Annotated in this window: 102 protein-coding genes, 6 tRNA genes and 1 riboswitch (1 of these 109 only partly in view); of the genes, 43 read left to right on the top strand and 65 right to left on the bottom strand. The window is 63.5% G+C overall.

The window, feature by feature from the left end:
• Positions 1-131 precede the first annotated feature (131 nt).
• The 5 genes from HMI60_RS01890 to HMI60_RS01870 are packed head-to-tail and all read right to left on the bottom strand — an operon-like array spanning position 132 to position 4499.
• Entirely contained in the window at positions 132-1124 is a 993-nt protein-coding gene (locus tag HMI60_RS01890) for a Gfo/Idh/MocA family protein (RefSeq protein WP_193590440.1), read from the bottom strand.
• Entirely contained in the window at positions 1124-2023 is a 900-nt protein-coding gene (locus HMI60_RS01885) for a sugar phosphate isomerase/epimerase (protein ID WP_079581320.1), read from the bottom strand. Before HMI60_RS01885 ends, HMI60_RS01890 begins: the two co-directional genes overlap by 1 nt.
• Before the next feature lie 4 nt (positions 2024-2027).
• Entirely contained in the window at positions 2028-2594 is a 567-nt protein-coding gene (locus HMI60_RS01880; RefSeq protein ID WP_193590439.1) for a VOC family protein, read from the bottom strand.
• Positions 2591-3586 carry a LacI family DNA-binding transcriptional regulator gene (locus tag HMI60_RS01875; protein ID WP_018778617.1) on the bottom strand — a complete coding sequence of 332 codons (996 nt, stop codon included), beginning with the start codon at positions 3584-3586 and terminating at the stop codon, positions 2591-2593. The genes HMI60_RS01880 and HMI60_RS01875 overlap by 4 nt, the downstream gene beginning before the upstream one ends.
• Positions 3579-4499: a Gfo/Idh/MocA family protein gene (locus HMI60_RS01870; protein ID WP_227453633.1), complete on the bottom strand. Its 921-nt coding sequence runs from the start codon at positions 4497-4499 to the stop codon at positions 3579-3581. The genes HMI60_RS01875 and HMI60_RS01870 overlap by 8 nt, the downstream gene beginning before the upstream one ends.
• 207 nt (positions 4500-4706) lie before the next feature.
• On the opposite strand from HMI60_RS01870, the gene HMI60_RS01865 reads away from it, so the two are divergent.
• The 6 genes from HMI60_RS01865 (at position 4707) to HMI60_RS21225 (ending at position 9946) form a co-directional block, all read left to right on the top strand.
• Positions 4707-5354 carry a bifunctional 4-hydroxy-2-oxoglutarate aldolase/2-dehydro-3-deoxy-phosphogluconate aldolase gene (locus tag HMI60_RS01865; protein ID WP_018778619.1) on the top strand — a complete coding sequence of 216 codons (648 nt, stop codon included), beginning with the start codon at positions 4707-4709 and terminating at the stop codon, positions 5352-5354.
• Positions 5354-5896 carry an ATP-binding protein gene (locus HMI60_RS01860; protein ID WP_193590437.1) on the top strand — a complete coding sequence of 181 codons (543 nt, stop codon included), beginning with the start codon at positions 5354-5356 and terminating at the stop codon, positions 5894-5896. Before HMI60_RS01865 ends, HMI60_RS01860 begins: the two co-directional genes overlap by 1 nt.
• A gap of 312 nt (positions 5897-6208) precedes the next feature.
• Positions 6209-7627 (top strand): MFS transporter, encoded by a 1419-nt coding sequence (locus tag HMI60_RS01855; RefSeq protein WP_018778621.1) that lies wholly within the window; start codon positions 6209-6211, stop codon positions 7625-7627.
• Positions 7628-7754: 127 nt separating this feature from the next.
• Positions 7755-8567 (top strand): sugar phosphate isomerase/epimerase, encoded by an 813-nt coding sequence (locus HMI60_RS01850; RefSeq protein WP_193591111.1) that lies wholly within the window; start codon positions 7755-7757, stop codon positions 8565-8567.
• 113 nt (positions 8568-8680) lie between these two features.
• Positions 8681-9469: an SDR family NAD(P)-dependent oxidoreductase gene (locus tag HMI60_RS01845; protein ID WP_193590436.1), complete on the top strand. Its 789-nt coding sequence runs from the start codon at positions 8681-8683 to the stop codon at positions 9467-9469.
• 186 nt (positions 9470-9655) lie between these two features.
• A complete protein-coding gene (locus HMI60_RS21225) occupies positions 9656-9946 on the top strand; it encodes a competence protein CoiA family protein (RefSeq protein WP_144027612.1) in 291 nt (96 codons plus the stop codon).
• Positions 9947-10563: 617 nt separating this feature from the next.
• Here HMI60_RS21225 and HMI60_RS01835 read toward each other — a convergent pair.
• Positions 10564-10645, bottom strand: a tRNA-Leu gene (locus HMI60_RS01835).
• 187 nt (positions 10646-10832) lie between these two features.
• Here HMI60_RS01835 and HMI60_RS01830 point away from each other — a divergent pair.
• Positions 10833-11438: an ANTAR domain-containing response regulator gene (locus HMI60_RS01830; protein WP_011774540.1), complete on the top strand. Its 606-nt coding sequence runs from the start codon at positions 10833-10835 to the stop codon at positions 11436-11438.
• Positions 11439-11573: 135 nt separating this feature from the next.
• Here HMI60_RS01830 and pyk read toward each other — a convergent pair whose 3' ends face one another.
• From pyk to hisI, 11 genes are all read right to left on the bottom strand, one after another.
• Positions 11574-13067 carry a pyruvate kinase gene (gene pyk, locus HMI60_RS01825; RefSeq protein WP_035733916.1) on the bottom strand — a complete coding sequence of 498 codons (1494 nt, stop codon included), beginning with the start codon at positions 13065-13067 and terminating at the stop codon, positions 11574-11576.
• Between the two features lie 55 nt (positions 13068-13122).
• Entirely contained in the window at positions 13123-14580 is a 1458-nt protein-coding gene (locus tag HMI60_RS01820) for a glutamate synthase subunit beta (protein ID WP_018778625.1), read from the bottom strand.
• The gene (gltB, locus tag HMI60_RS01815) at positions 14573-19186 is read right to left on the bottom strand and encodes a glutamate synthase large subunit (protein ID WP_193590435.1); all 4614 of its coding nucleotides are present in this window, start codon (positions 19184-19186) and stop codon (positions 14573-14575) included. The genes HMI60_RS01820 and gltB overlap by 8 nt, the downstream gene beginning before the upstream one ends.
• A 259-nt stretch (positions 19187-19445) precedes the next feature.
• Positions 19446-20600 (bottom strand): prolipoprotein diacylglyceryl transferase, encoded by a 1155-nt coding sequence (lgt, locus tag HMI60_RS01810; protein WP_193590434.1) that lies wholly within the window; start codon positions 20598-20600, stop codon positions 19446-19448.
• Positions 20601-20620: 20 nt separating this feature from the next.
• Positions 20621-21433: a tryptophan synthase subunit alpha gene (gene trpA, locus HMI60_RS01805; RefSeq protein ID WP_018778628.1), complete on the bottom strand. Its 813-nt coding sequence runs from the start codon at positions 21431-21433 to the stop codon at positions 20621-20623.
• The gene (gene trpB / locus HMI60_RS01800) at positions 21433-22809 is read right to left on the bottom strand and encodes a tryptophan synthase subunit beta (RefSeq protein WP_039240824.1); all 1377 of its coding nucleotides are present in this window, start codon (positions 22807-22809) and stop codon (positions 21433-21435) included. Before trpB ends, trpA begins: the two co-directional genes overlap by 1 nt.
• Before the next feature lie 114 nt (positions 22810-22923).
• Complete coding sequence (gene trpC / locus HMI60_RS01795; protein ID WP_193590433.1) at positions 22924-23742, bottom strand: indole-3-glycerol phosphate synthase TrpC; 819 nt, start codon at positions 23740-23742, stop codon at positions 22924-22926.
• 2 nt (positions 23743-23744) lie between these two features.
• Positions 23745-24017, bottom strand: coding sequence for an HGxxPAAW family protein (locus HMI60_RS01790; protein ID WP_018778631.1), 273 nt, complete (start codon positions 24015-24017; stop codon positions 23745-23747).
• A 133-nt stretch (positions 24018-24150) separates the two neighbouring features.
• The gene (locus HMI60_RS01785) at positions 24151-24750 is read right to left on the bottom strand and encodes a Trp biosynthesis-associated membrane protein (RefSeq protein ID WP_193590432.1); all 600 of its coding nucleotides are present in this window, start codon (positions 24748-24750) and stop codon (positions 24151-24153) included.
• On the bottom strand, positions 24747-26327 hold the full coding sequence (locus HMI60_RS01780) for an anthranilate synthase component I (protein ID WP_193590431.1): 1581 nt from the start codon (positions 26325-26327) through the stop codon (positions 24747-24749). Before HMI60_RS01780 ends, HMI60_RS01785 begins: the two co-directional genes overlap by 4 nt.
• 59 nt (positions 26328-26386) lie before the next feature.
• A complete protein-coding gene (gene hisI / locus HMI60_RS01775) occupies positions 26387-26803 on the bottom strand; it encodes a phosphoribosyl-AMP cyclohydrolase (protein ID WP_064722915.1) in 417 nt (138 codons plus the stop codon).
• 90 nt (positions 26804-26893) lie between these two features.
• Here hisI and HMI60_RS01770 point away from each other — a divergent pair, with 90 nt between their 5' ends.
• Positions 26894-27538: a TIGR03085 family metal-binding protein gene (locus HMI60_RS01770; protein WP_018778635.1), complete on the top strand. Its 645-nt coding sequence runs from the start codon at positions 26894-26896 to the stop codon at positions 27536-27538.
• Positions 27539-27612: 74 nt separating this feature from the next.
• Here the strand turns inward: HMI60_RS01770 and hisF are convergent, their stop codons facing one another.
• The 15 genes from hisF to HMI60_RS01695 all read right to left on the bottom strand — a co-directional run bounded on the left by hisF (position 27613) and on the right by HMI60_RS01695 (position 39828).
• The gene (gene hisF / locus HMI60_RS01765; RefSeq protein WP_193590430.1) at positions 27613-28389 is read right to left on the bottom strand and encodes an imidazole glycerol phosphate synthase subunit HisF; all 777 of its coding nucleotides are present in this window, start codon (positions 28387-28389) and stop codon (positions 27613-27615) included.
• 44 nt (positions 28390-28433) lie between these two features.
• Positions 28434-29294: an ATP phosphoribosyltransferase gene (gene hisG / locus HMI60_RS01760; RefSeq protein ID WP_018778637.1), complete on the bottom strand. Its 861-nt coding sequence runs from the start codon at positions 29292-29294 to the stop codon at positions 28434-28436.
• 87 nt (positions 29295-29381) lie between these two features.
• Positions 29382-29645 carry a phosphoribosyl-ATP diphosphatase gene (locus tag HMI60_RS01755; protein ID WP_018778638.1) on the bottom strand — a complete coding sequence of 88 codons (264 nt, stop codon included), beginning with the start codon at positions 29643-29645 and terminating at the stop codon, positions 29382-29384.
• Between the two features lie 106 nt (positions 29646-29751).
• Positions 29752-30237, bottom strand: a complete 486-nt coding sequence (gene ribH, locus HMI60_RS01750; RefSeq protein ID WP_018778639.1) for a 6,7-dimethyl-8-ribityllumazine synthase — start codon at positions 30235-30237, stop codon at positions 29752-29754.
• Positions 30238-30255: 18 nt separating this feature from the next.
• Positions 30256-30963 carry a GTP cyclohydrolase II gene (gene ribA / locus HMI60_RS01745; protein ID WP_039240819.1) on the bottom strand — a complete coding sequence of 236 codons (708 nt, stop codon included), beginning with the start codon at positions 30961-30963 and terminating at the stop codon, positions 30256-30258.
• Positions 30960-31655 (bottom strand): 3,4-dihydroxy-2-butanone-4-phosphate synthase, encoded by a 696-nt coding sequence (ribB, locus tag HMI60_RS01740; protein ID WP_079581330.1) that lies wholly within the window; start codon positions 31653-31655, stop codon positions 30960-30962. Before ribB ends, ribA begins: the two co-directional genes overlap by 4 nt.
• A complete protein-coding gene (locus HMI60_RS01735; RefSeq protein WP_039240817.1) occupies positions 31652-32281 on the bottom strand; it encodes a riboflavin synthase in 630 nt (209 codons plus the stop codon). Before HMI60_RS01735 ends, ribB begins: the two co-directional genes overlap by 4 nt.
• Positions 32281-33420, bottom strand: coding sequence for a bifunctional diaminohydroxyphosphoribosylaminopyrimidine deaminase/5-amino-6-(5-phosphoribosylamino)uracil reductase RibD (gene ribD / locus HMI60_RS01730; protein ID WP_193590429.1), 1140 nt, complete (start codon positions 33418-33420; stop codon positions 32281-32283). The genes HMI60_RS01735 and ribD overlap by 1 nt, the downstream gene beginning before the upstream one ends.
• Positions 33417-34109, bottom strand: coding sequence for a nicotinamide riboside transporter PnuC (gene pnuC / locus HMI60_RS01725; RefSeq protein ID WP_193590428.1), 693 nt, complete (start codon positions 34107-34109; stop codon positions 33417-33419). The genes ribD and pnuC overlap by 4 nt, the downstream gene beginning before the upstream one ends.
• An 89-nt stretch (positions 34110-34198) precedes the next feature.
• A riboswitch (FMN riboswitch) is annotated at positions 34199-34355 on the bottom strand.
• Positions 34356-34438: 83 nt separating this feature from the next.
• Positions 34439-35107 carry a ribulose-phosphate 3-epimerase gene (gene rpe, locus HMI60_RS01720; protein WP_193590427.1) on the bottom strand — a complete coding sequence of 223 codons (669 nt, stop codon included), beginning with the start codon at positions 35105-35107 and terminating at the stop codon, positions 34439-34441.
• Between the two features lie 81 nt (positions 35108-35188).
• Positions 35189-36739 carry an RsmB/NOP family class I SAM-dependent RNA methyltransferase gene (locus HMI60_RS01715; RefSeq protein WP_018778646.1) on the bottom strand — a complete coding sequence of 517 codons (1551 nt, stop codon included), beginning with the start codon at positions 36737-36739 and terminating at the stop codon, positions 35189-35191.
• The gene (gene fmt, locus HMI60_RS01710) at positions 36736-37656 is read right to left on the bottom strand and encodes a methionyl-tRNA formyltransferase (protein ID WP_079581333.1); all 921 of its coding nucleotides are present in this window, start codon (positions 37654-37656) and stop codon (positions 36736-36738) included. Before fmt ends, HMI60_RS01715 begins: the two co-directional genes overlap by 4 nt.
• Complete coding sequence (gene def / locus HMI60_RS01705) at positions 37653-38225, bottom strand: peptide deformylase (protein WP_018778648.1); 573 nt, start codon at positions 38223-38225, stop codon at positions 37653-37655. Before def ends, fmt begins: the two co-directional genes overlap by 4 nt.
• A gap of 49 nt (positions 38226-38274) precedes the next feature.
• On the bottom strand, positions 38275-39177 hold the full coding sequence (locus tag HMI60_RS01700; RefSeq protein WP_018778649.1) for a hypothetical protein: 903 nt from the start codon (positions 39175-39177) through the stop codon (positions 38275-38277).
• Between the two features lie 576 nt (positions 39178-39753).
• Positions 39754-39828: transfer RNA gene (locus HMI60_RS01695), tRNA-Val, on the bottom strand.
• Between the two features lie 249 nt (positions 39829-40077).
• On the opposite strand from HMI60_RS01695, the gene HMI60_RS01690 reads away from it, so the two are divergent.
• From HMI60_RS01690 to HMI60_RS01660, 7 genes are all read left to right on the top strand, one after another.
• A tRNA-Gly gene (locus HMI60_RS01690) sits at positions 40078-40150 on the top strand.
• A gap of 46 nt (positions 40151-40196) precedes the next feature.
• Positions 40197-40267 (top strand) — tRNA-Cys (locus tag HMI60_RS01685).
• A 38-nt stretch (positions 40268-40305) separates the two neighbouring features.
• Positions 40306-40380 (top strand) — tRNA-Val (locus tag HMI60_RS01680).
• A 56-nt stretch (positions 40381-40436) separates the two neighbouring features.
• Positions 40437-40512 (top strand) — tRNA-Gly (locus HMI60_RS01675).
• A 175-nt stretch (positions 40513-40687) separates the two neighbouring features.
• On the top strand, positions 40688-42142 hold the full coding sequence (locus HMI60_RS01670) for an amino acid permease (protein WP_055977667.1): 1455 nt from the start codon (positions 40688-40690) through the stop codon (positions 42140-42142).
• 94 nt (positions 42143-42236) lie between these two features.
• The gene (locus tag HMI60_RS01665; RefSeq protein ID WP_018778655.1) at positions 42237-42470 is read left to right on the top strand and encodes an antitoxin; all 234 of its coding nucleotides are present in this window, start codon (positions 42237-42239) and stop codon (positions 42468-42470) included.
• Between the two features lie 133 nt (positions 42471-42603).
• Entirely contained in the window at positions 42604-43821 is a 1218-nt protein-coding gene (locus tag HMI60_RS01660) for a benzoate/H(+) symporter BenE family transporter (RefSeq protein WP_193590426.1), read from the top strand.
• Between the two features lies 1 nt (position 43822).
• On the opposite strand, the gene zapE is transcribed toward HMI60_RS01660, so the two are convergent.
• The gene (zapE, locus tag HMI60_RS01655) at positions 43823-44863 is read right to left on the bottom strand and encodes a cell division protein ZapE (protein ID WP_035733964.1); all 1041 of its coding nucleotides are present in this window, start codon (positions 44861-44863) and stop codon (positions 43823-43825) included.
• 206 nt (positions 44864-45069) lie between these two features.
• On the opposite strand from zapE, the gene HMI60_RS01650 reads away from it, so the two are divergent.
• From HMI60_RS01650 to ybaK, 3 genes are read left to right on the top strand one after another with little or no spacing between them, the layout of a single operon-like run.
• Entirely contained in the window at positions 45070-45996 is a 927-nt protein-coding gene (locus tag HMI60_RS01650) for a sulfurtransferase (RefSeq protein ID WP_018778660.1), read from the top strand.
• Between the two features lie 39 nt (positions 45997-46035).
• Positions 46036-46494: a SufE family protein gene (locus tag HMI60_RS01645; RefSeq protein WP_018778661.1), complete on the top strand. Its 459-nt coding sequence runs from the start codon at positions 46036-46038 to the stop codon at positions 46492-46494.
• An 18-nt stretch (positions 46495-46512) separates the two neighbouring features.
• Positions 46513-47010, top strand: a complete 498-nt coding sequence (gene ybaK, locus HMI60_RS01640) for a Cys-tRNA(Pro) deacylase (RefSeq protein ID WP_039240802.1) — start codon at positions 46513-46515, stop codon at positions 47008-47010.
• Between the two features lie 3 nt (positions 47011-47013).
• Here the strand turns inward: ybaK and HMI60_RS01635 are convergent, their stop codons facing one another.
• Positions 47014-48297, bottom strand: a complete 1284-nt coding sequence (locus tag HMI60_RS01635) for a S9 family peptidase (RefSeq protein WP_193590425.1) — start codon at positions 48295-48297, stop codon at positions 47014-47016.
• A 119-nt stretch (positions 48298-48416) separates the two neighbouring features.
• On the opposite strand from HMI60_RS01635, the gene HMI60_RS01630 reads away from it, so the two are divergent.
• From HMI60_RS01630 to HMI60_RS01590, 9 genes are all read left to right on the top strand, one after another.
• Entirely contained in the window at positions 48417-48908 is a 492-nt protein-coding gene (locus HMI60_RS01630) for a hypothetical protein (protein ID WP_018778664.1), read from the top strand.
• 14 nt (positions 48909-48922) lie between these two features.
• Positions 48923-49363, top strand: a complete 441-nt coding sequence (gene msrB, locus HMI60_RS01625; RefSeq protein ID WP_039240800.1) for a peptide-methionine (R)-S-oxide reductase MsrB — start codon at positions 48923-48925, stop codon at positions 49361-49363.
• 154 nt (positions 49364-49517) lie between these two features.
• On the top strand, positions 49518-50885 hold the full coding sequence (locus HMI60_RS01620) for a DUF6421 family protein (protein ID WP_055977681.1): 1368 nt from the start codon (positions 49518-49520) through the stop codon (positions 50883-50885).
• A complete protein-coding gene (locus tag HMI60_RS01615; RefSeq protein ID WP_193590424.1) occupies positions 50885-51610 on the top strand; it encodes an SDR family oxidoreductase in 726 nt (241 codons plus the stop codon). The genes HMI60_RS01620 and HMI60_RS01615 overlap by 1 nt, the downstream gene beginning before the upstream one ends.
• A gap of 43 nt (positions 51611-51653) precedes the next feature.
• Positions 51654-52727, top strand: a complete 1074-nt coding sequence (locus HMI60_RS01610; RefSeq protein WP_193591110.1) for a low specificity L-threonine aldolase — start codon at positions 51654-51656, stop codon at positions 52725-52727.
• Positions 52728-52798: 71 nt separating this feature from the next.
• Positions 52799-53455 (top strand): DUF3000 domain-containing protein, encoded by a 657-nt coding sequence (locus HMI60_RS01605; protein ID WP_026267289.1) that lies wholly within the window; start codon positions 52799-52801, stop codon positions 53453-53455.
• An 80-nt stretch (positions 53456-53535) separates the two neighbouring features.
• Entirely contained in the window at positions 53536-54876 is a 1341-nt protein-coding gene (locus HMI60_RS01600; RefSeq protein ID WP_018778670.1) for an HRDC domain-containing protein, read from the top strand.
• 189 nt (positions 54877-55065) lie between these two features.
• A complete protein-coding gene (locus HMI60_RS01595; RefSeq protein WP_193590423.1) occupies positions 55066-56346 on the top strand; it encodes an acetyl-CoA C-acyltransferase in 1281 nt (426 codons plus the stop codon).
• On the top strand, positions 56343-58487 hold the full coding sequence (locus tag HMI60_RS01590; RefSeq protein WP_193590422.1) for a 3-hydroxyacyl-CoA dehydrogenase NAD-binding domain-containing protein: 2145 nt from the start codon (positions 56343-56345) through the stop codon (positions 58485-58487). The genes HMI60_RS01595 and HMI60_RS01590 overlap by 4 nt, the downstream gene beginning before the upstream one ends.
• A gap of 81 nt (positions 58488-58568) precedes the next feature.
• On the opposite strand, the gene HMI60_RS01585 is transcribed toward HMI60_RS01590, so the two are convergent.
• The 8 genes from HMI60_RS01585 to HMI60_RS01550 form a co-directional block, all read right to left on the bottom strand.
• A complete protein-coding gene (locus HMI60_RS01585) occupies positions 58569-59546 on the bottom strand; it encodes an aldo/keto reductase (RefSeq protein WP_193590421.1) in 978 nt (325 codons plus the stop codon).
• A 54-nt stretch (positions 59547-59600) separates the two neighbouring features.
• Positions 59601-59825 (bottom strand): hypothetical protein, encoded by a 225-nt coding sequence (locus tag HMI60_RS01580; RefSeq protein WP_018778674.1) that lies wholly within the window; start codon positions 59823-59825, stop codon positions 59601-59603.
• A gap of 30 nt (positions 59826-59855) precedes the next feature.
• Complete coding sequence (locus HMI60_RS01575) at positions 59856-60416, bottom strand: hypothetical protein (RefSeq protein WP_039240788.1); 561 nt, start codon at positions 60414-60416, stop codon at positions 59856-59858.
• On the bottom strand, positions 60413-60982 hold the full coding sequence (locus HMI60_RS01570) for a DUF402 domain-containing protein (protein WP_039240787.1): 570 nt from the start codon (positions 60980-60982) through the stop codon (positions 60413-60415). Before HMI60_RS01570 ends, HMI60_RS01575 begins: the two co-directional genes overlap by 4 nt.
• Positions 60979-62952, bottom strand: a complete 1974-nt coding sequence (dxs, locus tag HMI60_RS01565) for a 1-deoxy-D-xylulose-5-phosphate synthase (protein WP_018778677.1) — start codon at positions 62950-62952, stop codon at positions 60979-60981. Before dxs ends, HMI60_RS01570 begins: the two co-directional genes overlap by 4 nt.
• Before the next feature lie 178 nt (positions 62953-63130).
• Positions 63131-65938: an aconitate hydratase gene (locus HMI60_RS01560; protein WP_018778678.1), complete on the bottom strand. Its 2808-nt coding sequence runs from the start codon at positions 65936-65938 to the stop codon at positions 63131-63133.
• Positions 65939-66168: 230 nt separating this feature from the next.
• The gene (locus HMI60_RS01555) at positions 66169-67545 is read right to left on the bottom strand and encodes a class I SAM-dependent RNA methyltransferase (protein ID WP_193590420.1); all 1377 of its coding nucleotides are present in this window, start codon (positions 67543-67545) and stop codon (positions 66169-66171) included.
• Positions 67542-69518 (bottom strand): APC family permease, encoded by a 1977-nt coding sequence (locus HMI60_RS01550; RefSeq protein ID WP_039240785.1) that lies wholly within the window; start codon positions 69516-69518, stop codon positions 67542-67544. The genes HMI60_RS01555 and HMI60_RS01550 overlap by 4 nt, the downstream gene beginning before the upstream one ends.
• Before the next feature lie 114 nt (positions 69519-69632).
• Here HMI60_RS01550 and HMI60_RS01545 point away from each other — a divergent pair, with 114 nt between their 5' ends.
• Both HMI60_RS01545 and HMI60_RS01540 read left to right on the top strand, forming a co-directional pair.
• Positions 69633-70304 carry a TrkA family potassium uptake protein gene (locus HMI60_RS01545; protein WP_026267290.1) on the top strand — a complete coding sequence of 224 codons (672 nt, stop codon included), beginning with the start codon at positions 69633-69635 and terminating at the stop codon, positions 70302-70304.
• Positions 70304-71038 carry a TrkA family potassium uptake protein gene (locus HMI60_RS01540; RefSeq protein WP_018778682.1) on the top strand — a complete coding sequence of 245 codons (735 nt, stop codon included), beginning with the start codon at positions 70304-70306 and terminating at the stop codon, positions 71036-71038. The genes HMI60_RS01545 and HMI60_RS01540 overlap by 1 nt, the downstream gene beginning before the upstream one ends.
• Here the strand turns inward: HMI60_RS01540 and HMI60_RS01535 are convergent.
• The 4 genes from HMI60_RS01535 to dut form a co-directional block, all read right to left on the bottom strand.
• The gene (locus HMI60_RS01535; protein WP_018778683.1) at positions 71005-71787 is read right to left on the bottom strand and encodes a DUF3159 domain-containing protein; all 783 of its coding nucleotides are present in this window, start codon (positions 71785-71787) and stop codon (positions 71005-71007) included. The two genes, HMI60_RS01540 and HMI60_RS01535, sit on opposite strands and share 34 nt — an antisense overlap.
• Positions 71784-72050, bottom strand: a complete 267-nt coding sequence (locus HMI60_RS01530) for a hypothetical protein (RefSeq protein WP_229778591.1) — start codon at positions 72048-72050, stop codon at positions 71784-71786. Before HMI60_RS01530 ends, HMI60_RS01535 begins: the two co-directional genes overlap by 4 nt.
• Before the next feature lie 103 nt (positions 72051-72153).
• Complete coding sequence (locus tag HMI60_RS01525; protein WP_193590419.1) at positions 72154-72912, bottom strand: DUF3710 domain-containing protein; 759 nt, start codon at positions 72910-72912, stop codon at positions 72154-72156.
• A 117-nt stretch (positions 72913-73029) separates the two neighbouring features.
• Positions 73030-73560 carry a dUTP diphosphatase gene (dut, locus tag HMI60_RS01520; RefSeq protein ID WP_018778686.1) on the bottom strand — a complete coding sequence of 177 codons (531 nt, stop codon included), beginning with the start codon at positions 73558-73560 and terminating at the stop codon, positions 73030-73032.
• A 94-nt stretch (positions 73561-73654) separates the two neighbouring features.
• On the opposite strand from dut, the gene HMI60_RS01515 reads away from it, so the two are divergent.
• Entirely contained in the window at positions 73655-74152 is a 498-nt protein-coding gene (locus HMI60_RS01515; RefSeq protein ID WP_018778687.1) for a DUF3093 domain-containing protein, read from the top strand.
• Positions 74153-74176: 24 nt separating this feature from the next.
• On the opposite strand, the gene HMI60_RS01510 is transcribed toward HMI60_RS01515, so the two are convergent.
• Entirely contained in the window at positions 74177-74476 is a 300-nt protein-coding gene (locus HMI60_RS01510; RefSeq protein WP_018778688.1) for a DUF4193 domain-containing protein, read from the bottom strand.
• A 288-nt stretch (positions 74477-74764) separates the two neighbouring features.
• Between HMI60_RS01510 and sepH the strand changes: the two genes are divergently transcribed.
• The gene (gene sepH, locus HMI60_RS01505; protein ID WP_193590418.1) at positions 74765-76090 is read left to right on the top strand and encodes a septation protein SepH; all 1326 of its coding nucleotides are present in this window, start codon (positions 74765-74767) and stop codon (positions 76088-76090) included.
• Here the strand turns inward: sepH and HMI60_RS01500 are convergent.
• From HMI60_RS01500 to HMI60_RS01485, 4 genes are read right to left on the bottom strand one after another with little or no spacing between them, the layout of a single operon-like run.
• Complete coding sequence (locus tag HMI60_RS01500) at positions 76087-76809, bottom strand: thymidine kinase (protein WP_018778690.1); 723 nt, start codon at positions 76807-76809, stop codon at positions 76087-76089. The genes sepH and HMI60_RS01500 overlap by 4 nt on opposite strands.
• Positions 76802-78022 (bottom strand): alkaline phosphatase family protein, encoded by a 1221-nt coding sequence (locus tag HMI60_RS01495; protein ID WP_064722897.1) that lies wholly within the window; start codon positions 78020-78022, stop codon positions 76802-76804. The genes HMI60_RS01500 and HMI60_RS01495 overlap by 8 nt, the downstream gene beginning before the upstream one ends.
• Positions 78019-78744 (bottom strand): DUF5998 family protein, encoded by a 726-nt coding sequence (locus tag HMI60_RS01490; RefSeq protein ID WP_018778692.1) that lies wholly within the window; start codon positions 78742-78744, stop codon positions 78019-78021. Before HMI60_RS01490 ends, HMI60_RS01495 begins: the two co-directional genes overlap by 4 nt.
• A gap of 57 nt (positions 78745-78801) precedes the next feature.
• Positions 78802-81489, bottom strand: a complete 2688-nt coding sequence (locus HMI60_RS01485) for a bifunctional GNAT family N-acetyltransferase/acetate--CoA ligase family protein (protein WP_193590417.1) — start codon at positions 81487-81489, stop codon at positions 78802-78804.
• A gap of 55 nt (positions 81490-81544) precedes the next feature.
• Between HMI60_RS01485 and HMI60_RS01480 the strand changes: the two genes are divergently transcribed.
• Positions 81545-84058 carry a DNA topoisomerase (ATP-hydrolyzing) subunit A gene (locus HMI60_RS01480; protein ID WP_018778694.1) on the top strand — a complete coding sequence of 838 codons (2514 nt, stop codon included), beginning with the start codon at positions 81545-81547 and terminating at the stop codon, positions 84056-84058.
• 85 nt (positions 84059-84143) lie between these two features.
• On the opposite strand, the gene HMI60_RS01475 is transcribed toward HMI60_RS01480, so the two are convergent.
• Positions 84144-84527 (bottom strand): VOC family protein, encoded by a 384-nt coding sequence (locus HMI60_RS01475; protein ID WP_018778695.1) that lies wholly within the window; start codon positions 84525-84527, stop codon positions 84144-84146.
• A gap of 129 nt (positions 84528-84656) precedes the next feature.
• On the opposite strand from HMI60_RS01475, the gene HMI60_RS01470 reads away from it, so the two are divergent.
• Complete coding sequence (locus tag HMI60_RS01470) at positions 84657-85175, top strand: DinB family protein (protein ID WP_018778696.1); 519 nt, start codon at positions 84657-84659, stop codon at positions 85173-85175.
• A 3-nt stretch (positions 85176-85178) separates the two neighbouring features.
• Here HMI60_RS01470 and HMI60_RS01465 read toward each other — a convergent pair whose 3' ends face one another.
• From HMI60_RS01465 to HMI60_RS01450, 4 genes are read right to left on the bottom strand one after another with little or no spacing between them, the layout of a single operon-like run.
• Positions 85179-86189 (bottom strand): GNAT family N-acetyltransferase, encoded by a 1011-nt coding sequence (locus tag HMI60_RS01465; protein ID WP_193590416.1) that lies wholly within the window; start codon positions 86187-86189, stop codon positions 85179-85181.
• Positions 86190-86198: 9 nt separating this feature from the next.
• Positions 86199-89618 carry a thiol reductant ABC exporter subunit CydD gene (cydD, locus tag HMI60_RS01460; RefSeq protein ID WP_193590415.1) on the bottom strand — a complete coding sequence of 1140 codons (3420 nt, stop codon included), beginning with the start codon at positions 89616-89618 and terminating at the stop codon, positions 86199-86201.
• A gap of 7 nt (positions 89619-89625) precedes the next feature.
• Entirely contained in the window at positions 89626-90708 is a 1083-nt protein-coding gene (gene cydB, locus HMI60_RS01455; protein WP_039240777.1) for a cytochrome d ubiquinol oxidase subunit II, read from the bottom strand.
• A gap of 18 nt (positions 90709-90726) precedes the next feature.
• The gene (locus HMI60_RS01450; protein WP_018778700.1) at positions 90727-92331 is read right to left on the bottom strand and encodes a cytochrome ubiquinol oxidase subunit I; all 1605 of its coding nucleotides are present in this window, start codon (positions 92329-92331) and stop codon (positions 90727-90729) included.
• Positions 92332-92611: 280 nt separating this feature from the next.
• Between HMI60_RS01450 and HMI60_RS01445 the strand changes: the two genes are divergently transcribed.
• The 3 genes from HMI60_RS01445 to HMI60_RS01435 all read left to right on the top strand — a co-directional run bounded on the left by HMI60_RS01445 (position 92612) and on the right by HMI60_RS01435 (position 95273).
• Positions 92612-92998 (top strand): BlaI/MecI/CopY family transcriptional regulator, encoded by a 387-nt coding sequence (locus HMI60_RS01445; RefSeq protein ID WP_011774471.1) that lies wholly within the window; start codon positions 92612-92614, stop codon positions 92996-92998.
• 5 nt (positions 92999-93003) lie between these two features.
• Positions 93004-93990 carry a M56 family metallopeptidase gene (locus tag HMI60_RS01440; protein ID WP_039240773.1) on the top strand — a complete coding sequence of 329 codons (987 nt, stop codon included), beginning with the start codon at positions 93004-93006 and terminating at the stop codon, positions 93988-93990.
• Between the two features lie 80 nt (positions 93991-94070).
• Positions 94071-95273 carry an MFS transporter gene (locus HMI60_RS01435; protein ID WP_193590414.1) on the top strand — a complete coding sequence of 401 codons (1203 nt, stop codon included), beginning with the start codon at positions 94071-94073 and terminating at the stop codon, positions 95271-95273.
• 13 nt (positions 95274-95286) lie between these two features.
• On the opposite strand, the gene HMI60_RS01430 is transcribed toward HMI60_RS01435, so the two are convergent.
• A complete protein-coding gene (locus tag HMI60_RS01430; protein WP_039240769.1) occupies positions 95287-97395 on the bottom strand; it encodes a type IIA DNA topoisomerase subunit B in 2109 nt (702 codons plus the stop codon).
• A gap of 267 nt (positions 97396-97662) precedes the next feature.
• On the opposite strand from HMI60_RS01430, the gene HMI60_RS01425 reads away from it, so the two are divergent.
• On the top strand, positions 97663-97884 hold the full coding sequence (locus tag HMI60_RS01425; protein ID WP_018778705.1) for a hypothetical protein: 222 nt from the start codon (positions 97663-97665) through the stop codon (positions 97882-97884).
• A 226-nt stretch (positions 97885-98110) separates the two neighbouring features.
• Here the strand turns inward: HMI60_RS01425 and HMI60_RS01420 are convergent, their stop codons facing one another.
• The 4 genes from HMI60_RS01420 to HMI60_RS01405 form a co-directional block, all read right to left on the bottom strand.
• Positions 98111-99424, bottom strand: coding sequence for an RNA polymerase sigma factor (locus tag HMI60_RS01420; protein WP_018778706.1), 1314 nt, complete (start codon positions 99422-99424; stop codon positions 98111-98113).
• Positions 99425-99668: 244 nt separating this feature from the next.
• On the bottom strand, positions 99669-100940 hold the full coding sequence (locus tag HMI60_RS01415; protein ID WP_193590413.1) for a DUF4192 domain-containing protein: 1272 nt from the start codon (positions 100938-100940) through the stop codon (positions 99669-99671).
• Positions 100941-101035: 95 nt separating this feature from the next.
• A complete protein-coding gene (locus HMI60_RS01410; protein ID WP_018778708.1) occupies positions 101036-102403 on the bottom strand; it encodes a nitrate/nitrite transporter in 1368 nt (455 codons plus the stop codon).
• Between the two features lie 34 nt (positions 102404-102437).
• A complete protein-coding gene (locus HMI60_RS01405; protein WP_018778709.1) occupies positions 102438-103376 on the bottom strand; it encodes a proteasome assembly chaperone family protein in 939 nt (312 codons plus the stop codon).
• Between the two features lie 289 nt (positions 103377-103665).
• On the opposite strand from HMI60_RS01405, the gene HMI60_RS01400 reads away from it, so the two are divergent.
• The 4 genes from HMI60_RS01400 to HMI60_RS01385 all read left to right on the top strand — a co-directional run bounded on the left by HMI60_RS01400 (position 103666) and on the right by HMI60_RS01385 (position 109197).
• Positions 103666-105189, top strand: a complete 1524-nt coding sequence (locus HMI60_RS01400; RefSeq protein WP_018778710.1) for a leucyl aminopeptidase — start codon at positions 103666-103668, stop codon at positions 105187-105189.
• A 295-nt stretch (positions 105190-105484) separates the two neighbouring features.
• Positions 105485-106867 (top strand): dihydrolipoyl dehydrogenase, encoded by a 1383-nt coding sequence (lpdA, locus tag HMI60_RS01395; RefSeq protein ID WP_018778711.1) that lies wholly within the window; start codon positions 105485-105487, stop codon positions 106865-106867.
• Between the two features lie 113 nt (positions 106868-106980).
• Entirely contained in the window at positions 106981-108705 is a 1725-nt protein-coding gene (gene sucB / locus HMI60_RS01390) for a 2-oxoglutarate dehydrogenase, E2 component, dihydrolipoamide succinyltransferase (protein WP_193590412.1), read from the top strand.
• A 138-nt stretch (positions 108706-108843) separates the two neighbouring features.
• A complete protein-coding gene (locus HMI60_RS01385; RefSeq protein WP_018778713.1) occupies positions 108844-109197 on the top strand; it encodes a hypothetical protein in 354 nt (117 codons plus the stop codon).
• A gap of 83 nt (positions 109198-109280) precedes the next feature.
• Here HMI60_RS01385 and HMI60_RS01380 read toward each other — a convergent pair whose 3' ends face one another.
• Positions 109281-109664: a VOC family protein gene (locus tag HMI60_RS01380; RefSeq protein WP_193590411.1), complete on the bottom strand. Its 384-nt coding sequence runs from the start codon at positions 109662-109664 to the stop codon at positions 109281-109283.
• A gap of 133 nt (positions 109665-109797) precedes the next feature.
• On the opposite strand from HMI60_RS01380, the gene HMI60_RS01375 reads away from it, so the two are divergent.
• A complete protein-coding gene (locus HMI60_RS01375; protein WP_018778715.1) occupies positions 109798-110226 on the top strand; it encodes an OsmC family protein in 429 nt (142 codons plus the stop codon).
• Positions 110227-110328: 102 nt separating this feature from the next.
• On the opposite strand, the gene HMI60_RS01370 is transcribed toward HMI60_RS01375, so the two are convergent.
• Entirely contained in the window at positions 110329-113832 is a 3504-nt protein-coding gene (locus tag HMI60_RS01370; RefSeq protein ID WP_193590410.1) for a S41 family peptidase, read from the bottom strand.
• Between the two features lie 85 nt (positions 113833-113917).
• Here HMI60_RS01370 and HMI60_RS01365 point away from each other — a divergent pair, with 85 nt between their 5' ends.
• Positions 113918-114817: a TIGR01777 family oxidoreductase gene (locus HMI60_RS01365; RefSeq protein WP_193590409.1), complete on the top strand. Its 900-nt coding sequence runs from the start codon at positions 113918-113920 to the stop codon at positions 114815-114817.
• Between the two features lie 37 nt (positions 114818-114854).
• Here HMI60_RS01365 and HMI60_RS20965 read toward each other — a convergent pair whose 3' ends face one another.
• Both HMI60_RS20965 and HMI60_RS01360 read right to left on the bottom strand, forming a co-directional pair.
• A complete protein-coding gene (locus tag HMI60_RS20965; protein ID WP_227453632.1) occupies positions 114855-115298 on the bottom strand; it encodes a hypothetical protein in 444 nt (147 codons plus the stop codon).
• Positions 115299-115335: 37 nt separating this feature from the next.
• On the bottom strand, positions 115336-115343 hold the 3' portion of the coding sequence (locus HMI60_RS01360) for a serine/threonine-protein kinase (RefSeq protein WP_227453631.1). 1099 nt of this gene lie beyond the right edge of the window; 8 of the gene's 1107 nt are visible here — the last part of the coding sequence; the start codon falls outside the window, past its right edge — the gene reads right to left on this strand; the stop codon is at positions 115336-115338.

The raw sequence follows: 115343 nt of genomic DNA, 5'->3' as shown, positions 1-115343 counted from the left end.
CAACCAGCAGGATGCCGGCAAGGGCGGTGAAACGCCCACGAAGTGGCCGCTTCCCCGCTCCGAAGACTTCCGATGCATCCCTACGAGCACGAAGGAGAGCGATGGTGACACCTCCTTACGTGAGTAAAGATTCAGCTTGCGTTGACTGCGTGGCTCGCCCATTCGCGCCCCGTTTGCTCCTCTGTGGGCAGGCCGGCCGCGGCGAGGATCTCGTCCAGCAGGCGCTGGGTGCGTACTGCTTCGCGGCCTGAAGTCAACGGCTGGGCCCTGTCGGCCACCCGGTCCAGGAAATGGTGAACGGCGGCTGAGAATCCGAGGGTGTCTGTCGCAGTAGCCCAGCCGTACGCTTCGGCGCTGAGCTCCCGTGAGGTAGTGACGCCGTTGATGGTGGTGGAAACTGTTTCGGGCGCCCTGACTTCGACGGTCTTCCCGTCACCGTAGGCGTCCAGTTTCTCGTTCCATGCTCCCGCTGTCCGGGCTGCCATCAGGACGCCGGTGTTACCGGTGCTGAAGCGGATAGTCGCTGCGATTCCGTCTTCTTCCCAAGGATCTTCACCAGCAGCGTGGGCGGCCACGTGCTCAGGTTCGCCCCCGCAGTACCAGCGCAGGAGATCGACCATGTGGATGGCGTTCTCGAACGTTGCACGGTATTCGGATCCAGGGCGGTTCTTTTGGGCAACGCAGAAGGTGGCGCCTTTGTCGCCAAAAGCCTCCCGGCCGGCCGTGTAGACGGGTGCATAGCGCCGGTTGAAGTCAACCATGAGTATCCGTCCCCGCTCGTCGGCGAGGTCTGCCAAATGTTCTGCCTCAGCTGTCGCTGGGGCAAGCGGTTTCTCGCAGAACACGTCCACGTCGCGGTTGAGGCAAAGCTCGACGGCGTGGGCGTGCTCGGAGCGCGGGGTCAGCACGAACACTGCATCCAGTTCCTGCGCGGCCAGCATCTCCTCCACTGTCTTGTAGGCGGCGTTGAAGCCCCAGCGCCGGACCAGGCTGCTGGGATCTTCGCGCCGGGAAACCAAGGCGGCCAGCTCGACGTCGTCCCGTTGGACGAGGGTGGGCAGTTGCGCGATGGTGGCGATGTTGCCGGCGCCGATAACTCCGACACGGAGACGATTGGTGTTCATCAGGCGTTCCTTACTTCGGCCAAATCAGTGAGCATTGAGCGCAGGACTGCGGCGGATTCCCGGAATCCATCCTCGGGGGTGGGCAGATCTTGCGGGTGCCAGCGGTATTCGAGTTCGATGCTCAGGACATCGTCGTAGCCGTGCTTCAGCAGAGCGGCGAGAATCGGGGACCACGGTACAACGCCGCTTCCGACCACACGTGACCGGACTGCACGCTCTGAGGCGTTGACCCTGGCCGTCTCCGAGGCTCGGAAGGTCGCCGTCGGGTCGGTGAAGACAAGGTCTTTGACGTGGACGTGGCCGATCAGGTCACCTTGGACGGCGAAGGCTTCTTCGTAGCTTTCGTCGTGCGTGAAAGTCAGGTTGGCCTGGTCGTAGAGCACGCGGACGGAGGGCTGGGCAATTTCCCGGACGAGTGCCGCGGTGTCCGCTGCGGTCTGGGTCATCGTGCCGAAGTGGTTCTCTACGCAAAGGCGGACGCCGGCTTGATGGGCTTCGGGCGCGAGGGTCTCCAAGGCTTTGCGCAACTGCCCCCACCGCGCAGCGTGGTCGGTGTCTCCGGGGTGCCAGGAGCCGGCGTAGACGCGGACCCTGTCAGCCCCGAGCAGTTGTGCGGTATCTATGGCTCCACGAAATTCGTCGACGGCTTTGCGCCATTCGGCATCGTCCAGTGAGTTGATGGCGGTGGTGTACGGCGTTAGTCCCACGATGGGTATGCCTTCGCCTTCGGACGCTTTGAGTGCCTCCGCCGCGGAGTGCCGGTCCCCTAGGGGCAAGCCGGACTTGTAGTCGTCCTGGTAGATGACTTCTGCCGCATCGAGCCCTGCGGCCCGGAAGAGACTAAGTGCTTGGGGAACCGTGTGGTTCGGGGTGCCTAGTGTGTGACCCGCTAGCCGCATTGTTCTATGTCCTTTCTGAAGTGTGTGGAGCTGCTGCCCAGTCCGTGGGACCGACCAGTCGGGGAGGGGCCGGGACGCGGGATCGATCCACGATTTCCATCAGCAGGCCCCAGGGGGTTACGAAATAGGTCCAACGGTTGCCGGCTACGCGCGGGCTATCGCCGGCAACTTCCTTGCGCTCACCAAGCACACGTACTCCAGGCGTTTCCTGCAGCACGGCAATGGCTTCATCGACGTCATCCACAACGAAGCACAGGTGGTGCCCTCCGGCGTCGCAATGCCTCGGTGGCGTCTCGCGCCGCTCGGCACTGCTCCACTCGAAAAGCTCGATATTGAGATTCGGTGGCAGCCGCAACATGGCGAGCGTGAGCTTGGCATCTGCCGGGACTTCAAAGTTCGGGGGCATGAACTCTTCGTCCGGCCCGCGTTCGGAGCGGTATAGCTCTTCAGCTCCAAGAACGTCGACGAAGAAGCGAATGCCTTCTTCAAGGTTGGGAACCGTCAAACCGACGTGGTCCGTGTGCTGGAGCCCCGGCAGAGGCCGAAGTTTCTGCTCCTGCGCCCCGCTCATTTGCGGAGCTCCGAGGTGGAGCCACGGACCAGAAGTTCGGGTTCGAGGACGATATGGTCCACGGAACCGTCAACATTTTGCTTTTCAGCCAGTTCGATGGCGATGTGTCCCATGTCAGCGATCGGCTGCCGCACGGTTGTCAGTGGTGGGTTGAATCGGGCACCTAGAGCGAGCCCATCAAACCCGATGACCGACACGTCTTCCGGTACCCGAAGGCCACTTCGGCCGAGCGCCGAAATCACCGCGAAAGCCACCATGTCGTTGGCTGCAATGATCGCTGTGGGTGGATTGTCCATAGCCAGGAAATGCTCCGCACCGCGCGTGCCCGCATCGAGGTCTGACCCGCTGTCGAGCACGACAGGTGTGCTGCCGCTTTGGGCGGTGAGCTCCAGATAGGCGTCCATCCGGTCCTGGGCCGTGTGTGTCCCGGCGATACCGGATACGTATCCGATCGAGGTATGCCCCAGGGAATGCAGGTGATCCAACGCCAGCATGATTCCTTTGCGGCTGTCGACGGTAACCGTTGGAACGGAGTCGTCGCCTTCCACGCGGTCAATCACCACAACCTTGTGGCCGAAGGCGAAACGCTTCAGCGCCTCGGTGTCCACCTTTGTGGAGGGTGCCACAATCCCGAACGGGGCATACATCGCCTGCATGGCCGTGAAGTATCCATCAGATTTGGCAGGGTCGCCGTTGGTGACGCAGAGCATGAGCTGGTAGCCGCGCTCGTCAGCTGCTTGTGTCATCGTTTTGGCAAGTTCCGCGAAGAACGGGTTCGTAATGTCAGGGACGATCAGAGGAATGATGTTGCTGGTCTTGCGACGAAGCGCCTGTGCCAGCGGACTCATGGTGTAGCCAAGTCCCTCGGCAACCCGAAGGATATGCTCGCGCGTTTCACTCTTCACAGCCTCAGGGCGTGAGAACGCCCGGGATACGGTTGACCGGTGAACCCCGGCGGCTTTAGCGACGACGTCGATACTCAAGTCAGGCATGTTCTCTTCCTCCGTGCTGATCGTCATAGGCCCGCCAAATGGGGCGCATGACATCTTCGAGCTGGGCCAGCGTTGTCAGGCCCTGGAATCCATCTTCCAGCGTCCGGGCGACACTTCGGACAAACGGATCGTAGAGTGGGTCGCTGTCGACATTAATCTTGTCGACTTCCGTGGTGCCGTCCGTCGACGTGAAAGTAGCTGTGCCGTCGGAATCAACGGCGGCAAATCCCGCTTCGCCGACCGATGTGAAGCTGCAGTAACGCTTCAGCGGCGAGCCCGGGAATGCGTAGCCGACTTCCACGATGGTTTCGCGGCCCTCGGGCGTAGTGAGGATAAGGCTCGCGTGATCCTCAATATCTTGGCCGTGAAGAACCGATGAGAGCCGGGATTGCACCTGCAGCTCTGATTCGCCGGTGCCCCGTAGAAACAGGTCAACAAAATGAGGGGCCAGGTTGGCCAGGCAGCCTCCCCCAGCCTTGGAAGGATCGAGCATCCAGGGATTGGCATTGTGGAGGTACCGGGATGGCGGACCAGCAATGAACGAGGACCGTTGATAACTTGGCCGGCCTGCCTTGGCGAGCCATTGGTCCGTCGGGCCGCCACGCTGCACCAAGGGCACCGTGGCCGGTACGCCAGCTGCTTCGGCGGCCTGACGCACGGTGACCAGTTCGCCAAGGGAGGTGCCCAATGGCTTTTCCACGACGAACGGAATATTCCGCTCGATCAGGGCCATGCACTTTTCTGCCATTCCCTCGTGGGGACCAAACACATAGGCGAGTCCGACGTCGGGCAAATCCACCAGTTTCTGCCAGTCAGCTTCAACCGGCGCTCCCCAGCCGTCTGCCAGTTTCTGCACCTGCACACGGGAGACATCATCGTCGCCTACCGCGACCATGTCGTGTTCTTCGGCCATGGCCTGTGCGCAGAGTGGAACATGCCAATGGGATGCACCAAGAATAATTGTTCGTACTTTAGTCAACCGCAATACCCCCTTGTATGAGATCGGTTGCTGAGATCGGTTGCAATAACACTATGGATGGTGGGAGAGTTTGTCAACGAAACATCAATAGAGCCGGGTTTGGCTGGAGCAAAAGAGCCACCCGGCCAGAGAGAGGCCATCATGAATAAGAAACTTCGTACCCTGCAGACCATCGACGAGTCCGGGGCTGTCCTCATTGTGCGGCTTGAGAGCGCCGAGGTTGCCGAGAAGGTCGCGGAGGCTGCCATCGAGGGTGGCTTCCGGGCATTGGAGATCACCCTGTCGATTCCCGGGGCCGTCGAGGTGATCCGGCGCCTGGCCGCAAAGCATGGACCAAGCGGAGTGGCGGTTGGCGCGGGAACGGTTCTTGACGAGCACTCCGCCTACGAATGCATCCGCGCTGGCGCCGAGTTCCTCGTCAGCCCCCAGTTGAACCCTGCGATGATCCGGACCGCGAACCGCTATCAGGTGCCAACCATCAGCGGAGCCTTCACACCCACGGAATTCGTTGAGTCCGCCGAGGCAGGAGCTGACATCCTCAAGCTCTTCCCCACCGAGGCCGGCGGGGTGGCCTACGCAAAGGCAGTGCTCGCACCTCTGGCGCACCTGCCGATCATGCCTGCAGGTGGCGTCACACTGGAAAATGTTGGCGAGTGGTTCGCCGCAGGCGTGGCGGGCGTCGGCGTGGGCAGTTACGTTACCAAGGCATGGCAGCCTGACGGGGACTTCACCCGCGTCACCGAAGCAGCCCGGGCCTTCCTCGCAGCAGTAGCAGAGGCACGCGGATAATGTCTCCCCAGGTCTTCATCGTCATTGGACCAGCCGGCTCAGGGAAAACAACCATCGCGCAACAAACGGCTGAGAAGCATCAAGCGGCTTACCTGGACAAGGACCGGGTGAGCGGCCGCTTCGTCGAATTCGCACTGACCGCCACGGGGCATGACCCAACCGACCGCGAGTCAAACGACTACTATCGCGCCAATCTGCTGCCCCTTGAGTACGAGACCCTCATGGATGTGGCTGGAGTAAACCTGCGCCTCGGCCGCTCCGTAGTCCTCGATGCCCCCTTCGGGGCCTATTTTGACGATCCGGGCTACCTGACCCGTGCGGTAAATGACTTCCACTGGCCCTCTCCCGAGATCACCGTGATACGAGTCCGGGTACCCCAAGACGTCCTGCGTTCGCGACTCATCAAGCGTGCTTTGGAGCGCGATAACTGGAAGCTCGCACACTGGGATGACTACTGGGCCACTTACGGCCGCCTCGAATGCACCTGGTCAGGTGTGCAGTTTCAGGACTTCGACAACGAGGCACCGCTTTCCCTCGATTGATGCAGCCTAGCGACGGGCCGTGAGTGGCGTTGGCATGGGACGAAACGTCGCTATTGTGCATTGACAAAGATCACATTCCATCCGTATTGTTGAATGCAACCGATCTCAGCAACCGATCTCATTCGGAGCCTGGAGGTTTGTGAAAGCTTTCTTCGCTTATTGGCAAGCAGCGCCGCCCGCCCCGCACCGGCCGCCTCCCCTGGCATTTCGTCAACCGGTCGGACGCACAAACAGGCGGCCCGGCCCCGCACACCAGGTGCCCAGATCCAGCACTATAACCACAGCGCTAAACGTGAAAACATGGAGAGTTCAATGAAGACCTCAAAAGAAGCAGTCGGCAGTCCCGACACTTCGGGACGTCCCGAAACGTCCAAACATCCGCGCCGCACCCTGAACCTGATTGCAGGCACGATCGGCCACTTCGTTGAGTGGTACGACTGGTACATCTATGGGCTGCTCGCAGCGGTATTCTCGTCGCAGATATTCCCCAGCGACTCCCCGTTCGCCTCCCTGATAGCCGCACTCCTGACGTACGCCGTCGGGTTTGTTGTACGGCCACTTAGCGGCATCATCATCTCGCCACTGGCTGATCGTTTTGGACGGCGGCTCATCCTGACTCTATCCGTCTCCGGGATGGCGCTCGGCTCACTCATCATCGGCCTCACACCATCATTTGCGAGCATCGGCTATGCGGCACCCGTCCTCTTCCTGGTTGCCCGCGTCATCCAGGGCATTTCGGCCGGCAGCGAAGGCCAAAGTGCCATCGCGTTCATGGTCGAACACGCTCCAGCGAACAGGCGAGGCTTGTTCGGTTCCTTCACCAACATGGCAAGTGGCCTTGCAACCCTGGCAGCTACGGGCGCCGCAGCGATGGTAACGTCATCGTTCTCCACCGCCGATCTCGCCGCATGGGGATGGCGCATCCCCTTCGTTGTGGGCGGCTTCCTCGGCATCGTCGGCCTGATCCTGAGGGCCCGGGCTGAAGAGACCCCCGAATTCGAAGCAGAAGCCCTTGTCGACCAGAAGTCCGCTGCGGCGCGCCTGATGGATCTGCTTCGCGAGCACCCGAAGGCCCTGCTTCAGGCAGCTGCACTCTCCGCACCAGCCGTGGCCTACTACACCTGGGCCACCTTCCTTCCCACGTACGCCAAACTCACCAGCGGCCGGGACCTCTCCTCCACACTCGCCGGAAGTGTTATCGGGCTGGCCCTGCTGGTGGTTATCGTGCCGACATGCGGCGCACTCTCTGATCGACTCGGCCGGCGCAAAATCTTCCCAATCATCGGCGCCATCGGCATGATCGTTCTCTTCTACCCCTTGCTCCTGCTCCTCAACCAGCCGGGATTCTGGGTATACGTCCTGGTATCGGCCTCCGGGTGGGTAGTTCTCGGCATCTGGCAGTCGGTCTATCCGACCATCCAGGCCGAATTGTTCCCGGCTTCCGTCCGGGTATCAGGCATCGGTTTCGCGCATCAGATCGTGATTGCCGTCTTTGGTGGAACCGCACCTCTGATCGCTGCCGCATTTGTCGGAGCCGGGCAGCCGATGCTCGTCGCTGTCTACATGATCGTCGTCGTCGCATTGTGCCTCGTCGTCTACTTCACGCTGCCGGAGACCGGCAACCGCGGTGACCGTTCCACTGTGGCACTGGCAGACCCTGAGGTACTCGAAGGCGAAAAGTTGGTTTCGGGCACGACCTCGATGGTCGACGTCTCCCGGCACTCCAAATAGACGGTCGGTTCGGAGCTGCGGCAGTTCGGCCGCAGCTCCGCGGCAGCTCAGAATTTATAGTGCGTTATGAAGGGAAGCTTCTTTCTCCATGGCGCGGAACTGAGAGGACTTCTCCTACGTGAACAACATGATTATCAATACGTTTTCATATCTTTGGTCAGCGACGGCGATCGATGCGATAGCCGAGCTTGTCGACAACGGCTACAAAACGTTCGAGGTTCCAGTCAGTTCTCCGCACTGCTGGCCGGATGAGTTAGCAACCTCCGAACGCACGGCCATCCAAGACAGGCTCAGCCGGTACGGTGCGGAAATACGGTCCTTGAACGCTGGCGGATATGACATCAACCTGGCCAGCCCCGGGGCCAGCATGCGCCGCAAAAGTATTGATCACATCAAGTCGGTAATTGACTTGGCGGCCGCTTGGGACGTCGCTGAGGTCGTGATCTCCCCCGGCACCCGCCGTCCTATGATCTCGCCCTCGCTCGAAAGCGTCCACGGATGGATGTATGAAAGCCTGGAAAGTCTCATCCCGGTGGCCAAACAGGCTGGCACACGATTGCTCTTCGAAAACACCCCCTACTGCTTCACTCCCACAATCCAGGACTTGGCAGGTGTCGTCAGCACGATCAACGACGATTCTGTCAAGATCGTCTACGACGTCGCCAACGCCGCCTTCATCGGAGAAGATCCCGTCGCCAGTCTGCGGGAGCATCACCAGGCCATCGGACTGGTGCACATTTCCGACACCGGCGTGGACACTTGGGGTCACGACCCCATCGGCACGGGAGTCATTGACTGGGCTGGGCTGGGCGACGCCGTCAAGGACACATGCGGCGTCGGGAATGTCGTTCTGGAGATCATCCGTGAGGATAATCCAGTCCACGAATTTGCGAAAGCGATGCAGGACCTCAAGAACCACGGATGGGAACTGGAGAGTTAACTCCTTCCGCCGGAAACCGGGCTCCACCAAGAATTTATTCGAGCACGGAAGAAACCAGCATTATAGAGGTCTAATTTATCAATGCGAAAAAACCTGAAAGAGGAGTTTGTGTAATGAGGGCTTTGGTCAGTGGCGGAAGCAGCGGAATCGGCGCTGCAGCATCCCTGAGACTCGCGGAGGCAGCCCTTGCGCGCGGGGAGCAGCCAATGATTGCAGTCTGCGGACACGAATCAAACAGCAGCCAAGAGCAGGTTGTTCGTTCAATCCAGGCTGTGGGAGGCACCGCCATCGCACTGGCAGGTGATCTCGGCGACCCCAACGTGCCGAGCCAGCTGGTCAAAGCTGCAGTTGCAGAATTCGGTGGCCTGGACGCGTTGGTAGCCAATGCCGGAATCGCCAACCCCGGACCCATATGCGACGTCTCCCTTGAAGACTGGGACGCAATGTTCTCCGTCAACCTGCGCGGCCCATGGCTTCTCGCCAAAGCAAGCTACCAGCACTTGAAGGACAGCCACGGCGCCGCCTGCTTCACCTCGTCCATGTCCGGTCAACAACCACACGCGGGATCCGGCGCCTACAGCCCAAGCAAGGCCGCGCTGACAATGTTGGCCCAGACACTGGCATTGGAATGGGCACCCGACGGCATCCGCGTCAACGTAGTCTCCCCCGGCATGACCCATACCCGGATGACCGAAAAAATGTATGAGGATCCCAAAATCAAGAATGCACGGGAGGAAATTATCCCGCTCGCAAGAATAGGAGATCCGATGGACATCGCCAACGTGATCGAATTTCTCGTAAGCCCACTATCCGGCTACGTCACCGGTCAGGATATCTGCGTCGATGGCGGCTTCTCCAAGTCCATTCTTAGCCATATCCCCGGACGACCCAGCTCGAAATAGCAGGCCTGAAGGCGGTCATGGGCCCGCAGCGGCTACCTGCGGCCCATGACCTTCAGACGACCGAATCGTCTCCAGAACAAACACGGCAGGCAATGAGGCGCCGAAACTTACCCCGCCCCGGCCGGTGACTGACAGTGGCTCGCGGGATACCGGCGTTCGCGAGGTGGCCGGCGGCGGAGCTTATTGATGGCCGTTCGAACTTCAGTTAGCAATACACGAGGAGGCACCTTGTATATGGCAAAAAGCATATTGGATGGCACGGAATGGACCGCAACAGAATTTGCCGGGCTTCTTCCGGAAGAGCAGAATGCCACCCGTCAGGAATTGGCATGCCTTTCTTGTGACGGACGGGCCGTGTTCCGAGCGGGACAGCAGCGTCAGCCGTCGTTCGCAGCCCGGCACCGGCAGGACTGCCGATTGGTTTCCAGGCCTTGGAGCGCCTTTAGATTCCTTGCAGAAGCAGGACGAGGTACCTAGCGTGCCGAACGCATGGTTCCACAGATTGATCACCACACTTCGCCGGCTGTTTCGAGCACTGATGGCGTGTCACGGACACCATGACGAGTTTGAGCCTGGGCTCGAGCAAACCCTATTCGCCTAGATCAATTCAGCTTCGTTGATTTGTGGCGCCAACAGCTTGGGGCTGCCAAGCGGGTTGTCCCGGCCTTCGGTCCCTACCGTCAGCGCGTTCGCCTTTCACAGGGCTTGCACTCGCAGTTTTTCACTGTCCATTGCAGCTAGCCGCTGACCTTGCATAGGCGCTCAACACATTTGTGCACATCGCAAACAAACGAATACGGCTTGAATACAGCCGACAGCCGCAGTCGGTACACCGCCATGGCCTTGAACAGAGCACCCACTCAGGAGCGAGGCCGTGGTTGGTGTCCTTGACGTAGGTTCTCGAAGTCATGTTGCCCTCAGTCCCTCTATCCATGAAGAGGTGTAGGCCAGCCAAGCCCCTGAACCCGCTCCCCCACAACCAAACAGGCGACCCGCGGCGCCAGGCACACCCCGCGGCCCGTGTCAGAGGGACCTGACCGAACAGAATGTACACACATTAAAGCAAAAACCCCCTCTGACGAGGGGGTTTGCTGTGCCCGAGGTGGGACTCGAACCCACACACCTTTCGATACCGCATTTTGAGTGCGGCGCGTCTGCCAATTCCGCCACTCGGGCCCGGAATACTGGGAGTTCAGCTGCTCTCATTCCTGTGAGCAACGCGATCCTTTCCCAGCACGCGAAACTACTCTACATGCAGATAGGCTGATTCAAAGAACCGGACGCGCTGATGCAACAAAACCTGCCATCAAAGAGTCCACACTAAGATGGACATGAACCCGCCGAACCTTTTCAAGGAGATCCCGTGACCGAACAGACGGAGTCCACGTCTACAGCCCAGCCGGCCCGACGCGTTGTCGTAGCCGAGGATGAAACCCTCATCCGCTTGGACATTATCGAGATCCTGAAGGGCGAAGGGTATGACGTCGTAGGCGAGGCGGACAACGGCGAGAAGGCCGTGCAGCTGGCTGAGGAACTCAAGCCCGACCTTGTCCTCATGGATGTGAAGATGCCCGTCATGGATGGCATCTCGGCAGCCGAGAAGATCGTCAAGGCCCGCATTGCTCCCGTCGTCCTGCTGACCGCGTTCAGCCAGAAGGAATTGGTGGAGCGCGCCCGCGACGCCGGCGCAATGGCTTACGTCGTCAAGCCGTTCTCCCCCGCGGACCTGATTCCGGCCATTGAGATCGCCCTCTCGCGCCACGAGGAAATCAAGGCCCTGGAAAACGAGGTGTCCGACCTCCAGGAGCAGTTCGCCACGCGCAAGCTTGTAGAGCGCGCCAAGAGCCTCCTGACCACCAAGATGGGCCTGACGGAACCGGAAGCTTTCCGCTGGATCCAGAAGACCTCCATGGACCGCCGCCTCAGCATGCGTGAGGTTGCCGAGACCATCATCAACCAGGTCAACTAACTAAACGCAACGCACGGCCGCGTACCTCGCATGAGGTGCGCGGCCGCCGTCGTACTCACCACGGATTAAAGAAACCCAAGACAAAACACAGCCGGCCCCGCCAAATGGCGGGGCCGGCTGTGTCAAAGCTGAGGCTTAGTTCTTGGCCTTGGACTTCTTTTCGGGCCAAGGACCAACAGGTTCCTTACGCGAACCGTCGTCGGTCTTGGAGGTGTCGGCGAGGTCGCCTACCTTGTGGACCTTCAGCGAGTTCGTGGAACCGGCCTGTCCTGGAGGGGAACCGGCTGCGATGACAACCAGGTCGCCTTCGTCCACGAGATCCATTTCCAACAGGCTCTTGTCCACCTGTGCGGTCATCTCGTCGGTGTGGCCCACGGAGGGAACCAGTACCGGCTGGATGCCCCAGGTGAGGGCCAGCTGGTTCCAGACGTGCTCCACCGGCGTGAACGCGAAGACCGGCTTGACCGGGCGGAGGCGCGAAAGGCGGCGTGCCGAGTCACCGGACTGGGTGAAAGTACAGATGTACTTTGCATCCAGCTGGTCGGCAATTTCGACGGCGGCACGGGTGATGGCGCCACCGCGGGTCTTGGGCTTGGTACCCAGCGGGGGTACGCGCTCAAGGCCGTGGACTTCGGTGGACTCGATGATCCGTGCCATGACCTTGACGGTCTCGATGGGGTACTGGCCCACGGAGGTTTCGCCGGAGAGCATGACCGCGTCGGCGCCGTCGAGAACTGCGTTGGCGCAGTCGGAAGCCTCGGCGCGGGTCGGACGCGGGTTGTCGATCATGGATTCGAGGACCTGGGTGGCCACGATGACCGGCTTGGCCCAGCGGCGTGCCAGTTCGATGGCACGCTTCTGGACGATCGGCACCTCTTCGAGCGGCAGTTCGACGCCGAGGTCGCCACGGGCAACCATGATGGCGTCGAACGCGTCGATGATTTCGTGGAGCTGCTCCACGGCCTGCGGCTTTTCGATCTTGGCGATTACCGGTACGCGGCGGCCTTCTTCGTCCATGATCTCGTGGACGCGCTTGATGTCGGAGGCATCACGCACGAACGAGAGGGCGATGAGGTCAGCACCGCGCTTGAGGGCCCAACGGAGGTCGTCCTCGTCCTTTTCGCTCAACGCCGGAACGTTGACGGCAACACCGGGAAGGTTGATGCCCTTGTTGTTGGACACCTTGCCGCCGACGGTGACCGTGGCGACAACCTTGACGTCGTCAACTTCGATGGCGCGCAGCGCCACCTTGCCGTCGTCGATCAACAGTGCGTCGCCGACGTTGACGTCCTCGGTGAGGCTCTTGAGCGTGGTGGAGCAGATGTCCTTGGTGCCGGGAACGTCTTCAGTGGTGATGGTGAAGGTGTCGCCGACAGCCAGCTCGTGCGGGCCGTCAACAAAACGTCCAAGGCGGATCTTGGGTCCCTGGAGGTCGGCCATGATGGCCACGGGCTTGCCCAACTGGGCCGCAGCCTTGCGGACGTTCTCGTAGGTGTTGTCGTGCACGGAGTAGTCGCCGTGGCTCATGTTCATGCGAGCAACGTCGACGCCGGCCTCCAGCACCGCGAGGGTGTTGTCGAAGCTGGAGATAGCCGGGCCGAAAGTTGCCACAATTTTCGCGCGTCTCATATACCTACCCTAAGTAGTTCATGCTGATTGAGTAAAAGATCAGTTCCTGCCGGCGCTATAAGACCGCTATCGCCCGGTCGGTGGGGGCGACCGGTGCCGGGAGAATGGTGCTTCCCATCAGGAACCTGTCCACTGCGGCCGCGCACGCACGGCCTTCCGCAATGGCCCACACAATCAGTGACTGGCCACGTCCGGCATCGCCGGCAACAAATACTCCCTCGGTATTTGTCATGTAGTAGCCGTCGCGGGCTACGTTGCCCCGACCGTCGAATTCTGCACTGACCTGCTCGGTGATACCTGCCGGCTCAGCGCCGGTAAAGCCGAGGCTCAGGAACACCAGGTCAGCCGGAATAATCCGCTCCGTGCCTGCCTTGGGCAGTCGCTTGCCGTCCACGAACTCGGTTTCGGCAACCTTGACGCCGGTGAGCTTGCCATTTTCACCAACGAACTCAACGGTGGACGCAAGGTACGTACGCTCGCCGCCTTCTTCGTGGGCGCTGGCCATCTCGAACAAAGTGGGGAACGTCGGCCACGGCTGGTGGGCTGCGCGTTCCGACGGCGGCTGCTTGCCGATCGCCAGCGTCGTCACCGACGCTGCCTGGTGGCGGTGGGCGGTTCCGATGCAGTCAGCACCGGTATCGCCACCACCGAGAATGACAACGTGCTTGCCGCGGGCGTCGATGTGGTTCTCCGGGGTCTCCCCCGCCACTACGCGGTTGGCCGGCACGAGGTAATCCATGGCGAAGTGCACGCCTTCAAGCTCGCGGCCCGGGATCGGCAGGTCGCGCGGGACGGTAGCCCCGGTGGCGACAACGACGGCGTCGTAACGGCGGCGCAGCTGCTCCCAGGTGACATCCGTTCCGACGGCGACGCCGGTCCGGAAGCGTGTGCCTTCGGCCTTCATCTGCTCAAGGCGGCGGTCGACCTGTTCCTTCTCCATTTTGAAGTCGGGGATGCCGTACCGGAGCAGGCCACCGATCTTGTCGTCGCGTTCGTACACGGCAACGGTGTGGCCAACACGCGTCAGCTGCTGCGCCACGGCCAGGCCGGCGGGGCCGGAACCGACGACGGCGACCGTCTTGCCGGTGAGGCGCGTCGGCGGAAGGGGCTGGACCCAGTCGTTGTCGAACGCCTGGTCGATGATGGAAACCTCGACCTGCTTGATGGTCACGGCAGGCTGGTTGATGCCCAGCACACAGGACGCTTCACAGGGTGCAGGACACAGGCGGCCGGTGAACTCCGGGAAATTGTTCGTGGCGTGAAGGCGCTCAATCGCTTCCTCACCCTTGTCCCGCCAAACGAGGTCGTTCCATTCCGGAATCAGGTTGCCCAGCGGGCAGCCCTGGTGGCAGAAGGGAACACCGCAGTCCATGCAGCGCCCGGCCTGGCTCTTCAGGACGCCCTTCTCCTGGGCTTCGTACACTTCTTTCCAGTCCATGATGCGGACGGGAACGGGACGGCGTGGCTGCGTCTCGCGCTGCCGGACTTTCAGAAATCCGCGTGGATCAGCCACCGGTTACCTCCAGGATTCGAGACCATACTTCTTCGCCATCAGGGTCCAGGCCCTCTTCGATGGCGTCGAGACGGGTTTGCAGGACTGCGGCGTAATCGCGCGGCAGTACTTTGGTGATGCGGGCGGCAGTGTCGTCGAAGTTTTCGAGCAGACGGCCGGCCAGGACGGATTCGGTTTCCTCAACGTGCTTGGTGAGCAGGCCGTGGACAATGTCACGATCCTCAGCGTCGAGCTCCAGGAGCTGGAGTTCACCCGTGTCCAGGGCGAGCTTGTTGACGCGCTCAGGCTGCAGGTCCAGCACGTAGGCGGTACCACCGGACATGCCGGCGCCGAAGTTGCGGCCGGTACGGCCGATGATCAGCGTCTGGCCACCGGTCATGTATTCACAACCGTGGTCGCCAATGCCTTCGACGACGGCGGTGGCACCGGAGTTGCGGACCAGGAACCGTTCGCCGACCTGGCCACGCAGGAACATCTCGCCGCTGGTCGCACCGTAGCCGATGACGTTGCCGGCGATGACGTTGCGTTCCGCCTGGAAGACGTTGGTACGGTCCGGGCGGACAATGATGCGCCCACCGGAAAGTCCCTTGCCCACGTAGTCGTTGGAGTCTCCGAACATGCGCAGCGTGATGCCGGCAGGCAGGAAAGCACCCAGTGACTGGCCCGCGGTGCCATTGAGCGTGATGTCGATGGTGTCCGTCGCCAGTACATCGGTACCGAACGTCTTGGTCACCACGTGGCCGAGCATCGTGCCCACGGAACGGTCCGTGTTGATGACGTCCAAGGTGATCTTGACAGGCATGCGGTCGCTGAGAGCTTCCTGGGCCATGGTGATCAGGCGCTGGTCGAAGTGCTTGTCCAGCTCGTGGTTCTGGCCGGTCATGTTGCGCAGCGGCACGTCGTCGTCGAACTCGAGACCGTGCAGGATCGGGTCCAGGTCCAGGCCTTCGGCCTTCCAGTGGTCGATGGCCTCCCGGGTGTCCAGCATCTCGGCGTGGCCAATGGCCTCTTCGAGGCTGCGGAAGCCAAGCCCGGCAAGGATTTCACGGACTTCTTCAGCGAGGAACTCAAAGAAGTTGACCACGAACTCGGGCTTGCCATTGAACCGGGACCGAAGTTCAGGGTTCTGCGTGGCAACACCCACGGGGCAGGTGTCCAGGTGGCAGACACGCATCATGATGCAGCCGGAAACCACCAGCGGAGCAGTCGCGAAACCATACTCCTCGCCACCCAGCAGGGCAGCAATGACGACGTCGCGGCCGGTCTTGAGCTGACCGTCCACCTGTACCACCACGCGGTCGCGGAGGCCGTTAAGCATGAGGGTCTGCTGGGTCTCGGCCAGTCCGAGTTCCCACGGCACGCCCGCGTGCTTGAGCGAGTTCAGCGGCGAGGCGCCGGTACCGCCGTCGTGACCTGAAACAAGCACGACGTCGGCCTTGGCCTTCGTGACGCCGGACGCCACAGTGCCGATCCCGACTTCCGAAACCAGCTTCACGTGCACCCGGGCCGAAGGGTTGGCGCGCTTGGCATCGTAGATGAGCTGCGCGAGGTCTTCGATCGAGTAGATGTCGTGGTGCGGGGGCGGGGAAATCAGCCCGACGCCGGGAGTGGAGTGACGGGTCCGGGCTACCCAGGGGTAGACCTTCTGCGCCATCAACTGGCCACCTTCGCCGGGCTTGGCGCCCTGTGCCATCTTGATCTGGATGTCGTCGGCGTTGGTGAGGTAGAGGCTGGTGACTCCGAATCGGCCTGAAGCGATCTGCTTGATGGCAGAACGGCGTTCCGGATCCAGCAGGCGGTCCACGTCCTCGCCGCCTTCGCCCGTGTTGGACTTGGCGCCCAGACGGTTCATGGCGATGGCCAGTGTCTCGTGCGCTTCCTTGGAGATGGAGCCGTAGCTCATCGCACCAGTGGAGAAACGCTTCACGATGCTGGAAACGGACTCCACTTCTTCCAGCGGCACAGGCGGACGGACGCCGTCCTTGAACTTGAGGAGCCCACGCAGGGTCATCAGGTTCTCGGACTGGTCGTCAACGCCCTTTGTGTAGGACTTGAAGATGTCGTAGCGGCGTTCGCGGGTAGCGTGCTGCAGGCGGAACACCGTCTCCGGGTTGAAGAGGTGCGGTTCCCCGTCGCGGCGCCACTGGTACTCGCCGCCGCCGAGCAACGGCTGGTGCGGGTGCTCGATGCCACCTTCGGGGTACGCCATCTGATGGCGTGCCGAAACCTCCGCGGCGATGACATCCAGGCCAACGCCACCGAGCTGGGAGTGTGTGCCGGAGAAGAATTCGTCCACGAGTTCCTGGGACAAGCCCAGCGCTTCGAAGGTCTGGGCACCCGTGTAGGAAGCCACAGTGGAGATGCCCATCTTGGACATGATCTTCAGGACACCCTTGCCCAGGCCCTTGATGAGGTTGTAGACGCCGTCTTCCGGGGTCACGCCCGTCACGTCACCGTTGGAGATCAGCTGTTCCACCGATTCCATGGCCAGGTACGGGTTGACAGCGGAGGCTCCATAACCGATGAGCACGGCAACGTGGTGCGTCTCGCGGACGTCACCGGCTTCGACAACCAGGGCGGTCTTGGTGCGGTTGGCGCTGCGAAGCAGGTGGTGGTGGACCGCGCTGACCAGCAGGAGCGAGGGAATCGGTGCCCACTGGGCGTTCGAGTCGCGGTCGGACAGCACCACGTACTGGACGCCACGGTTGATCGCGCCGGATACCTGCTCGCAGATCTCCGTCAGGCGGGCACGGAGTGCCGCTTCCCCACCCTCGGGGCGGTAAAGGCCACGAACCTTCATGGCGATGCGGTCGCCGTCGGGGCTTTCAATGTTCGCGATCTTGGCGAGCTGGTCGTTATTGATCACGGGGAACGGCAGCGAGATCTGCGGTTGGCGGACTTGCTTGCCGTCCAGGAGGTTGCCGTTGGGACCGATGGCGCACTTCAGGGAAGTCACCAATTCTTCGCGGATGGCATCCAGCGGCGGGTTGGTGACCTGGGCGAAGGACTGCACAAAGTAGTCGAACAGCAGACGCGGCCGCTTGGACAGCACAGCTACCGGCGTGTCCGAACCCATGGCGCCCAGGGGCTCGGCACCGGTGCGGGCCATCGGTCCAAGCAGGATCTTCAACTCTTCAGTGGTGTAGCCGAAGGTACGCTGGCGGATGTTCACCGATGCTGCCGTGTGGAGCACGTGCTCACGCTCGGGAAGCTCGTTGATATCGATCAGGTTGTCCTTGAGCCACTCGGCCCAGGGGTTGGCAGCAGCTACCTCGGCCTTGACCTCGGCGTCGTCAATGATGCGGCCGGCTTCAGTGTCCACCAGGAACATCTTGCCGGGAGCAACGCGACCCTTCTTCACCACGTTGGAGGGCTCGACCTCGATCACGCCAACTTCGGAGGCGAAGATGATCAGGCCGTCTTCGGTGATCCAGTAGCGTCCCGGTCGCAGGCCGTTGCGGTCCAGCGTGGCGCCAACGAGGCTGCCATCGGTGAAGGACACTGCAGCGGGACCATCCCACGGCTCCATGAGGAGGGAGTGGTACTCGTAGAAGGCACGGCGTGCCGGATCCATGGTGGCGTGGTTCTCCCACGCCTCCGGGATCATCATCATGATGGAGTGCGTGATGGGGCGCCCTGAGAGCCACAGCAGCTCGGCTACCTCATCGAAGGAGGCGGAGTCAGAGGCACCCGGGGTGCAGATCGGGTACAGCTCTTCCGGGACCGAGCCCAGCAAGGGGCTGGCCAGCTGCGACTGGCGGGCACGCATCCAGTTCCGGTTGCCCTTGACTGTGTTGATCTCACCGTTGTGCGCGATAGTGCGGAACGGCTGTGCCAGCGGCCAGGACGGGAACGTGTTGGTGGAGAAGCGCGAGTGGACGATGGCCAGCTTGGTCTTGAAGCGCTTGTCCGAAAGATCGGGGTAGAACGGCTCCAGCTGGGCCGTTGTCAGCATGCCCTTGTACACGATGGTGCGCGAGGACAGCGAGGGGAAGTACACGCCGAACTTGTTCTGGGCGCGCTTGCGGATCCGCCAGGCGCGGGAGTCCAGCTCGTTGTGTTCAAGCTGCTCACCGTTGGCAGAGGCGAAGAACGGCTGGGAGAAGTAGGGCATGCATGCCCGTGCCATGGCTCCCACGAGGTCCGCGACCACAGGAACCTCACGCCAGCCGAGGACTGTAAGGCCTTCGTCGGCGGCAAGTGCCTCGATGCCGGCTTTCGCTGTCGCAGCTTCGCGGGCTTCAGCCGGAAGGAACGCGGTACCCACCACGTACTGTCCGGGTGCCGGCAGTTCAAATTCGGTGACGGCGCGGAAGAACTCGTCGGGGATCTGCATCAGCAGGCCCGCTCCGTCGCCGGTTCCTTCGTCGGCGCCCACGGCGCCGCGGTGTTCGAGATTGCGGAGGGCGGTCAGTGCCGCTTCCACGATGTCGTATCCCGGTTCCCCGCGGAGCGTGGCAATGATAGCCAGGCCGCAGGCGTCCTTCTCCTTATCAGGGTTGTAAAGACCCTGGGCCTCCGGGAGCGCAGCAAAACGCTTGAACGGAGACATGGCACCCTGCGGTTCGATATTTTCGGACCAACCGGGGTTATGAAGATGGGTCATGGGAGACGTCCTTCCTCGAGATCGTGCGTATGGAAGGGACAACGTTGGCCCCACCTTGCCTGCCCTGTGACGGGCACAACAAAGCGCTAGTTATTGGAATTGTAGGCCAGTCGATCCAGCGCAACGAACAGTTACGCAGACCTCTGGCCCCGGCTTGACCAGTGAACATCGGTATGCTGCGATCCGGTTTCCGGGGTGCCACGACGCTGTGGACTGGGCCCTACGAGCGGTGACTCTGTTGCCCCTTTACCTTCGGCGACTACTTGGTGTCGTCAGCCCCAGGCGAGGATCCGGATGTTTTCCTGGCGGCGGTGGCATCAGATGACGGCTCCGTTGTGGACGTGGTGTCCTGGACGGTCTTCACTGATGCATCCCGCGGCCCGTCGACGTTGCCCGGATCACTTTGGTTATCTGGGAGATTATCACGCGAACCACTATCCGAGACAGGTGCGTCCACATCATGACTGGTGACGCTCGTCACCGTAGCGGGGTCCTTGATGGCCTCTTTTTCCGGCTCGCGCCCTGGCAGATAAGGAGTGTCCGGCACAGGTCGGCCGCGCCGGGCGAGCACCAGGAAGATGACCAAGGCCGCGATGAAGACAAAGATGCTGGTCCACACATTGAGACGGGTCGTGATTCCGAAGAGGGTGATCTGCTCGGCGTCGTCGATGCGGAGGGCTTCGATCCATACGCGGCCCAGCGTGTAGTACATGGCGTAGAGCCAGAACAGCCGGCCCCAGCGGAAGGCGAATTTCTTGTCCAGCACCAGGAGGAGCGCTACGCCGGCGAGGTTCCACAGCATCTCGTAGAGGAACGTCGGGTGGAAGAGGGTTCCGGCGGCCATATCGGGCGGGAAGTTCGCGTTGGAAGGATCGATCTCCAGGCCCCATGGCAAAGTGGTGGGCGCGCCGAAAAGTTCCTGGTTGAACCAGTTCCCCAGTCGTCCTATGGCCTGTGCAAGAAGCAGGCCAGGTGCAGCGGCGTCCAGGAAGGCCGTCAGCCGGACACCGGCACGACGGCATCCGATCCATGCGCCCACGACGCCGAGGACCACCGCGCCCCAGATGCCCAGCCCGCCGCGCTGGATCTGGGGAATCAGCGAGAGGTCGCCGGTGCCGTCGAAGCCCGGGCCAAAGTAGGCATCGGGCGAAGAGAGGACGTGGTACAGGCGACCGCCGATAATTCCGAATGGAATCGCCCAGATGGCGATGTCCCACAGGCTGCCTTCGGGCGCGCCGCGCTGCTTCCACCGGGCAGACGTCAGCCAAAGGCCAACAATGATGCCCGCCAGGATGCACAAGGCGTAGGCGTGGATACGCAACGTCCCCCACGGCAGCGGAATGTCGAAACCGGACCAGGATGGGCTCGGGATACTCAAGGGGACCATTGCCGCTGCGTGGAGGACCGTCTGCATGCGCTTCGCTGTTTCCTTTTCTAGGCTTCTGCAGCTGCGCGGCCCAAGCCGGCGCTGAGGTTCTTGGTGAGTTGCCCGACGGCGTCCACCCCGCCATCGCGGAGGGCTGCCACCAGGGCGGTGCCTACGATGACACCGTCGGCATAGGCAGCAATTTCACGGACATGGTCGGGACTGGAGACACCCAGGCCTACACATACCCGATCCGCACCGGCTGCGTGGGCACGGGCCACCACCTCTTCGGCAGCGCTGCTGACGGAGGTGCGGGCTCCGGTGACACCCATGATCGAAACAGCGTAGACAAAACCGCGGCTGGCCTTGACCGTCATGTCCAGACGTTCAGGAGTGGACGACGGGGCCACGAGGAACACCCTGTCCAAGCCGTACCTGTCCGAGGCCTCGAACCATTCTGCAGCCTCATCGGGGACGAGGTCGGGAGTAATGAGACCTGCTCCCCCGGCTTCTGCCAGACGGCGCGAGAACTCGTCCACGCCCATGCGCATGACCGGGTTCCAGTACGTCATCACCAGGACGGCGGCATCCGTAACTGCGGTAATCCCTGCAACGACTTCGAAGACGTCGGCTACGCGGAAACCGTTCGAAATCGCTTCGGTAGTGGCCGCCTGGATGACAGGACCGTCCATCACGGGATCGGAGTACGGGATTCCGATCTCAATGAGATCGGCGCCGTTCCGGGCAAGCGCGATGCCGGCCTCGATGCTTTCCTTGACCGTGGGGTAGCCGGCGGGCAGGTAACCCACCAAAGCGGCGCGACCCTCGGCCCTGGCCTTGTCAATGGCCGCAGCGGACTTGCTGGCTGTTGATTCGTTCATCAGTTCTGGTCCTCGTTGTCATCCGCGGATGCTTCAGAGGCTCGCTCTGAAGGGCCCTTGGGCTTACGGGTGGACAGGGTGGTCCCCTTGACGTGCCCCTCGTCATCCAACATGTTGAACCATGCGGCGGCGGTTTCCACGTCCTTGTCGCCTCGCCCGGACAAGTTCACGATGATAGTGACTTCCGAGGGATCTTCCTTGCCTTCCGTGAGGCGGTGGCCGATCTTGATGGCACCGGCCAGGGCATGCGAGGACTCGATGGCGGGGATGATGCCCTCTGTCCGGCAGAGCAGGCTGAAGGCGTCCATGGCTTCGGTGTCCGTGACGGCCTCGTAGGTGACGCGGCCGATGTCGGCGAGGTATGAGTGCTCGGGGCCAACGCTGGGGTAGTCAAGACCTGCAGAGATTGAGTGCGACTCGATGGTCTGGCCGTCTTCGTCCTGCATGAGGTAGGAACGGGCGCCGTGCAGCACACCCGGCCGGCCAAGGGAGATGGCCGCAGCGTGACGGCCGGTTTCCACACCCTCGCCACCGGCTTCAAAGCCGTAGATCTTCACGGAAGCATCATCGAGGAATGCGTGGAACAAGCCGATGGCGTTGGAACCGCCACCGATGCACGCACAGATGGCATCAGGAAGCTTGCCCGTCTGCTCCAGGATCTGGCTGCGCGCCTCTTCGCCGATGACCTCGTGGAAGTAGCGGACCATGGCCGGGAACGGGTGCGCTCCGGCGGCAGTACCCAGGAGGTAGTGCGTGTCCTCGACGTTGGAGACCCAATCGCGTAGGGCGTCGTTGATGGCGTCCTTGAGTGTCTGCGAACCGTTGGTCACGGGCACGACTGTGGCACCAAGAAGCTGCATGCGGGCGACGTTGAGTGCCTGGCGGCGGCAGTCTTCGGCACCCATGTAGACCACGCACTCAAGTCCCAGCAGCGCTGCAGCCGTGGCACTTGCGACGCCGTGCTGTCCGGCTCCGGTTTCGGCAATGACGCGGGTCTTGCCCATCCGCTTCGCCAGGAGCGCCTGGCCCAGGACGTTGTTGATCTTGTGGGAACCAGTGTGGTTGAGGTCCTCACGCTTGAGGAAGATGCGGGCGCCACCGGCATGCGCCGAGAAGCGCTTGGCCTCGGTCAACAGCGAAGGCCTGCCCGAGTAGTTCTTGTTGAGGTCCTTCAGCTCGGCGATGAAATCGGGATCGGCCTTGGCTTTTTCGAAGGTGTCCTGGACTTCATCCAAGGCGGCAATGAGAGACTCCGGCATCCAGCGTCCGCCGTAGCTGCCGAAGTAGGGTCCCGATGCGTTGCGCAGCGAAGGGCCACCTTGCAGGAATGCGTCTGCCGCATTCTCTTCTGAGCCGGCTGTTGGCGCGTCGACCATCAGTCTCACCGTCCTGTTCCAGTTAGTTCTTTGGGTAGTTCCACGTGCCACAAGGCAGCCACGGGCTGGTGCCCGGGCTGCCTCATGACTGCTCGCCGTAATTCAGTAACTGCCTCAGTTCCTGACGGCGATGGCGGCAGCTCCTGCTGCCTTGAATTCGGTAATTCGTTCACGCGGGGTTGAATCGCTGACCAGCGCTTCGCCCACCAGGATGGCATTGGCGCCATTGGCTGCGTAATGCGCGACGTCGTCGGCACCCCTGACGCCAGACTCCGCGACCACGACTGCCCCGGCCGGAATCAAACCGGCCAGCGAACCGAAAACCGAGCGGTCGACGTCGAGCGTCTTCAAATTGCGCACGTTGATGCCGATGATCCTGGCGCCGGCCGCAACCGCCCGCTCGATCTCTTCTTCGGTATGGGTCTCCACGAGCACGCTCATGCCCAGTTCATGGCTCAAGGCACTAAACCGGACGAGTTCGGCGTCGGTCAGCGCTGCGACGATGAGCAGGATGAGGTCGGCACCGTGGGCACGGGCTTCCCAGATCTGGTACTCGTCAACTGTGAAGTCCTTGCGGAGCAACGGCGTTTCGACGGCGGCACGCACGGCATCGAGGTCGGCCAGCGAGCCGCCGAAGCGGCGCTGTTCGGTCAGCACGCTGATGACGGAGGCGCCGCCGTCCGCGTACTGCACTGCGAGCGACGCGGGGTCTGCGATGGAAGCGAGGTCGCCCTTCGACGGACTGCGGCGCTTGATCTCTGCGATGACTTTGAGGTCGTTGCGGTCGGATGCGGGTCCGCCCAGGGCTGCCCAAGCATCCCGTGCAGGTGCAGCACCGGCCACGCGGTCCTTTAGCTCCTCAAGGGACACCTGAGCCCGGCGGGCCTCCATGTCCTCCTTGACGCCAACGATGATGTCATCAAGAACGGTCACGATTAGTGGCCGTTGTTCTGCAGCTTGCTGCCGCCCACTCCGTAGCCCGCCTTGCGCATAACCAGGCCAACAATCAGGCCGATAACCATGACAACCAGGCCGCCGACGAAGATCGGGGTGCTGGCGATGACGAAAGCGATGGAGGAAATCAAGGCACCAACCAGCATGACAATCACGCAGGTCCAGGCAGCCGGGCTGTTTCCGTGACCGATGGCGTCAGCGTGGCTGGCCATGGTGGATTCAGTTTGGTTTGCGGACACTGTGGTTTTGCTCATGTGAAATCTCCTCAGGATGAATACTGCTTACATTCTGCCATTTATTGACGTCAGCCGGGGACATGGACCGACGTCCGGGGCAACGGTGGCGGCAAAGTCGCAATGAAGCTGCGCGAAACCCGCTCCCGGCTGCCTACGTAGGGTCCTCGCCGCGCGACAGGCTGTCCCAGCTGTCGATCTCATCCACCGGTTCGCCGTCATTCCTGACGGCATTGGTGTCGTACTTGGTGCGGGTCTTCCAGTAACGCCCGGCCACCGGCAAGCCCACCGCAACCACTGCCAGCAGCGCGCCGGCAACTATGGCTACTACGGGGAAGGCCGTCGCAGCGACACTCGCCTGTCCACCCGCAAGGCCCGTCGCAGCTGCAATGGCACCCTGCGCTGCGCCGAGCGGATCAGTCAGCACGGTAGTGGCCGCCAGGATGATCCCTACCGCGGACAAAGCAATGATGACCGCAATGATCCAGCGTGCCACCTTGCCTGCAATGGATGCCGCCAGGCCACCGGCCAGGGCCACCAGGGCCAGAGCCGTGACTGCGGTAGCAGCCTTGTTTCCGGGAACCTGGAGGTTGCTGCTGGATACACCGGAGGGGTCAAGCTGCACTTCAATCCAGGTCTGGGTGGTGGTTCCGAAGACAGCGAGGGCCAGCACGACCGCGGTGAGCACGAGTGTGGATTTACGGGCCCAGCGGGGTGAAGTCCTGGCGGGAAGTGCGGATGCGGCGGCGCTCACGAGGCAGGCGTCCCGTCGTCGGGAACTTCGGCCCGGCCGGCGTCCACCGCAATGTTCTGCAACGAGCCTGCGGTGTGCACGGCGCGAAGCGGCGCAGCTGCCTTGTTTACCGTTTCAAGCGCTTCCGAAGGCTTGTGCGAATCGGCCACGATTCCACCGCCGGCCTGCACATAGGCGCGGCCCTCACGGAGCAGTGCCGAACGGATGGCAATGGCCATGTCCATGTCACCGGCGAAGTCCAGGTAGCCCACCACGCCACCGTAGATGCCGCGGCGGTGCGGTTCGAGTTCATCGAGGAGCCGCAGCGCACGGGGCTTCGGGGCGCCGGACAACGTACCTGCCGGGAAGGTTGCCCTGAGGACGTCGTATGCCTTGGCGTGAGGAGCAAGCTGCCCCACCACAGTGGAAACGAGGTGCATGATGTGGCTGAAGCGCTCCACTTCCATGAACTGGGTGACATCGACTGTCCCGGCCACGCACACTTTGGAAAGGTCGTTACGGGACAAGTCCACCAGCATCAGGTGTTCCGCGCGTTCCTTCTGGTCCGCGAGCAACTCTGTAGCCAAGGCTTTGTCGGCCTCTACGGTCTTCCCGCGGGGACGTGAACCGGCGATGGGGTGCGTGATGACTTCCTCACCGGTCACCGTCACCAACGCTTCCGGCGAGGACCCGACAATCGAGTACTCGCGGCCGTCTGCATCTTCGAGGCTGAAGAGGTACATGTAGGGGCTCGGGTTGGTGTTGCGCAGAACGCGGTAGACATCCAGGGGATCTACGGCGCATTCCATCTCGAAGCGGCGCGAAATCACCACCTGGAACACTTCGCCGTCAACAATCGCTTCCTTGCCACGGTCGATGGCTTCCAGGTACTTCGCTTCCTCCCAGCGTTCCTGCACGCTTGAGGCAAAGTCCAGGGCTGCCGTGTCCAAAACGGAAACAGGCTGGGGAACGGGCGTGCTGATCTGGTCCAGGAGCGCTTGCACTCGGGCCACGGCATCGTGCCAGGCATCATCGACGCGTTCGCTGCTGCCGTCGAAGTTGATGGCATTGGCAATGAGCAGGACAGTGCCGTCGACGTTGTCATGAACCGCCATGTCGGTGACCAGGTTCAGCGCCATCTCCGGCAACTGCAGGTCGTCCTCGGGCGGAGAGGTCAGGCGTTCCCAGTGGCGCACGGATTCCCAGCCAAGGAAGCCGACCAGGCCGGAGGTGAAGGGCGGAAGGCCCTCGAAACGATCGGTCTGCAGTGCGGCAATCGTGTCGCGGACGGCCTCCACCGGGTTCCCGGAAACTGGCACGCCGACGGGCGGCTCACCGATCCAGTGTGCCTGGCCGTCCTTGGTGGTCAAGGTTGCGCGGGACTTTGAACCGATGAACGAATAACGCGACCAGGCCCCGCCTACTGCTGCTGATTCCAGGAGGAAGGAGCCGGGCTGTCCCTTGGCGAGCTTCCGGTAAAGGCCAATGGGGGTTTCTGCATCGGCCAGGACTTTAAGCCGCACGGGGATGACACGGCTGTGGACGGCGAGTTCCCGGAACTCTTCCAGGCCCGGGCTGATGATTCCAAGGTCCTGCATGGCTATTGTTCTCCGCCTTTTGGTATGAGGTGGTGCGTCAGTGGTAAGTGCTGGGTGCCTTAGTCGCGGTAGCCCGTAACGACTGTAAAGTCGCGACCGTCGAAGCAGGTCCGGGTTCCGGTGTGGCAGGCTGCGCCGATCTGGTCCACGCGGATCAGGAGGGCATCGCCGTCGCAATCAAGGGCGACGGACTTCACGAACTGTACGTGTCCGGAAGTGTCGCCCTTACGCCAGTATTCCTGGCGGGAGCGGGAGTAGAACGTGACGCGCCCGGTGGTCATGGTGCGGTGCAGTGCCTCGTCATCCATCCATCCGAGCATGAGGACCTCGTTGGTGTCGTGCTGCTGCACAATAGCAGCAACCAGGCCGGCGGAATCGCGCTTGAGAGCGTCCGCGATCTCCTGCGGCAACGGACCCGCGGGGTCGCTGGAAAGCTCCACGGCGGGAGAGGGGCTGGGGGCGGACTGCTCTGACATCAGATCAAGTCTAGTGCCTTTGACGGGACTGGCGGTTCTGCGGCGGTTCCACTGCGCAAGAGCGCTCCGATCGTGCTAGTTTCACAAGTGATGCATTTCGTCGATCCCTCCCGAGAAGTACTGGCCGAAACCCTGCTGGCGGCCGGGCCTGACTCCCCCACGCTCTGCGAAGGCTGGCGGACCCGTGACCTTGCCGCGCATTTGTACTTGCGGGAGCGGAAAATCGCTGTCGGTCTTGGCCTGTTGATTCCCAGTCTTGGCAAGGCATCGGAAAAAGCCACCTCCAAGCTGGCCTCCCAGCTGAAGACCACGGACGCGTACGCGGACCTCGTCAAGACGTTCCGCTCCGGGCCTCCCGCTTTCTCTCCTTTGAAGATCAAGGCGCTGGACGAGACCTCCAACCTCATCGAGTACTTCGTGCACACCGAGGATATCCGCCGCGCCGGCGACAGGTGGGCGCCGAGGGCACTGGACGAAGCCTATTCGGATGCACTCTGGAATGACCTCATCAAGCGTGCAGCGTTCCTGTACCGCGGCGTGGACCTTGGCATCGTCCTTGTCAGGCCCACGGGGCCGCGGCATGTGGCCAAGCGCGCACCCGTGTCCGTCGCCATCGTTGGCGAGCCGGGCGAGCTTCTCATGCACGCCCACGGCCGCACCAACCAGGCCCTGGTCACCTTCGAAGGCCAGCCGGACGCCGTCGCGCTCTTGCAGTCAGCGGACATCGGCCTGTAACCAAGCAACGCGGGGTCGCTGATGGCCCATCCCGCAAGGGATGATGGCCATCAGCGACCCCGCGTTTGCGTTGCCTAGCGGACTTCGAAGCCGGCCTCGCGGATCGCGGCCTTGACCTGAGCGATCATGTCATTCGGACCGAAGTGGAACACCGAGGCGGCCAGCACAGCGTCAGCCCCAGCCTGTACAGCGGGCGGGAAGTGCTCCGGGGCACCGGCACCGCCCGAGGCGATAATCGGGATATTCACGGCTGCCCGAACCAAACGGATCAGCTCAAGGTCGAAGCCGTCCTTGGTGCCGTCGGCGTCAATGGAGTTGAGCAGGATCTCCCCCACTCCCCTGTCCGCGGCTTCCTTCGCCCAGGCAATGGCATCGATTCCGGTACCGGTCCGGCCGCCGTGCGTGGTGACTTCAAACCCGGACGACGTCGGGGCGTCGCCTTCCCGGGTCCGGCGCGCGTCGACGGAGAGCACCAGGACCTGGGAGCCGAAGTGGCGGGTAATTTCATCGATGACATCGGGCCTGGCGACGGCGGCTGTGTTGATGGACGCCTTGTCCGCACCAAAGCGCAGGAGCTTGTCCACCTCGGCCACCCCGCGGACGCCACCACCCACGGTGAGGGGAATAAACACTTCCTCTGCGGTGCGGCGAACGACGTCGAACGTTGTTTCGCGGTTCCCTGACGACGCCGTGACGTCCAGGAACGTCAGTTCGTCTGCCCCGCCGTTGTCGTACCGGTGGGCGAGTTCCACAGGGTCTCCGGCGTCGCGAAGGCCTTCAAAGTTGACACCCTTGACGACGCGGCCGGCGTCCACGTCCAGGCATGGAATGACGCGTACGGCTACAGCCATGTGCTGCTCCTCAGTTCTGCTGGGCTCTAGTCGGTCAGTGTGGGTCAGATCCGGCAGGCGTGGATGCTGCTGACCAGGATGGCGCGCGCGCCGAGGTCGTAAAGCTCATCCATGATGCGGTTGGTTTCCTTCTTGGGGACCATGGACCGCACGGCTACCCACTCGGAATCGCGAAGCGGCGAGACCGTGGGCGATTCAAGTCCGGGAGTCAGCGCCGCGGCGTCTTCCACGAGGTCCTTGCGGATGTCGTAGTCCATGAGCACGTACTGGCGCGCAACCAGAACGCCTTGAAGGCGGCGGATGAGGATGTCGATTTCCTTCGCGGTCCCGTTGGCTGCGCCAGCGGAGCCCGTACGACGGATCAGGACGGCTTCGGACTTCAGGATGGGGTCGCCGAAGATCTCCATGCCGGCGGCCTTGAGGGTATTGCCGGTTTCCACGACATCGGCAATGGCGTCGGCCACGCCCAAGCGGACGGATGATTCCACGGCCCCATCGAGACGGACCACTGTGGCGTTGACGCCGCGTTCAGCGAGGTAGTCACGCAGGAGGCCGTCATAGCTTGTGGCCAGCCGCTTGCCTTCAAGCTGCTCGACGCCGGTGAAGTCACCAACAGGGCCGGCGAAACGGAAAGTCGAAGGCGCGAAGCCCAAGGGCAGCAACTCTTCGGCTTCCACCTTCGCGTCAAGCAGGAGGTCCCTGCCGGTGATGCCGACGTCCAGGGTTCCCTGGCCTACATAGACGGCGATGTCACGGGGACGGAGGAAGAAGAACTCAATGTCGTTGTCAGGATCAACCATCACCAGTTCGCGGGAGTCGCGGCGCTGGCGGTAGCCGGCCTCGGAGAGCATTGCCGAGGCGGCTTCGGACAGGGATCCCTTGTTGGGGACTGCTACACGGAGCATTGGGAGAGACTTTCTTTTTGGAATGGAGGTTTCAGGCACATCGGCCACGCGGCTGACTCCGCTTGCAAAGCGTGCGGAGGGGCGTGGCTAGAGATGCTTGTAAACGTCTTCCAGGCTGAGGCCCTTGGCGAGCATGAGGACCTGCAGGTGGTACAGCAGCTGGGAGATTTCCTCAGCAGCGGCCTCGTCCGATTCGTACTCCGCGGCCATCCAGACTTCGGCGGCCTCTTCGACCACCTTCTTGCCGATGCCGTGGATTCCGGAGTCCAGCTCGGCTACCGTGCGCGAGCCTGCCGGACGGGTCGCTGCTTTCTCACTCAGTTCTGCGAACAGCGTCTCGAAATTCTTCACGCCCTCCAGACTACTTGCTCCGGGCCCGGCGCCGCTTGTTGGGGCGTTGCATGACGAAGGGGATGTGAGTGAACACACACTCACATCCCCTCCGTTCGCGCTGGAATCAGCTGTATTGCTTGAGCGTCACAGCGGTGGCCAGGGCAGCGGTGACCGCCTCGTGGCCCTTATCCTCCTGGGAACCCGGGAGGCCGGCCCGGTCAAGGCCCTGTTGTTCCGTATCGCAGGTGAGTACGCCGAAGCCGACCGGCACGCCGGTGCGGACGCTGACATCGGTGAGTCCCGACGTCGCGGCCTGGCAAACGTAGTCAAAGTGCGGGGTTCCGCCACGGATAACAACGCCCAGGGCCACGACGGCGTCAAAGTGCGGTGCCAGCCGGGCGGCTGCAACCGGCAATTCAAAACTGCCCGGAACCCGCACCAGGGTGGGTTCGGCGATGCCTGCTTCCTTCGCGGCACGCAGGGCACCATCCACCAGGCCGTCCATGATCTGGGTGTGCCAGCTCGCGGCCACGATGGCGAGCTTGAGCTGCGAGGTTTCTTCAGGGTTGAGGGTAGTGAGGTCGATTGTGGGCGCGCCGTGTCCGCTCATGGTGTGCTGGGGATCCGTTCAGTCTTGGTTGCTGTTTGAGGTTTGGGGTGAAGCTGTCTTCTTGCCGTTGCTGACCGGCTCGACGTCGAGCGTCAGCCGGTGGTCCATACGGTCCTTCTTGGTTTGCAGGTACCGAAGGTTCTGCTCCCGGGACGGCACCTCCGTAGGCACCATCTCCACGACAGTCACCCCGGCTTTGTCCAGACGGTGCTGTTTGTCCGGGTTGTTGCTCAACAGCCGGACTTCGTTGAGACCCATTTCGGCAAGGATCTGACCCGCTGCGCTGTAGGAACGGGCATCGACCGGCAGGCCCAGTTGCTCGTTGGCCTCGACAGTGTCAAAACCGGCTTCCTGCAGGGCGTAGGCCTTGATCTTGTTGGCGAGTCCGATGCCGCGCCCTTCCTGTCCACGCAGGTAGAGCAGCGTGCCGCCTTCCCTGTGGATGAGCTCCAGGGCGAAGGCAAGCTGTTCACCGCAATCGCAGCGGTAGGAACCGAACACATCTCCGGTCAGGCATTCAGAGTGCAGCCTGACCAAGGGTGCCTGGCCGCCCTTGGGCGGATTGGGCGAGCTGACCGCGAGATGTTCGACCCCCGTGACATGATCCGTCCACGCCTGCGCCACAAATTCACCAAAGGCCGTCGGCAACTGGACGATCGGTCCCCCGCTTACGGGGTGCGGACCGGGCTCCGTGTGCTCACTGCTGCGTGTTGTCGATGCGGTCATCGCTTCTCCTCGTCTACCCGTGAAATCTGCGCCGCCCGGGACTCCGTCGCCTCAACATACGACACCAGATCCTCGATGGAGATGAGGGGGCATCCATGTTCAGCGGCGAACCCGCGCAGGCTGTCCAAGCGCATCATTTCACCGTCGTCATGTACCAACTCTGCGATTACACCCACCGGGGCGAGCCCGGCCAGGCGACACAAGTCCACGGCAGCTTCCGTGTGTCCCGGACGTTCTCGCACTCCCCCCTTAACGGCCCGAAGCGGAAAAATATGCCCGGGGCGGGTGAGTGACGCCGGAGTGCTGCTCGGGTCCGCCAGGATCCGGGCCGTCAGGGCCCGGTCCGTGGCAGAAATACCCGTGCTGACTCCTACCGCAGCGTCACAGGAAACAGTATAGGCAGTACCCTTAGCATCTTCGTTGATTTCGACCATCGGGGGCAGAATCAGCGCGTCGGCCCGCTGGCCTTCCAACGGAACACAGATGACGCCGGAGGAATATCGGATGGTCCAACCCATCAGGGCCGGGGTGGCATGTTCAGCGGCAAAAATGATGTCGCCTTCGTTTTCCCTGTCCTCGTTGTCCACCACAATGACGGCCCGCCCGGCCGCCATGGCTGCGATGGCGGATTCCACGGAGTCCAGGCCCGGACGCTGCGACGTCGCCGGTTGCGGGGTCGTGGGGGCGCTCATCGGGTGCCCTCCTGCCGCGGAGCGAACGACAGAAGCCGTTCGGTGTATTTTGCCAGGACATCCACTTCCAGGTTGACGTGCCCGCCAACCGGTTTCGCTCCCAGGCCCGTCTCCTCCAGCGTGGTGGGGATGAGGCCGACTTCGAACCACGCGTCCTTTTCGGAAGCCGCGCTGACGGCGGTCACCGTGAGCGATACCCCGTCGACGGCGATGGAACCTTTTTCGGCGATGTAGCGTGCCAGCGGGGCGGGGACGCCGAACCGCAAGCGGTCCCAGTTACCCAGCGCTTCGCGCTCGAGCAGCTCCCCCACGCCGTCAACATGGCCTTGCACGACGTGGCCATCCAGCCGTCCGCCGGCAGGAACACACCGTTCCAGGTTCACGGTGTCGCCCGCAGCCAATTCCCCGATGGTGGTGCGCGTCAGGGTCTCGCCCATGACATCGACGCTGAAGTCCTGTCCATCAATGCGGGTGGCCGTGAGGCAGACACCGTTGACGGCAATGGAGCCGCCCAACGGCAGGTCCCCGGTAGTGGTGGGGGCCTTCAAGCGCAGCGTTGCGCTGGCATCGCCGTCATGCTCGATACCCAGGACAGTGCCTTGTTCTGCAACGATTCCGGTAAACATCAGTGTCCTCCTGTGACATATTCCGCGGCGTCACTGCGTGAAACCATATTCTTCTGCGGAATCGAATTCTTAGTGGTGTTGGCAGCACGTCCGGCCGGACGGAGATGGAGCCGCAGGTCGTTGCCGAGGGTCCGTACCGGACCCCCTGATGCCTCGTCCCACGCCCAGTGCTGGGCTTCGGCGAGCGTGCCGATACCCAAGTCGTTCAGCGCCGGAGTGCCGGACCCCAGCAGGGTCGGCGCCAGGTAGACAATCAACTCGTCCACCAACTCCGCCGCAAGGAAGGTACTCAGAATGCTCGAACCCCCTTCGACCATCACATGCCGGACACCCTCTTCGAAGAGCATGCCCAGGGCCTCTGCTGGATCCCGGGTTGGCAGATGCCTGAAGCGGCCGTCGGTTCCCCGTACCGCTGCCCCCTCCGGGACATCCCGCAGGCCCATGACTGCCCGAACGGGCTGGCGTTGGGAAAGTTCACCGTCAGGAGTGCGCGCCGTCAGCCGGGGGTTGTCGATGAGCACGGTTCCGGTCCCTACGAGGATCGCGTCGATCAGGCGCCGCAAGGCGTGGTTGTCTGCCAGCGACTCTGCGCTGGAGATCCACTGGCTGGTGCCGTCAACCGCAGCGATCCGGCTGTCCAGGGTCTGTGCAATATGCAAGGTGACGAACGGGCGTTTGGCGGCAACGGCGTCGAACCATTCCCGGTTCAAGTCCAGGGATTCGTCGTAGCCGAGCCCGGACGTGACATCAATTCCTGCCGCGCGCAGCGTCTTGGCACCGCCGGCGGCGGGGTCGTGCGGATCGTCGACGGCGTAGATCACCTTTGCGATGCCGGCTGCAATGATCGCCTGGGCACAGGGACCTGTCCGGCCTACATGGTTGCAAGGCTCCAGGGTGACCACCATGGTGGTGCCCTTGGTGTCGATTCCCTGGCGCCGGGCTTCGGAGATGGCGTCGGCCTCCGCATGGTCCGTTCCGGCACCGCGATGGTAGCCGGTGGCAAGTTGCTCGCCTTCCGCGCCGAGGATCACTGCACCAACCAGCGGATTCGCTCCTCGCGGGCCAGCCAGGGCGGCGGTGAGAGCTGCGTCCATGGCGGCCTTTTCAGTAGCCGAAAACTCAACGGCCTGCGCGCTCATCGCACGGCTCCTGCCGGCGCCGGAATTGGTTGAACAGCGCCACGCTCACGCTTTTCGGCCCGCCACCACACGAAGAATCCGGTCAGGGTAAAGAACCCGTAGAACAGGTACATCACAGCACTGGCGTAATAGCCGGCACTGAACAGCAGAGGCACGCCCACGATGTCCACGGCAACCCAGATCAACCAGAATTCAGTCCATCCCCGGGCCATGCCGTAAGTGGCCAGGAGGGAGCCCATGAAGGTCCAGGCATCTGCCCACACAGGCGGGTAGGAGCCGAGGGCGTCAAACAGGGGCGTCAGGGCCGCAGTACCGGCTACCATCGCGCCGATCAGAACCAGGCGCACCTTGTTACCGGCCCAGCCGGGGACCACGGCCCGGCCCTGGGTGCTCGACTGCCGGCCTTGACGCCACCGGTACCAGCCATAAAGTGCAACGGCGATGAACATCACCTGCCGGCCGGCCTGTCCCCAGAGGGTTGCGGGCGCAGCAGCACCGAATACGTTGCCGAGGAACACGGTGAGCAAAAGGATGTTGCCGATGATTCCTACCGGCCAAGCCCAGACTTTCCGGCGCATTCCGCCGAGGGCGCTGAGTAACCCAAAGATGTTTCCAAGCACTTCGCGTAAGACAAGAGCAGATCCTCCAACGGGGATCTGTGCTTCGAAGAGCCATCGCAGAAAATCCATGTCGTTCCTTCCCAGTAAGCCGCGATGACTCCGGGGGTGTACGACAGCGCAATGCCGGGCGTCACTGAAGGAACGCCCACGGCATGACTGTACGTGCTTCTCCCATCCAGACTTTAACTGTCGGTACCGGAATTCCACCGGTTCAACCGTCCGCCACCTCTATCCGGATTGCTCAGGACATCGGTGGCTCGCGGGTCGCGGACTATAACCGCCGGTTCGGACTTACACCGACCCCGGAGCACGTATGTGTGTTGTTATTGTGCCATAACCAGAGCGATGACCAGGCTATTCCCGGCCATCTTCGTAATATCCGGTGACGGCGTAAAGGCCTAGGCCGCCGTCGCGGCCCGGCCTGCTGCACGCAGCCGATCGATCGCCGCAGCCGGGTCCTCGTGACTATAGACAGCCGAACCCGCAACAAAGACGTTGGCGCCGGCCTCAGCAGCCCGGACGATGGTCTCCTCCGTAATGCCGCCGTCCACCTGGATCGCTACAGCAATGCCCGAACCCTCGATGGCAGCACGGGCGCGGCGGATCTTGGGCAGGGTGATGTCAAGGAACGATTGCCCGCCGAAGCCGGGCTCCACCGTCATGATCAACAGCATGTCCAACTCACTGAGCATGTCCAGGTAGGGCTCTACCGGTGTCGCAGGCCGTAAGGCCATGCCTGCTTTGGATCCCCGTTCCCGCAGTTCACGGGCCAGTTTCACCGGGGCCATGGCGGCCTCGGCGTGGAACGTCACGGACGCGACGCCGGCGTCTGCGTAGGCAGGCGCCCAGCGGTCGACGTCGGAAATCATCAGATGCGCGTCCAGCGGAACGGGGCTTACGGCCTGAATCCGCTGTACCACCGGCAATCCGAGCGTCAGGTTGGGCACGAAGTGGTTGTCCATGACGTCGACGTGGACGGCGTCGGCGTTGCTGATCCTCTGCAACTCCGCCTCCAGGTTGACGAAGTCCGCGGACAAGATGCTCGGGTTGATACAGCACTGAGACAAGGCAGCCCCTTCGGGTCGGTATGGGTCATGGTACGGCTGCAGCGAAAGGAATGGTTCCGCCGCAGCCAGGGGATGTAGCGGCTACGGCTTCTTTCGGATAATGGCCATGAACATGGCATCCGTCTGGTGGATGTGCGGCCACAGCTGGGCAGTGAGCTCATGTCCCGCACCCAGATTTCCGGTCAGGCTGACATGGTCGAGTGCCTGCCCGGAGTCGAGCAATTCGAGGTCGTCCCGCTTGTAGAGTACGTCGCCAACCACTGCGGTGGTCTCAGCAGGGTGGGGAGAACACGTCACGTAGGCCACGACGCCGCCGGGCTTGACGGCGTCGATCGCCGATTTCAGGAGATCCCGCTGCAGCGGACCGAGATCGCCGATGTCCTTGGGCGAGCGACGCCAACGTGACTCCGGCCTCCTGCGCAGGGCGCCAAGGCCGCTGCACGGAACATCCACCAGGACACGATCAAAAGCTTCTGGCTGCTCGGCGCCGACTTCGCGCCCGTCGCCCGTGCGCACACTCCAGGATTCCGTGGGCACAGCGGAGAGCGCCTGTTGGACAAGCTTGGCCCGGTGGGGTGCCGGTTCGTTTGCCAGGAGGGTAGCTCCGTCGCGATAGGCAAGGGCGGCCAGCAGCGCCGCCTTGCCACCGGGACCTGCGCAAAGATCCAGCCATTTCTCGCCATGGGCGGCACGCTCCCCGAGTTCCACGCCGGCCAACGCACGTGCAACAAGCTGGGATCCCACGTCCTGGACACGGGTGGTGCCCCGCCGTACTGATTCGAAACGACCAAGGTCCCCGCCTGCGGAGAGCGCCGAGCCTTCTACGAGTTCACCGGGAGTGGCTCCGTTGTCAAAGGCCTCATCCAGGTCACCCAGACCCGGTAGAGCCACCAGGTTGACCACCGGCGCCGCGTTGTCGGCTTCCAGGAGGTCGTCGATCTCAGCCTTGGGCCTGCCGTGGTTCACCAGTGACTGCCGCAGCGCGCGGACGATCCACTCAGGGTGTGCATGGCGGAGGGCAGCGATCTTGGTCTCGTCGGTTTCCTGGTCCAGCAGGATATCCAACCACTCGTCCATGCTGTGGGCGGTGACCTTGCGGAGTACCGCGTTGATCAGGGCCGATGGACCGGCGCCAATGACTGCACGGGCCAAACCTACTGTTTGGTCCAACGCGGCATGGGCAGGAACCCGCATCGACAGTAGCTGGTGCGCACCGATCCGCAGGGCATCCAGGATCGCGGGGTCCAGCTGCTCCAGGGGCCGGTCAACACAACGGGCCAGAATGGCGTCGTAAGTACCCTGGCCACGCAGTGCCCCGTAGCTCAGCTCGGTGGCGAACCCGGCATCTCGACGGTCCAGGCGGTGCTCCCGGATTCTCGCGGGGAGGACCAGGTTGGCGTAGGCGTCCTCCGAGGCGACAGCCCGGAGTACCTCGAATGCGACCAAGCGCGCAGGGTCGGCCCGGCGGGTACGCTGCGACGGCGCATTGTTGGTGAATCCGCGCTGGGGTCCCCTGTTCCGCTCCCTGCCTTGGGCGTTGCGTTGGCTACCGCCCCTGGCCCCGCGGTTGCCCTGCCCGCCGCCGTCCCGGCTCCCGCTGTTGTTGGGGCCTCGACGGCCGGACTCACTCATTCGAATACCACTCTCTCAGGTGCTGCCAAGCCGCGGGCCCAATCGGCCGGCGACATCATTTTCTTACCGGCCGGTTGAATCCGGCCAAGCTCCACGGCGTGGGAACCGGTGCCCACGAGTACGGATTTGCCATCCACCCGGATGGTTCCGGGCGCGAGATCGTCGATCCCGGGCCTCAACGTCACAGGTTCCAGTTTGACCCGCTGGCCTTCCAATGTTGTCCATGCTCCCGGTTCCGGGGTCACTCCCCTGGAACGGCGGTTCAGTGCCAGCGCCGGCTGCCGCCAGTCCAGGCGCCCGTCATCCAATGTCAGCTTGGGAGCCAATGACACCTCTCCTGACTGCGGTTGCGGAGCAGCCTGTCCGGCGTCGATGGCGGAGAGCGTCTGGCTCAGCAGCACGGCTCCGCTGATGGACAACCGCTCAAGGAGATCGCCGGCAGTATCTTCCGGCCGGACAGTTTCCGTGAGGGTTCCAAACACGGGCCCGGTATCGAGGCCCTCTTCGAGCTGGAACGTTGCGGCGCCAGTGACGTCGTCTCCGGCAATGATGGAACGCTGAACAGGAGCAGCACCGCGCCAGGCCGGCAACAATGAGAAGTGCAGATTGACCCAGCCATGCGTGGGGACGCCCAGGGCAGCGCGCGGAACAATCCCGCCGTAGGCAACGATGGCGGCCACATCAGGCGCATAACCCGCGATTCGGGCCGTGGTATCGGCGTCAACCTTGGCCGCGCGAATGACCTCGATGCCCAATTCCCCGGCGCGGGCCGCTACTGGAGAGGGAGTCATGACGCGTTTGCGGCCCAGTGGAGCGTCCGGGCGGGTCAGGACGGCAACGACGTCGAAACCGGCCTTAACCAAAGCGTCCAGCGACGGTACAGCTACGGCCGGCGTCCCCGCGAAGAGTACCCTCACTCGGGAACCCCGAAACTGCCCCCACCGAAGCTTGAACCCACACTGTTAGCACGCTTCGACGTCGTCTTTTCGGTTATGGCGTGGTAGTTGGCGTTTCTGATGGCGCGAAGGGCAGCCTTGCGGTCCTCCCCTTCCAGCCTGTCTGTGTACAGCACGCCGTCAAGGTGATCGGTCTCGTGCTGGAAACAGCGTGCCAGCATGCCTTCGGCCTCCACCGACACCGGGTTGCCGTTCAGGTCCACGCCAGTTGCCCGGGTGGCCCTGTAGCGGCGCACGGGGAATCCAAGGCCGGGAATCGAAAGGCAACCCTCTACCTCGTCAGGCTGGAAGTCTTCGCTGTTTTCCAGGACCGGATTGATGATGTGGCCCTCCACTCCGCCAATGCGGTAAGTGAAGACGCGCTGGCTGACGCCGACCTGCGGAGCGGCCAGGCCTGCGCCCTCAACGTCCTCCATGGTTTCTGTCATGTCAGCTACCAGCTTGGCGAGCTCCGGACCGAAGTCGGTGACGGGGTCGGCCACGGTGCGCAGCACCGGATCCCCGATGATTCGGATACTCAAAATTGCCATGCTTTGCCTGTCCTCACGATCGTCGAACCCGGCCCTCGCGTTGCGGAGCCTAAGCCAGTTTAGTTGAGGTCATGGCACCGCCGCTGTTGGCCGGCGCGGCACCGGCCGCAGTAAACACCGGTGGCGCAACCGGCAGCAGGGCTTGTCCGGCAGCAGTGACATCCGCCGACATCTCCCATACCCGCCGAAGGGCACAGAACTTCCACCAGTGGTGCTTGAGAATCTCCGGGTTTGCCCGCATGGGCCTCACCTCGGTTTCTCCGATGGCAACAGCCAGCAACATGGGATTGTCCCCGTACCTCCAGGGTTCCCACTCACCCGAAACGGGGTCCACCAGGCTTTCTTCGGCTTTCATCCCGGCCGTAAGCTGCATGACCACTTTGTCGTCAAGGGATTTAACCGTTCCGTCACGGGTGGTGCCCTTGGTTTTGTAGTCAATGAGACAAATACGTCCATTGATTTTGGCCACCAGGTCTAGCGTCCCCGCATAGCCCACTGTCTTGTTCCACACCGTAATCTCGGGCGCCAGCGGCTCCACCCGGTACAACTCCCACCATTCATCGAAGCGGGCCGCAAACGCCTGCTCACCGTTGGCTGCAAGTTCGTCCCTGCATTCCTGCATGCGGTGCGGGCGTCCCAGGGCCCGCAAAGCTACCTGCTCGCAGTATGTATGGACGCGATCACCACGCGCCGCAGCCGCGTCCCGGTACACCTCGGCTGCCTTGGATGCCTTATTGACTGCTTGCCGCACTTTTGCCGGACTTCCGAGGATCGCCGGGAGCTCAGGATCCGCCGCCAGGCTGCTTGCCCCCATGTAGCTGAACCAACCGTCCAGTGCATGGGCCTGTTGGCCGATCACCGTCGTGATGGATGGCACGGAGAATTGCTCTGTGGTGGAGCGGGCATACATCCGGCCGTAGTCAGTAGCGTGGGCAAGCAGTGGAGCAGTCATATAAAGACTTTGTCATAGAGGACCGACAGAATTCTCCGGCGGGAAGATCCTTAGGAGCTGCTCCGGAGAGAGCCGGGCAAGCTTGCCGGCAAGGACGGGCGCGCTCCGGGCCAGCTCCTCAAACGGCGGGCGGGGTTGCTCCGCGGTGCGAAGCTGTTCAGCATCCTCAGGTTCCTGCATGCTAAGTATGTGCTGAAGCAAGGCAATTCATGATGCTGTCGATGAGATCCTTGTGCCAAGCATGTGCCCGCTGGAGGCGACGCCTGATTCACCAGTTCAAAACTTTTTTGCGCAATCGTGAAACCCTTTGTGATCCTGCGGACACTACAGGTTATGGGGAGCTTGGAATCTCACGATGCCGGATTATGGACGCGGAGTCTGACTGGTGACGGTGCAGCATTCGGCGTACTGTTCGATCGGCACCGTGACAGGGTCTTCCGGCACGCATACCGCCTCTGCGGCAATCGCCATACATCCCAGACCAGGAAACCCGGTCACGAGTCCCGCGCAGCTACCAGGAATTTGTGGAAAGGCCCAGAAACCCAAAAGGCCCCCGGATCTCCGGGGGCCTTCTTTTGGTGGGCGATACTGGGTTCGAACCAGTGACCTCTTCGGTGTGAACGAAGCGCGCTACCACTGCGCCAATCGCCCGGGTGCATAGAAAACACTAACGGACCCGGGCCGGATTGCAAAACGAGCGGAAGGCTACCGAAGGCCGGTGAACTACAGCTGTGGAATTACAGCAGTGAAACTCGCCCGAATCCGCGTCAGTACAAGGAACCAAGGCCCGCCGCACCCGGATCCAAGCTACCGATTTGGAGAATGCAGGAACCTCCTATAGAGTTTTTACTCGTCGGAAAGCGACGGAATGCCTACAGGGTTGCCCGTCGGAACCGCACTGCGGACGTAGCTCAGCTGGTAGAGCACCACCTTGCCAAGGTGGATGTCGCGAGTTCGAATCTCGTCGTCCGCTCGCAAGGCACTGTCAAGGCAAGTATTCCCCGGAATCCTGCTTACACGGTGGGTTGGCCGAGAGGCGAGGCAGCGGCCTGCAAAGCCGTATACACGGGTTCGAATCCCGTACCCACCTCGGTGAAAACCATGTCTTCCGGCTTTTGCTGGATGCATGGGCGATTGGCGCAGCGGTAGCGCGCTTCCCTGACACGGAAGAGGTCACTGGTTCGATCCCAGTATCGCCCACCAGAACAAGGCAACTTGTTTGTTGTTGAAAGCCAGATCCAGTCTGGCAGGCAACATGTGCGGACGTAGCTCAGCTGGTAGAGCACCACCTTGCCAAGGTGGATGTCGCGAGTTCGAATCTCGTCGTCCGCTCCACGAAAAGCAGCTCCCAGGAGCTGCTTTTTTTATGCCCTCATTTACCTGCGACCCCATTCATCATGAGAAGTAACCGATACCCCTCGGAAGAAGTCGCTTTATCTAATGTGATTCCGCTCGCATAATGTACTGCGAGCTCATCACCGTTCCACGCCTACCGGCAGGAGTACCCCCCATGAATGTAAAGACGGCTTCACAGTCCGTCCTGAGGCGCAAGCCCATCGACGATATCGAGGAAGAAAGCAAGCACAGCGGGCTCTTTAAGAGTCTTGGCCTTTGGCAGCTGACGGCCATCGGCGTCGGCGGAATTATCGGCGTCGGAATTTTCTCCCTGGCGGGCCTGGTTGCCCACGGCAGCGAGAGCAACCCGGGCGTGGGCCCGGCCGTTCTGTTTTCCTTCCTGATCGCCGGACTCGCCTCCGGGGCGGCTGCCTTGTCCTATGCCGAATTTGCCGGCATGATCCCCCGTGCCGGATCGGCCTACACGTACGGCTACGTTGCGCTGGGCGAGATCATCGGCTGGTTCATCGGCTGGGACTTGCTGCTTGAATACATCGCCATCGTGGCGGTGGTAGCCATCGGCATTTCCGGCTACTTCGACGCCTTCCTCTCGGGCATTGGCATCCACATGCCAACCTGGATGACGTCCACCGCCGATGAAGGCAAGGGCGGCATCATCAATCTTCCCGCCATCCTCGTCTGCCTTCTGGTGACCTGGATCCTGAGCCGTGGAACCAAGGCGTTCGGCCGATTCGAACTGGTGGCCGTGGCCATCAAGGTCATCCTGATCCTGTTCATCATCGGGCTTGGCATCTTCTACGTGAACACCGAGAACTACAACCCGTTCATGCCCAGCGGTTTCGGCCCCGTTGTGGCTGGTGCCGCGACCGTCTTCTTCGCGGTCTTTGGTTACGACGCCATGAGTACTGCAGCGGAGGAAGCCAAGGACGGCAAGAAGCACATGCCCAAGGCCATCATCCTGTCGCTGATCATCGCCATGCTGCTCTATGTTGCCGCAACCCTCGTCCTTACAGGAATGCAGAACTACAAGGACATCAACCCCACAGCCGGCTTCGCCTCGGCGTTCACCGGCGTCGGCCTCCCGGTCATTGCCACCATCATTTCGGTGTTCGCGGTGCTGTCCATCCTGACCGTGATGCTGACGTTCCTCCTGGGTGTCACCCGCGTGTGGTTCTCCATGAGCCGCGACGGGCTGCTGCCCGGCTGGTTTGCCAAGACTGACCGCCACGGCACCCCGCAGCGTGTCACGTGGATCGCAGGCATCGCCTCGGCCTTCCTGGCTGGTGTCTTCCCAATCAAGGAAGTTGCGGACCTGACCAACATCGGCATCCTGGCAGCCTTCGTCGTGGTCTGTGTTTCGGTGATCGTCTTCCGGTACACCAAGCCGAACGCAGCGCGTACCTTCCGCCTGCCGCTCATGCCCCTTGTCCCCGCCTTCGGCGTGCTGGCATCGGCGTTCCTGATGTTCCAGCTCCACTGGGAAACCTGGGTACGGTTCGGCGTCTGGCTCATCATCGGCCTGGTGATCTATTTCGCCTACGGACGCAAGCATTCCCTGATGAACCCGGACAGCCCGCGGCACAAGGTCGCCAACGAACCGTTGGCCTAGTTATCCACAGGCCGCGTTTGAGCCCTTGGCACCTCAGGGAACTGGTGTTAGGGTCGGACGCGGAGGAGCGAACTGGCTCCGCGATGGAAGGGAGGTGCCCGTGGGTTTAATTGACGACCTGAAGGGCAAGGCTCAGGGTCTCATTCAAGGCAACGAAGAAGCCATCAAGAATGGCATCGAAAAGGCCGGGGATTTTGTGGACGAAAAGACGGGCGGCAAGTACGCCGGTCACGTCGACAAGGTCCAGAACGCCGCTTCCGACTTCGTGGCCAAGAACGACGGTCAGCCTGAGCAGGCTCCCGTCACGGATGAGCCGAAGCAGCCGTAGCTGCCTGAGCCGCCGTACCAGATACGTCAAGGGGGCACCGGTCCCGCCGAGAGGCGCCACCGGTGCCCTTGGCGTTTAACCGGTGCTGTTGGCGTTTGCAACGGCCGCCAACAGGTCAGGTATTTTGGAGCTTATGCCTTCAGCCTCCCCGACAACCACCAACAGCCGTGCCACCCGGGACGCTTTGGGACCGCCGATCACTGCAGGCATCGTGACAGCCTTGGTCGGGTTCACTTCATCATTCGCTGTCGTCCTTGCTGGACTCAGGGCAGTAGGCGCGGATCAAGGACAAGCCTCCAGCGGATTGCTGGCCCTGACCCTGACTTTTGGCCTGGGCATCCTCTGGCTGTCCTGGCAGAGCAGGATGCCGGTGACCCTCGCGTGGTCAACTCCCGGTGCGGCGCTCCTTGCGACCGCAGGAACGGTCGACGGCGGGTGGCCGGCGGCCGTGGGTGCCTTCCTGTTGGTCGGGGTGCTGATCGTCCTCACGGGGTTGGTTCCGTTGCTCGGGAGGTTGATGGCAAAGATTCCCACGGCCTTGGCCCAGGCCATGCTCGCAGGTGTCCTTCTCCCCTTGTGCCTTGCACCCTTCAAGTCGCTGGGTACGGCACCGGCGTTGATCGCCCCGGTGCTGTTGTGCTGGATTGTGCTGATGAAATTCGCGCCGCGCTGGTCCGTTCCTGCATCGCTGCTGGTGGCACTGGCGGTGATTGGGATCCACATCATGTCCTCGGGCGTACAGATCCCGGCTGAGAGCCTCCTCCCGCGGCTGGAATGGACAACGCCGGTGTTCTCCGTGGAGGCTGCCATCGGCTTGGCGCTGCCGTTGTTCGTGGTCACCATGGCGTCGCAAAACATTCCCGGCGTAGCTGTCTTGAAGTCCTTTGGATACACCACCCCGTGGCGGCCGTCCATGCTGGTGACCGGAGCCGGAACCATTGCCGGCGCACCGTTCGGCGGCCATGCGATCAACCTGGCAGCGCTGAGCGCCGCGCTTGCCGCCGGGGAGGAAGCAGGCAAGGATCACGGCCGGCGCTGGATCGCCGCCTTCGTCTCCGGTTTGGCGTATCTGGTCCTCGCGGCGGCGTCGGCAGCGCTCGTTACGGTTGTCGCGGCAGCGCCCCCGGGACTCCTTGAGGCCGTCGCGGGCCTCGCGTTGCTGGGTACTTTGGCAGCCTCGATCTCGTCTGCGCTGGCAGTGGCTGAGGAGAGGATACCGGCCTGCATCACTTTCCTGCTGGCAGCTTCAGGAATTGCTTTCGCCGGTGTCGGCGCAGCGTTCTGGGCCTTGGCAGGCGGAATCGTTATCCGCTGGGTGTTGAAGGACCGCGGACCCCGAAAAGCGGTCTGATTCAGGCAGGTTCGTGATTTTGTGCTTCGCGGGCCAGGGCGGTCAGGCGCGAAACGGCGCGGAAGTACTTCTTCATGTATCCGCCCGTCATCATCTCTTCGGTGAAGAGCTGGTCGAAGGGAACGCCACTGGCCAGAATGGGCACATCTTTGTCATAGAGCCGGTCGGCCAGCACCACGAAACGGAGCGCGACGGCCTGTTCCGTAATGGTTTCGACGTCGCTCCACACCACGGCCTCCACGCCGGAAATAAGTTGACGGTACCGGCTGGGGTGCACCGCAGCCAGATGGTTGACCAAGGTGCGGAAATCATCCACCGCCACGGTCTTCCCGTCGAACTCAGTCCGCATCCGGTGCTTGAGTTCTTCGGTCTTGAGCGGTGCCGGCGCGGCGGGAAGGCCACGGTGGCGGAAGTCCTCGCCGTCGATCCTGACGACGTCGAATTGGTCCGCGAGTACCTGGATTTCCCGCTGGAAGTCGACGGCGGCGAAGCGGCCTTCGCCCAGTGAACCAGGCAGGGTGTTCGACGTGGCAGCAAGCTTCACACCGGCGTCGGCGAGTTCCCGCATGAGGCGGGACATCAGCACCGTGTCTCCGGGATCATCGAGTTCGAATTCGTCGATGCACACCAGTTTGTAGTTGCTCAGTGCTTCCACGGTCTTGCGGAACGACAACGCCCCCACCAGGTTGGTGTATTCCACGAACGTTCCAAACGCCTTGGGGCCTGGAGACCTGTGCCAAAGGGACGCCAGGAGGTGGGTCTTACCGACGCCGAATCCGCCATCGAGGTAGATCCCGGCCCTCGTGGCCGGTGCCTTCTTGGCGAAGAGCTTCTTGAAGAGTCCAGCGTCATTGCCGTTGCCTACGCCATCGGCAAATGCCGACAGGAGTTTCACGGCGTTGGCCTGGCTTGGCTGGGAAGGATCGGGCCTGTAACTGTCGAACGACACCTCTCCGAACCGGGGAGACGGGTAGAAACCCTTGAGGAGTTCCTCCACGGAAACTGCCGGCGTGCGGGCAGCCAGTTGTTCGATCTTTACCACGGTGGTCCGTTCCTTCGGCATTGGGTCCCCAGCAAGAATACCGGCAACGGACGCCACGGTAACTGACACGTGACCAAGCCCATGTTTCACCGTATGACCACCGGGAAGCAATCCGCGCAGCCCGTGGTTAGTGTTGAAGCAGGCCGGGCCCGCACCTGCACCACCTTCCACGGCCTGGCTCCGTCCGTTGTCAGTGAAAGGCCATCATGTCCTACCCCGTTGAACAAAACGAAAAGTTTGCCTCTTACGCGAACCCTGAACGCCTCGTTTCCACCGACTGGCTCGCGGCAGCAATTGCTGACGGCGCTGTAGCCGACGGCAAGTTGGTGCTGGTCGAGTCCGACGAGGACGTCCTGCTGTACGAAACCGGGCACATCCCGGGAGCAGTCAAGATCGACTGGCACACCGACCTGAACGATGAAGTCACCCGGGACTACGTCGACGGGGCAGCCTTCGCTGCCCTCGCCGCTTCCAAGGGCATCTCGCGCGACAGCACTGTGGTGATCTACGGCGACAAGTCCAACTGGTGGGCTGCCTACGCCCTGTGGGTCTTCACGTTGTTCGGCCACCAGGATGTCCGCCTCCTTGATGGCGGACGCGACAAATGGATCGCCGAGGGCCGCGAGCTGACCACTGAGGTCTCCCGGCCTGCTGCGGGCGAATACCCCGAGGTCGAGCGCGACGACGCTCCCATCCGGGCATTCAAGGAGGATGTCCTGGCACATTTGGGCAACCCCTTGATCGACGTCCGCTCCCCCGAGGAATACACCGGCCAGCGCACCCACATGCCTGCCTACCCCGAAGAGGGCGCCTTGCGTGGCGGCCACATTCCCACGGCCGCCTCAATTCCGTGGGCCCGGGCTGCAGCGGAAGACGGCACCTACCGCAGCCGCGAAGAACTTGAGGCCCTCTACCTGGGCGAGGCGGGGCTGAAGCCGGGCGACGATGTCGTGGCGTACTGCCGCATCGGCGAGCGGTCCAGCCACACCTGGTTCGCCCTGAAGTACCTTCTGGGCTTCGACACAGTGCGCAACTACGACGGCTCGTGGACCGAGTGGGGCAACGCAGTGCGGGTTCCCATCGTCAAGGGAGCCGAACGGGGTACAGTTCCCTCCGCCTTGGTCCACAGCTAGTACCGCGCTCTCAGCACCTTTGTGCGTAAGCTGGAAGAGATGAGTACGAACACCTTGCCCACCGCCCTGGCGGAAATTGTTGACGACTTCCAGGCGTTGACGGAACCTGACCGCCTCCAGCTCCTCCTGGAGTTCTCCAGAGGCCTGCCTGAGCTGCCGGAGCGTCTGAAGGACCACCCGGAACTGCTGGAGCAAGTCGTGGAATGCCAGTCCCCGCTGTTCCTGACGATTGAGTCAGAGAAGAACGCCGACGGCGAGCGTTCATACCGTCTCTTCTTCAAAGCGCCGCCGGAAGCACCGACTACCCGGGGTTTCGCAGGGGTGCTGCATGAGGGGCTGGACGGACTGACTGCCAAGGAGATCCTTGCGGTGCCTGACGACATGCCCGAGCTCCTGGGCCTGACCCGGGCGATCACGCCCTTGCGGATGCGAGGAATGACGGCGATGCTCGGCCGCATCAAGCGGAAGGTTGCGGCCGCAAGCCGTTTGGAACACTGAAAGGCAACGCCACTCGGTATGGCAAGGAAAATGGCTTCACAGGGAACGCCGGCAACAGCAGCACTCGCTGCGGCCGGCGTTCCCTTCGTCCTGCACCCCTACGCGCATGATCCCGCTGCAAGCAGCTACGGGCTGGAAGCGGCGGAGGTCCTGGGCATTGATCCCGACCGTGTCTTCAAGACGCTGATGGTGGAGGTGGAAGGCAAGTTGGCCGTTGCCATTGTCCCCGTGTCCGGGAACCTGGACCTGAAGGCCGCAGCTGCGGCCCTCGGATCCAAGAAAGCGGCGATGGCAGATCCGAAAGCTGCTGAACGCCGCACTGGCTACGTCCTGGGCGGTATATCACCGCTGGGGCAACGCCAGCCCTCCCCCACGGTCCTGGACGAATCAGCGCTGGCTTTTGACACCATCCTGGTCTCCGGTGGCCGTCGGGGCCTGGATATAGAGCTTGCGCCTGCGGACCTGCTGCGGCTTACCAACGGCGTCACCGGGCCGATCGGCACGGGAAGCAACTGACCCTCAGGCTGCGGGCCCCGCGGCAGCACCGCCGGCTTCGCCCGATTGGCCCGGGTTCCTCCGGGGTGCGAGTTGGGCTTGGAGCCAGGAGCGCACCAGCCGCTCCCAACGCTCCGGATCGACGTTCCATTCCTTGGTGTGGCGGGCACCGTGGAACGGCTCGAATGTCACCATCTCGGGGTTCTTTTCGGCGAGACTGGCCGAGGGCCCGAAAGGAACGTAGTCGTCGTCCACACTGTGGATCAGCAACGTTGGAGTGCGCAACTCAACGGCGCGGCTGTCCCAGTCCATTGCTTTGAGGTCCACGGGTGCTGCGAGCCCAGTCAGCCTGCGTCCCAGGGGATGGCCCAGCATCAGTTGCCCGTAACGCCCCACGGTATAGGGGATCCTGTTCATTTCGGCGTGGTGGGCCATGACGTCCACCCAGTTGATCACCGGAGCATCCAAAACCAAGGCCCTGATGACTTGCCGGTATTTGGAAAGGTCCGCAGTCTGCAGGCTGATTGCACCGCCCATGGACCAACCGAAAAGCACCACTTCACGTGCGCCGTTCTCCAAGGCGTATTCGATCGCTGACTCCACGTCACGCCATTCCGTGGAGCCCAGACCGTAGCGGCCGTCCAGGGCGGAAGGTGCCAGTCCGTCGTTCCGGTAGGAGATGAGCAGGCTGTCCAGGCCAAGGTCCCGGGCGGTGCGGACTGCCCGGAGACCTTCGAGCCGGGTGGCTCCCCGGCCATGGACCATGATCGCCCAGACCGGCGCCGGCGACGAGGCATCGGCGCGGATCAACCACGCAGGCGCCTTTCCGCCGTCGACGTCGATCTCAACATCTTCGGCCGCAAGGCCGATCGCGGACGGATCGGGGTAGGTAGCGCCGCTCCACCACGCCCGGCGTGCTTCCGAAAGATCGCCGCTGTAGACCTCCTCGACTTCCCGGAGGACGGTCTGTTCGGCGGGCAGGTAGGAGACGATCCGGCCTATCCTGGCGTGTCCCTTTCCACCTGAGAAGAACAGGCTGAAGACGCCGTCGATGGTCGAGTCGGGCGTGGCAGCCAGGATGACCTGCAGGCCGTTGTCTCCCCGGATGACGGCCAGGACTTCCTGGTCCTCGTGCCGTGCGGCGGGCGTGATGACCCGGCGGGCAAAGTAGACGGCGAGCGCAGAGGAACCGGCGCCGACAAGTCCCGCAATGGTGGCGCCGGCAAGGAAACCTCCAATGGCCCACTTGGTGCGGGGGGACAGTTTTTTCTCAGCAGCGTCGCTCGCTGGCCTTGTCATTGATGCCATGGTTACATTTTGCCGTGAGTCGGCGTGGGCTGGCGCAGGCTGGGCCCGCGCGGCGAAGGTTGGGCCGAATCGGGCGCGGAAACCCTGCGGACGCCGTTCCCCGGGACTACGCTGTAGCCATGAGTGATCCCATAGTCATCCTGACTGAAGAGCCCCTTGGCCCCGACGACCGCGTGAACATCGCCAAACTGATCGACGGCGGGGACGCGCCGTTGGTAGTGCTGGTTCCTGCCAATACTGAGCGCCACCTCTTGGTGGATTTCCTCGAGAACCTTTCGTTGCTTGATGTGGCGAAGGCGTTCCGGGAACTTACTGCCCAGTCGCCGGATCCAGCGGCTGAGCGTGCGGAAGCCGCGGTGACGTTGTCGACTTCCCTGGCAGCGCTGGAAGGCCTGGGTGGCGGTGTTACCGGCGAAATCGTCGACGGCGGTGCTGTCGACGGCTTGGTGGCCAAGGTCCGGGAGGTGGATGCGGCGCAGGCAGTGGTCATTACCCGGCCCCATGCCATCTCTGACACGCTCCACACGGATTGGGCCAACAAGGCCCAGGACCAGTTGGGGCTTCCGGTGCTCCACTTGTACGCGGGTTCGGGATTTATCGGCGACTCGTGAGCGTTGCATAAGACATGAACACTCCTGAAAACATCAGCAAGACACCTTCTGTGCCCCTGGAGAAGAGCGATGCCCAGTGGCGCGAGGAGTTGACCCCTGAGGAATACCGCGTGCTGCGCCAGGCCGGCACTGAGCGCCCGTATACGGGCGAATACTGGGACACGCACACCGAGGGTGTCTACCAGTGCCGGGCCTGCGGCAGCGAGTTGTTCACCAGCAAGGAGAAGTTTGACTCGCACTGCGGGTGGCCGTCCTTCTGGGCGCCGTTGGCCGAAGGTACTGTCAGGTACCTCCATGACCGCACCATGGGCATGGACCGGGTGGAAGTACGGTGTGCCAACTGTGATTCGCACCTGGGACACGTTTTCGAGGGCGAGGGTTATGGCACGCCGACGGACCAGCGGTTCTGCATCAACTCCGTATCGCTCCGTCTGGTCGACCCGGAAGAGCGGTAGGCGGCTCTGTGTCCCCCGAACTGGATCTAAAGGTCCAAGTTCGGGGGCTATGAGCAAGAGTTTCTTATGCTCAGTCCATTCTTGAATTAGCGATGCTATTCGCTTGCTACGCTCGGCCCAGAAGCAATAACAACTTCGGAAAGGGCCGAGCACCATGACCACCACCGCCATCGCCACCCTCCCGCGTGTCACCGCCGACAACGCTGAATGGGTAGCCCTCAAAGCCGCTGCCACGTCCCTCCAGGGGTACCAGGAGCAGGACGGATCCATCGCCGATCCCTCTGTCCACGATGAGGCGGCAAGGCTCGTAGCCACCATCACCAAGTCCATCACGGCCCTCGCCCCCAGCTTCGATCACGACGCCCAGTACCTGGCGCTGCTCGTGGAGGACTTCAAGCGTTGGGCCGGCAACGGCTTCGGCGTCCCGGACTTCCTGGATTCCCTCCAGGCTTTCCAACCACAGAAGCAGCGCATCGACGGCCTCCAGCATCTGGTGGTCTTCCCCATGTACACGCAGAACGGCAGCACCAACCGCTTGGTCGAGGCTGTACTCATCGAGGTTATCTGGCCGGAATTCATTGACGGCCTGGAGGCCGGGGAGTACTCCAACAAGCTCTTCGTCCCCATCCGGTTCGTTGACTTCACCCCCGGCTATGACACCAACTCCGCAGTGCTCTTCCCGGAGACCGTGGCGGTGCGCGAGACACCCACGTTCACGTGGGGAGCCATCTTCGCCGACCGCGAGGCCGCCCGCTTCCGCCGGGTGCTCAAGGCTGCCGCGGAAACAACCTCTCTGGAACTGCCCGAGGACGCGGCCCAGCTGATCGAGGACCAGGAGCTCACCCAGCGAACGTTCGTCATGTGGGACCTGATCCACGACCGCACCCACATGCGCGGCGACCTTCCGTTTGATCCGTTCATGATCAAGCAGCGGATGCCCTTCTTCCTCTACTCCCTTGAAGAACTGCGCTGCGACCTGACCGCCTTCCGCGAATCCGTCCTGATCGAAAAGGACGAGAACGCCGACCCCGATGCCCGCAAGCACGCAAAGCTTGTCCAGTACGCAGTCATCTTCGACCGGATCTTCCGCTTCGCCATCACCGGCAACCGCGTCCGCAACTACGACGGCCTGGGCGGGCAGCTCCTGTTCGCCTGGATGCACCAGCACCACGTACTCCACTGGACCGACAGCAAGCTCTCCATCGACTGGGATGACGCAGCAGCTGTCGTGGTTGAACTCGGCGCCAAAATCGAGGAACTATACTGGCGTTCCATTGATCGTCCCAAGGCTGCCCACTGGCTGGCCGCCTATGAGCTGATCTCAAGCACCGTCACCCCGCACCCGGCTTCGGTCTGGGCAAAGGGCCCGGACGCCCTGCCCTTGGACGGCGCCCCCCGCGGGCTGACCGATCAGGTCCTGGACGATGAGTTCCCCCTGTCCATGTTCTACGAAGCCTTGGAGAAGAAGATGCGTCCCGTCATCGAATCCACCACCGGCATCACGGGCGCCACGGCGGCCTGATGTCCCCACTGACAGTTTTGGTAACGGGCGGCAGCGGCGCTTCGGGCGTCGCTGCCGCCCGGGCCTTGTCCACCGCCGGCCACCGGGTCCTGACTGTTGGTTCGGACCAGACCCGGATCGAGGCGGCCGCGCTGGAGGCCGGCGGCGCTGTGACTCCCCTCGTGTGCGATCTCGGCGACCTGGAATCCGTTCGTGGGCTGGCTTCGATGATCGCGGACCGCGGCTTTGGGGGCGTCGACGGAGTAATCCACCTCGTCGGTGGTTGGCGCGGGGCCAAGGGCATCGAAGACCAGACGGATGCTGATTGGGAGGCGCTGGAACACAGCGCGGTTACCACGCTGCGGAACGTGACCAGGGTGTTCTACAGCCAACTCGAAGCGTCGCCACATGGCCGGTTCGCCATGGTGTCGTCAACCGCGGTATCCAGCCCAACCGCGGCCGCAGCCAGTTACGCTGCTGCGAAGGCCGCTGCAGAAGCTTGGACGCTTGCGGTGGCTGACGGCTTCCGGCGCGCCCAGTCCGTCGACACAGACACCAGCGGACAGCACAGTGCCGCCGTGGTGTTCGTGGTCAAGGCGCTCGTGGACGAAACCATGAGGCGCGCACATCCCGAACGGCGGTTCCCCGGACATACCGACGTCGAAGAACTGGCCGCTGCCGCCGTCGGCCTTTTCGATCAACCTGCCTCCATCCTGAACGGCCAGCGGATCCTGCTGGCCAAATAGACTTGAAAGCGTGAATGAACAAGTGACGAGCACAACAGAGGCAATGCCCAGCACGGGCCACATTTCCGAGGGCAGCCGGCTGCACGACCCCACGGTGAGGGGTTTTGCTTCCGACAACTACTCAGGCGTGCACCCGGAGATCCTTGCGGCCTTGGCGGCCGCCAACGGTGGACACCAGGTTTCCTATGGCGAGGACGTGTACACGGCCCGGCTGCAGGCCGTCCTGGAGCAGCAGTTCGGCGAAGGCATCGAGACCTTCCCGGTTTTCAACGGCACCGGCGCCAATGTCCTGTCGCTGCAGTCGCTGCTGCCGCGCTGGGGGGCCGTCATCTGCGCCTCCACCGCACACATCAACATGGACGAGAACGGGGCCCCGGAACGTATCGGCGGGATCAAGCTCCTGCAGGTCCCCACTGAGGACGGAAAACTCACCCCGGAGCTCATCGATCGTGAGGCCTGGGGCTGGGGCGACGAGCACCGTGCACAACCCCTGGTTGTTTCCATCACGCAGACAACGGAACTCGGCACCTGCTACACGCCTGAAGAAGTTCGCGCCATTGCCGACCACGCCCACTCCAAGGGCATGAAGCTGCACATGGACGGCGCGCGGCTGGCAAACGCCGCTGCCCACATGGACGTTCCCTTGCGTGCATTTACCCGCGACGCCGGCGTGGACATCCTCTCATTCGGAGGGACCAAGAACGGTCTGCTCTTCGGCGAAGTGGTGGTGGCCCTCAACCCTGAAGCCGCCGACGGCCTGAAGTTCCTGCGGAAGATGAACATGCAGCTGGCTTCGAAGATGCGCTTCATCTCCGCCCAGTTCATCGCACTCCTGGAGGACGGGCTGTGGCTGCGGTCCGCGGCTCACGCCAACGCCATGGCCACCCGCCTGCGGAGTGCCGTTGAAGGGATCGACGGCGTCGAGCCCACCCAGGCGACGCAGTCCAACGGCGTCTTCGCCATCCTCCCGGAAGGCGCTGCCGACCGCCTGCGGAAGTCCTTCGCGTTCTACGATTGGGATGCCGCCCGGCGCGAGGTCCGCTGGATGTGCTCGTTCGACACCACCGAAGAAGACATCGACACCTTCGTTGCGGCGATCAAGCAGGAACTGGCGTAACGCTGATACGCCTGCCGTCCGGGGCGGCGAGCCTGCACAGGTTCGCCGCCCCGGACGCATAATCTGCGAGTGTGAACGCCCTCGCACAAGTTCCCCAGGACTTTCTCTTCGCCTTGGGAACGCTACGAAAAGCCCAGTGCCGCAGCGAGTTGCGGCTTGATGAGATCCCCGCCCCCGCACGTTTGGCCCCTTATGCAGTGGCCTTGGGCGCTGAAGTCTTCAGCCCCACCGCCGCCACCCGCCAGGTTCCCGTGCATGGACCGGCAGCCAAGGCCTTTGCCAAGAGCCAGGCCGGCAGCCCCTCCAGCGAAGACGAGGACGAACTGGCCACAGGCCGCTTCATCCTGCTCTACGATCCGGACGGATCGGCCGTGTGGGAGGGCGAGTTCAGGATCGTCACGTATATCCGGGCCCAAATGGATGCGGAAATGGGCAACGACTCCATGCTCGGTTCCGTGGCCTGGACGTGGCTCGTCGAAGCCCTGGAACACCGTTCAGCCCCTTACCGGGCTGCCGGCGGCACTGCTACCCGGATCCTTTCCGAAAGCTTCGGCACCCTGGCTGAGCGGCCCGACACCATCGACATAGAACTCCGGGCCTCCTGGACGCCTGACGGCGCGGATGTCCAATCGCATCTGGAAGCCTGGTCCGACATGGTGTGCACTTTCGCCGGACTGCCTCCACTGCCACCCGGGGTCACCGGCCTGCCCAACAGGAGGCGCAATTGACGGCCACCCGCGCCGTAACCGCTGCGCTGGCGAAGGCAAAAGCGCCCCGTTACGCGACAAATCGGTAAGCTTAAGCCACCATGACCCCTGAAAACCTGGAAAACACCACAGCCGGCGATCCGGTTGCTGATCCCACCACCCACATCAAGGTTGACGGCTTTGACAGCCACGTCCCTGAAGTCATTGATCTCGACACCCCACGCGAGGGCGTACCCCTGGTCATCGACACACCTGCCGGACTTGAACGATGCGCAGCCGCAATAGCAGCCGGCACCGGACCTGCCGGCGTCGATGCCGAGCGGGCTTCCGGGTTCCGCTACGGCCAGCGTGCCTTCCTGGTACAGATCCGTCGCGAAGGAGCCGGGACCTGGCTCATCGACCCCGAACCGTTCGACAACCTGGACATCGTCAACGACGCCCTGCGCGGGGTGGAATGGATCCTTCACGCCGCCACCCAGGACCTGCCTTGCCTGTCCGAGCTCGGCATGTGGCCGGACAAGCTGTTCGATACTGAACTCGCGGCGCGGCTCGCAGGGCTCCCCCGCGTCGGCCTGGCGGCTGTTATCGAACAACTGCTCGGTTTCGGTCTCGCCAAAGAACACTCTGCCGCTGACTGGTCGACTCGGCCACTGCCCGAACCCTGGTTGCGGTACGCAGCGCTCGACGTCGAAGTCCTCGCCGAGCTGCGCGAAGAACTTATTGAACTCCTGGAGGCCGACGGCAAGCTGGAGTACGCCGAACAGGAATTCGCCGGCATCCTCGCCGCAGGTGTCCCGGCACCCAGGGTCGAACCATGGCGTAAGACCTCCGGTCTCCATCAGATCCGTGACCGCCGCCAGCTGGCCGCCGTCCGGGAACTGTGGCAGGAACGCGACCAGCTGGCCCGCAAGCGCGACGTCGCACCTGGCCGGCTCATCCCTGATTCAGCCCTGGTGGCCGCTGCCAAGGCCATGCCAACCACCGTCCCCCAGCTTCTGGCCACAAAGGGGTTCCACGGCAGGTCAGCGCAACGGGAAGCTCCCCGATGGCTGCGCTGCATCACGAACGCCAGATCCATGACGGACCTTCCTCCGCTGCATCTGCCCACAAATGCCCCGCCGCCTCCCCGGGTCTGGGCAGACCGGGACCCGGAGGCAGCAGCGCGGCTGGCCACGGCAAGGCCGGCCCTCCAAGCCAAGGCTGACGAACTCAACTTGCCCGTGGAGAACCTGCTGACTCCGGACTACCTCAGGCGCATAGCCTGGCGGCCACCAACGGACGTATCGCTGGAGACCGTTTCGCAGGAACTTCGGACGCTTGGCGCAAGGGAGTGGCAAATCGCCATCGCCGCCCCCATCCTGACCGAGGCCTGCTTAAACCCGAGCCCGCTGCCAACCAAGGAATCCAAGGCCAACGAAGCACAGCAGTCCAAGGACTCCTAGTGGTCACCGCCGTCGCAATGGCCCGTTGCCCGAACGTACGTTCGTGGCGGCGGGCCATTTGCGTGCCGGATGCGGCGGGCAGAAGCCCATGGCCTTGCACGCTAAGTTACCCATGAGTAACATTGCAGTAATGCCAACCGGACCCCGCCCCGCGGGACACGGTGCCATGTCTCAACGAGGAGTAAATACATGAGTCCATCACGCACTGCCCAGCGCAACGTCCGGGACGTCGTCTTCGTGGACGGTGTCCGCACGCCTTTTGGCAAAGCTGGCGAAAAGGGTATCTACGCCGGGACCCGCGCCGATGACCTGGTAGTGAAATGCATCCGCGAACTCATGAGGCGAAACCCCTCGCTTCCCGCGGAGCGCGTCGACGAAGTAGCCATCGCCGCCACCACCCAGACCGGAGATCAAGGCCTGACCATCGGCCGCACGGCGGCCCTCCTGGCCGGCCTCCCCCGTTCCGTTCCCGGCTTCGCCATCGACCGCATGTGCGCAGGTGCCATGACCGCGGTAACGACGACGGCGAGCGGCATCGGCTTCGGCGCCTACGACGTCGTCATCGCAGGCGGCGTGGAACACATGGGCAACCACCCCATGGGCGCGGGCGCGGACCCCAACCCGCGTTTCATGTCCGAGCGACTGGTTGACCCTGCAGCCTTGAACATGGGCAACACCGCCGAAAACCTGCACGACCGCTTCCCGGCGATCACCAAGGACCGGACGGACGCTTACGCAGCAGCCTCGCAGGCCAAGCTGGCCGCCGCCTACAGCAACGAACAGATCCAGCATGACCTCGTGCCCGTCGCCACCATGAAACCCGGTCAGGGATGGGCGCTGCACACCACGGACGAACCGCCGCGTCCAGGCACCACCGTTGAGGACCTGGCTGAACTGCGCACTCCGTTCCGCGCACACGGCCGCGTCACTGCGGGAAATGCAGCAGGGTTGAACGACGGGGCCACGGCCGCCGTCCTGGCCTCAGCGGAAGCCGCCGAGGAACTCGGGCTTTCCGTCAAAATGCGCCTCGTGTCCTATGCTTTCGCCGGCGTCGAGCCCGAAGTCATGGGCATCGGCCCTGTCCCGGCCACCGAGAAGGCCCTGAAGAACGCCGGGCTGGGCATCGAGGACATCGGACTGTTCGAAATCAACGAGGCATTCGCCGTCCAGGTACTGAGCTTCCTGGACCACTTCGGGATTGCCGATGACGACCCGCGCGTCAACCGCTATGGCGGGGCGATCGCCGTCGGACATCCGCTGGCTTCCTCGGGCGTCAGGCTGATGAACCAGCTCGCGCGCCAGTTCGAAGAGGACCCGTCCGTCCGCTACGGCATCACCACCATGTGCATCGGCCTGGGAATGGGCGCAACGGTGATCTGGGAGAACCCCCACCACGCCGACTACGCATCGTCCACCCCTGAGCCGGTCACGACCGCAACCACCGCCCCCACTGAAGGAGCCGCCGCATGAGCGCCGCAGAATTCCAGAAGCTCGCCGCACTGTTCCCCGACGAGGTCGTCACACACTCCTACGTCCAGGACATCCAGCTCCCCGGCGGAGTGGGGACCTTTGCCCTCATCACCCTGGATAACGGTTTGGACCATTCCAAGCCCACCACGCTGGGACCCAACACGCTGGTTGAGCTCGGCCGCGTCCTTGACGGTCTCAAAGAACGGGCCTCGCGGGGCGAAATTGTGGGTGTCGGTGTCACAGGCAAGCCGTATTTCCTGGTTGCCGGCGCCGACCTCTCGGCCGTGAAAACCCTCAAGGAGCGCGAACACGGTCTCTGGATGGCCCAGCTCGGGCACGCCGTCTACGCAACCTTGGCCGATCTCGGCGTCCCGAGTTTCACGTTCATCAACGGCCTGGCCCTCGGCGGTGGCCTGGAGATCGCCCTCCAGTCCACGTACAGAACCGTCTCCACGGGTGCCGGCGCGCTGGCGCTTCCGGAAGCCTTCATCGGCCTGGTCCCGGGATGGGGCGGCGTCTACATCCTCCCGCGCCTGATCGGGCCGGAGAATGCGGTCAAGGTGATGATCGAGAACCCGCTGAGCAACAACAGGACGCTCACCGGGCCGCAGGCCTACGAGCTGGGAATAGCCGACGCCATCTTTGAGCCCGCCGACTTCGTGGAACAGTCCCTGGCCTGGGCTGCACGCGTCATCTCAGGTGAAGAGGCGCCGGAGCGCAAGAACGCCGTTGACGCAAGCGATGCTGCGGTGGCCGCCCGCTGGGCCGCTGCGGTCGCGGCAGGACGTGCCTTCGTTGAGGCCAAAACCTCCAACGCCTCGCCTGCACCGGCCAAGGTACTGGACGTCATGGAAGCCAACAGGACCATGACGCAGCAGGAGTCGGCAGAGCTCGAATGCGAAACCCTCGCCGGCCTCATGCAGACCGATGAGTTCCGTTCCACCGTGTACGCCTTCCTGGACCTGGTGCAGAAGCGTTCCAAGCGCCCGGCCGGAGCCCCGGACCGCAAGTTGGCACGTCCTGTCACCAAGATCGGCGTCGTGGGTGCGGGCCTCATGGCCAGCCAGTTGGCATTGCTGTTCGCGCGGCAGCTGAAGGTCCCCGTGGTCATGACGGACATCGACCAGGCGCGCGTGGACAAGGGAGTAGCGTACGTCCACTCCGAGGTGGACAAAATGCTGGCGAAGAAGCGGATCAAGCCTGACGCCGCGAACAGGACCAAAGCCCTGGTCACAGGCTCCGTCTCCAAGGAAGCCTTTGCCGACGCCGATTTCGTGATTGAAGCCGTCTTCGAAGAACTGCATATCAAGAAGCAGGTCTTCGCAGAGGTGGAAGAAATTGTCTCCCCGGAGTGCATTTTGGCGACCAATACATCGTCGCTGTCCGTGACCGCCATGGCCGAAGACCTGAAGCACCCGGAGCGCCTGGTCGGCTTCCACTTCTTCAACCCGGTGGCCGTCATGCCCCTTCTTGAGATCGTGAAGGCACCGAAGACCGACGACGCTGTCCTCGCTACAGCCTTCGAACTGGCCAAGGGACTAAAGAAGACCGCAGTGCTGGTCAAGGACGCGGCCGCCTTTGTTGTGAACCGCATCCTGCTTCGCCTCATGGGCGAGGTCATCGCAGCGTTCGACGAGGGAACCCCGGCAGAGGTTGCCGATACCGCACTGCGTCCGATGGGCTTGCCCATGTCCCCGTTCACCCTCAGCGCCATGGTGGGGCTTCCGGTGGCCCAGCACGTCCAGGAATCCTTGCACACGGCATTCGGGGACCGCTTCCCGGTTTCGCAGAACCTGCAAAAACTGATCGACAACGGCGTGAAGTCCTTGTGGGTCCCGGGATCCGATGGGAAACCGGTCATTCCCGCTGAGACGCTGGCCATCATGTCGTTCGGCAACACCCCCTCCACCGGGGAAGAAGTGCTTCGCCGCACTCAGGATGCCCTGGCCGAAGAAATCGGGCTCATGCTCGAAGAGGGCGTCGTGGCCGGCCCCGAGGACATCGACCTGTGCGTCATCATGGGTGCGGGATGGCCAATGTTCCTGGGCGGCATCACCCCTTACCTGGACCGGGTGGGTGCCTCCGAGCGGGTCAACGGCAAGCGCTTCCTGGCGCCTGGCGTAGCTTCCGCACCGGCCTAATCCAAGGAGTGGAACAGGCCAAACAGTAAAACAGGCCGGCCGCGGAGCAGTTGCTCCGGGGCCGGCCTCTTCTGTTTCGGATCAGAAGAGCGCCACCTTGGGCGACTTCGGGAAGATGTCGTCCAGCTCGTCACGGTCTTCCTGCGTCGGTACCCAGCAGACCGCTTCAGCATTCTCGCGGATCTGTTCGGGCCGCGTCGCACCAGCGATAACGCTGCTGACTCCGGGTTGGGCAGCGAGCCAGGAGAAAGCCAACTGCAACTCGCTGATGCCGCGCTCCTTGGCGAACTGGCCGAAGCGGCCCAGCTGCTCCCAGTCGGCGTCGTGCACCAGGTTGGTCCGTGTATGGCTCAGCCTGGAGCCCTCCGGCGCCTTGCCCGCCGAATACTTTCCCGTGAGCAGCCCGTTGGCGAGGGGGAAGTACGGCAACACGCCCAGGGAGAACGCCTGTGCCGCGGGCAGGACTTCGAGCTCGGCGCGGCGGTCCAGCAGGTTGTAGTGGTTCTGCGTGGAAATGAAGCGGACACCACCTGATTCGCGTCCCACATACTCGGCCTGCGCTATTTGCCAGCCGGCAAAGTTGGAATGCCCGATGTAACGGACTTTGCCGCTGGAGACCAGGTCATCCAGGGCAGCCAGGGTTTCCTCAATCGGCGTCCGGGGATCAGGCGTGTGGAACTGGTAAAGGTCGATCCAGTCAGTGTCCAGCCGGCGCAGGGAGGCTTCGACGGCCTTGACGATGTACCGCCGCGAACCACGGGCATCGAAGTCACTGCCGTTCACCCCGCGCATGTCCATGCCGAACTTCGTGCCGATCACGACATCGTCCCGGCGGCCCTTCAGAGCCTTTCCCAGCATGGTTTCGCTGAGCCCCGGCTCACGTCCGTAGACATCGGCGACGTCGAAGAACGTCACCCCTGCTTCAACGGCGGCGCGGACAACTGCGTCAGTGCCTTCCTGGGACTCCGTGGGCGTATTGGCACGCCCCAGGTTGTTGCAGCCCAGCCCTACAGCTGAGACGGTCAGTCCGGAATGGCCAAGGCGTCGGTATTCAGTCATGAATTCACCCTATCCCGCTCCCACGGGAAGATAGTCACCCCGGGCAACAAAACCCTAGCCGCCGGCAGTACCGTAGGTGATTCCCGATTCCTCCATGGCATCCTCAAGCTGGGCGATGGCCACTGGACCCATGCCGTGGAGCTTGGAAACCTGGCCCTCACCGTACTCGGCCAGCTGCTCCAATGTTTCTATGCCCTGATGGGCCAGTGCGCGCTTGGCCGGTGCTGCCAGGCCCTTGGGCAAAGGTGTATGTCCGGGCCAGTTGCTCTTGGACGACATGGGGTTCCCTCCTCGTGCATTGGGTGTTACTTAGAGACTAAAGCCCATACCTTGCTTCGGCGAGTGCTTCACCTTGAACGCTGCGGGATCTCCATGGGGCGCGGCAGCCACGGTGAGCTTCGTGAAGTCCAGGTCTTCGCCCCGGACACAGATCTTGATGGCGTTGACGGCTTTGTTGACATCCGGGCACAGGCAAAAGATGTTGAGGTGGCCGTTGCCGATCTCAGAGCGGTCCACGATCCCCAGTCCACGCCACGCCAGTTCGCCGGTAAGGGCCGCTTTCGCCTTCCTTTCCAGATGGCGGTCGCGTTCTGTGCCGTCCTTGGTCTTCAGCGCAATCTGCGCCACCACCCAGAACTGCTCGGACTCGGGAATCTCGGCGTAGCCGTCTTCCTCGCATTGGGCGGCAAAGGCGGTCATCAAACCTTCGACAGCGGACTCGTCATCCACTCCGGTTTCGTTGGTCTTGCTCTGGTGGCCAACTACCCCGTGGTTAACCACGAACTGCTGGTCTTCGTCGTCGTACCAGGCTTCGCGAAAGTGCAGTACACCCTCGTCGTCTGTCTTGTACGTCCGGATAATCCCGGTCATGCGCGTCCTTTCCTGAACCACTCGGCGCTGGGACTGTTGGACCCCAGAACGTCGAACGGTGGTTTCATGGTGTCCACTGCTTCGTATAGCGCTGCGCATTCGGTACGCATGGCGTCCACTGTTTGTCCCGGATAGCCCATGGCTGCCCGGTGTTCCTCGAACTCGTCCTCATCATCAACAAACACCCCGTGCGTGGTGGAACGGATGACGTCCAGGTCCATGTCGATCATGTGGAACTCGGTCACACCGGCTTTGATGGGAGTCCAGGCGTGGGCGGTGGCCAGGTCCACATAAATGCGGAAGTCGCCCGGGTAGCTGTCATCGTAGAACGTTGCCACGTACTCGCCTGTCCTGGGTACAAGCAAGATGGCATCAGAAGCGGTGTAGAACGCTGCCCCCGGGCGGGAACAGAACTCCCCTGCGCCCTGGAATATCCACCAGCCGTAAATGTCCTCACCAAGATAACGGCCGGGAACAACCCAGTGGGCGGTGCCGTCCCACTTCCTGTTCCGCGCCACAACAAGGTCTCCAGGCTGCAGGGCGCCCGGTCCGCGATCGTCCCTCACAGGGTGGGCAAGCTGCCTGTAGTGGGGTGCTCCTGACCCGGGAGGGGGCGTGCAAAGGGGACCTTGGTCCCCAAAACCTGGGCAACGACGTCGTGCGTTATCTTTTGCGCGGTGAGCCCGACGCGTTCCAGCACCTGGCTCCGGGAACCGTGCACCAGGAACTCCACCGGCAAGCCGACCTCGTTCAGGGCAGTATCCACGCCGGCTGCACGCATTTCCTGGCGGATGCGGGAACCAACGCCACCGGCGCGTACGCCGTCCTCGATGCAGATCACCAGGCGGTGACGGGCTGCAAGGGCGATGATTGATTTCCGGACCGGAAGGACCCACCGCGGATCCACCACTGTTGAACTGATGCCTTGGGCGCCCAGGCGGTCGGCCACGTCCAAGGCCAACTCGGACATCGCACCTACGCTGACGATCAGGACGTCGTTCTCAGTGGAGCCTGCAGGCCTGCGCGCAAGGATGTCCACGCCGTCGTGGAGCCGTTCGATGGCTTCAACTTCGGAACCGACACTGCCCTTGGAGAAGCGCACAACGGTGGGAGCATCGTTGATGGCAACAGCCTCACGGAGTTCTTCGCGGAGCCGGGTGGCATCGCGGGGGGCAGCCAAATGGAGGCCAGGAACAATCTGGACCATGGCCATATCCCACATGCCGTGGTGGCTGGGCCCGTCCGGTCCGGTCACTCCGGCGCGGTCCAGGACAATGGTGACACCGGCTTTGTGCAACGCAACGTCCATAAGGAGCTGGTCGAAGGCACGGTTCAGGAAGGTTGCGTACACGGCAACCACAGGGTGCAGGCCGCCGAAGGCCATTCCTGCGGCCGAGGTCAGGGCATGTTGCTCGGCGATGCCGACATCGATGACGCGTTCAGGGTGGCGCTCAGCGAACTTATGCAGCCCAACCGGGATGAGCATGGCGCCGGTGATGCCGACGATGTCCTCGCGCTCGTCAGCAATGTCCGCGATCTCCTCGGCGAACACCGAGGTCCACGACCTGGCACCGGGGATTTCAGTGGACTCCCCTGTTTCGGGGTCGATGATGCCCACGGCGTGGAACTGGTCCGCCTCGTTGGCGAGGGCGGGTGCGTACCCGTGCCCCTTCTCGGTCATGGCATGCACAATGACAGGCCCGCCGTAGGCTTTCGCCGTGTTGAGGGCATGCTCCATGGCCTGGAGGTTGTGTCCGTCGACGGGGCCGATGTACTTCATCCCCAGGTCCTCGAACATGCCCTGCGGGGCCCACCAGTCCTTGATGCCCTTCTTCATGGCGTGCAGGCTCTTGTAGGTGAACTGGCCGGCCGGGCCGCCGTTCTGCAGCTTCTTCTTCCACCAGTCGAGCATCCGCTCGTACGCGGGGGCAGTGCGGAGCGAATCGATCGTGGGGCGCAACGAGGCAAGGTAGTCGGCAAAACCACCGACAGTGGGCGCGTAGGAACGTCCGTTGTCGTTGACCACGATCACGACGCGTCGCCGCTTGTCAGCGGCAATATTGTTGATGGCCTCCCATGTCATGCCACCTGTCAGCGCACCATCGCCGACAACCGCGACGACGAACCGGTCACCTTCACCGGTGAGCTGGCGGGCGCGGGAGATTCCGTCGGCCCAGGACAAGGACGACGAGGCGTGGGAGCTTTCCACGATGTCGTGTTCGGACTCGGCCCGCTCCGGGTAGCCGGAGAGCCCACCCTGTTGACGGAGGGTACTGAAGTCCTGGCGACCCGTCAGAAGTTTATGGACATAGGACTGGTGGCCGGTATCAAAGACGATGCTGTCGCGCGGCGAATCGAACATCCGGTGGACTGCAAGGGTAAGTTCAACCACGCCCAGGTTCGGACCGAGGTGGCCGCCTGTCGCGGCGACGTTGGTGATCAGGAACTTCCTGATTTCGCCAGCCAATTCTTCCAGCTCTTTGCCGGACAGTTTGGCCAGGTCCTGTGGATCCTTGACGGTTTCCAAAAGTCCCAACGGCCCTCCTTAGGGTGAATGACGTGCTCGTTAACTTTAGCGCGTGCCCGGTGCCGCGCGTTCCCCCGGCCACCGCTTCGGCGGGGCGGAATTATCCCGGACGCCAGCAGCCCCGGCCGGTCAATCGACCAGCCGGGGCTGCATGGCACCGTAATCGGCTGAAACCAGCCGGATTACGTTATGCGGAGATCTGACGCAGAACGTACTGCAGGATGCCACCGTTGCGGTAGTAGTCTGCTTCGCCCGGGGTATCGATACGCAGGACAGCGTCGAAGGACTTGGACGTGCCGTCCTCAGCCGTTGCCGTGACCTTGAGCGTCTTCGGCGTGGTGCCGTTGTTCAGCTCGGTGACGCCCTCAACTGCAAAGGTTTCCGTACCGGTCAGGCCCAGCGTCGCAGCCGACTCGCCGGCCGGGAACTGGAGCGGAAGGACACCCATGCCGATCAGGTTGGAGCGGTGGATGCGCTCGTAGCTCTCGGCGATGACTGCCTTGACACCCAGGAGCGCAGTGCCCTTGGCTGCCCAGTCACGGGACGAACCGGAACCGTATTCCTTGCCTGCCAGGACAACCAGCGGCGTTCCCGCAGCCTGGTAGTTCTGGGCGGCGTCGTAGACGTAGGCCTGCGGTGCGCCTTCCTGGCTGAAGTCGCGGGTGAAGCCACCTTCGACGCCGTCCAGGAGCTGGTTCTTGATGCGGATGTTGGCGAAGGTACCGCGGATCATGACTTCGTGGTTGCCACGGCGTGAGCCGTAGGAGTTGAAGTCCTTGCGCTCCACACCGTTGGCCAGGAGGTACTGGCCGGCGGGGGTGTCCGACTTGAAGGAGCCGGCCGGGGAGATGTGGTCCGTGGTGACGGAATCGCCAAGCTTCAGGAGCACGCGGGCACCCGAGATGTCCTTGACGGGATCCGGCTGCGCCTTCATGCCCTCGAAGTATGGGGGCTTCCGCACGTAGGTGGAGTCCTCGGCCCAGGCGAAGGTGTCACCGGCAGGGGTGTCGAGTGCCTTCCAGCGGTCGTCGCCGTCGAAGACGCCTTCATAACCCTTGGCGAACATGGCCTCGTCGATGGAGGAGTCAATGACTTCCTGCACCTCGGTCGGGTTCGGCCAGATGTCCTTCAGGAACACCTCGTTGCCTTCGGAGTCGGTGCCCAGGGCATCGGTGTCGAAGTCGAAGTCCATGGAACCAGCCAGTGCGTAAGCGATGACCAGCGGCGGCGAAGCCAGGTAGTTCATCTTTACGTCCGGGTTGATGCGGCCTTCGAAGTTGCGGTTGCCCGAGAGGACTGCCGTCACGGAGAGGTCGTTGGCCTGGATTGCTTCGGAGATTTCCGGCTCAAGCGGGCCGGAGTTGCCGATGCACGTGGCGCAGCCGTAACCCACGATGTAGAAGCCGAGCTTCTCGAGGTACGGGGTCAGGCCGGACTTTTCGTAGTAGTCCGTGACCACCTTGGAGCCGGGGGCGACGGACGTCTTGACCCACGGCTTGGAGGTGAGGCCCTTGTCCACGGCGTTGCGTGCCAGGAGGGCGGCAGCCAGCATGACGGAAGGGTTGGACGTGTTGGTGCAGGACGTGATCGAGGCGATCGACACTGCGCCGTGGTCCAGTTCGAATTCGCGTCCGTCAGCGGTCTTCACGTGAACCGGCGACGACGGACGGCCGTTCGCACCATTGGCGGCGGACGCAACGCGTGCCGTCTCCGTGGTGTGCGAGTCGGCGTGCGTGAAGGACGGCGAATCGGAAGCGGGGAAGGATTCGTCCAAGGCCTCGTCCACGCTGCCGTCTTCGATGGAGACGTAGTTGTGGATGTCCTTGCGGAACTGCTCCTTGGCATCCGTGAGCTCGATGCGGTCCTGGGGACGCTTCGGGCCGGAGATCGACGGAACAACGGTGGAGAGGTCCAGCTCGAGGAACTCTGAGAAACGCAGTTCGCGGGACGGGTCGTGCCAGAGGCCCTGCTCTTTGGTGTACGCCTCCACCAGGGCGACGTTCTCTTCTGAGCGGCCCGTCAGGCGCAGGTAGTCCAAGGTGACGTCGTCGATCGGGAACATGGCGGCCGTGGAACCGAATTCCGGGCTCATGTTGCCGATGGTGGCGCGGTTGGCCAGCGGCACAGCCGCAACGCCTTCGCCGTAGAACTCGACGAACTTGCCCACAACACCGTGCTTGCGCAGCATTTCGGTGATGGTCAGGACGACGTCCGTAGCGGTTGCGCCGGCCGGAATGCTGCCGTTGAGCTTGAAGCCGACAACACGCGGAATGAGCATGGAGACCGGCTGGCCGAGCATTGCTGCCTCGGCTTCGATGCCACCGACGCCCCAACCCAGGATGCCAAGGCCGTTGACCATGGTCGTGTGGGAGTCAGTGCCCACACAGGTGTCGGGGTAGGCACGGACGACGCCGTCAACCTCGCGGGTCATCACGGTGCGTGCCAGGTACTCGATGTTGACCTGGTGGACAATACCGGTTCCCGGGGGAACGACCTTGAAGTCGTCGAACGCGGTCTGGCCCCAGCGAAGGAACTGGTAGCGCTCACCATTGCGCTGGTACTCGATCTCCATGTTGCGTTCCAGCGCGCCCGAGTTACCGAACGCGTCGATCTGGACGGAGTGGTCGATAACCATTTCCGCAGGCGCCAACGGGTTGACGCGCTTGGGGTCGCCGCCAAGTTCCTTGACGGCTTCACGCATGGTGGCCAGGTCAACAACGCAGGGAACGCCAGTGAAGTCCTGCATGATGACACGTGCCGGGGTGAACTGGATTTCCGTGTCGGGCTCCGCGTTGGGATCCCAACCGGCCAGGGCGCGGACATGGTCAGCCGTTATATTGGCGCCATCCTCAGTCCGCAGGAGGTTTTCAAGCAATACCTTGAGGCTGAACGGAAGGCTGTCTGCGCCCTCTACGGAGTTCAACCGGAAAATTTCATAGTCGGTGCCGGCTACATTCAGTACGCCTTTGGAACCGAAGCTGTCCACAGTGCTCATGGCAGGACTCCTCTCGCAACAGTTTCATCTTTGTCGCGTGGTTGGCCGCTAGCCAGTTAGGTGGACCTTACTTAGCCGGGCGGCATCTCTGTTGGTCACCCCACCCCGGGGGTGTTCATTCCTGCGGAGCGGGACTACTACGCCCATCGTAGTGGCATTGTCTCCGCCACGGGCAGCCATCCGCCAAAGCCGCCCCGTCCGCAGTCTCGCGCGGACGGGGACCGGCCCAGCTAGGCGGCCGGAACGATCAGGCCAACCGTTTCGAGATGGTGGGTGTTGGGGTAGAGATCAAAAGCCCGCAGCGACTCCAGCCGCCATCCACCCTGATGGAAGTAACCCAGATCACGCGCAAAGGAAGCGGGATCGCAGGACACATAGGCGATTGCACGCGGGCCGGTGGCCATCAATTGCTTGACCACGGTTTTGCCTGCGCCGGCCCTGGGCGGATCCAGCACCAAGGAGTCGAAGCTGCGGGACCGCTGGTGCAGGACCCGCTCCACGCGGCCCTGGACTATTTCCACCTGGGGCGCCCCATGGAGGTTCTTGCGGGCGTCCCGGCTGGTGCCCGGCGAGCCCTCGACAGAGAGGACCGAACCAGTGATCCCTACGGCGTCCGCCAGAGGGGCCGTAAACAGCCCGGCGCCGGCGTAGAGATCGGCGACAGCCGCACCGGGCTCCAGATACCCGCCGCGGGAAAGATAGTCCGTCACAGCTCCAACCAGGGTGTCCGGTGCGTCCTTATGGATTTGCCAGAAACCCTCTCCTGTTACCCGGTAGTCGTGGCCTGCGGCACTCTCCTGGACCCAGGTCCTCCCCCGCAGTTGCTGGACCTCGCCCTTGATGGGATCGAATCCCGCCACGGAGACGTCGCTTGGCAGTTGGGAGACGATGCTGTGCAAGCGTTTGGGGCTGGTGCCTTCCTCCGGAGCCAGGAGGATCAGGGGCCTGGAACCGTTGGCTGGGACAGCGACCTCCACGCGGGCTATGCCGGAAAGGTCAATGTCCCAAAGCCGGAGGTCGTTGATCCCCTGGAGGGCCAACGGCATTTCCTTGACCGGAAGCACCATGTCCGAGCGGTGGGCATGCATGCCCAAGCGTCCGTTGGAGGTCACCGCGAAGCTGGCGCGCGTACGCCAGCCGAGTCCGTCGTCGTGGTTCCCGCCGACTGCCTCCACCTCGGTGGTGAGATCCAGGCCGGCGAGCCGTTTCAGCTGTTCGGCGAGAACCTCTGCTTTCAGGCCACGCTGCCGCTCGAGCGAGATGTGCCCCAGTTCGGCGCCGCCGACCGGAGGGGCACCCCGGTTCCAGGACGCCAGGGAATCCGCCGCCTTCCAAAAGTGCGGAACGCGGTCGGGCGAAGCGTCCAGGACCTCCACGACGTCGGCGCGCCAGAAGCGCGACGAGTCACCCGAGTCGGTCAACCGGACGCGGACCTTCTCACCGGGGATGGCATGCCGGACGAAAATAACGCGGCCCTCGTGACGTGCGACGAAATGCCCGCCGTGGGCGATCGGACCGACGCTGACGACGAGTTCATCACCGTCCGCTGCCTGGGCTCCGTGGGTGTCGCTGTGCCCCGTGCGGGGCGGATTGCTGTGGGGGGTCATTGGGTATCCTGCAGTGCCTTTGCTTCTTCTGACGACTTCAGTTGCCACGGAACGCTGGCAACCATGACTCCGGGTTCAAAGTGGAGCCTCGTCTTGATTCTGAGTGCTGTCTGGTTGTGGACCAGCTGTTCCCACCACTTGCCCACCACATACTCCGGGATGTACACGACGATGAGGTCGCGTGGAGAGTCCCGGCGCATGGTTTTGATGTAATCCATGATGGGCGTGACAGTTTCACGGTAGGGGCTGGCCAAAACGGTCAAGGGAACGGGAATTTCCAGTTTTTCCCAGTCCCTGACGGTGTGCTCCGTCTCTTCGGAGTTGATGTCCACGGTCACGGCGTCCAAACGTGATGGCCTTGATGCGCGGGCATAGGCCAGCGCCCTCAGGACCGGTTTGCGCACGTGCGAGACGAGAAGTACGGCGTGGACCCGGGTAGGGAGTGCGCGGGGAGAGGAGTCTTCGTCGACTGCGAGTTCCTTGGCGACATTGTCATAGTGGGCCCGGATGCTCCACATGATGAGGAAGAGGATGAACATCGCGAGCAGGGCGATCCAGGCACCCTGTTCAAACTTTGTGATGAGGACAATCACCAGCACCAGCGCAGTCATCCCGAAGCCCATCATGTTGATGGTGCGGGATTTGATGATGCGCCGCCGGACAACCTTGTCCTTGGCCAGCTTCAGCTCACGGCCCCAGTGGCGGATCATGCCCAACTGGCTTGCGGTGAAGGAGATGAAGACGCCCACGATGTAAAGCTGGATCAGCTTGGTGACATCGGCGTTGAACGCGAGGATGAGCACCAACGCCCCGGCTGCCAAGGCCAGGACACCGTTGCTGAACGCCAACCTGTCACCCCTGGTCCGCAACTGGCGCGGAAGATAGCCGTCCTGCGCCAGGATGGAGCCCAGTACGGGAAATCCGTTGAAGGCGGTGTTGGAGGCAAACACCAGGATGATGCCGGTGGCTGCAACGACGATGTAGAAGAGGATGGAGCCGGAGCCGAAGATCGTATCGGCGATCTGGCTGATGGCCGGGGTTTGGATGTAGCCCTCGGGAAGCGGCTTGCCGTCCACCAGGAACTCCTTTGCCGGGTCCAGGACGATGTGCACCTTCGTGGCATTGGCCAGGTAGAGGATTCCAGCCAGCATCGAAGCGGCAATGACACCCAGGAGCAGCAGCGTCGTCGCTGCATTCTTGCTCTTGGGCTTCTTGAAGTTGGGTACGCCGTTGCTGATGGCTTCGACGCCGGTGAGGGCCGCGGCTCCCGAGGAGAAGGCCCGAAGCAGCAGGAAGGCGCCGGCAAGTCCCACCAGGCCTTCATCGAATCCGGGCGCGGGAACGATTGTGAAGTTGGCTGACGGGGCCTCCCCCAGCTGTCCGGTCGCCGCCTGGAAGATTCCAACAGCCGTCATGCCCAGGATGGACGCCATGAAGATGTAGGTAGGAATGGCGAAGACCGTGCCGGCTTCCTTGATTCCCCGCAGGTTGACCAACGCAAGGATGGTGACACCTATGGTGGCGATCAACGCCTGCTGGCCGTGGAGCGAGGGGATGGCGGTGGTCAGGTACGTCGCAGCCGAGGACATGGACACCGCGACGGTGAGGACGTAGTCAACCAGCAGGGCCGACGCAACCGTAAGGCCCGCATACTTGCCGAGGTTGACGTTCGCGATCTCATAGTCGCCGCCACCGGACGGGTAGGCATGGACGTTTTGGCGGTACGAGGCCACCACTGTGAGCAACACCACCATGACGGCGAGGCCAACCAGGGGCGAGAACGCCACGGCGCTGACCCCGGCCAAGGCGAGCGTAAGCAGGATTTCATCCGGGGCGTACGCCACCGACGACAGGGCGTCCGAGGCGAAGATCGGCAATGCGATGCGTTTGGGCAACAGCGTGTGGGACAGGCGGTCGTTCCGGACAGGCCGGCCCACCAGCACCCGCTTCGCGGCATTCAAAATTGTCAGCACTCCGCAAAGCTACTCTGAATACCCTGCGATGTCATGACGACGAAGGCGTGCTTAGCCAGCCGGCGACGGTAAAGTCATACCGAGCGGCAGGGACAACACACATTAGGAGACATGGTGGCTCACTTCGTGATCATGGGTTGCGGGCGTGTTGGCGCAACTCTGGCACACACTTTGGAGGATGCAGGCCATTCCGTGGCCATCATCGATCAGGACGAGCGGGCCTTCCGCCGGTTGCGGAAGTCCTTTACCGGGCGCAAGGTCACCGGAGTGGGCTTTGACCGGGACACCCTCAAGCAGGCCGGCGTGGAGGAAGCCTACGCTTTCGCAGCGGTCTCCAGCGGCGATAACTCGAACATCCTGGCCACCCGGGTGGCCCGCGAGACCTTCCACGTTGCCCACGTGGTGGCCCGCATCTACGACCCGGGACGCGCCGAAATCTACCAGCGTCTGGGCATCCCCACGGTTGCCGCCGTGCGTTGGAGTGCGGATCAGGTCCTTCGCCGCATCCTGCCCGAACAACACCTGGCGGGCGATTACCGCGAACCCTCAGGCCGTTTGGTCCTGGCTGAAGTGGACCTGCACCAGGATTGGATCGGCCACAGGCTCAGCTCCATCGAAGAGGCCGCCGGTATACGCATCGCCTTTCTTACCCGCTTCGGAGAGGGCCTGCTTCCGCAGGCCGGCACCGCCTACCAGGAAGGCGACACGGTCCACGCCATGCTGAGCCTGGACCGAACATCCGAGATCAGCCGGATCCTCGCCAAAGCACCCGCCAAGGAGTCTTAGTGAAAGTTGTCATTGTTGGCGCAGGCAGCGTCGGCTCGTCCATTGCGCGCGAGCTCCTGGCCCACCATCACCAGATCCTGCTCATCGATCTCAAACCCGAGGTCATCGGACGCAGCGGACTCCGCGGTGCCCGGTGGCTGGTGGGCGACGCCTGTGAGCTAAGCACCTTGCAGGACGCCAAACTTGACGATGCCGACGTCGTGGTTTCAGCCACAGGCGACGACAAAGTAAATCTGGTCGTGTCGCTTCTCGCCAAGACCGAGTTCGGCGTCGGACGCACCGTCGGACGGGTCAACAACCCGAAGAATGACTGGATGTTCAACGACTCCTGGGGTGTTGACGTGGCGGTCAATACTCCGCAGCTCATGACGGCCCTCGTCGAGGAAGCCGTGGAGATTGGCGACATCGTGCGCCTGCTGACCCTGCAAACGGGTGTGGCATCAATCGTGGAGTTCACGGTTCCGCACGACTCCCATGTGATTGGGAGCACCGTGGGTGCGATTGAATGGCCCGAAGACTCAACACTTGTGGCCATTTTGCGCGACCAGGCTCCCATCACCCCCACGCGGGACGACGTCCTCGATGGTGGCGACGAGCTCTTCTTCGTCACCACCATCGCGGCGGAAGATGGTCTGCGGGCACTGTTGTCGAAGAATTCAGGCGCCGGCGAAGACTCCGGCGAACACGCCGCGGAAACGGCTCAAGCGTCCGACGACGACGGCTTCGACGGCTGAACTCCGGGCTTGGTGACCAGCCACGCCACCCACAACCCCAGGATGTAGAGCGGGGCACCCATCAGGAGCCGGGTGGTGGCAAGTGCGGTCAACCCGTCCTCGCCCATGAAGTACAGGGGAACCTGCACTACCAGGCGCAGGGCGAGCACAGCCACCACGATCCAGGTGCCGAGCTTGTAAGCACGGAGCCGCTCAGGATCCTTCCGCCATTCAAGGCCCTCATTGCGGACGAACCCGAAGAGCAGGCCGGCCACGGGCCATTTGAGCACGATGGAAAGGACCATGGCGGCGATATACGCGAGGTTGGTGAAGAACCCGAGCACGTAGAAGTCCTCGGCCTTCCCGGTGGTGTTCGCGAGCCAGGCGGAAATACCGACTCCAACCACGCCTGCCAGCGCCTGCGTCAGGGGGCGCCGCTGGATCAGGCGGACGACGGTAAAGACTGCTGCAGTCGCCAGGGCGGCAACAAGCGACGGCGTCAGGTCCCGGGTGATGGTAAAGGTCACCAGGAAGACAAGCCCCGGCAGGATACTCTCGGCAATGCCTTGCACACCACCGGCCGACTTCAACATGTCCACGTGGCCGGCGCTGTTGCGGTGAAGTCCTGCTTTTTCGGCGTATCCGGCGGCGATGTCGGACATGCGCGGCTTATCCGTGTCGGGCGCCGGTGCCTCCAGACCAGGCCCCTCGCCGCGTTGGGGCGAAGACGGTCCGGTGTCCTTGGGGTCTGATCCGTTGGCGACGGTCATAGGTGCTCCTGACGGGAAAGTATTTCGTAGCGCGGGTTGAACATTGCCGGGAAGCCGTCAAGCTGCGTCACCATGCCGTTGAGGCGAAGTTCCACGCCGGCTTCGATTCCCGGTACACGTGTCCGGCCGAGCCAGATGACGCGCAGGCGGTCGTAGGGCTTCCTGGCTCCCCCGCTCGTCGCGGAGGGCTGGATTCCCGGCCTGAGGGCATCCACCACCATAGCGGAGAAAAATGGCTGTTCGCTGGGTGGCTGGTGCGTCACCGACTCGATGATCCCCGTGCATACTGCCCTTCCCCGCTCGGGAAGATCACGGATCCCCCCGTCCCCGGGGCGCTGCGACGCCACTCCCCCGCGGCCCGGCGAGTCAGCCAATCTGGGTGATCTCCGGGCCTCGCTCGGGCTGCTGAAGGGTGGAGTCCGACGGCGGCACGGCTCCCTGGGGAGCGGCGGCCTGGCCGGGAACGGCTGCATCCTTGGGCAAGCGCAGCTGCAGCAGTTCTCGTGGCGGCATCGGATTGTCGCCGCGGACCACTACTACGCGGCGGAAGAGCTCCTCCAGGCCTGCTGCGGCGTCACGTTCCAGGGCAGCCTGCCCACCGAGCACGCCGCGCAGGAACCAGCGGGGCCCGTCCACGCCCATGAAGCGGGCTGCGCGGAATCCCTTGCTTCCATCGGCGGCCTCGGCCGGCAGCTTGGCTACAAGTTCGGTACCGAAGTCTCCCTGGATTTCTTCCGTTTCGCCGCCCTGGCTTGCTACGGACTGGGTGATCTGTTCCCGGATTTCATCCCACAACCCTTCCGAACGTGGTGCAGCAAATGCCTGCAACTGCAGGCTGGAACCTGCCAGATCCAGCGTCACTGCCACCACGCGTTGGGTTGCTTCCTCCACCTCAAGGCGGAGCTGGAGACCTTCGGCAGGCGCGATCAGCAGGGCACCCAGGTCAACGTACCCCTCGCGACTGTCGATTTCATCCACGTCCAGGGGACCTTTGCCCAGACGGAAGTCACCCCGCGCCGGGGACTCACTGGTTTGGGGATCTTGCGCCTCGGCACCGGATTCCTCGACGGTGCCGGCGGTGTCAGACCGCTCGGCCTTGGACTTCTTGCCGCGCCCAAAAAGCATTGGGTTTTCTCCTTAGTAGTGGTCTGTCCCCAAGTAAACCGCAACCACGTTAATCCACGTTAACCGCGCAACAGCGTCAGAGGGCAGTCGGCAGCACGCGCCGGTTGAGTAGTCGGCTCAGGCCTTCGGTGCGTTGAATCCGCCCGTGGAACCGAAGCCGCCGGTGCCGCGGACGGAATCGGACAACTGGTCCACGGTAACGAACCGCGCGTACTCCACACGCTGAATCACCATCTGTGCAATTCTATCGCCGCGCTTGAGGCTGATGGCGCTGTTTTGATCGGTATTGAGCAGTGTCACGGCAATCTCGCCGCGGTATCCGGCATCGACGGTTCCCGGAGCATTGACGACTGTCAGCCCGTGTTTGGTGGCGAGTCCCGACCTCGGATGGATGAGCGCGACGAAGCCGTCGGGCAAGGCGATGGAGACCCCCGTCGGAACGAGCTTCCGTTCCCCCGGGGCCAGATGCACGTCCTCGCGGGCGCGGAGGTCGGCTCCGGCATCGCCTGGGTGGGCGTAGGACGGGGCTTCCAGGCCGGCGTCGAGCATTTTCAGCTGCACGTCCAGGGTCGGGGCACCGTACGCTGCGGTGGTCTCCGCATCAGGGCTGGCGGTGTCTGTACTGAATACTGCGGTCTCGTTACTCACAGTGGTTCATTCTACTGTTATTGGCGCTGCCTGCTCCGGTTGCGGCCCCGCAGGCATGCACGCAGTGGTGTCAGCCGCCGGATAAGCTGGGTACATGCCTACGCCTGACCAGTCTTCCCCCGTGCCTGCCCGGAACACCCCAGCAACTTCCGGGGTCCTGTACACGGAGAAGCTGTGGCCGTCGTTGTGGATCTGGATTGTGGTCCTGGGCCTGTCAAGCGCAGGCCTGCTGATGTTCGGACCGATCAGCCCTATGGCCGGAATTATCGCAGCCCTCGCCTTGCTGGCCATCATGACCACCATGCTGGTACTTTCCACTCCCACCATCACCGTCACCGCAGACACTGTGCGCGTGGGGCGTGCCAGCATCGACCGCGCGTTCGTGGGTTCGGTCCAGGCGTTCAAGAAAGCCGAAGCAACCGCCGAACGCGGACCGCGACTGAACGGGCTGGCCTACATGTGCTTCAGGGGTTGGATCGACCCCGTGGTCAAGATCGAAATCACGGACCCGGCCGACCGCACCCCTTACTGGCTCGCTTCCTCCCGCCGGCCCGACGAGCTCGTCGCTGCCCTCAGCACACCCCGCGCCTAGTTCCTGCCCGCGGGCACGGGCCGCCTAGCTTTCACATTCCGTGCAGTACAGGTGACCGCCCCGTTCTGCAGCGATCTGGGACCTGTGCTTGACCAGGAAGCAGTTGAAACAGGTGAACTCGTCAGGTTGCGGTGGCATGACCTGAATCAGGAGCTCTTCTCCGGAGAGGTCGGCTCCCGGGAGTTCGAACCCATCGGCAAGATCGGTCTCATCGACGTCCACTGCTGAGGACTGTTTCCCCGATTGGCGCGTCTTGAGTTCCTCCAAGGAATCCTCGCTGACGTCTTCCTCGGTCTTTCGAGGAGCATCGTAATCCGTGGCCATGGTCTTTCTTCGTCCTCCATACCTGCTCTGGGTGGGATCCGGGACGGCTCCCTGTCCGCCACCGGTGTATGGGTGCAACACCGGACGCACGGGATTTGTGCCCGATATCGGCCAGATTGTCCTCCGGCGTCCGGCAAAAGTCCATAGCCCCCCCGCCGCAGCACAGCATGGGGTCGAATCCGGCCGGTTTCTGCGGAATATCACGGCACGCCCTCGCTCCTAGTAGGAAAAGGCCCCCGCTGATGGCAGAGTTTCGAATGTCAGTTATGCCATGTGGTGGAGGGTGTTATGCAGGATCTACGGCTGGTAGGCGTCCACGACGACGGCGGGCACCTGCTCTTAAGCGGCCCGGGCGGTGCGATGTTCCAGCTGCCGATCGACGAAGCTCTGAGGGCGGCAGCGAGCCGTACCCCGGCACAGGTGGCCGCCCGCGCCTCCAACACGCCGATCGCCATGTCCCCCAGGGACATCCAGGCCAGGATCCGCAGCGGGGCAACAGCAGCCGAAGTGTCCGAGTTGTCAGGGCTCCCTCTTGCCAATGTCCAGCGTTACGAGGGACCCGTCCTCGCCGAGCGCGAGTACGTTGCCCGGCAAGCGCGTGCCATCGAAGTGGCGTCCCCCGCTCCGGGCCACGACGCCTACCGTTCGGCTTTCGGGGATGCCCCCGCCACCCTTGGTGAAATGGTGGACCACAGGCTGTCCGCCCACGGCATCGACTCATCGACGCTCAAGTGGGATTCCTGGCGCCGCCCTGATGGTTCCTGGACAGTGGTTGCCAGGTTCGAGACCGCTCCAGGATCGCACGCCAGCATTGGTGAGGAACCTCCCGCCATGTGGACGTTCAGTCCGCAACGCAAGTCACTGCAAAACGCAAACCGTTGGGCCCAGCAGCTCAGCGAACTTGAACCACTGGATGGCCCGGTGCCTGCCCGACGGCTCGCCGCCGTTTCGGACCGCCCTTTCGATTTTGAGACCGATGCCGAAACTGCCGCCCGTGCCTCGGCGAAGGAATCGGACAGCCTCTTGGAAATGCTCCGTTCACGCCGGGGACAGCGCTTGGGCGTCGACGAAGACGGCGACGACGCGTTGGCCGTCTTGTTGAGCAACGTTCCTGCGGCCCATCCCCGACCGGGCGACGACGCTACTGATGCCCCCGAGGACGACGGTCTTTCCCAGGGCGCTTCCAGTGTCCCCGTTGCCGAGGAACCCGCACGCAAGGACGGACGACCCTCAATGCTTTCCCGGCTGAGCCTTGCCCCCCGGCACGTCGAGGCTGATGACGATGACGATTCCCTGAAGCTTCACAACGGCGTCAGCACTGACACCCGCGAAATCACGGTGGTGGCCGGCCCGGTTCGTCCTGTTACTTCACTGACCGGCCGTAAGCCGGCCGGTCTCGACGAGCTCCTGGGTGGCGGCCCGGGCAGCGAAACTCCAGCCCCTGCTGCCGGGCGCCAGCAGGAGACGTCCACGGACGAAACAGCGGCGGATGAATCCACCGAGCCCGGGGCACCGCAACCCGCCGACGCCCCTGCCGAACGCCAACCAGCACGCCCCAAGAGGTCCAGCATCCCCAGCTGGGATGAGATCGTGTTCGGAGCGCGCGGAGACTAGCGCTGGGCCTGTTGTCCGGCTCCCGGCCAGAGGCACGCATCGATGTCGAACGGCAACGGCTGATCGCCGCCCGCCATGAGGTTGGCCCCGTGGGCCGTGACCCTTCGCATGTAATGGCGTCGGCACAGAGTCTCGTAACCGACGACGCCGGCATCGGCCCGGTCTTGCGCATCGGCGTCTGAGGCGGTGGGAGCGACATCACCCACCATGACCTGTTCGCCTTCCACCACCATGATGCCGTTGAGTGTGCGCGCATTCTGGGTTGCCCGGCGGCCACACCAACAGAGTGCCTCGACCTGCAGGACCTGAACCTTGTCGGCCAACTCGATGAGCCGCTGGGATCCCGGGAACAGCCTGGTGCGGAAATCGGACGTGATTCCAAAAGCGAAAACGTCGACGTCCATCTCGTCCACTACCCGCGCCAGCTGCTCCACCTGGACCGGCGAGTAGAACTGTGCTTCGTCGCAGATGAGGTAATCCACGCGAAGTCCGCTGGTGCGGCGGATCACGACTTCGTCCCAGAAGTCCGTGTCGCCCCCCACCTCCACAGCATCGGTCTGGAGCCCCAGCCTGCTGGAAATCGTGGAATCACCTGCCCTGTCGTTGCAGCTGAACCGGACTCCACCGCGGCCCCGGGCACGGTGGTTGTGGTCCATTTGGAGGGCCAACGTCGATTTTCCGCAGTCCATCGTGCCGGAGAAGAAGACCAGCTCAGCCACGTTTGCCCTGCCTGCCCGCCGCAGGGAAGCAGAGAAGCGGCACTTCGCGTTCGGCGCGGGTGAGTGAACCGTGCTGGCCCACCACCTCAAGCGAGGCTGGTCGGGCACGGCGGGTGTCGTACAGGGCCAAGGTGTCCCTGGCGGCAATCATGAGGTCACCAATGCGCGGAGCTACCTCGGGAAGGACGTCGCCAAACAAGCCGGCTGCCACTGCCTGGTCGCGGGTGAAGACCCAGATCCGTTCGCCAAAGCGCCGGCGCCAGGCATCAACCAGCGAATCGCGGTGTGCCTCTGTGGCGTCAGGTTCCAGATAGAGGTGCACCATGCGTGGTTCCCCGGCTGTGTGCCGGACACCGGCCACCAACGAGGCATCGGCCGCGTAGTCGATCCGCTGGGATGCAGGGACGTCGAGCATGCCGTGGTCACCGGTCAACAGGATGGTGGTCCCTGCCGGCAGCGTGGCGGAAAGCCGCTTCACCGTGGAATCAAGCTCTTCGAGCTGGTGCTCCCAGCGATCGGACTGGCAGCCGTAACGGTGACCGGCTTTGTCGAGTTCATTGACGTAGAAGTACATCAAGGACCGGCCACCACCGGACATGGCTTCAGCCGCAGCAGCAGTTCTTGCGTGCAAGCTGGTCCCTCCAATGAACCGGCTTCCCCGGAGCGCAGCCTGGGTCATGGGCGAATTCCCAAACTGGGGCAGGCTGACCGTGACAACGTCCAGCTCGGCGGCCACGCGTTCAAAGACCGTGGCATTGGGCTGCCAGAGAGCGGGATCCACCTGGGGGTCCCAGTTCCCAAGGAGGTTGACCACCTTGTCCTGTCCAGGGTCCAGGACGTCGTACCCCACCATCCCGTGCTGCCCGGCGGCCAGCCCCGTGCCGAGGCTGGCAAGGGAAGCGGCCGTGGTGCTCGGAAAGGCGGAGTCAATCCACTGCGGGACGCTTCTCTGGCCCGCCGCAATGACCGAACGCAGGAATGGCGTGTGGGAAGCCTTTTGCTTGAGCAGGCTCCTTCCCAAGCCGTCGGCCAGCACGACACAGACCCGGTGGGTTGACGGCAGCTGGAGCTGGTTGCTGAAACCGGGGACCCCGAGCGCCGCCGCGGAACTCGTCAGGACTTCAGCGATCGATTTTGTCCCGTAAAGGGGTGGAGCTGGAAGGTCAGCTGCCGCGGAGTCCACCGGCGCGGGGGTCTGCGCGGTGTCCCTCAACGCTGGTGCCCACGGCTCAGGCGGCTGCTGAAGACGCCCGAACGCGGCCTGGGGGCCGGAATGCCGGAGTGCTGGACCGGGGCGGGATTTCCCGTGTTGACTGCGCGCAGCGCCCTGGCGAAGAGTTTGGCGTCCTGGACGGCCTGCAGTCCATCGGCTTCTGCACTGATACGCAGAACGATGTCTTCCTGGGCGATGGTTCCGCTGTAGCCGTGGTCAGCTTCGCACTGGGGGTCTCCGCAGCTTGCAGGGCCCATGTCCAGCCGTTGTCCGCCGGACCAGGCGATGGATACCGTCAACTCGCGCACGGGATCGGATGGTTTGTAGTTTTGCGGCTGGGAGTACATGTAACTAAGGACCACCGAACGGATCTGGGCAACAGGTACCGACTCCGTGGAGATCTGGGCAACGATCTGCTCACCGGCCTCGTCCAGTTGCTGGTCATCCACATGGGTAATCACCAGCATGTCCTCCGTGAGGACAAGCACGGTGATGTGCCGGCGGACCTCCGCGCGGTCGAAGTGCGTCTCGAGGTGGACCAAGTGCGACAAGCACTCGCGGCCATCGAGGGCATCGTCAACGACGTCGGCCACCAAACGCGGGTAGAACCCGGCCTGCTGCAGGGCCTGCTCCAGGCTTTGTCCTTGGGAACTGTGGTGGTGTCCTGCGTGGTTCCCGGTGGAGGACGGGCGGGACTGAGGCGTCGGAGACTGGGTGCTCATTCCCCCATTTTCACAGATCGTATGGTGACTTCCTAACCGCGCACCGTGCCCCTGTGGCTAACTTCGCATCGCACGGCGGGCACTGTCGGTACGCTGGGCCGCGTTGCCGATCCACACCTCGGCTCCGAGGATCGTGGCGCCTGCCGGGCCTGCAAGTACGGGGTTGAACTCAACCAATGCAATCCCAGGGTGGTCGTCCTTGAGTTTGGCGAGCCGGGCTGCGATGTCTTCAAGGGCAGCGACATCAACGGCCGGGAGCCCTTGGTAACCGAAGAGCTTCCTGGAGGCACGAGGCGAACGAATGACATCGTGAAGATCCGCGGCCGAAAGTGGCGGCACCCTGTGGGCCCAGTCATCCAGGAGGTTCACCGCGTCACCGGCCAGTCCGAACGACACGACGGGCCCCAGGAGCGGGTCCTCCATGGCACGGAAGGTACACGCCTGCCCCACGGGGGCCATGGCTTGCACTTCCAGCGACGGAGAGCCGTAGGGCTCCAGGGCCCGGCGCATCTGTGCGATGTTCTGGCGCAAGGATCCGGCGTCCTGGATGTCCAGCCGCACGCCGCCCAGGTCAAGCCGGTGTCGAAGCGCCGGGTCGGTAGTTTTCAGCACCACGGGCCAGCCCGCCTTGTCCGCGGCACTGACGGCTTCCTCATCCGTGCCGAAACCGAAGCTGGGCAGCACCTCGATACCGTAGCCGGCCAGCAGGGCCGCAGCTGCACCGGCGTCGAGCTTCCTGATCTTTTCACCCGTGACACCGGCGAGCATCGCCGCGAGTGTGTCCCTGGTGCCGTCGACATCGCAGCCTTCAGGTTCAACGAAGAGTCCCTGGTCGCGGTCCCGCCACTGGGCGTACCGGACAATCGACGCCAACGCAGCTACAGCTGCCCCGGCATTGGAGTAACAGGGCAGCGGTGGCCTACCGTCAGCTCCTACCATTCCCTCGACGTGGACGGAGGGGTCCAGGATTCCCGTGAAGGCCGCGATGATGGGCTTTCCCGCCTCCGCAGCGCACTCGGCCAGGACGCTGGCCAAGGCCTCAACTGTCAGGCCGCGGGCCGGGAGGAGGGCAGCCACCACAGCATGGACGGAGGTGTCCGCGAGGCTCTCCAGCAGACTGGCCCTGAGCGCCGGCAGAGCGAGGGACATTCCGGCATCGAGGTCCACGTCGGTCACCAGGCGGTTGACGTCCAGGCCCAGTGGCACGGCACTGTCCGCCACCACCTTCGCCAGCGCAACCGAGTTCGAATACACGGCCAATCCCGGGCCCTGCGGCAGCGCTTGGGAGGAGGCGATCTGGGCGATGTCCATGAGTTGCTCGATGGTGTCCACGCGGATCACGCCCGCCTGCCGCATCATGGCATCCAGGGCCGCAGCGGGCGCCTGCGTGGTCCGGACCTCATGCCCGGGCGGCAGGCTGAGGCCAGTGACATCGGATTTGGCGACGATCACCGGCTTGTTGCGCGACAGGCGGCGCGCCAGCCGCGAAAACTTGCGCGGGTTGCCAATGGACTCAAGGTAGAGGCCCACGGCGGACGTGTCGGCGTCGTCCTCCCAGTACTGCATGACGTCGTTACCCGAAACGTCAGCGCGGTTGCCTGCGGACAGGAACGAGGACAACCCCAATCGACGGCGGCTGGCGGCCGCGTACACCGCCACACCCACGGCGGCCGACTGGCTGAACAGGCCAAGGCTTCCCCGGGGCGGCATGGCGGGGGCCATGGACGCGTTCAAGGACACGGCCGGGTGGGTGTTCAGGATCCCGAGGGACTCCGGACCGATCACGCGCATGCCGTTGGCCCGTGCCCGCCGAACCAGCTCATGCTGGCGTGCCAGGCCCCGCTCGCCGTCGTCGGCAAATCCTGCCGTGGCCACAACGATCCCCTTGACTCCTGTGGCGGCACATTCGTCCACCACCTTGGGCACTTCGTCATAGGGAACGGCGATGATGGCCAGCTGGACGGGCCCCGGAATTTCGGACAGTTTCGAAAACGAGATCATGCCGGCGAGCTCGAACGCCTCCGGATTGACTGCATAGACAGGTCCCTTGAAGCCGCCTTCAATGATGTGCTCGAGCAGTTGATAGCCGACGGTCCCCCATTTGCGGCTGGCACCGATGACAGCCACCGACGACGGCGACAACAGGTCGCGTACGCTGCGCGCCTCGGCGCGGTGCTCACGGGACTCCATGACTGCCCGCGATTTTTCCGTGGGGTCGATGTTGAACTCGACGCTCACCACGCCGTCGTCAAAGTGGCGCTTGAGGTCATACCCGGCGTCGGCGAAGACCATCAGCATCTTGCGGTTGTCCGGCAGGACCTCGGCGGTGAACCGCCGGATGCCGTTCTCCCGTGCGGCCACGGCGAGGTGCTCCAGGAGGATCGAACCGATGCCGCGCCCCTGGTGGGCGTCGGAAATGTTGAAGGCCACCTCGGCTTCGCTGGGATCATCGAGCCGGTCGTAGCGGCCTATTCCCATGATTTCGCCACCGATGGTGATTACGAACGCGACGCGGTTGATGTGGTCGACTTCGGTGAAGCGCCGCACTTCCTTGCCGGACAGTTTGGGCTTGAAGGAAAAGAACCGCATGTAGATGGACGCCTGCGACTGACCTGCGTGGAAAGCCTGCAAAGCCTCGGCGTCCTCGGGCCTGATCGGGCGGAGGTGGGCCGTTCCGCCGTCGCGCAGCACGACATCGGCCTCCCAATATTCCGGATAAATGCCGACGCCGGGCTGATCCACCATAGGCTTAGCCTAGCTAAAACATCCGCAGTACAACTCTCAAGGATCCACCGACCCCATGGCCCGCAGCCAATCTTCCGCACGCAAAGCCGAACCGCTCGGCGATTTCACCGAGAACATCGTCGATATTGACGTCACGTCCGAGATGGAAGGCTCCTTCCTGGAGTACGCCTACTCGGTGATCTATTCGCGCGCCCTTCCGGACGCGCGCGACGGCCTGAAGCCTGTCCAACGGCGCATTCTCTACATGATGTCCGACATGGGCCTGCGCCCGGACCGGGGTCACGTCAAGAGCGCCCGTGTTGTGGGCGAGGTCATGGGAAAGCTCCACCCCCACGGCGACGCGGCCATCTACGACGCCATGGTCCGCATGGCGCAGGACTTTTCGCTCCGCCTGCCGCTGATCGATGGCCACGGCAACTTCGGCTCGCTCGACGACGGCCCGGCGGCCCCGCGTTATACCGAGGCACGCCTGGCGGCTGCTGCGCTGACCATGACCGACCACCTCGATGAAGACGTGGTGGACTTCGTCCCGAACTACGACAACCAGCTCACGCAGCCCGAAGTCCTTCCTGCAGCTTTCCCCAACCTGCTGGTCAACGGCACTACCGGCATTGCCGTGGGCATGGCGACGAACATGGCTCCACACAACCTGGTGGAAGTCATTGCGGCCGCCCGGCACCTGATCGCCAACCCCGACGCCACCCTTGATGAGATCATGCGCTTCATCCCCGGTCCGGACCTGCCCACGGGCGGCCGCATCGTGGGTCTGGACGGGATCCGGGATGCCTATGCCACCGGTCGTGGATCCTTCAAGACACGTGCCAAGGTGGAGGTGGAGCAGTTGTCCGCCCGCCGCACCGGCCTGGTGGTCACGGAACTCCCCTACATGGTGGGCCCCGAAAAGGTCATCGAGAAGATCAAGGATGCCGTCAATGCCAAGAAGCTGACAGGCATCAGCGACGTCGTGGACCTCACGGACCGCAACCACGGTCTGCGTCTGGTGATCGAGCTTAAAAACGGCTTCAATCCCAATGCCGTGCTGCAGCAGTTGTACCGCTACTCGCCCATGGAAGATTCCTTCGGGATCAACAATGTCACGCTGGTGGATGGGCAACCGCAGACGCTCGGCCTGCTGGAACTGCTCCAGGTCTATGTGGCACACCGCCTCAACGTGGTCCGCCGGCGGACAGCTTTCCGCCTCGGCAAGAAGAAGGACCGCCTCCACCTGGTGGAAGGTCTGCTGATCGCGATTGTCGACATCGACGAGGTCATCCAGATCATCCGCTCCTCGGATGAGGCAGCGGCCGCCCGCGAACGGCTCATGTCCATCTACGACCTCACCGAGATCCAGGCGAACTACATCCTGGAGCTGCGGTTGCGGCAGCTGACCAAGTATTCACGGCTTGAACTGGAGAAGGAACAGGACGAACTGCGCCGGGAAATCGAGGCGCTCGAAGCCATCCTGGCCTCCGACGAATTGCTTCGCGACCTCGTGTCGGGAGAGCTGGGCGTCGTCGCCGAAAAGTACGGCACCCCACGGCGGACTGTGCTCCTGGAATCCGAGGCCGTATCCCCCACGGTTGCCGCCGCCCTGGCCGCCGCGCCAGGTCCCAAGGGGAAGGCAGCGGCCCTTCCCCTGGAGATTCCGGACGACCCTTGCTGGGCCTTGCTCAGCACCTCCGGGCAGATTGCCAGGACCTCCAACCAGGAGCCGTTGGTTGAAGCCGGTCCGCGCGTCAAGCACGATGTGTTCCGCTCCGTGGTCAAGACCACTGCCCGTGGAGAAATCGGTGCCGTGACATCGCAGGGGCGGATGCTGCGCCTGCAGGTCATGGACATGCCGGTGCTGCCGCCTGTCTCAGGCCTTCCCAACCTGGCCGGAGGCGTTCCTGCCAAGGACTTCATCACGCTTCTCAAGGGAGAAACGCTCATCGCGTTTGTCCCCTTGGACGCGGTTCTGGCCGTCGGTACGCGGCAGGGAGTGGTGAAGCGCGTTCAGCCGGACTACCCGCTGAACCGCGAGGATTGGGAGATCATCGCGCTGAAGGACAAGGACTCGGTTCTCGCCGTGGAGCCCGCCCAGGAGGACGACGTCGATCTCGTCTTCGTGACCAGGCAAGCCCAGTTGCTGCGGTTCAGTGCCTCCAACGTCCGCCCGCAGGGACGCACGGCCGGCGGCATGGCCGGTATCAAGCTTGCCGCCGGTGACGAGGTGATCCACTTCGGTGCCGTGCGCACCAACGATTCCGCCGCCGTCGTGGTGACCATCGCCGGCACCACGGGTGCGCTGCCGGGCACGGCCCCTGGTACCGCGAAGGTGACAGCTTTCGAGGAGTATCCGGCCAAGGGCCGCGCCACCGGTGGCGTCCGCGTCCACCGCTTCCTTAAGGGCGAAGACACTCTGCTTCTGGCGTGGGCCGGGCATGGACCGGCCAAGGCGTCGTCCGCGGCAGGGGTGGCACGCGCCCTCCCCCACGAGCACGGAAGGCGCGATGGCTCCGGCGTCCCGTTGTCACAGCCGGTTGAAGCCATTGGTCCGAGCATGACGTGGGCTGACGCCTCAGAATAGTGCCCGCGCCGGGCATGGCAGAGGCCGGAGGTTCCAGACGACCTCCAGCCTCTGCCTCGCAGCGGCCGCGGGGCCGCCAGCCGGGCTAGCCGTTCTGGTTGATGCTCAGTATGTTTCCTTCGCTGTCGAGGAACCACGCTGCGGCACTGCCGTCGGGCATGGTCGCCACGCCGTCTTCGGTCTTCAGTCCGGGGAAGTCGTAGTCCTCGAACGTGACTCCTTTGCCGCGCAACTCCTCCACCGTTGCCCTGACGTCACTTACGGTCCAGCCCATTTGGGTGTTCTTCGCCGTCCCCGCATTCGGCGTCTGATACACGAAGAATCCGGTCCCGTCGCCGCACCTGTATTGGAGGTTGTCGTCGGCGTCCGGATTCTCGGGTTCCAGTCCGAGCTTCTCGCTGTAGTAAGCGCGGGCCCGGGCTATGTCCTGTGCCGGGAGAACGGCACCAACCTGCTGATCCTTGAGCATTGTTTTCTCTTTCCGGCTCTCCCCCCGGAACGAACTCTACTCCTGGCCGGTATGGGAAGAAATCGCAATAGGGCAGCATATTTCCTGACCTGTAACGGGCTGTGGCCGGGATGAGCTTAGACTGGCCGCATGCCGATCATCCCTGATGAAAAGGACTGGACCTGGGTCCTCTCCGAGCCCTGCCCCGAATGTGGTTTCGACCCCTCAACGGTGACTCCTGCAACGGTGCCAGGCACCGTCCTGAACATGCTTCCGCGGTGGCGGGCCGTCCTGCGGCGGGAAGACGCAGCCGTGCGCCCGAACGACCATACGTGGTCGCCCCTGGAATACGCGTGCCACGTCCGCGACGTCTTCAGCCTTTTCGACCAGCGCCTGAACCTGATGCTCGCAGAGGACGACGCCCGTTTCGCCAACTGGGACCAGGACCAGGCCGCGATCGACGGTGAATACGATTCCGCTGATCCCCGTGCCGTGGCTGATGAACTCGAGGCGGAAGGCACCGTGATCGCCGAGTCCTTTGCGCGCGTCGTGGAGGACGACTGGCAGCGCACCGGGACCCGGAGCAACGGTTCAGCTTTTACTGTGCTGACGTTCTCCCAGTACTTCCTGCACGACGTTGTCCATCACCTTCACGACGTGGATGGGTAGCAGTCAGAGCATCTTTTCCCACGTCATGCTGCGGTTCACCGGGGCGTAGCCCATACCCAGGTACAGTTGCAGCGCTCCCGTGGGATTCGCAGAGTCAACGTCCAGGGACGCTATGTCCATCCCTGCCAGGGCGTAGCGGCGCATGGCGTCGGCGAGCAAAGCCTGGGCGATGCCACGGCCCCGGTAGGAGCGTCGGACGCCAAGGAGCTCGGTGTAGCCTTCCTTGAAGCCGCGCTCCACGGCGGACTGGGGATCATGGCTGGTCAGTTGATACCCGGCCACGGCACCCGTGGAACTATCGATCACTACGGCGCTGAGGTCGTGCCGCCCTGTGGGTTCCTCGATGGTGAAGCGCCACGATTCCTCGTCGCGTGGTTCACTCCCCCAGTGGTCCCGGAAGGCATCGTTGTGGGCCAGGCGCACTGGCTCGAAGAGGGAGGAATCCAGGGTCCGGAGTTCCAGCCCGGCGGGCAACGGCGCATCCGGGATCCGGCCAGCCAACGGTCTGTGCATTTCGTTGAACCAGCGCACGGCACCATAACCGTGCCCCATCAGGAGTTTCGCCTGGTGCTCGTGCTTCTCTTCGGTTTGGACCCGGAGCCGGGGCCGGGTTACAGGATGGCCGGCGGCCGCGTCCGCCTCGAAGCGGCTGCGCGTTTGCTCTTCCTGCCAGAGAAGGACCGCCGAGCCAATGCCACGTTGCTGCCATTCGGGGTCAACACACGCCATCCCGGTTGCTTTGTCGCCGCCGGGGTTCTTGGCGATGCGGCCGTAGGCACGCGGCACGCCCTTGGCGTCCACGCCCAGCAGGGTGTTCGCTTGGGGTGGGTTCTTGCTGGACTCCAGGATGTGGACGAGGTCGCCGCGTTTTTCATACCAGACCGGTTGTTCGACGGCGGCCGTCCTGGCGATCAGTCCGGCCCAACCGTCCAGGTCCGCCATGCTGGCAGGGCGCCACTGGAGGCCGGTGACCTCCGGGTCGGGCATGGCATGGCTTGCATCTTTGAAAGGCATGCCCTCAGGTTACTGAGCAGTAGGCCCTCCCACCAGTTCCGCCGCGCCCGGCCTGCGCACCGGTGTTCCTGCGGCGGACAGCTCAAGCCGCGCATCCGAGGGGTCTATGTCATCAGGGTTGTGGGTCACCAGGACCACGGTGACGTCCTTCAGACCCTTGCGAAGCACAGCCATCATTTCCCGCGCAGAGCCTGCGTCCAAATGTGCTGTTGGTTCGTCCAGCAACAGGACGGAGGCGCCCGTCAGCAGTGTCCTGGCCATGGCGAGACGCTGCCGCTCGCCACCGCTGAGGAAGGAACCACCCGGCCCGATGCGCGCATCCAGGCCACCCGGCAGGGCCGCCACTACGGCGTCAAGGCCGACGGCGGCCAGCGCCTTGTACATGTCCGCTTCGCCGGGCTTTTCGGCCGCTGGCCGGCCAAGAAGGAGGTTGCCCCGCACCGTGGAGTCGAAGAGGTGTGCTTCCTGCGGGCACCACGCGGCAGTACCGGTCAGCTTTGCCGTTCCTTCCGTGAGGGGAAGGAAGCCCAGCAGGACCGAGAGCAGTGTGGATTTGCCGGCCCCGGACGGTCCCGTGACGGCCAACCAGCGGCCCGGTGCGGCCACGGCGTTGAGTCCGGAGATGACGGTGGGCCCTCCTGGCCACGCTGCAGCCGCACCGCGCAACTCGAGTCCCTCCTGGCCGGGCCGGTCAGGCAAAGGCAACGGACCGTCGTCGTGGTTTTCCCGGCCCCGGGGACCGTCCGTTGAGTCCAAAGCGCCGGAGGAGGCCACCTTTCCCAGGACGGCCGCGAGCGCCGGTGCCTGACGCGTCGCGGAGACGATGCCCGCGAAGGGTTCCACCAGGGCCAGCAGCATCAGGACAATGACAGCGGCGAGCTCCGGAGCCACCGTACCGTCGAGCACGGAGGGAGCGCTGAGGGCGCCTGCCCAGAGTGCCGACAAAGAACACGCGAGGACGATCACTGCCTGGCCCAGACCCTCGGCCCATGCGGCGCGCTTGGCCGACACGGTGGCGGCCCGGTCTTTGCCCTCCAGGGATCCGATCACCGGTTCGCTGACGTTGTTGGCACTCAGTTCAGCCCGCGCATCCAGTGCCGCAGCAACTCCCCGGAGCACCACCGAACGCAGCTGTCGTTCGGCCTGTGCGGCGTTCCGGTCAGCCAGGACAGCCAGGGCAGGAGCAACCACCAGTCCCACCACGGCGGCGATCACCACGGCGGGCAACGCGGCAGGCACGACGATGGCGGTCGCTGCGATGGCCGCGCCGCCAACTCCTACCGCAGTAAGGGGTGGCAGGGCCACCCTGGGCAGGAGGTCGCGGAGTGTATCGACATCGTCCACGATCGATCCCAAAACGTTTCCGCCCTGCAGCAGGCGCCGCAGCGACAACGCCCGCTGGCTCAGGGTTGCCCAGAGCGATCCGCGAAGCCGTGTCATGGCCGCGAACACGGCGTCGTGGGTCAGGAGACGTTCGCAGTACCGCAGCACGGCCCGTCCGATGCCGAAGAACCTGACGCCAACGATGGCGCCCAGCAGGTAGAGGATGGGTGGTTGCTGACTGGCCCTGATGATGAGCCAGCCGGACAGGCCGGACAGGGCGACAGCGAACAGTGCGGCCAGCACCGCCACGACGCCGGCGGCTGCGAACTTCCAGCGGACAGGTTTGAGGATGGCCGCGAGGAGGCGAACGCTGCCGGCACGCGACCGGTCCGTGACGTTGAACGGCCCGGCGCTGCCGAGGGCCTCAGCCGGTTCCCTTGCGGTGTCCCGTGCGGTGTCCGTTACGGTCAAGGCGACCGGCTGCGCGGCGGCCGCGGCGGCTGTCCCGGCAGGTGTTGCCTTGTGTCCGATGGCTACAAGGTGGTCAGCGAGCGCACGGGTGGCGGAGTCATGGGCCACCAGGATCACGGTGGCCGTGCCGCGAAGCGATTCGATGGCGCGACGGACGGCGGCGGCCGAGTCGTCGTCCAGGTGAGCGGTGGGCTCATCGAGGAGCAGCAGCGTTGCGCCTGCCTCGACGCGGGCCAGACCGCGGGCCAAGGCCACACGGCGCAGTTCGCCCGGGCTTAGTTCAGCCGGGTGCTTCGCTGCCAGGTGTCCGGCGGATGCCCTGCTGAGGATCTTGGCCACCGCTTCGGCAGTGTTGCCTTCGAACCCGTCAAGGTAGAGCTCGATCTCCTTCTGCACGTTGTCGGCTGCCATGACGGGATGCTGCGGAACCCAGGCCACGGCTGCAGGAGCCACCCCCGCCACGGTGCCTGTGACGCGGGCTCCCGGCCCGTTGCCGATGAGTCCCGCCAGCACTCCCAGGACGGTGCTCTTTCCGGCGCCGCTGTCGCCGTCGAGGGCTGTGATGCTCCCCTGCGGGGCAGTGAAGTCGAGCGGTCCGACGGCGGCAGCGGTCCTGCCGCGGTACGTCACCGACAAGTCGCTGACGACGACGTCGGCGGGCTCCGTACGGCGCGTCGCGTCCGTGACGCGTCGGTGCCGGGGAGCTTCCAGTACGGCGTTGGTTGTTTCGAGGGCTGCCCGGCCGTCGTCGCTGGCGTGATGCGCGGTGCCGAGCTCCCGCAGTGGCAGGTAGCAGTCAGGGGCGAGGATCAAGGCCAGGAGGCCCGCTTCCAGGGCCATGTCCCCTGCTACGAGCCGGACACCGATGAATACTGCAACCACGGCTACCGAGATGGTGGCGATGAGTTCAAGGGCAAGCGCGGAGAGAAAAGCAGTGCGGAGCGTACCCATGGTCCTGCTGCGGTACTGCTCGGAGATGTCTTCCAATGCGGCGCGTTGCTCGCTGGCGCGGCCGAGCCCCACCAATACGGGCAGCCCCTTGGCCAGTTCCAGGATGTGGCCGGAGAGTTTCCGCAGGGTGGTTTGCGCATCCCGGACGCGGTCTTCGGTGTGTCGTCCGATCAACACCATGAACAGGGGCACCAACGGCACAGTCAGGACGATGACCACGGCGCTTACCCAGTCGGCGAAGAGGATCCGCGCTCCGATCAATAAGGGAACCGTGGCGCAATTGACCAAAGCGGGAAGGTACTGGGTGTAGTAGTCGTCCAGCGCATCCAGCCCGCGCGTCGCCAGTATCGCCAGGCCGCCGTCGTTCATTCCCTCAACGGGGGCCGAACCGCCGTCGTCCAGGGACCGCCTGAGCAGCCGCACGCGTAGTTCCTCTTTGACACCCAGAGCGGCATGACGTGCCGCAATTCCTTGTCCCCACACGGTCAGTGACCGCAGCACGGCCCCGGCCGCACCCCACAGCAGGTCGCTGTTCCAGTCACCGGAACCCGCTGCGAGACCGGCGAGCATGGCGGCCACAGCCTGCGCCATCAGGACAAGGGACAGCGCTTTGAGCGCGGACATCAGCCCCAGGACGTAGAGCGCCGAGCGGGTGGCCTGTCCGGAAGGAAACACCGGTTTCATGAGGCGGCTATTTTCCCGGTTGCGCGGGGTTGGAGGAGGCGCCTTCCTTGGAAACGAGTACTTTTGCCGCGATGGCGGGGAGGAAGCCGTGTGCCTCAGGAATGTGTGCCGCGCTGACACGCCGCCGGAAGACCCAGTAGGTCCAGGCCTGGTAGGCGATCACCAACGGCAGCCCCACGGCAGCCACAATGCTCATCAGGCCCAGCGTGTAGTCCGAGGAAGAAGCCGTGGAGATGGTCAGGTTGAAGGCGGGATCGATCGTGGAGGGAATAACCACCGGGAATGCCGCTCCGAAGATTGAGGCAGTGGCGCAGACAATGAATGCACCCAGGGCTCCAAAGGCCCGTCCCTCGGAGCCTGCGCGGGCCAGTGCCCAGGCCAGGACCACTGCGATGACGGCGGCAGCTACCAGAGCCCACGTCCATGGCTTGCCGCTGAGGAACTGGACTGCCACCATCCACCCGAACATCGGCAGAACCGCGGCCGGGACCAACCGCACAAACCAGCGGCGGGCACGGTGCCGCACCTCGCCGTCGGTCTTGAGGGCAAGGAATGCCAGGGCGTGCACCAGGGCGAAGGCCACCACTCCGAAGCCACCCAGAAGCGCGTAGCCGCTGAACCAGGACATCGGGCCGCCCTCCCGGTCTCCGTTGGCGTTCAGGGGCAGGCCCGTGGTGGTGAGCGCAAGTGCTGCACCGATGCCGAAAGCGGCAACGAAGGAGCCGACGGCGATCGCCCAGTCCCAGCGGTTGCGCCAGCGTTCGGAATCGACCTTGCCCCGGTATTCGAAGGCAACGGCCCGGAAAATCAAGGCAACCAGGACTGCCAGGAGCGGCAGGTAGAGGGCGGAGAACAGAGACGCGTACCAGAGCGGGAAGGCGGCGAAGGTAGCGCCGGCTGCGGTCAGCAACCACACCTCGTTTCCGTCCCAGACCGGACCGATGGTGTTCAGCAGGACCCGGCGGTCGGTGTTGTTTCGTGCGAACAGCTTCATGAGCATGCCCACGCCGAGGTCAAAGCCCTCAAGGAAGAGGTAGCCGGTCCACAGGACGGCGATGGCCACGAACCAAATGGTTGGCAACAGTTCCATTGTCAGTTTCCCCTGCTCCTAGTAAGCGAATGCCAGGACGTCGTCGCCGGACTTGTCCGGGGTGTCGTTGTCTTTGCCATCCCCGTTCGGGGACCCGTCCTTGTCTTTGCCATGCCCCAGTTCCGGCATCGCGGAAGCAACGCCACCGCGGACATATTTGACCAGCAGCTTCACTTCCACCACCAGCAGCACCGCGTAGATTGCCGTAAGCACTACCAGCGAAGTCAGGATCTCCCCTGCGCTGACCCCTGGGGACACCGCAGCGGCGGTGAACATGAAGACCTGGTCGATGCCGTTCATATCCGGATTAGGGGCAACGACGAACGGCTGCCGGCCCATTTCGGTGAAGATCCAGCCTGCGGCGTTGGCGCCAAAGGGCGCCAGGATTCCGAAGACCGCAATCCGCATGAGCCACTTGGACTCCGGGACTACGCCCTTACGCGTTACCCAGAGGGCCAGCAGCGCGGCCAGGGCTGCGACGCCGCCGAATCCGATCATCATGCGGAAGCCCCAGTAGGTCACTTCCATGACGGGAACGTATTGGATTTCCTGTCCGGCGCGGTCGCCGTAGAGCGGGTTGTCCGGCAGATTGGTGCCGTACTTCTCTTTGTACTCGCCGAGCAGGCTGTTGACTCCCTTGACCTCGGTGGTGAAGTCTCCCTTGGCCAGGAAGGAGAGGATGCCCGGCACTTCGATGACGGCCACGACATCTTCACAGTTGGAAGAGCCCACGTTTCCGACGCTCAGTATCGAGAACCCTGTTCCATCGTGGCAGGCCGCTTCCGCTGCAGCCATCTTCATGGGCTGCTGTTCGAACATGAGCTTGCCTTGGAGGTCGCCGGTGAAGGCCGTTCCTGCGAAGGAAATCATGGCCACGACGGCGCCGATGCGCAGGGACTTCATCCAGACTGTGTAGTCGGCTTTGTCCCGCCCGGGGATCTGCGGCGCATCACCGGGAATGATCCGGCCGTCCTTGCCCACGGTGTCGATCCCATCGTGGCGTCGACGCCACAGGTGGTACCAGGCGATTCCCAGGAGGAAGGCTCCGGCGACGGCCAGCGCACCAAACAGGGTGTGGGGCACCGCTACCAGGGCAGTGTTGTTGGTGAAGACGGCCCAGGCGTCGGTCATGACGGGGCGTCCGTCCACCATTTCAACTCCCACGGGGTGCTGCATCCAGGAGTTGGCCACAATGATGAAGTAGGCAGAGAAGACCGAGCCGATGACCGCGATCCACAGGCAGGCGAGGTGGACGCCGCGCTTCAGTTGCTTCCAGCCAAAGATCCAAAGCCCAAGGAACGTGGACTCCACGAAGAATGCCAGCAGCGCTTCGAGAGCGAGGGGCGCCCCGAACACGTCACCGACGAAGCGGCTGTACTCACTCCAGGCCATGCCGAACTGGAATTCCTGGACGATGCCGGTGGCCACGCCCATGATGAAGTTGATCAGGAAGAGCTTTCCCCAGAACTTGGTCATGCGCAGGTACTCGGGCTTGCCCGTGCGGTACCACATGGTCTGGATGATGGCCACGACCAAACCCAGCCCAATGGTGAGGGGCACCATCATGAAGTGGTAAACGGTAGTGATACCGAATTGCCAGCGTGCGATTTCCAAGGCGTCCATGGCTGTCCTTTGTGCGGTGGACCGAAGTACGATGACGTTAGTTCTACATGGCGTAGAAAACTTCTCTTCTACACAGTGTAGAACAAATGCCGGGCAACGAAACCCATTCTTCAAGTGGCATCGGCCACGCGCAAGAGGTCACCGGGCGTGGCGGCGCGCCGACAGTTCTACCTCACGTAGAATCAGCGTAGGAAAAGCGGTAGATTTATTGTGGAATGTTGGATCATCGCTCCCAGCGGCAGTAACCCTGCAGCAGGAAGCGGAAGGTAGGGAAGTAACGATGGCAAGTCTTGGGGAACTGGAACGGGCAGTGATGGATCTGCTCTGGGCAGGCCAGGAAGCTGCAACCGCCAATACGCTGCGCGATCTTCTGGCGCAGGACTCGGAGGCCGGCGACGGCACCGCAGGCCATCAAGGCAAAGACCTGGCAGTAACCACCGTCCTGACCGTGCTGTCACGCCTGGAAAAGAAGGGTCTGGTGGAACGCGAGCGGGGAACGCGCCCGCACCGTTACCAGGCAGTCTCCAGCCGCGCCGACCACACTGCGGAACTGATGCACGAAGTCCTGGGCTCCGCTCCGGACCGTGAGGCTGTCCTTGCCCGCTTCATTGGCTCCGTCACCGAAAGTGAAGCCGCTACCCTGCGCAAACTGCTCGGCTACAATTAGCCACTATGTTCTGGACCTCATACCTGCTTGCGGTCCTGGCATTGATTCTGGCGTGGCCGGTTCCCGTCCTGCTGTCGCGCGCACAGTGGCCGGCACGGTCGCCCTTCACCGCCATGGTGCTGTGGCAGGCCATAGCCCTTGCCGGTGGATTGTCGATGATCGGCGCCATGCTGGTCTACGGTCTGGAACCGATTGGCGACAACCTCCTTGCCGGCCTCAGGAGCCTGGCCGGAATGGTGTTCAACAATGAGCCCACCACTGCTTTGGGTTTCTGGCACCTTTTTGCCCTCTCCGCCGCCGCACTCCTGACCGCGCATCTCGTTTTCACCCTGTTGCTGACGTACTACAAGATTGAGCGCCAGCGTCGCCGGCACCGGGAACTTCTCGCGCTGCTGGCATCACCCTCCGACGACGGTCCCGGGACCGTCGTGATCAACCATGAGTCCCCGGTTGCTTACTGCCTGCCCGGCGGCGCCCGTTCGGTCACGGTCCTGTCCGATGGCCTCATGGCCGCACTCGATCCAGCCGAGCTGCGGGCCGTCCTCATCCATGAGAACGCCCATCTTTCCCAGCGGCACGATCTTTTGCTGTGGGCCTTCGCTGCCTGGCGCCAGGCCCTCCCCTGGTTTCCCACAACCCGCCTCGCCCAGACAGCCGTGAACTCCCTGATCGAGATGCTGGCGGACGACGTCGCGCTTCGGACCGAAAGCAAGGGCACGCTCATCAAGGCCATCGCCATCGTAGCCAGCGGCAGCTCCCAGCCGGCCGTCAGCGCCGCCGCGCTGAAGGGTGGTGGCGCCGTCGTCGAGGGCAACGGTGTCAGCGCCACCGGAGGTGCCGATTCACCGCGTACGACGGCGTCACGCGTCAGCCGCCTGCTCTCGCCGCAGCCGCCCCTCACCAAGGGGCTGAGGGTACTGGTCCTTGCTGCCTCGGCGATGCTGCTGGCCGTTCCCACAGCACTGTTGATTGTGCCCGGTCTGCTCGGTTAGCCGGCAGGGATGGGCTCCGCCCACAGTGCCAGCAGCGCAGCTTCCTAAGGACACCACAGCGCCTTGTTACATTTAGGGGCGTGAATCCGCCCGAAAAGACCGGCCCTGCGCGCAGGTCTCCCTACCAGCGGTGGCCCCTTTATGCTGCGGGCTTCACTACGGCTTTCGGGGCGCATGCTGTTGCCGCAGGTCTTGGCGCCGAAAGCCAGGACATCGGACTGAGCCTTCTCGGACTGGGTATTCTGCTCGCTTTGTATGACGTTGCCGAAGTCTTCCTCAAGCCTGTCTTCGGCGCACTGAGCGACCGCATCGGGCCCAAGCCGGTGATCGTGGGCGGGCTTCTGGCCTTCGCCGCCGCGTCTTTGGCGGGTCTTTGGGCTGAACAACCCGGCATGCTCGCCGCGGCCAGGCTCGGTCAAGGCGTGGCAGCATCGGCCTTTTCACCGGCTTCCTCCGCCAGTGTCGCCCGGCTCGCGGGCAACAATACCGGCCGCTATTTTGGGCGTTACGGCTCCTGGAAAGGCCTCGGCTACGCCCTGGGGCCGCTATTGGGCGCCGGTGCCATCCTGGCGGGCGGTTTCGGGCTCCTGTTCTCCGTCCTGTCCGGCGTGGCCCTTGTGGTGGCCGTATGGGTCCTCGTCTCCATGCCGCGTTTGGAACCATTGCCCAGGACCCGGTACACCCTGGCGGACGTGTGGCGGCAGAGCACCGGGAAGACGTTCCTGGGCTCCACACTGGTGCTCGCAGCGGCCACAGGGGCGCTCGGGGCTGCTGTTGGCTTCCTTCCGGCCCTTGCCGCCAGGGACGGACTGGGCACTGCCGGGAGCGTCGCCGTCGTGACTGTCCTGGCCCTTGCGTCCTCCGCAGTCCAGCCACGTATTGGCGCCCTGCGGGATCGCGGCATACTTACCGACAGGCCGGGGATGATCGCCGGACTGTCATGCATCGCCGTGGGGATCCTGATCGCGGCCACCTTGCCAGGGGCACTCTGGATCTACGCTGCGGCCTTGCTCATTGGAGTCGGGATTGGCGTGGCGACGCCGCTCGCGTTCGCCCATCTTGCAGATTCCACACCCAAGGCCAGGCTCGGCCTGACCATGGGCTCGGCCGAGCTCGGGCGGGAACTCGGCGACGCCGGGGGTCCGTTACTGGTAGGTGGTATCGCCGTTGCCGCAGGGCTGCCCTGGGGGCTGGGTGCGCTAGCAGTTCTGGTGGGAGCGGCAGCGTTCGCCGCGCCCGCCGCTGCCCCCAGCCACGCAGCGTCCGCCCGGGAGCCACGGTGATCCCCTGGTGGGGCTAAGCGTCGATACGCTCCCGGTCCAAGGTTGCTGCGCCGGCGATGATGAATTCCTTGCGTGGTGCCACATCCGAGCCCATCAGCAGGTCGAAGACTTCTTCCGCCCGCTGCGCACTGTCGATACCGACTTTCCGCAGGGTCCTGTGCCGGGGATCCATGGTGGTCTCCGCCAATTGCTGGGCGTCCATCTCGCCAAGGCCCTTGTAGCGCTGGATCGGTTCTTTATACCGTTTCCCTTCCTTGACCAGCTTCGCGAGGAGCACGTGAAGCTCGGCTTCGGAGTAGGTATAGATCATCTCGTTGGCCTTCTGGCCCGGGTTGATGACTTCCACGCGGTGCAGCGGCGGGACTGCGGCGAACACCCGGCCGGCTTCGACCATGGGCCGCATGTACCGGAAGAACAGCGTCAGCAGCAGAGTACGGATGTGGGCACCGTCAACGTCGGCATCCGTCATGAGGATGACTTTGCCATAGCGCGCCGCATCAAGGTCGAAGCTTCGGCCGGAACCGGCGCCCACCACCTGGATCAGGGCAGCGCACTCAGCGTTGGACAGCATGTCGCCCACCGACGCCTTCTGGACGTTCAGGATCTTTCCACGAATCGGCAGCAGCGCCTGGAAATCCGAGGACCGCGCAAGCTTCGCTGTTCCGAGCGCGGAGTCACCCTCCACGATGAACAATTCCGACCGTGCCACATCATCCGTGCGGCAGTCAGCCAGCTTGGTAGGCATTGACGAGGTCTCCAGCGCGTTCTTGCGGCGCTGGGTCTCCTTGTGGACGCGGGCTGAGATGCGCGATTTCATCTCGCTGACCATCTTCTCCAGCAGGAGGGCCGACTGTGCCTTGTCATTGCGGTTGGCCGAGTTCAGCCGTGCGGTGATTTCCTTTTCAACCACCTTGGCAACGATCGCCCGAACCGCTGAAGTGCCAAGAATCTCCTTGGTCTGCCCTTCGAACTGCGGCTCAGCCAGGCGAACAGTCAGGACGGCCGTCAAGCCGGCAAGAATGTCGTCCTTTTCGATCTTGTCGTTGCCCGCTTTGAGCTTGCGGGCATTGGTTTCCACGGCCTTACGGAAGGTCTTCAGGAGGGCAGCTTCAAAGCCCGACTGGTGCGTGCCACCCTTGGGCGTTGCAATGATGTTGACGTAACTGCGCATGGTGGTTTCATAGCCGATCCCCCAACGCAGTGCGATGTCGACTTCGCAGTCACGCTCCACTTCGGCGATCTTGCTGTGCCCGTTCTCATCCAGCACAGGAACGGTTTCCTTGAATTTCCCGGATCCGTGAAGCCGCCACACATCGGTAACGCCGGAGTCGGCTGCCAGGAATTCAACGAATTCACTGATACCGCCGTCGTGGTGGAACACTTCCTCGTGGACCCCGTGCTCACCGGGGGTGCCGGCGAGCTTTCGTTCGTCGCGGACCGTGATCCGCAAGCCAGGCACGAGGAAGGACGTCTGGCGGGCGCGGGCCACCAGATCGTCATAGGAGAACTTCGCGTCGGGGGTGAAAATCTGGCGGTCCGCCCAGTAGCGCACACGGGTTCCCGTGACGCCCCGCTTGGCCTTGCCCACAACGTCCAGTACCGAATTCTCAACGAATGGTTCGAACGGCGAATCAGGTCCGGTCTTGGAGCCGGCATCGAGGAAGCGGCCAGGTTCACCCCGGCGGAAGGACATCTGATAGGTCTTGCTACCGCGGTCCACCTGGACATCGAGGCGGCTGGACAGTGCATTGACCACGGAAGCGCCCACGCCATGCAGGCCACCGGACGCCGTGTAGGAGCCGCCGCCGAATTTGCCGCCCGCGTGCAGCTTGGTAAAGACGACTTCGACGCCGGACAGGCCGGTTTTGGGCTCGACGTCCACGGGAATGCCACGGCCGTCATCATGGATTTCCACTGAGTTGTCCGCGTGCAGGATCACCTTGATGTCGTGCCCAAAGCCGGCCAGGGCTTCGTCCACGGCGTTGTCGATGATTTCCCACAGGCAGTGCATGAGGCCACGTGAGTCGGTGGAGCCGATGTACATGCCCGGGCGCTTGCGGACCGCTTCCAGGCCCTCCAGGACAGACAAATGCCGGGCGTTGTATTCAGAACTCGGTGCCACGTGGGGGTGTGCTCCTTCGGGGGTATAACTCAGGGTGCTTCCCAGCCGTATGTCGCTGGTATTTCGCTGGTAATTCAAGGCAAACACTGCCCATACTAGGCTAGCCGCCGTGGCCCTTAGGTACTGGTTGCCACTCCCGGCGTCCGATGATCCGCATCGTTACGTTACGCACATGTGATACGCGGACAGCGAAAGTGACCCATCCTTGCCATGGATCTGCGTCGAATGCTGGTTATATGGATGTACAGAACTACTAAGGAGGCCGACATGACAACAGCAGTTGCAGACCGCACACTGAACGCCGCTGACCGGTGCGATCGTTGCGGAGCCCAGGCGTATGTCCGCGTTGTACTCGAGTCCTCCGGTGGTGAGCTGCTCTTCTGCGGCCACCACGCACGTGCAGTTGAAGCCACGCTCCGGCCCATGACTTCCGACTGGCATGATGAGACCGAGCGCCTCAATGAGAAGGCACCCGTACCCGTCGACTAACGTACACGTCGACTGGACAATGCAACCGGCAAGAGTCCGGAACCACATCGAGCCAAAGGACCCCTCCCCACCGGGAGGGGTCCTTTTTGCTGTATCCGTCTGCTTCCACAGGGCGCTGCTTAATGCCGGTTCCGCCGTGGATTGATGTCCGGGCGGTCAACAAGAAAGCGGCCCAGCCGGATAACCGACTGGGCCGCTTTGGTGCTGACGCACTTGCTTGGAACGTTTAGTCCAGGTAGTCCCGCAGGACCTGCGAGCGGGACGGGTGCCGCAGCTTGGACATGGTCTTGGATTCGATCTGGCGGATGCGCTCACGCGTCACTCCGTAGACCTTGCCGATTTCGTCTAAAGTCTTCGGCTGGCCATCAGTGAGGCCGAAGCGCATGGCGACCACGCCTGCTTCACGCTCTGACAAGGTGTCCAAAACTGAGTGCAACTGCTCCTGCAGGAGCGTGAAGCTCACTGCATCAGCCGGAACAACTGCTTCGGAGTCCTCGATCAGGTCACCGAACTCGGAGTCGCCGTCCTCGCCCAACGGGGTGTGGAGCGAGATGGGTTCGCGACCGTACTTCTGGACCTCGACGACCTTTTCGGGTGTCATGTCCAGTTCCAGTGCCAGCTCCTCGGGCGTGGGCTCGCGGCCCAGGTCCTGAAGCATCTGGCGCTGAACGCGGGCCAGCTTGTTGATGACTTCGACCATGTGCACCGGAATACGGATGGTGCGGGCCTGGTCAGCCATGGCACGGGTAATTGCCTGGCGGATCCACCACGTGGCGTAAGTGGAGAACTTGAAGCCCTTGGTGTAGTCGAACTTCTCCACGGCGCGGATAAGGCCCAGGTTGCCTTCCTGGATCAGGTCCAGGAACAGCATGCCTCGTCCGGTGTAACGCTTCGCGAGCGATACAACCAGGCGAAGGTTGGCCTCGAGCAGGTGGTTCTTTGCACGCTTGCCATCGTGGATGACGAACTCGAGCTCCCGCTTGAGCTTGGGATCCATGGATCCGTCATCCGCGTTGATCTTTTCCTCAGCGAAGAGCCCGGCCTCGATGCGGAGGGCCAGATCGACTTCCTGTTCGGCGTTCAGCAAGGCCACCTTGCCGATTTGCTTCAGGTAGTCCTTGACGGGGTCTGCGGTTGCACCAGCTGACATGACCTGCTGTACAGGTGCGTCGTCATCATCGGCATCCGAGTAGACAAAGCCTGAGCCGGATGGGGCGGCCTTGTCTTTGGCGGCAGTCGCGCCGTCCTCGGTGTCGTCGTCTCCGACTTCGACTTCCTCCGCTGCTGCGGGGTCGAAGTCTTCGTCCTCGGCGCTGGGCTCCTCGGCGTCGGTGGCGGAGGAGCTGTTCGCTGCTTCGGCAGCGGCCTTCGCACCGGGCTTGGGTCCACGCTTCTTCGGGGCAGGCTTGTCAGAGTCGCCCTCTGAAGCCTTGTTGGCAGCACGTGTCGCGGCGCGCTTTGCCGATGTGGCCGCCTTCTTTTCCTCAGCGGACAATTCGGCCTGGGCGGCGGGTTCCTTCTCGACGGAAGACGGGGTCACAGAAAACCTTTCTAGCGGCGGTCTGTGGAATCACCATACGGGCAACACCACTATGACCCTGTCAAGTCCGCGATCAACTTCAAATGCGATCACCGCCTGCAGAGTCTTTGATTACAACTACCGGCGACGCTGGATTGTTCCCGTCTCCGGGCCCATCCAGGCATTCAAACGCGGACCCAACCGGGTCTCGGCATCCATTGTCTCACGGTTTTGCGAAACGTACGCCTGTTGAGTGCCAAGGAAACTAGGCAGGTGCATTGCCCGGCCCCTTCCATGCGGAGTCGGGGCGGCGCGCCCACCCACATAGAACGCCCTCCCCCAGAATCTCCATGAGCAGCTCCGCCAAGCGGTAGCCTGGCTGGGCGTCTCCGGCCCGGCTCAGGCAGGCGTGTGCGAGGGAACCGTTGCCCCTGCACCAGAAAATCCACCCTTGCAGGGTCAGCGCAGCGGCTGCCACTTCTCCCAGCTCGCCCTCGATGGTCAGTAGGGCAAGGGCCTGTTGCAGCACGTCTAAGTCGCTCCAGCAGGGCACCTCCGGATGCATGCCCAACAGGACATCGCCGTAGGTGTAAACGTCGGCGGGCTCCCCGGATCCTTCAGTACGGGCGGCCCCCGACTGGTTTTCGGTGGTTGGCCCGACATCGGGCACGCCCAGTTCCCGAGAATCAAAAGGTGGGCTGTCCAGCCCATCCTCGACGAAGAGTCCGAATTCTTCAGCGCCGGACTTTGCAGCATCCGTGCCGGCTGCGGCCATCACCACCACCGCGTCCCGCCACGCCGTCACTTTCAGCGTGGTCCTAAGAAATCCGATGAGCGTCGCATCAGCGGCCGGGTCCAGGGGAGCATTCCGGAGGGCCCTGGCCATGACGTACCGCCACACAGCAAGGACAGCATCGAAGCAGGCCTCGCTGCGCCAGCTGCCAAGTATCTGTTGACCGAATTGCACCTCCGCTTCCGATACCCGGGATCCGTGCGGGCCGGACAAGGCGAGTCCCAGCCCTTCAAAGCCTTTTCGTGGGGACGGTCCGATGGCATTCCCCTGGTACACCAATTCCGCACTGAGCCGGCTGTCCTTGATCCGTTCAACGGCGAACCCGGGAAGCGGGCAACAGCCTTCATCGACGCAGTAGGCTCCCCGCCAGTAGTCGGCACCCACCAACCAAGCGTCACGCACTGAGAGATCGACGCAGTCGAGGCTGGCCCTGAGGGCATCGAGCAAGGGCGTCATCCGGCCAACCACTGAGCCGTCCTGCCAACCGCCATCGGTATACACGGCGAGGACCACGCCATTGGCAGCCTCATCGGCAATCAGATACTGGCGCACATGTTCAGCGAAACGGGCCATGGCTGCGTGGGAGGACAACGCCGGCAGGTCTACCCGGAGGGTTGCGCCCAGGAGCTTTCCCTGCATCGTGATGGCCACGAGGCTGTCCTCGGGCCAATAGCCCAGCATGTGGGGTATGTAGCCAAGGATGTCTTCGGGCTGGTGGATGTTAAGAGTTTTGTTGGTGGTCATGCCTCAAGCCTGCGCACCGGCGAAGACAAGGAACAGGCACAAACCCAGCTATGTGGAAAAGCCGTCAGGGTGCGGAGGCGGCTGCTGCGCGCCTTCTACTCCCCCGCCGCTCTAGTCCCCGCCGCCTTGGAGCGTGCCTCGCGCCGGCGCTCCAGGCGCTCACGCCGCTGCCTTGCGAGCGCGGTTGCCAATGGAGGGACGTGGATGCCCTGGCTTGCCATTTGGCGCCGGACTTTCCGCCGGGTGACCAGAATCAGGACGGTTCCGATCGCGAGCAGCAGGAACTGGACACTGAGGGCAATCCGGAACGGTGCGAGGCCGTACAACTCTCCGCCGGAGAATCCGCTGGCGTTCAGGAGGTCGAGCACCAGGCCAATGAGGTAGATGGCAATGAGGGCGGCGATGAAGCCGCCAACGTTGACGATTCCTGTTGCCGTGCCGATCCGGTGTGAAGGATTGAACGTCCGGGCGAAGTCAAAGCCGATCATGGAGCCCGGGCCACCGATGGCAAGCACCACAACCAAGAGAACCAGAAGCCAGAGTGGAGCCCGCTCAGGAAGAAGGAGCACGGCCGCCCACGCCATGGCCGTGGCGGTGGTGATGAGAAGGACCATTGCCGATCTGCGCATGGGGTGCCTGGAGACGAACCGTCCTAGTCCTGGTCCGGCAACGATGGCCGTTGCCACGAAGAGCGCCATCAGGGCGGACACCGTGCCGGCGTCCAGTCCCTGGGCTGAGAGCAGGAACGGGTATCCCCAGGTCATCGCAAAGAGGTTGCCGCTGAACTGTACGGTGAAGTGGCTCCATAGGCCCAGCCTGGTCCCGGGCTGTTTCCAGGCGCTGGACAGGGAAACGCCCGTGGCCCGCAGGCCTTGGGCCGAAGCCTTGGCGGGGTGGCCCGGAGGGGCGTCCCGCAACAGGCAAAGGACCAGGACAACTGCCAGCACCGACATCGCTGCCAGTGTCAGGAACGCCGGCGTCCATCCGGCAGAATGCAGCAACAACGCGAACGGGACCACACTGAACAGCTGGCCCAGCTGGCCGCACATGCCAGTCAACTGGGTCACCAGGGGAACCCTTGCCGGGGCGAACCACAGGGGAACAAGGCGGATTACCGAGATGAACGTCATGGCATCGCCCGCCCCTACGAGAACGCGGCCCAGGACACCGCCGGGAATGCTCTCAGCGAAAGCAAGCTGGAGTTGTCCGGCGGCCATGAGGACAGCACCGCCGGCCACCATGACCCGCGACCCGAACCGGTCCACCAGTACGCCCACCGGAATCTGCAGCCCTGCATAGACCAACAACTGAAGGACGGTGAAGAAGGAGATGGCTGAGGCGCTGGCGTGGAACCGTTCAGTTGCCTCCAAACCTGCCACGCCGAAGGAAGTCCGCTGCGCTACAGCCACGAGGTAGGCGAAGATGCCTATGGTCCAAATAAGCCAGGCGCGGGGAGAAGTCACACCTCAATTATGCCGGTCAACGGATAAAGCTGATTTATTGAGGCGTGTCTTTACGTGCCAGGTACGCTTCCACAGCTGCTCCGATGTCCTCGGCGTTGGGCAGTTCGTCGTTCTCGTCGGCAAGCAGGGAGCGGCGGACGATTCCCTCGGATTTCTCGTCGTAGCGGGTCTCCAGGTTCGCCACCACCGCCTGCACTTCTTCGGAAGCTGCGATCTGCTCAGCGATCTGCCGGCCAACCTCCCGCCCCGCTTCGCGCAGGCGGTCAGTGGGGAGCATCAGGGACGTCGCCGCCCCGAGGTATTCCAAGCCCGCCACTGCCGCGGGAGGGTACTCGGCCTCGGACAAGTAGTGCGGCACGTGGATGACGTAACCGGCGACGCTGCGTTCGGCCTCGGTGAGCCGAAGCTCGAGGATGTGGCCAATGGCTGCCGGCACCTCCACGGTGGGCTTCCAGCTGGAGATTCCTTCGATGAGCTCGGGCCTGTTGCCGTGCACCGTCACACCCACTGGCCGCGTGTGCGGCACAGGCATGGGGATTGAGTGGATCCATGTGACGAGGTTGACGTCCAGTTTCTCCACGATTCCGACCACGGCGCGGGCAAACCGCTCCCATTGCAGATCAGGTTCAAAACCGGCCAGCAGGAGGAAAGGCTGTCCCAGCCCATCCGTCAGCTTGTACAGGCCGAGCTTGGGCGCCTGGTAATCCTGCAGATGGTCCTCCACAAAGCTGATGTGGGGTCGGCGCGAGCGGTAGTCGATGAGCTGGTCGGCGTCGAACATGGCCACGACCTCGGCATCGAGCTCGTCCAACAGTTCCGCATTGATTTGCCGGACTACATGACCGGCATCGGCAAACCCCGTGAAGCCCATGACCATGTCCAGGCCGCGCAATTCGGGACTGTGGAAGGTCTCGATGTTGCTCGCGTAGAGCGCTTCAGGGTCCAGGAGGGTGCCGGATATCCGTTCAAACACGGCGTATTCCTTTCACGGGGCAAGTTCGGTTCTGTGGTTCGGGATGGTCTGTATGGTTACAACGCTGCACGCGGAGCTGGCATTCCTGCCCCCCATGTGCGGCAGCTCTCATTTAATTGCTGTCAGCGGTCGCTGAGAGACTACGATCGAAACGGGCCGACGTCCTCCAGTGACGCCCGGCCTGAAGACCAAGGCCGCCGTCGCACGTGGACGTCGGGCGCGTACCGGGGCAGGCCGCCTAACATGCGGCCCCGCCATGCAATGCAGAGAGAAGTGAGGACACATCCTCGTGGTCAAGACTACTGACATCATCCTGGGCATCATTGCCAAGGACCTGAAAAAGTCCCCCAGCGACGCACTCGTGATCGGAGTTGCACAAGGCACGGATGGGCCGGTGCTGCTTCCCAATCCGCTCAGTGCCAAGTCTGCCGAGTCTGTGGCAGGCTCCCTGAAGCTCCTGGGGATCAGCGGCGCGGCCGACCAGGTGCACCGCCTTCCCGGACTGCCCGAAACGGGCGCCGGAATTCTGGTCTTGGCGGGCGTGGGCAAACTTGCCAACGGCGGCAACCTCAGCGAAGAGGCTTTGCGCCGGGCCGCAGGATCGGCAGTGCGCCAGCTTGCAGGGCTGCCGTCGGTGACACTGGCTTTCCCGACGCCGGCACTCACGGATGTGGCAGCGGTCGCCGAAGGTGCCGCTTTGGGCGCCTATTCCTACACTGAGCACCGTTCCTCCACCGATGGCCTGAAGGCGCCGGTGGCCAAGGCACTGATCTTCTCTGACGTGGATGCAAAGACGGCCCAGCCTGCGCTCGATCGGGCAGTTGTCCTGGCCAGGGCAGTCAACGCCACCCGCACCTTGGTGAACCAACCGCCCAGCCACCTCTACCCTGAGTCGTTTGCCGAGTCCGCCAAGGAACTCGCCAAGGGCCTTCCGGTCAAGGTAACCGTCTGGGATGAGAAGCGCCTGGAGAAGGAGGGCTTTGGCGGCATCCTCGGCGTCGGCAAGGGCTCCACCCGCCAGCCGCGCCTGGTCAAGGTGGAATACGCTCCCGCCAAGGCCACCCGGAAGATTGCCCTCGTCGGAAAGGGCATCACCTTTGACACCGGTGGCATCTCCATCAAGCCCGCCCTCGGCATGGGCGACATGAAGAGCGACATGGCGGGCGCCGCCGTCGTCCTCAATACTGTCCTGGCGCTGGCTTCGCTGGGCCTGCCCATCAAGGCAACCGCCTGGCTCTGCATCGCAGAGAATATGCCGTCCGGTGCCGCAGCGCGGCCCGCCGATGTCTTCACCATCCACGGCGGCAAGACCGTGGAAGTACTGAACACCGACGCCGAGGGTCGCCTTGTGATGGCCGACGGACTCGTCGCCGCCAGCCTGGAGAAGCCGGATGTGATCATTGACGTCGCCACCCTGACGGGCGCGCAGCTGATCGCCCTGGGCCTGCGCACCGCTGGTGTGATGGGTTCGGATTCCGTCACGGCTGCACTCAAGTCCGCCGCCGACCGCGCAGGCGAACTGGTGTGGCCGATGCCGCTGCCGGAAGAACTCCGCCCAAGCCTGGACTCCCAGGTGGCAGACATCGCCAACATTGGTGAGCGCAACGGTGGCATGATGACCGCCGCGGTGTTCCTGCGCGAATTCGTGGGCAAGGACGATTCCGGCGAGCAAATCCCGTGGGCCCACGTGGACATTGCCGGCCCCTCCTTCAACAACGGCAGCCCCTACGGCTACACACCCAAGCAGGGCACCGGATGCACCGTCCGCACCCTGGTTGCCTACGCCGAGGACCTTTTGGCGGTTTCCGCCTAGCGGCACACTCCCCGCTTCCTCCGGGGTTGCGTGGTCCGGGCGATGACCCGGCAAGGACCACGCAACCCCGGAATTATGCGGCGTGTAGCGCTGTGTCACAAGTGAACGTGAGTCTCGACACAAGCGCTCCACAAACACCCGCAGAGGGTGGAGCATGGGTAGGTGGTTCGCTAAGGTGAACTCGATAGTCACAAATGCAAGAGAACTTAGGTGCTGGCATAATCACGGCAGAACAAGTTCCAAAGACCAGATGGCACGCAGTCCCGTGTCATCATTCACGCGAGGGAGCGTTTTAGTGGCCGATCAGGCAACTGCGCAAGAATTCGACATCCTGGTACTCGGTGGCGGCAGCGGCGGCTACGCCACTGCCCTGCGGGCCGTGCAGCTTGGGTTCACCGTTGGCCTTGTGGAAAAGGCAAAGCTCGGCGGAACCTGCCTGCACAATGGTTGCATCCCCACCAAGGCCCTCCTGCACTCGGCCGAACTGGCTGACCATGCACGCGATTCCGCCAAGTACGGCGTGAACGTCACGCTCGACAGCATCGACATGTCGGCCGTGAACGCCTACAAGGACGGCATCATCGCCGGCAAGTTCAAGGGCCTCCAGGGACTCATCAAGTCCAAGGGCATCACCGTTATCGAGGGTGAAGGCAAGCTCCAGGGCAACAACACCGTCGTAGTGAACGGCACGGCTTACACGGGCAAGAACATTGTCCTGGCCACCGGTTCCTACTCTCGGTCGCTCCCGGGCCTTGAAATCGGCGGCAAGGTCATCACCTCCGACCAGGCCCTCACCATGGACTACATCCCCAAGAGCGCCATCGTCCTCGGCGGCGGCGTCATCGGCGTCGAATTCGCTTCCGTATGGAAGTCCTTCGGCGTGGACGTCACCATCATCGAAGGCCTCCCCTCCTTGGTCCCCAACGAGGACGCCTCGATCGTGAAGAACCTCGAGCGTGCGTTCAAGAAGCGCGGCATCAAGTTCACCACTGGCATCTTCTTCCAGGGCGTCGAGCAGAACGACGACGGCGTCAAGGTCACCTTGGTTGATGGCCAGACCTTCGAAGCAGACCTCCTGCTCGTTGCAGTAGGCCGCGGTCCCGTGACCGCCAACCTGGGCTACGAAGAAGCCGGCATCACCATCGACCGTGGCTTCGTCATCACCAACGAGCGCCTCCACACCGGTGTCGGCAACATCTACGCCGTGGGCGACATCGTCCCGGGAGTCCAGCTCGCACACCGTGGCTACCAGCAGGGCATCTTCGTTGCCGAGGAGATCGCCGGCTTGAACCCGGCCATCGTCGAAGACATCAACATCCCCAAGGTCACGTACTGCGAACCTGAAATCGCCACGGTCGGTTACACCGAAAAGGCCGCCAAGGAGAAGTTCGGCGACGACCAGGTGCAGACCCAGGAATACAACCTTGCCGGAAACGGCAAGAGCTCCATCCTCGGCACTGGCGGCATCGTCAAGCTTGTCCGCCAGAAGGATGGCCCCGTAGTTGGTATCCACATGATTGGTTCACGTATGGGTGAACAGATCGGTGAAGCCCAGCTGATCGTGAACTGGGAAGCCTACCCGGAGGACGTGGCCCAGCTGGTCCACGCCCACCCGACCCAGAACGAAGCTTTGGGCGAAGCCCACCTCGCCCTCGCGGGCAAGCCGCTCCACGGCTAAGTCTTTACCCAAGACAAACGGGTCGGGTGCATGCGGCGGAATCTGCCGGATGCACCCGGCCCGGACCAGCAGAATTCATCCGCACAAAGATCAATAAGGAGAACGGGGACGACATGTCTGAATCCGTTAACTTGCCCGCCCTCGGTGAGAGTGTCACCGAAGGAACCGTCACCCGCTGGCTCAAGCAGGTTGGTGACCGGGTGGAGATCGACGAGCCGCTGCTCGAGGTTTCAACCGACAAAGTAGACACCGAAATCCCTTCTCCGATCTCAGGCGTCATCGAAGAAATCCTCGTCGCTGAAGACGAGACGGCTGAAGTTGGCGCACCCTTGGTCCGCATCGGCGATGGCTCCGGCTCAGCTGCAGAGGCCGCACCTGCGGCACCGGCTGAGGAAGCACCTGCCGCTCCCGCGGAAGAGGCCGCACCGGCCGCCGCAGAAGCTCCCGCCGCAGAAGAAGCTCCGGCTGCGGAAGCACCCGCCGCTTCGTCCGGCGAAGGCCACGAAGTCACCCTCCCCGCGTTGGGCGAGAGCGTCACCGAAGGCACCGTCACCCGCTGGCTCAAGGCCGTCGGTGACACCGTTGAGGTCGACGAGCCCCTTCTTGAGGTATCCACCGACAAGGTCGACACGGAGATCCCCTCCCCCGTTGCCGGTACCCTCCAGGAGATCCGCGTCAACGAGGACGAGACTGCTGAAGTCGGTTCCGTCCTGGCAATCATCGGCTCGGGCGCAGCCGCCCCGGCCGCCGCTCCGGCTCCGGCCGCCCCTGCTGCCGCTCCGGCTCCGGCCGCTCCTGCAGAAGCACCGGCAGCACCTGCCCCCGCTGCAGCAGCCCCGGCTCCCGCCGCCGCTCCGGCCGCCGCACCTGCTGCTCCTGCCGCCGAATCGGCTGGCTCCTCCGAATCCGGCTACGTCACTCCGTTGGTTCGCAAGCTTGCCAACCAGCACGGCGTTGACATTGCATCGGTCTCCGGCACCGGCGTTGGTGGACGTATCCGCAAGCAGGATGTGCTTGCCGCCGCGGAAGCCAAGCAGGCTGCCGCTGCACCGGCTGCCCCCGCTCCTGCCGCTGCGCCCGCAGCCAAGGCTGCTGCACCGGTCGTAGCGTCGTCGCTGCGCGGCACCACGGAGAAGGCTCCCCGCATCCGTCAGGTCATCGCCCGCCGCATGCGCGAGTCTCTTGAGGTCTCCACCCAGCTGACCCAGGTGCACGAGGTCGACATGACCAAGATCGCCAAGCTCCGCCTCAGGGCCAAGAACTCGTTCCAGGCCCAGAACGGCGTCAAGCTGACGTTCCTGCCGTTCATCGCCAAGGCTGTGGCCGAGGCACTGAAGCAGCACCCCAAGCTGAACGCTGCTTACGACGAGTCCAAGCAGGAAATCACCTACCACAACGCCGAACACCTGGCGATCGCCGTCGACACTGACAAGGGCCTTCTGGTTCCCGTCATCTCCGACGCCGGCAACCTGAACCTCGCCGGCCTTGCCGGGAAGATCGCTGATGTTGCAGGCCGCACCCGCGACGGCAAGATCGGCCCGGACGAGCTGTCCGGCGGTACGTTCAGCATCACCAACATCGGTTCTGTCGGTGCCCTGTTCGACACCCCGATCATCAACCAGCCGCAGGTGGGTATCCTCGGCACCGGTGCCATCGTCAAGCGCGCTGTTGTGGTTGCTGACGAAAACGGTGACGACTCGATCGCCATCCGCTCCATGATGTACCTGTCGCTGACGTACGACCACCGCCTGGTGGACGGCGCCGACGCCGGCCGGTTCCTTCAGACCCTCAAGGCACGCCTTGAAGAGGGCGCGTTCGAAGCAGACCTCGGTCTCTAAGTAGTTCCGTCTGCAGGTACTCCCGCAGATCCGGAAGGGGCAGGTTGCCGGGGAAACCCGGGGACCTGCCCCTTCCGCTTTTAACACCAGCGCGTGGCTTTGCTACAGGACGTAGAACCGACTGGATAAGCTAGGGCCATGAGTATTCTCTTCAACATTCTGGTGTTCTTGCACATCGTCGGCGCAGCCATGATCGTGGGCTACTGGATCGCCACCCTCAGGGAGCCAACCGTCCACCCGCGCCAGCGCGATGGTGCGTTCCTTCAGCTCCTGACCGGCATCGCCATGATGGGTGTGATCCCCTTCTTGCCGGACGCCGATCCCAACTACTTCAAGCTCGGCGTCAAGTTCGCCATTGCCGTGGCCGTGGCCGTGCTGGCGGTCATCGGCTCGCGCAAGGTCAAGAACGGTGAAGCTGTGTCTACCGGATTGGCTCACGGTGTGGGCGGCCTTGCCTTGGTGAACATAGCAATCGCCACTCTCTGGAACTAGCTCCCACGCCTGCATCCTGATGCAAGAGGCCGCCCCACCGTGCGCACAGCCCGGTGGGACGGCCTCCGCCGTTAAGTACGCTGCTACTCCTGGGCGATACAGAACTCGTTTCCCTCAGGATCATGCATGACGTCCCAGTGGAAATCCGCCACGTCGTGCCCCTCAATGAAGGTAGCGCCCAGGGACTCCGCCTTTCGCCGCAAGGCAGCGGCATCGGCGTCGTGAAGGTCCAGGTGAAGCCGGCGCCGTCCTTCGGTAGGTTCGTTGACCTGCTCGAACGCCAGTTGGGGAAGACCCGGTTCGGCTGGACGCAGCCAGATAAAACCTTCGTGCTCCGCTGCAACGGGCATGTCCAGCAGTTCAGACCAGAAAGCGGAGAGCCGGGCCGCATCCACGGCATTGACCATGATCGACGCGATTCTTGGGCCTCGGCGTTGCACGCCGGTTACGTGTTCTTTTGTATCCATGGCGCCAGTTTAGGGGGTCACAATCCACCGACAGCGGAATGACCGTGCAGTCCTTGGACCGAATCCCTAGGATTGAAAGCGGTGGCACGCGGCGGAGGCCGGGTGCCGGAATACAACGACCCAAGGAGTGGACATGGCAGCAACACGCACCGCACACACGGTATGGAACGGCAACCTCATTGAGGGCGCTGGAAACACCACGCTGGACAGCTCCGGCCTGGGTACGTTCGATGTCACCTGGAAGGCCCGCACGGAGCAGTCCGGCGGCAAGACCAGCCCGGAAGAACTGATCGCTGCAGCCCACTCCGCGTGCTTCTCCATGGCCTTCAGCCACGCCTTGGCCGGTGAAGGATTCACCGCCGAGGAAGTCAACACCAAGGCCGACGTGACCTTCGTTCCGGGCACCGGCATCACCGGCAGCCACCTGACGATGACCGCCAAGGTTCCGGGTCTTTCCCAAGAGGATTTCCGCCGTATCTCCGAGGACGCGAAGACGGGTTGCCCCGTTTCGGGCGCGCTGGCCAGCATCGAAATCACCTTGGACGCAACACTCGCCGAGTAGCCACAGCAAGCGCGCATTGCAGAGGGGCCAGAACCCCCGCGCTTGATGCAAAAGAACCCCGTCACCAGCTGGTGACGGGGTTCTTTGTGCTTACCGGGCTCTCTACTTCCGGGCCTGTGGCCGTGAAGGCAACGGCTCCGGCCGCAGCTTCCGGTAGCCTTCGCGCAGCGGGGGCCGGTCGGTAGGCAGCTCCTGGATCATTTCCTTGAGTGCACCGATACCGTACTCGAGCTGGGGATCCGTGCCGGCTGCGTACGCGTGCGGCGGGAAAAGTACTTCGATGTCAGGCTCAACGCCCCGGTTCTCAACGTCCCAGCCGATTCCGCCGCTGAACCAGGTGGCGTAGCGGGGCTGCGTGACGCCCGTACCGTCGGCCAGCGAGAAGCGGTTGTCGATTCCCACCACGCCACCCCAGGTCCGGGTCCCGATGACAGGCCCGATGCCCCTGAGTTTTGAGACCTGCGTGATGATGTCGCCATCGGAACCGGCAAATTCGTCGGTCAGGATGATGACAGGTCCTCGGGGTGCGTGGTCCGGGTAGGTCCGGGGCTTTTCGCCGCGCGGCATGCTCCAGCCGGTCACCTTGCGTCCAATCAGCTCGGCGACCAGTTGCGAGGTGTGTCCACCGCGGTTGCGGCGAACGTCCACTATCAGTCCGTCGAGTGCCGTTTCGGTATCCAGGTCACGGTGGAGCTGGGCCCAGCCGTTGGCCATCATGTCGGGGACGTGGAGGTAACCGAACTTGCCATTGGAAGCTTCACGGACGGTCCTGCGGTTCGCACGCACCCAGTCCTGGTAGCGGAGCCGTTCCTCATCACGGATGGGAACCACTGCCACACGTCGCTGCGCGCCAGCGGAACCGCCGTGTCCGTCACCGTTCAGAAGCGTCAGCTCCACAGTCCGTCCTGCTGCGCCCACCAGCTGCATCGCCGGCGTCAAGGCTGCCGAAAGCCCGACGCCGTCAACAGCCAGGAGCACGTCGCCCACCTTCGCGTCCACACCGGGTCGCGTTAAGGGCGAGGTAGCCAACGGATCCGATGATTCCCCTGCGAGGATCCGGGTGATTTCCCAACCCTTGCTACTGAGCTGCAGCTCGGCACCCAGCCGCCCCTGGCCATTCCGCCCCGGTTCGTTGACGGCTGCCGGACGCACGTAGGCGTGCGAGGTTCCCAACTCGCCGTGGAGCTCCCACAGCAGGTCAACGAGGTCGTCATGGGAGCCGAGGCGGTCCACGATCGGCCGGTACCTCTTGTAGACGGAGTCCCAGTCCTGGCCTGCCATGTCCGCGGTCCAGAAGAAGTCGCGCTGCAACCTCCAGGCTTCATCGAATGCCTGTCCCCAGGCCGCGACCGGGTCGAGGGTCACGCGGATCCTGTTGAGCTCCACTTTCACGTGTTCTGCCGAATCCTCCTCCACCTTGCTATCGGCGGGCACCGAGGTGACGCTCTTGTCCAGGATGTAAACCACCCGACGCAGGTCACCGGATAGCCGGTAGCTGTCCACTGCAGGAACGATGGTGGTGGACTTGCGCTTGGCGAGGTCATAACGCACCAAGGATGGCGCAGACTTCTTATCCTGGGGCGTGCCTTTGCCCTCGCCGGTAACGCCTGAAAGTTCAGTGTCCAACCACAGCAGTGCGCCCTCGCCGACGGCGAGGTGGGAATAGTTACCCTGCGGAACCGGAACGGTGATGACCCTGTGGGCCAGTCCTTCGGCATCCACGCGCACGTCCGGGATGTCGCCGTCGTCGGACTTTCCGGCATCCAGCGGCGCATCCTCAAGCGTATCTACCGAGGGTCCGAACGGCGACGGCGTATCCGCCGCCAGCGCCACCATGTACGGCTTGATGGGGCTGGGGAAGGAGAGGTCGAAGGAGTGACCGTCGTAGACGGGGTCGAAACTCCGGTTGGACAGGAATGCCAGGAATTTGCCGTCCGGGGTGAACCGGGGCCACTCGTCGCAGAAGCGGCCGTCAGTGACATCAATGATGCCCGGGCTGGCCTCGCCTGGGCGGGCAATCCTCAACTTGCTGCGTGAGCCAAAAGACGTGACCGGTTCGGACCAGGCGAGCCACTGCGAGTCGCCCGACCACGCGAACTGCTCGATGCTGCCATCGCCCACACTGACGAGCTTGACCAGCTTCCCGGTCGACGTATCAGCGACGAAAACATCACCAAAAGAGGTCCCGACGGCGATCCAGCGGCCATCAGGGCTCGGCTCCAAAGCGCTGGTTCGAGTGGGCTGCGGAAAGTCGATGCGGAGCTGGGCGGCGTCCTCGGGCGAAGGAACTGCATCAGAGGTAGAGACGCCGGCGGCCGTGTCGGGCGAGGGCGCAGCGTTGGCAGGAGTGTCGGCGTTGGCGACGGAAAGCGTTACCGGTGCGGCTGCCTCCCCGGCCGCTTTCGGTTGTCCCAAAACGTTTGAGGCGGAAACCGGCTTCGGCAGGGAATCGTCTTCCTTCGCCGGCGCCGGCGCCTCAGCGTCCTTGGATACCTCCACCGAGGCAGTCAGCCGTGCCGCAATGCGCTTGATGTAAAGCGCTTCGACTCCCCCGTGGTCCGCCACGTAGGCGATCCTGCCGTCGGTGAGCGGACGGGGCAGGCGTGCGCGGACACCGGGCGTGGCCTCCACCACCCGCGAGGGGCCGTCCTTGTGCCGAAGCCAGTGAATCGTACCGTGCGCTTCCACGGCGCTGGCCGTGCCTCCGGCATTCGGGAAGACATCGCCGAGGTGCGCGGAAGCCTTGAGGGGTGCGGGACGGCGCGCCGGTGAAGCTGAGCCGAGCGAGATCTCCAGCTTGGCCGGCTGCGCCTCAGCATCGAGGGAACGAAGGACCCACAGCTCGCCGGCAGACTCGAAGACGACCCGCTGGCCGTCCGTGCTGGCGTGCCGGACATAGAAGTCTTCGTGATCCGTGTGCCGCAGCAACCCGGAGCCATCGGGAAGGACTGAATAGAGATTGCCGTAACCTTCGTGGTCCGACAGGAAAGCGATCCTGCCCTTGACCCACAGGGGGTCGGTGACGTTTCCATCAACCTCCGGAATCAGCCGTTCAAACTCACCGTTGCCGTCGGCGTCGATCCACAGCTTGCCGGCAGTGCCGCCACGGTAACGCTTCCACCAGGCGGGTTCGCGGGAAAGAACGCTCGCCAGAACCACCGGCTTCTCGTCGCCGATCTCCGGCCCGAAAGCAACAGCCTCTACCGGACCAAAAGGAAGTTCAACGGCGGCGCCGCCGTCGAGCGGGAGGCTGTAGGCGTACGTGTGGCGGCTTTCCGCCTGCTGGAAGGCACTGGTAACTACTACGTGGCCCGCCGGAGTGAATCCCTTGACTTTCGTGGTGCTGTGCCCGAAGTAGCTCAGCTGCCGGTACCCTCCGCCGTCGACGTTGGCCGTGACGACTTCCGGGGACGTTCCCACCACGACCGTCCACACCAACCGTTTTCCATCCGGGGTGAACCGCGGGTTCCTTGCTTGAAGCTGCTGGGAGGAGACCCGCCAGGCGCGGCCCCCTTGGAGCGGTGCGACCCAGACGTCGTCTTCGGCCACGAAAGTGACCAGATCGCTGTGCACATGCGGGAAACGGAGGTAGCTGGAGGAGGTCATTGTTCGATCATAGTCAAGAGGCACCTGCCCTCGGCGGCAATGACAGGCGTTTCCGCCAGACGTTGGCCTTATGGTGAGATGGGTCATGCGCATCGTGATGTCCGGAGCTTCAGGAATGATTGGAACCGCCCTGGCCGGGCAATTGGCCGCCCAGGGCGATGAGGTTGTCCGGCTTGTGCGCCGGCCCGCCGCCACGCCCGGTGAATTCACCTGGGACCCCGCCAAGGGCGAGCTGGACGAAGCAGTCCTGGATGGCGTGGATGCTGTGGTCAACCTCTCCGGCGCCGGCATCGGGGACCGGCCATGGACGAAGAAGCGGATCGAAGTCCTCCGCGATTCCAGACTGCAAACCACGAACACGCTGACCGCGGCCATGGGGCGCCTTGCCAAGCCGCCCGCTGCCTTCATCAGCCAATCCGCCTCCGGTTATTACGGAGCGGACAGTACAGGCGTCCTCCGCGAGGATTCGCCCGCCGGCGGCGGCGTGCTGGGCCCGCTCTGCGTCGAGTGGGAAGGCGCTGCCAGGACGGCACCGGCGGGCGTCCGGGTAGTGACTCCCCGAACAGGTGTTGTGTTGAGTTCCGCGGGCGGAGCGTTGGGGCCCCTGCTCCCCCTGTTGAAGCTTGGGCTCGGGGGTCCTTTCGGGAACGGACGCCAGTACTGGCCATGGATCACCCTGCAGGACGAGGCAGCTGCCCTCGCTTTCCTCCTGAGGTCCGGACTCGAAGGTCCGGTCAACGTTTGCGCCCCGGAAAGTGCTGACGTCAACACGATCGTGAAGGCGCTGGCGAAGGCGTATCACCGGCCGGCGTTTTGCCGGGTGCCCCGCCCTGCCCTGCGTCTTGTCCTGGGGAAGCTGGCGGATGAACTCGTGCTGGCCAACCAACGTATGGAGCCCTCCCGCCTGGCCGAAGCAGGCTTCCACTGGCAACACCCGTCCCTGGCCGAAGCCATGGAGTGGCTGCGTAAGGACACTGACCACTAAGCGCAGCAGGGTTCCCGGACGGCCGGCTGTGATGCGGTCATTTGCCCGGCCCGGTTACTTCCGAAAGCCACCAGCGTCCATCCGCACGGATCAAGGTCAGGCGAAGGGCTTGGGACGCGCCGGCTGTTTGCGTCCGGACCACCGCGCCCGACGCATCACGTTCCTCATAAGCCGAGATGGCGGCCGTGACGTCTACCTGTACGCGGTCCACTTCCGGTGATGCGCCAACCGTTGCTCCCGACAGTTCAGTAGTGAACCCCCCGAACGTCGTGCCGGACAGCCGCAGCTGTTCGCGAAGCCCGTGATCCGACTCCGCAGCCGGGGAACCTTGGGCATTGACCAGGTCCAGCAGTTGGAGCCGTCCTTCCCTCAGCGCGAAGTCACGAACAGCTGAGAGGGCACCCACAGCGACCTCTGGATCATCGGCTGTGAGGGCTCCGGCGAGCCCTTCCGGAAGATCATCCGCCTTTGCAGGCTCCATGGATGGGCCGGGACCGGCAGACGGGCTGGCCGTTGGCTCAGCCTG

The organism is Paenarthrobacter sp. YJN-D (assembly GCF_015040335.1).
Lineage (GTDB): Bacteria > Actinomycetota > Actinomycetes > Actinomycetales > Micrococcaceae > Arthrobacter > Arthrobacter nicotinovorans.
This window is presented reverse-complemented; position numbering and strand designations above follow the sequence as displayed.

Bases quoted from the DNA above. Each gene is read 5' to 3' on its own strand.
- HMI60_RS01890 (WP_193590440.1), bottom strand. From the start codon at position 1,124: ATGAACACCAATCGTCTCCGTGTCGGAGTTATCGGCGCCGGCAACATC.
- HMI60_RS01885 (WP_079581320.1), bottom strand. From the start codon at position 2,023: ATGCGGCTAGCGGGTCACACACTAGGCACCCCGAACCACACGGTTCCC.
- HMI60_RS01880 (WP_193590439.1), bottom strand. From the start codon at position 2,594: ATGAGCGGGGCGCAGGAGCAGAAACTTCGGCCTCTGCCGGGGCTCCAG.
- HMI60_RS01875 (WP_018778617.1), bottom strand. From the start codon at position 3,586: ATGCCTGACTTGAGTATCGACGTCGTCGCTAAAGCCGCCGGGGTTCAC.
- HMI60_RS01870 (WP_227453633.1), bottom strand. From the start codon at position 4,499: ATGGCCGAAGAACACGACATGGTCGCGGTAGGCGACGATGATGTCTCC.
- HMI60_RS01865 (WP_018778619.1), top strand. From the start codon at position 4,707: ATGAATAAGAAACTTCGTACCCTGCAGACCATCGACGAGTCCGGGGCT.
- HMI60_RS01860 (WP_193590437.1), top strand. From the start codon at position 5,354: ATGTCTCCCCAGGTCTTCATCGTCATTGGACCAGCCGGCTCAGGGAAA.
- HMI60_RS01855 (WP_018778621.1), top strand. From the start codon at position 6,209: ATGAAGACCTCAAAAGAAGCAGTCGGCAGTCCCGACACTTCGGGACGT.
- HMI60_RS01850 (WP_193591111.1), top strand. From the start codon at position 7,755: ATGATTATCAATACGTTTTCATATCTTTGGTCAGCGACGGCGATCGAT.
- HMI60_RS01845 (WP_193590436.1), top strand. From the start codon at position 8,681: ATGAGGGCTTTGGTCAGTGGCGGAAGCAGCGGAATCGGCGCTGCAGCA.
- HMI60_RS21225 (WP_144027612.1), top strand. From the start codon at position 9,656: ATGGCCGTTCGAACTTCAGTTAGCAATACACGAGGAGGCACCTTGTAT.
- pyk (WP_035733916.1), bottom strand. From the start codon at position 13,067: ATGAGACGCGCGAAAATTGTGGCAACTTTCGGCCCGGCTATCTCCAGC.
- gltB (WP_193590435.1), bottom strand. From the start codon at position 19,186: ATGACCCATCTTCATAACCCCGGTTGGTCCGAAAATATCGAACCGCAG.
- lgt (WP_193590434.1), bottom strand. From the start codon at position 20,600: ATGCAGACGGTCCTCCACGCAGCGGCAATGGTCCCCTTGAGTATCCCG.
- trpA (WP_018778628.1), bottom strand. From the start codon at position 21,433: ATGAACGAATCAACAGCCAGCAAGTCCGCTGCGGCCATTGACAAGGCC.
- trpB (WP_039240824.1), bottom strand. From the start codon at position 22,809: ATGGTCGACGCGCCAACAGCCGGCTCAGAAGAGAATGCGGCAGACGCA.
- HMI60_RS01790 (WP_018778631.1), bottom strand. From the start codon at position 24,017: ATGAGCAAAACCACAGTGTCCGCAAACCAAACTGAATCCACCATGGCC.
- HMI60_RS01780 (WP_193590431.1), bottom strand. From the start codon at position 26,327: ATGCAGGACCTTGGAATCATCAGCCCGGGCCTGGAAGAGTTCCGGGAA.
- hisI (WP_064722915.1), bottom strand. From the start codon at position 26,803: ATGTCAGAGCAGTCCGCCCCCAGCCCCTCTCCCGCCGTGGAGCTTTCC.
- HMI60_RS01770 (WP_018778635.1), top strand. From the start codon at position 26,894: ATGCATTTCGTCGATCCCTCCCGAGAAGTACTGGCCGAAACCCTGCTG.
- hisF (WP_193590430.1), bottom strand. From the start codon at position 28,389: ATGGCTGTAGCCGTACGCGTCATTCCATGCCTGGACGTGGACGCCGGC.
- hisG (WP_018778637.1), bottom strand. From the start codon at position 29,294: ATGCTCCGTGTAGCAGTCCCCAACAAGGGATCCCTGTCCGAAGCCGCC.
- ribH (WP_018778639.1), bottom strand. From the start codon at position 30,237: ATGAGCGGACACGGCGCGCCCACAATCGACCTCACTACCCTCAACCCT.
- ribA (WP_039240819.1), bottom strand. From the start codon at position 30,963: ATGACCGCATCGACAACACGCAGCAGTGAGCACACGGAGCCCGGTCCG.
- ribB (WP_079581330.1), bottom strand. From the start codon at position 31,655: ATGAGCGCCCCCACGACCCCGCAACCGGCGACGTCGCAGCGTCCGGGC.
- HMI60_RS01735 (WP_039240817.1), bottom strand. From the start codon at position 32,281: ATGTTTACCGGAATCGTTGCAGAACAAGGCACTGTCCTGGGTATCGAG.
- ribD (WP_193590429.1), bottom strand. From the start codon at position 33,420: ATGAGCGCGCAGGCCGTTGAGTTTTCGGCTACTGAAAAGGCCGCCATG.
- pnuC (WP_193590428.1), bottom strand. From the start codon at position 34,109: ATGGATTTTCTGCGATGGCTCTTCGAAGCACAGATCCCCGTTGGAGGA.
- HMI60_RS01715 (WP_018778646.1), bottom strand. From the start codon at position 36,739: ATGAGTGAGTCCGGCCGTCGAGGCCCCAACAACAGCGGGAGCCGGGAC.
- def (WP_018778648.1), bottom strand. From the start codon at position 38,225: ATGGCAATTTTGAGTATCCGAATCATCGGGGATCCGGTGCTGCGCACC.
- HMI60_RS01700 (WP_018778649.1), bottom strand. From the start codon at position 39,177: ATGACTGCTCCACTGCTTGCCCACGCTACTGACTACGGCCGGATGTAT.
- HMI60_RS01670 (WP_055977667.1), top strand. From the start codon at position 40,688: ATGAATGTAAAGACGGCTTCACAGTCCGTCCTGAGGCGCAAGCCCATC.
- HMI60_RS01660 (WP_193590426.1), top strand. From the start codon at position 42,604: ATGCCTTCAGCCTCCCCGACAACCACCAACAGCCGTGCCACCCGGGAC.
- HMI60_RS01650 (WP_018778660.1), top strand. From the start codon at position 45,070: ATGTCCTACCCCGTTGAACAAAACGAAAAGTTTGCCTCTTACGCGAAC.
- HMI60_RS01645 (WP_018778661.1), top strand. From the start codon at position 46,036: ATGAGTACGAACACCTTGCCCACCGCCCTGGCGGAAATTGTTGACGAC.
- ybaK (WP_039240802.1), top strand. From the start codon at position 46,513: ATGGCAAGGAAAATGGCTTCACAGGGAACGCCGGCAACAGCAGCACTC.
- HMI60_RS01635 (WP_193590425.1), bottom strand. From the start codon at position 48,297: ATGGCATCAATGACAAGGCCAGCGAGCGACGCTGCTGAGAAAAAACTG.
- HMI60_RS01630 (WP_018778664.1), top strand. From the start codon at position 48,417: ATGAGTGATCCCATAGTCATCCTGACTGAAGAGCCCCTTGGCCCCGAC.
- msrB (WP_039240800.1), top strand. From the start codon at position 48,923: ATGAACACTCCTGAAAACATCAGCAAGACACCTTCTGTGCCCCTGGAG.
- HMI60_RS01620 (WP_055977681.1), top strand. From the start codon at position 49,518: ATGACCACCACCGCCATCGCCACCCTCCCGCGTGTCACCGCCGACAAC.
- HMI60_RS01615 (WP_193590424.1), top strand. From the start codon at position 50,885: ATGTCCCCACTGACAGTTTTGGTAACGGGCGGCAGCGGCGCTTCGGGC.
- HMI60_RS01610 (WP_193591110.1), top strand. From the start codon at position 51,654: ATGCCCAGCACGGGCCACATTTCCGAGGGCAGCCGGCTGCACGACCCC.
- HMI60_RS01600 (WP_018778670.1), top strand. From the start codon at position 53,536: ATGACCCCTGAAAACCTGGAAAACACCACAGCCGGCGATCCGGTTGCT.
- HMI60_RS01595 (WP_193590423.1), top strand. From the start codon at position 55,066: ATGAGTCCATCACGCACTGCCCAGCGCAACGTCCGGGACGTCGTCTTC.
- HMI60_RS01590 (WP_193590422.1), top strand. From the start codon at position 56,343: ATGAGCGCCGCAGAATTCCAGAAGCTCGCCGCACTGTTCCCCGACGAG.
- HMI60_RS01585 (WP_193590421.1), bottom strand. From the start codon at position 59,546: ATGACTGAATACCGACGCCTTGGCCATTCCGGACTGACCGTCTCAGCT.
- HMI60_RS01580 (WP_018778674.1), bottom strand. From the start codon at position 59,825: ATGTCGTCCAAGAGCAACTGGCCCGGACATACACCTTTGCCCAAGGGC.
- HMI60_RS01575 (WP_039240788.1), bottom strand. From the start codon at position 60,416: ATGACCGGGATTATCCGGACGTACAAGACAGACGACGAGGGTGTACTG.
- HMI60_RS01560 (WP_018778678.1), bottom strand. From the start codon at position 65,938: ATGAGCACTGTGGACAGCTTCGGTTCCAAAGGCGTACTGAATGTAGCC.
- HMI60_RS01555 (WP_193590420.1), bottom strand. From the start codon at position 67,545: ATGACCCCCCACAGCAATCCGCCCCGCACGGGGCACAGCGACACCCAC.
- HMI60_RS01535 (WP_018778683.1), bottom strand. From the start codon at position 71,787: ATGACCGTCGCCAACGGATCAGACCCCAAGGACACCGGACCGTCTTCG.
- HMI60_RS01525 (WP_193590419.1), bottom strand. From the start codon at position 72,912: ATGCTTTTTGGGCGCGGCAAGAAGTCCAAGGCCGAGCGGTCTGACACC.
- HMI60_RS01515 (WP_018778687.1), top strand. From the start codon at position 73,655: ATGCCTACGCCTGACCAGTCTTCCCCCGTGCCTGCCCGGAACACCCCA.
- HMI60_RS01510 (WP_018778688.1), bottom strand. From the start codon at position 74,476: ATGGCCACGGATTACGATGCTCCTCGAAAGACCGAGGAAGACGTCAGC.
- sepH (WP_193590418.1), top strand. From the start codon at position 74,765: ATGCAGGATCTACGGCTGGTAGGCGTCCACGACGACGGCGGGCACCTG.
- HMI60_RS01490 (WP_018778692.1), bottom strand. From the start codon at position 78,744: ATGAGCACCCAGTCTCCGACGCCTCAGTCCCGCCCGTCCTCCACCGGG.
- HMI60_RS01485 (WP_193590417.1), bottom strand. From the start codon at position 81,489: ATGGTGGATCAGCCCGGCGTCGGCATTTATCCGGAATATTGGGAGGCC.
- HMI60_RS01480 (WP_018778694.1), top strand. From the start codon at position 81,545: ATGGCCCGCAGCCAATCTTCCGCACGCAAAGCCGAACCGCTCGGCGAT.
- HMI60_RS01475 (WP_018778695.1), bottom strand. From the start codon at position 84,527: ATGCTCAAGGATCAGCAGGTTGGTGCCGTTCTCCCGGCACAGGACATA.
- HMI60_RS01470 (WP_018778696.1), top strand. From the start codon at position 84,657: ATGCCGATCATCCCTGATGAAAAGGACTGGACCTGGGTCCTCTCCGAG.
- HMI60_RS01465 (WP_193590416.1), bottom strand. From the start codon at position 86,189: ATGCCTTTCAAAGATGCAAGCCATGCCATGCCCGACCCGGAGGTCACC.
- cydD (WP_193590415.1), bottom strand. From the start codon at position 89,618: ATGAAACCGGTGTTTCCTTCCGGACAGGCCACCCGCTCGGCGCTCTAC.
- cydB (WP_039240777.1), bottom strand. From the start codon at position 90,708: ATGGAACTGTTGCCAACCATTTGGTTCGTGGCCATCGCCGTCCTGTGG.
- HMI60_RS01450 (WP_018778700.1), bottom strand. From the start codon at position 92,331: ATGGACGCCTTGGAAATCGCACGCTGGCAATTCGGTATCACTACCGTT.
- HMI60_RS01445 (WP_011774471.1), top strand. From the start codon at position 92,612: ATGGCAAGTCTTGGGGAACTGGAACGGGCAGTGATGGATCTGCTCTGG.
- HMI60_RS01440 (WP_039240773.1), top strand. From the start codon at position 93,004: ATGTTCTGGACCTCATACCTGCTTGCGGTCCTGGCATTGATTCTGGCG.
- HMI60_RS01425 (WP_018778705.1), top strand. From the start codon at position 97,663: ATGACAACAGCAGTTGCAGACCGCACACTGAACGCCGCTGACCGGTGC.
- HMI60_RS01415 (WP_193590413.1), bottom strand. From the start codon at position 100,940: ATGACCACCAACAAAACTCTTAACATCCACCAGCCCGAAGACATCCTT.
- sucB (WP_193590412.1), top strand. From the start codon at position 106,981: ATGTCTGAATCCGTTAACTTGCCCGCCCTCGGTGAGAGTGTCACCGAA.
- HMI60_RS01385 (WP_018778713.1), top strand. From the start codon at position 108,844: ATGAGTATTCTCTTCAACATTCTGGTGTTCTTGCACATCGTCGGCGCA.
- HMI60_RS01380 (WP_193590411.1), bottom strand. From the start codon at position 109,664: ATGGATACAAAAGAACACGTAACCGGCGTGCAACGCCGAGGCCCAAGA.
- HMI60_RS01375 (WP_018778715.1), top strand. From the start codon at position 109,798: ATGGCAGCAACACGCACCGCACACACGGTATGGAACGGCAACCTCATT.
- HMI60_RS01370 (WP_193590410.1), bottom strand. From the start codon at position 113,832: ATGACCTCCTCCAGCTACCTCCGTTTCCCGCATGTGCACAGCGATCTG.
- HMI60_RS01365 (WP_193590409.1), top strand. From the start codon at position 113,918: ATGCGCATCGTGATGTCCGGAGCTTCAGGAATGATTGGAACCGCCCTG.
- HMI60_RS20965 (WP_227453632.1), bottom strand. From the start codon at position 115,298: ATGGAGCCTGCAAAGGCGGATGATCTTCCGGAAGGGCTCGCCGGAGCC.